This is a genomic window from Massilia sp. UYP34 (assembly GCF_056279385.1).
This window is the reverse complement of sequence record NZ_JBWBRF010000003.1, coordinates 56,118-169,182: the sequence shown is the minus strand read 5'-3', so window position 1 is coordinate 169,182 and position 113,065 is coordinate 56,118. Positions and strand designations below refer to the sequence as shown.

The window sequence follows — 113,065 nt, the reverse complement described above, 5'->3', positions numbered from 1 at the left end:
GCGCCTGCAATTGACCGACGAAGGCGCCTGGCTGCTCGAACGGGCGCGCGCCATCCTGCACGACCTGGCCAATACCGAGGCCGAGGCGCAGGCGCGCCGCTCGCAGCCAGCGGGGCTGGTGCGGGTCAATGCCTCGACGCCGGCCCTCGACCATCTGCTGGCGCCCCTGCTGCCCGACTTCCTGGAGGCGTATCCGCTGGTCCAGCTGGAACTGACCAGCGGCGAAACCTACGTCGACCTGATCGAAGAGCGGGCCGACCTGGCGATCCGCATCGGCGCGCTGCCCGATTCGACGCTCAATGCGCGGCGCCTGGGCACCGGCAGGCTGCGCGTGGTGGCGGCGCCGCGCTATATCGATAAATACGGCGTGCCGCGCGCACCAGGCGAGCTGGCGTTGCACCGCACCGTGGGCTTCACGGCGCCGGCCTCGCTCAATACCTGGCCGCTGCTGCATGCCGGCGGCGAGGGCTGGACCGTCACGCCGCAGGTGCTGGCGTCAAACGGCGAGACGGTGCGCCACCTGGTCCTGAACGGGGCGGGCATCGGTTCGATGGGAGAATTCCTGGTGCGCGCCGACATCGCGGCGGGCCGGCTGGTGCCGGTGCTGGAAGAGCACACCCTGCCGTGGACCCAGCCCGTGTGGGCCGTGTTCTACAAGCATGGCGCGCTGGCGCCGCGGGTGGCGGCGCTGGTGGATTTCCTCGCCCGCAGGCTGGGCGAGGTGCTGGAGCGTTAGAAGTCGAACTGTGCCGAAAACAGTGCCTGTGAACGGCGGAATTTGACTGGTTCGGATCAGCAGATGAGCGTTACTGATTTCTGTGCGCTATCGGTTGTAATAAATTTTTGTATCAACAGTCGCAACAGTGCCTGATCGAACTCCGTCTGCGACAGTGCCGGAGTCGCGCGCGCTGAGCGAGCGTTGTTGACTTCATGGAGCAGGGTCGTTTCGGCGACGGTCTTGCTATCGCTGTGCGACGTGATGTGTTTGTGAATCAGTACGATTTCGGCATCTACGCCCGTCACCTTATGCTTCCATTGTCCCTCCAGGGCGGCTATGCCCAGAAGGAGCGATGCCACCGCGACCGCCAGCGTCGCTGGATCGTCGCTTAGCTTGATTTCTGCTATCGGCAGTATCGCCTGCATGAGCGCTACTGGACTGAAGTTCACCGCCCATGGATCGAAAGTGCCGCCGCCGTTGCCGGTAACAAGCATTTCCGAATATTGTCCGCTCGACAGCGTGGCGATCATGGATTCGGAGAGACCGGCGTGGACACTCGTGATCACGGGGTTTATGAGTGAGCCGATCATGGCCTGCTGTACCAGCGACCTGGCCTGCTCGTCTTCGAGTCCCAGATTGGTCGCCACTACCATCGCTGCGAGCCTGACTACCTCGCCATTCTTCTGGCGCGCCGCTTGTGTGATTTCTGTTTTGGACGGCATGGGTCTCTGTCTCCTGTTGATCTGGATGTCATTCGATAGGTTGCCCGAGCAGTTCCCGACTACCCGGGCAACCCTTGCCTCAACGCCGGAAGCCTTTCGGCACGCGTTGGATTCAGAACGCGTAGGTCGCGCGCCCGTAGATATACCGTCCCGAGCGGCCGAACGGCGCGTAGGTCGAGAACGGCGTATTGCCCGTGGTGTTGAGCGTCGGCGGCAGCGTTTCCGGGTACTGGTCGAAGACGTTGTCCGCGCCCAGGGCCAGGGTCAGCTTCGGCGTGACGGCGAAGCGTCCCTCCAGGTCGACCACGGTCTTGGCGCCAAGCTCGAAGTCGAAGGCCGGCGTGGTGCCCGGCGACAGCACTTCGCCATAGCGCGTGGCGCGCAGCGTCGCGCCCCACGGGCCGAGCTTCCAGTTGACGTTGGCGCTGATCTTGTTCTTCGGCTGGCCCTTTTCGAGCGAGAGCACGTTGACGCGGTCGAACAGCACCGGGGCAGGGCTCAGGCTCGAGAGCTGTTCGGTCACCGGCACCCTGGTCACCTCGGTGTCGGTGTAGTTGCCGGCCAGGGTGAAGTCGAAGCGGCCCGCCGCGCCGGCGTTGTGCGCCCAGTTGATCACCACGTCCACGCCCTTGGTCGTGGTGTCGACGCCATTGATGAAGAAGCGCCCGCCGCCCACGCCGATGAAGCCCTGGCTGGCGATGTAGTTGCGCACATTGGCCTGCGTGAGATTCTCGGACAGGATGATGCGGTCGTCGATGTCGATGCGGTAGGCGTCGACCGTCACGCTCACGGCGCCCAGGCGCAGCACCGCGCCGAGCGAGGCGTTCACCGATTCCTCGGCGTCGAGCGGCTTGGCGCCGAGGGCCACGGCCACCGGATCGGACGGCTTGAAGGTCGTGATCTCGTAAGGGATGCCGTTGATGAAGTTGGTCGAGGTGGCGGTGAAGTGCTGCTGCTGCGGCGACGGCGCGCGGAAGCCGTTCTGGATCGCGCCGCGCAGCGCGAACGATTTGGTGAAGTCGTAGCGCAGCGCCAGCTTGCCGGCCACGCTGTTGCCGAAGTCGGAATATTTTTCGGCGCGCACCGCGGCCGAGGCAAGGAGTTCAGGCGTAATGTTCGCTTCGAGATCGATGAAGGCGCCGACCGCGTTGCGATGGGCGTCGACCTCGTTGGCCGGACGGAAGCCCGGGAACACCTGGGCGCCCGGCGCGGCCGGCGTCCCGTTGGGCAGCACTTCGCCGCCATAGCTCCACGACTGCTCTTCGCCGGCGAACAGCTCATAGCCTTCGCGGCGCGCCTCGACGCCCACCGCCACGTTCAGCGGCGACGACAGCGAGGCCAGTTCGATGCTGCGCACGCCGGTCAGGTTGAACACGGCCTGGTCGTACGCATAACCGCCGGCGTAGAACTCGGTCTTGCTGGTGGGTCCCAGCGAGCGGTTCAGGGTGTTCTCGATCGTGTACTCCATCTTGTTCTTGCCGTAGCCGAGCGAGGCGTCCATGTCCCACTGGCCCGCTTGCCAGGTCACGCCGCCGGTCATCGAGAAGTCCTTGACGGTGGGCGAGATCAGCGGCAGGAAGCCGTCCGGATAGATCGACAGGATGTTGCGGGCGTCCTGCGGCGGGCGGAAGTAGCCGGACGAGGTGGCGTCGCGGTCCTGGTAGCTGGCCCAGCCATAGACCTTGACGCCGCCGCCCAGGTTGTTGCCGGCGTTGGCGAACAGCGTGGTCTGCTCGAGGTCCGGTTCGCCGGTCCAGGCGTTGAAGCGGTTGATCGTGTTTTCGCGCGGATCGAAGGCGCCGCTCGTACCACCCAAGCGCGGGTATTGCTGGCGCATGTCGTAGCCGCCACGCTCGGTGCGGCTCTGGTCGCGGTACTCGGCGGCCACGGTCAGGAAGCCGGATTCGCCCAGGGCCAGGCCCTTCCACAGGCTGACGGTGGCGGTCTGGCCGTCGGTGCGCTTGCGCGAATCCGGGCCGCTCCAGGTGCCCCCAACGGGCGCGACATCGTTCCACAGGTCGTATTCGGACTTGCGCGCGCCATAGGTGACGCTCGCTTCGCCGCCATCGCGGTCGGTGCGCAGGCGCATGTTGACCACGCCCGAGATCGCGTCCGAGCCATATTGCGCCGCGGCGCCGTCGCGCAGCACCTCGACCGATTTCACGATCGCGGTCGGGATCGTGTTGAGGTCGACCGCCGCCGAACCACGGCCGATCGAACCGTTCACGTTGACCAGCGACGAGGCGTGGCGGCGCTTGGAATTGATCAGCACCAGGGTCTGGTCGGGCGCCATGCCGCGCAGGGTGGCGGGACGGATGGTGTCGGTGCCGTCGGTCAGCGATGGCCGCGGAAAGTTCAGCGAGGGCAGGGCCATCGACAGCGCCTGGTTCATCTCGGTGCTGCCTGCGTTCTTGAGCGTCTCGGACGAGATGATGTCGACCGGCGCGGCGGTGTCGAGCGCGGTGCGGTTGGCAACCCGGGTGCCGGTGACCACCACCGTGGCGGCATTGCTGGCCGTGGTGTCGACCTGCGGCGCGGCTTCCTGCGCGTGTGCGAAGCCTGCGCACAGCGTGGCGATGGCAAGGGCTAGTGCTGTCTTTTCCGTCTTGGCTCTCTGCATGGTGCTGAATCCTTTTCTTGTCGTACGGCGGCGTTTCTTCGAATTGAAGGGACAATGAGGTCTTGCCTCCAGTTCATACTGCGCAGCACCATTCACGATGTCAATTCGTTAAATGATATCAATGCGTCTTTACAACAGTTATCGAACTGTCAGGTGTGTGTCAGAAAACCCTGCTTGCATGAGGCGGCGTCGTCGGCCGCGGGGCCGATCGCGGCCGTGATAAAGTGAAGCTTCACGAGCACGCGAAAGACACGCCTTGACATCGCTATTCCCGGATTTCCGTTCCCTGCAAGTCGCCGTGGCGCCGTCGGTCGCCATCAACGCCATCACCGGCGGCTCCGGCCCGCCGCTGCTGCTGCTGCACGGCCACCCGCAAACCCACGCCATCTGGCACAAGGTCGCGCCGGCCCTCGCCGAGCGCTTCACGGTGGTGGCCTGCGACCTGCGCGGCTATGGCGACTCGGGCAAGCCGCAGGGCGACGCCGACCACGCCAACTACAGCAAGCGCACGATGGCGCTCGATGCGCTGGCCGTCATGCGCGTCCTCGGCTTCGACACCTTCAAGGTGCTGGCCCACGACCGCGGCGCGCGCGTGGCGCATCGGCTGGCGCTGGACCATCCACAGGCAGTCGAGCGGATGGCGTTGCTCGACATCGCGCCGACCCTGGCGATGTACGAGCAGACCTCGGAAGCGTTCGCGCGCGCCTACTGGCACTGGTTCTTCCTGATCCAGCCGGCGCCCATGCCCGAGCGCCTGATCGAGGCCGACCCGGGGGCTTATGTGCGTGACGTGATGGGCAAGCGCAGCGCGGGCCTGGCGCCGTTCGATCCGCGCGCGCTGAGCGAATACCAGCGCTGCCTGGCGCTGCCGGGCGCGGCGCACGGGATCTGCGAGGATTACCGGGCCGCCGCCACGATCGACCTGGAACACGACCGGTTTGATCGCAAGGAAGGGCGAAAGCTCCGGATGCCGCTGCTGGCGCTGTGGGGCGAGCAGGGCGTGGTGGGGCGCTGCTTCGATCCGTTGAGCGAATGGAAGCTGGCGGCCGACGACGTGCAGGGCGGGGCGCTGCCCTGCGGGCACTACATCGCCGAGGAAGCGCCCGAGCTGCTGCTGGCGCGCGTGCTGCCGTTTCTGGCGGCCTGACGACTGGCATCCGCAGCCCGCACGGTTGAAACGTCGTTCCCGCGCAGGCGGGAACCCAAGGCCGCCAGCGCAGTCGATATATCAGATGTTGGTGGCAACGCATGAAACTGGGGTTCCCGCCTGCGCGGGAACGACGTGCGACAGGCGCGCGCCGGATCAGGTGATTCAGACCGCGGCGCCCGCGAACTCGATGGTCGCCGTCAACCCACGGCCGCCTTCGCCGTCCGACAGCACGATGATGCCGCCATTGCGCGCGGCGCCGCGTTCGGCGATCGCCAGTCCCAGGCCGCTGCCCGACTGTTCCTGTCCCGGCACCCGGTAGAAGCGTTCGAACACCTTGTCGCGCAGCTCCGGCGCGACGCCCGGTCCCTGGTCGCCGATCGCCAGGCGGTAGATGTGGCCGATGCGCACGAGCCGCACCGCGATGCGGCTGTCCTGCGGCGAATACTTGATCGCGTTGCTGATCAGGTTATCGACGGCGGAGGCCATGCTTTCCAGGTGCAGCGGCACGCTGCCGTCGGCATCGGCGTGGAACTCGATCTCGATGTTGCGCTGCACCGCCAGGTGCGCCGCCGCCGCCACCCGGTCGCGCACGAACTCGGCGACGTCCGTTTGCGGGCAGGGGTGGTCGACCTGCGGCTCGGCGCGCGCCCGTTCGAGGGCCAGCAGCTGGTGCACGGTGTGGGTGGCGCGCGCCACGCCGCTTCGCAGCCCGGCCGCCGGTTCGGCGCAGCGCTCGGCCATCTCGCTGCCGGCGCGGCTGAGCAGCACGTGGGCGTTGATCTGGATCGCCGCCAGCGGCGTCTTGAGCTCGTGCGCCGCATCGGTCAGGAACTCGTGCTCGTGCTCGATGCGCTGGGACAGGCGCGCCATCAGCCCGTTGATCGCGTCGACCAGCGGCGACAGTTCGCGGTAGGTGGAATCCGGCACGGGCGTCAGGTCGCCGTCCGAACGCTGGGCGATGCTGGAGGCGATCGAGCGCAGCGGACGCAGGCCGATGCCGACGATCAGCCAGGCGGGAATCAGGAGCAGCGGCAGGCTGAAGATGGTCGAGGACAGCAGGAATCCCACGCCGCCGATCGAAAACATCCACTCGTCGTCGACTTCGTGGCTGCGCTCGACCACGATGTCCTGGAGCGTGTCGCGGGCCTCCCAGCGTACCCAGGAATAGGCGTCGCGGGTGGCGACTTCGGGCAGCCGGTCGGGCCACTGCGGCGCCGAGTTGTAGATCAGGCGGCCCTGCAGCCAGACGCGCACCCGCACGTGCGAGTGGTAATCAAGTTCCTGGAACATGCGCACGCGGTTCGCTTCGATCTCCGCCAGCACCGGCAGCATGCGCGCCACGTCCGGGCCGATGTCAGACAGGTGGGCCTGGATATTGGCGGTATGCGCCTTGTTCTCGCTGAAGGTGCGGCTGCGCTGGGTGGCCTTGGCCTCGAGGAACACCCACACCAGTCCGATGATGGCCACGACGATGATCACGCCCGTGAAGCTGAACATCAGGCGCTGGAACAGCGACGACGGCCGGTTCGCCAGCCTGCTAAGCATCCTGCTGCACCATGTAGCCGACGCCGCGCACGGTGCGGATCACGCCTTCGCCGATCTTCTTGCGCAGGTTGAAGATGTGCACGTCCAGGGTCTGGCTTTGTCCATCGCCGGCGGGCAGCGCGCGCCGTTCCAGCTCCACCCGCGTCAAGACCCGGTTGGCCTGCTTCATGAGCGTCAAGAGCAGCGCGAACTCGGTCTTCGACAGCGTCACCGGCTGGCCGCCGCGCGTGACCGCCATGCGGTTCTCGTCCAGCACGATGTCGCCCGCCGTCCACAGGTTTTCTTCGAGCGTGCCGTGGCTGCGGCGCACCAGCGCGCGCAGGCGCACCAGGAGCTCGGGAATCTCGAACGGCTTGATCAGGTAGTCGTCCGCGCCCAGGTCGAAGCCCTTCAGGCGGTCTTGCAGGCTGTCGCGCGCGCTGATGATCAAGACCGGCAGGCGCACGCCGTCGGCGCGCAGCTGGCGCAGCAGGTCGTTGCCGTCGCCGTCGGGCAGGCCGAGGTCGAGAACCACCGCGTCGAAGGCTTCGCCCCGGATGCGCGCCCCGGCGTCGGCCGCGAGGCGCAGCCAGACCGCCGTGTGGCCCTCGTCCTGGAACACCGACAACAGCGCCTGGCCGATGGCCAGATCGTCTTCGATCATGAGAATTTTCATGGCCCGAGTTTACCAGCGCGGCGAACCGGCGGGGCGCCGCCGAATCTTCAGATTCGCTTCAGCGCATGCGTTGACCCCGCCCGCGCGATGTCGGACCATCGCATCCAACCAGCAACAAGCTGGAAATAACGACAAAACAGGAGACAAGCATGACGACACGTCGGAATGGCGCGCGGCGCCAGGGCTTACAGTTGCAACTGCGGTTGCATCCGCAATTGCACCCCATTGCAGGCGCCTGCGCGCTCTTGTTGATGGCGGCCCCGCTGCAGGCGCAGGAAGCCGGCGCCCAGGACCCTGTTGACGCCAATCGTCCCGCGGCCACGGTCACGGGGGAAGCCCCGATCGCCACCGTCAACGTGTCCGGCATCCGGCGCGGCATCGAGGCGGCCATCGAGATCAAGCGCAACGCGACGTCCATCGTCGAAGCCGTCTCCGCCGAAGACATCGGCAAGCTCCCCGACACCACCGTCGCCCAGTCGATCTCGCGCCTGTCGGGCGTGACCACCCAGCGCAGCAAGATCAACGGCAAGGCGACCGAAGTCAGCGTGCGCGGCATGTCGCCGACCTTCAACGGCTCCCTGCTCAACGGCCGCGAGCAGGCCTCCACCAGCGATGCGCGCAGCCCCGAATTCGACCTGTTCCCGTCCGAGCTGACCGGCAGCGTGCTGGTCTATAAAACGCCGGACGCGAGCCTGATCGGCCAGGGCCTGGCCTCGACCATCGACCTGCGCACCCTGCGCCCGCTCGATTTCGGCAAGCGCATGTTCGCCGCCAATGCGCGCAAGGAGCGCATCGGCTTCGGTTCCGGTTCCGACCTCGGCTCGGGCCACCGCAAGACGCTGACCTACGTCGACCAGTACTTCGGCCGCAAGCTGGGCCTGTCGGTCGGCCTGACCTCGTTCAAGCAGGACAACGGCGGCGAACTCAAATTCGACAGCTGGGGCGCCAACACCGCCGACATCGACTATAACGGCCAGACCGTCAGGGCGATCAACGGCTTCATGGCCGAGACCTCGCGCCGCAAGGCCGAGCGCGACGGCGCCTCGGTCACCCTGCAGTTCAGGCCCAACGACAAGTTCCGCTCCACCTTCGACGCGTTCTACTCGCGCGGCGAAGAGGCGACCAAGAAGACCGGCCTCGAAGGCGCGATCGTCGGCGGCACCGGCATCTACGATCCGGACGCGGTGCTGACCAACGCCACCATCGAGAACGGCATCGTCAGCGCCGGCACGTTCAGTAATTACAAGGGCGACGTGCGCAACCACCTGTTCTCGAACAAGGACCGCCTGCTGTCGCTCGGCGTGAATAACGAGCTCAAGGTGGGCGAATGGCGCATCGTGAACGACCTGTCGTACTCGAAGGGCACCAAGCGCATCAGCAATTTCGAGACCCTGGCCGGCCAGCCGGGCAACACGCCCGAGAGCCAGCTCGGTTCGATCAGCTACAGCGGCTTCAACGGCAACAACTTCGCCGACGTGCGTTACAGCCCGAGCCTGAACTACGCCGACCGCAGCGTGGCCCTGCTGACCGACGTCGCCGGCTGGGGCGGCGGCCCGCTGTCGCCGCAGGCCGGCTACCTGGCGCTGCCGACCATCGACGACAAGGTGCAGGCGGTGCGCTTGTCGGCCGAACGCGACACCGACTGGGGCCCGCTGGCCGCGCTGCGCGTCGGCGTCAATTACACCAAGCGCGACAAGTCGCGCCTGGGCGAGGAGGGGCGGCTGTCGGTGCGCGGCGGCGACGGCTACGCCGCTATCCAGATGCCGGGCAGCGGCCTTGATGTCGCCGGCCCGACCGGCATCCCGGTCGCGGCGTTCGACCCGACCGGCAGCCTGGGCACGCTGTATGAACTGAACCGCTGGGTCGACGCCACCGTGCTGGCGCGCGACTGGACGGTGGGCGAGAAGGTCACCACCGCCTACCTGATGGGCGAACTCGACGGCACCCTGATGTCGCTGCCGTACAGCGGCAATATCGGCGTGCAGGTGGTCGATACCCGCCAGCGCGCCAGCGGCAACCAGGTTGACCTCGCCAACTGCACCGGCATCACCACGGACACCTGCCCGGCGGTCGTCAAGACCGGCGGCGTCGACTACACGAAGGTCTTGCCCAGCCTGAACCTGACCTTCGACCTGGGCAACGACCAACTGCTGCGCCTGGGCGCCGGCAAGCAGGTCTCGCGCGCCAACCTGGACAACCTCAAGGCCAGCATGAACTTCGGCCTGCAGAGCGCCACCGCCGATGACCCGGCGCTGACCGGCTTCGCCGGCAACCCGGAACTCAAACCCTATGAGGCGCGTGCGCTCGACCTGTCGTACGAAAAATACTTCGGCAAGAAGGGTTACGTCAGCGCCGCGCTGTTCTACAAGAAGCTCGACAACTACGTGATCAATGCGCCGCAGATGTTCGACTTCGCCCAGTACACCAGTCCGACCACGCCGCTGCCGGCCACCGGCCAGTACGCCGGCTCGACGGTCGGCTTCCTGACCATGCCGCAGAACGGGGAGGGCGGCATCATGCGCGGCATCGAGCTGTCGGCCAACCTGCCGTTCGGCCTGGTCGTGAACGCGCTGGATGGCTTCGGCGTGCAGGTGAACCATTCGCACACCGATTCCTCGGTGCGCCTGCCGACCAGCGCTTTCGTCACCGGCAGCAATGCGCCGGTGTTCAACGGCGCGGTGTCCGAGATCGGGCTGCCGGGCCTGTCGCGCAACGTGACCAGCCTGCGCCTGTACTACGAGAAGCACGGCCTGCAGGTGTCGCTGGCGGCTTACCGTCGCTCGAGCTTCATCGGCCAGATCCTCGACTACCGCAGCGAATCGCAGTTCACCTTCATCAAGGGCGAGACGATCGCCGACGCCCAGGTGTCCTACGATTTCCAGGGCGGGATGCTCCAGGGCTGGTCGGTGTTCCTGCAAGGGCATAACCTGACCAACGAACCGTTCCGCGAGTACACCAGCGATCCGACGGTGTACACCAACACCGTCACCTTCGGCCGCACCTACTCGGCGGGTCTCAACTACAAGTTCTGACCATGACCGGACTGCCCATGAAGCCAATCCTCGCCCATGCCATTGCGGCGCTGTCGCTGCTGGCCGCCGCGCCGGCGGCGCTGGCGGCGCCCGCTACCGATCCTTACCGGCCGCGCGAGTACGTGCAGTTCCAGCACGCCGACTGGACCAGGAATGCCACCATCTACCAGATCAACACGCGCCAGTTCACGCCGGAAGGCACGCTCAAGGCCGCGACGGACCAGTTGCCGCGCCTGAAGGAGCTGGGCGTCGGCATCCTGTGGCTGATGCCAATCCACCCGATCGGCGAAGTCAAGCGCAAGGGTTCGCTGGGCAGCCCCTACGCGGTGCGCGATTTTCGCGCCGTCAATCCCGAGCTGGGCACCATGGCCGACCTGCGCGCTTTCGTGGCGCGCGCCCACGCGCTGGGCCTGCGCGTGATCATCGACTGGGTCGGCAACCACACCTCGTGGGACAACGTGCTGATGGCGCAGCACCCCGACTGGTACGCCAAGGGGCCGGATGGCAAGCCGCAGCCGACGCCCTGGTTCAACTGGGACGACATCATCGACCTCGACTACGGCAAGCCCGGGCTGCGCCGCTACATGCTCGAGGCCATGAAGTTCTGGCTGACCGAGGCCGGCATCGACGGCTATCGCGTGGACGCCGCCGGCCTGGTGCCGCAGGACTTCTGGGACCACGCCAGCCGCGAGCTGCGCGCCATCAAACCGGTGTTCATGCTGGCCGAGTGGGAGAGCCGCGACATGCACCGCGACGCCTTCGACGCCAGCTATGCCTGGACCTGGTGGGAGGCGCTGCACGACATCGCGCGCGGCCGCTCGGACGCCACCCGCCTGCACGTCTATTACGCCTGGAACGCCAAGTTCTATCCGCGCCAGGCCTACCGCATGCTGTACACGACGAACCACGACAAGAACGCCTGGGACGGCACCGAGTTCGAGGCCTTCGGCCCGGCGGTCGACGCGGCGATCGTGTTCAGTTTTGTCAGCGAAGGCATCCCGCTGGTCTACAACGGCCAGGAGGCGGGCAACACCAGGCGCCTGGCCTTCTTCGAGCGCGACCCGATCGCGTGGAACGCCTCGCCCTACACGGCGTTCTACAAGAAGCTGATCGCGCTCAAGAAACAGAACACGGCGCTGTGGAACGGCGAATACGGCGCGCGGATGGTGCAGGTGCCGAACGGCGCGCCGGCGCAGGTGTTGAGCTTCGTGCGCGCCAACGACAAGGACAAGGTGTTCGTCGCCCTGAACCTGTCGGACAAGCCGGTCAGGGCGAGCTTCGACAAGACGCTGCATCACGGTTCGTACCGCGACTTCGCCACCGGCGCCAGGGTCGAGGTGGGCGGATCGACCAATTTTGAGATGGCACCGTGGAGCTACCGGGTGCTGGTGAAGTAAACAAGGAGAGATATGGTTTCCAGATTCATGAACGTCGGCCTGGCCGCGCATTGCTGCGTGGTGCTGGGCATGGTGGTGAGTAGCAGCGCCTTCGCGGCCGAAGCCATGAGCGCGAGCGTCGAGTCGCCGGGCAAGGTGCTGAACGTGTCGGTGCAGGTCGCGCCGGACGGGCGCCTGTCGTACCAGGTCGAACGCCGTGGCCAGCCGGTGATCGCGCCGTCGCGCCTGGGCTTCGTGCTGGGCAGCGACAAGCCGCTGGACGCGGGCTTCAAGATCGAGCGCCAGGTGGTCACCGACCATGACGGCACCTGGGAGCAGCCCTGGGGCGAGCGCCGCACGGTGCGCAACCACTACCGCCAGATGCGGGTCGACGTCAAGAAGAACGACGGGCGCCGCCTGGCGATCGTGTTCCGCGTGTACGACGACGGCCTGGGCTTTCGCTACGAGTTCCCCAAGCTGCCGAACAACCGCGCCACGCACATCGCCGACGAGCTGACCGAATTCGTGGTCGCGCAGCCGGCCACCGCCTGGTGGCAGCAGGCGGGTGAAGTCTGGGCGCTGGAATACCCGATCCAGAAGTCGCGGCTGGCAGAGGTGGGCATGGCCAACACCCCGATGACGGTGCGCATGGAGAACGGCACCCACATCGCCTTCCACGAGGCGGCCCTGGTCGACTATGCCTCGATGTGGCTGCGCCGGGTCGAGGGCCAGCGCCTGCGCGCGCACCTGACCCCGTCCGCCACCGGCAACCCGGTGGTGCGCACCGGCGCCTTCACCACGCCATGGCGCACGATGCAGATCGCCGACGACGCGGCGGGCCTGTACATGTCCGACCTGGTGCTGAACCTGAACGAACCGAACAAGCTGGGCGACGTCTCGTGGGTCAAGCCGTCGAAGTACGTCGGCGTGTGGTGGGACATGCACCTGGAAACCAAATCGTGGGCATCGGGTCCGAAACACGGCGCCACCACCGAATACACCAAGCGCTACATCGACTTCGCGGCCAAGCACGGTTTTCGCGGCGTGCTGGTCGAGGGCTGGAACCCGGGCTGGGACAGCGACTGGGCCGGCAACGGCCTGGACATGGACTTCACGAAGGCGCATCCGAGCTTCGACATCGCCGCCGTGACCGACTACGGCCGCAAGAAGGGCGTGCACCTGATCGGCCACCACGAAACCGGCGGCAATATCGCGCACTACGAGAAGCAGATGGACGCGGCCTTCAAGCTGTATGCGAAACACGGCGTGGACAGCATCAAGACCGGCTACGTGACCGATGGCGGCGCTGCCCAGTTCATGGGCAGGAACGGCAAGGTTCATTTCGGCTACACGGATTCGCAGGAGGGCGTGCGCCACTACCAGAAGGTGGTCGAGGAGGCGGCGCGCTACAAGATCGCGATCAATACCCATGAACCGGTGAAGGACACCGGCCTGCGCCGCACATATCCGAACTGGATCTCGCGCGAAGGCGCGCGCGGCGTCGAGTACAACGCCTGGGGCAATCCGGTCAACAGTGTCGAGCACGAGGCCAACCTGGTGTTCACCCGCATGCTGAGCGGCCCGCTCGACTACACGCCGGGCATCCTGAGCCTGGAAGGCAAGGACAAGCGGCCGTTCAACTCGACCCAGGCCAAGCAGCTCGCCAACTTCGTGGTGATCTATTCGCCGGTGGTGATGGCGGCCGACCTGATCGAGCACTACGAGCGCTATCCGGGCCCGTTCCAGTTCATCAAGGACGTCCCGGCCGACTGGGAAGACACCCGCGTGCCGCATGGCGCGGTGGGCGAATACGTGACCATCGTGCGCAAGGACCGCGCGTCGAGTGACTGGTACGTCGGCTCGGTGACCGATGGCAGCCGCCGCACGCTCGACCTGAAGCTGGACTTCCTGGACGCGGGCAAGACCTACGTGGCCGAGATCTACCGCGACGGCGACAACGCCGACTATCGCGACGACCAGCGCCGCTTCGACATCGCGATCGAGAAGCGCAACGTGACCAGCCTTGATACCATCCGGATGGTGCTGGCGCCGGGCGGCGGACAGGCGATCCGCCTTGTGCCGGTGAAGTAAGAAAGCGTTGTTCTTTCGTTAGCTCAAACCCGTCGTTCCCGCGGAGGCGGGAACCCAAGGCATTCGCATTGCCACAATCGCGTGAAGTATGCGATACGCACGCACACTTGGGTTCCCGCCTTCGCGGGAACGACGTGCAAACGATAGCGGGGAAGGCGACGATACGGGTGTTCCAGGAAGGCACCACGTCGCACGCAAATGCCGAATTTGGCATATGCTGTTGGATTGTCCATACCGCGTTGGCGCAATCCGAGTCCGTCGTCCCATGTCCATTCCACAGTCTTCGTCTTCCCCGGTCACGCCCGCCGCCTCCGGCGCCGTGATGCAAATCCTGTTCTCGGTTGCCTTCGTCCACCTGCTCAACGACTGCGTGCAGGCCGTGCTGCCCTCGATCTACCCGCTGCTCAAGCAGGAATTCGACCTGACCTTCACCCAGGTCGGCCTGATCACATTGACGTTCCAGTGCACCGCCTCGCTGCTGCAGCCCTGGATCGGCCTGTACACCGACCGGCGCCCGATTCCCTTCCTGCTGCCGGCCGGGATGTGCGTGACCTTGCTCGGCGTCGGCCTGCTGGCGTGGGCCGACAGCTATCCCATGCTGCTGCTGGCGGCGGCGCTGATCGGCGTCGGCTCCTCGACCTTCCACCCCGAGGCTTCGCGCGTGGCGCGCCTGGCCTCGGGCGGGCGCTTCGGCTTCGCCCAGTCGCTGTTCCAGGTCGGCGGCAACGCCGGCTCGGCGCTCGGCCCGCTGCTGGCGGCGGCCGTCGTGGTCGGGCGCGGCCAGGCCGAGATCGCCTGGTTCATGCTGCTGGTGCTGGTCGCGGTGGCGGTGCTGGTCGGCGTGAGCCGCTGGTACAGCAACCACCTGATGAACATGATCAGGAAGGCCGCGCAGCACGCCGGACCAAAGCTGCCGCGCAAGAAGGTGATCCAGGCCCTGGTGGTGCTGGCGCTGCTGGTGTTCTCCAAGTACATCTACATGGCCAGCCTGCAGACCTACTACACCTTCTTCCTGATCGAGAAATTCCAGCTGCCGGTCGGCACCGCCCAGCTGTACCTGTTCCTGTTCCTGGCCTCGGTGGCCGCAGGCACCTTCGCCGGCGGCCCGGTCGGCGACAAGATCGGGCGCAAGCGCGTGATCTGGTTCTCGATCCTGGGCGCGGCGCCGTTCACCATCGCGCTGCCGTACGCAGACCTGTTCTGGACCGGCGTGCTGTCGGTCGTGATCGGGCTGGTGATGTCGTCGGCCTTCTCGGCCATCGTGGTCTACGCCCAGGAACTGGTGCCGGGCAAGGTCGGCCTGATCTCGGGCATCTTCTTCGGCCTGATGTTCGGCATCAGCGGCGTGGGCGCGGCGGCCATGGGCCACATCGCCGACATCCACGGCATCGATCAGGTGTACCGGATCGCATCTTTCCTGCCACTCCTGGGCATCATGGCGGCGCTGCTGCCGAAGATCGACGGAGCGCGCCGCTAGCGCCGCGCGCATTCGCCACTGGGTCTTCCATGGACCCGAACCGCGTCGGGCGCATTGCCGCCATTCGATGACGACCGCCAGGGCGGCAATCCGGCCGGCGCCTGGATCGGCGCGGCCGTGCCGGATGCCGCCGACATCGCCACGCGCGCGCTAGCGAAGACGCGGGCGCGCGTTCGCGTCTCACCGCCAGGATCGGCGTCGAAAAGGGCGGCCCGGCCCGTATCGCAGGCATGGCGAGATTGATGTAAAGCAATAAGTTCCGGCTTTTCCTGGTTTTGTTTGGCCAAAACCAATAACTTTGACACAAAACCATGGCTGTACTTCCCTTTAAATAGAGGGCAAAAAGCACGCCTGCTCGATGGTTCGATACTTTGTGATCTGATTGATAATTTGATTAAGGACAAACCGATTTCAAACTATTAACTCAGGAGTACCGCCATGGAGCTGTTCCCAGCAGCCGTGTTCAACCCCCCGAAGGCGCCAGGCGTGCGTACTGCGCGCGCACCCATCGCTGGAGGCGCAACCGAGCGCTTGCCGTTCACTGTCCGCCGGGTGGAAACCGAAGCGGATCTCCTCAAGGCCGTGCGCATCCGCCACGCCGCCTATGCCCGCCATGTCCCGGATTTCGCCCGCAGCCTGGCGCAGCCCGAGGCGGCCGACTACGAAGCCGACACCATCGTCCTGCTGGCCGAATCGAAACTGGACGGCACGCCCATCGGCAGCACCCGCATCCGTACCAATCTCTACCGCCCGCTGGGCGTGGAAGAGTCGATCGTCCTGCCCGACTGGCTGCAGGGCAAGCGCCTGGTCGAGGCGACCCGCCTTGGCATCGACGAAGGCCGGGTCGGCCGCATGGTCAAGATTGCACTGATCAAGGCCTGCTTCATGTATTGCGAAGACAACGGTATTGATTATTCGGTGGCGACAGGCCGTCCACCCGTGGACAAGCAGTACGATCAGCTGATGTTCGTCGATGTGTTTCCTGAATTGGGTCTGGTGCCGCTGCGTCACGTGGGCAATATCCCGCACCGCATCATGGCGTTCGAGATCGCGACCTTCCAGCAGCGCTGGGCCGAGGCGCGCCATCCGATGCTGAACTTTTTCTTCAACACGCACCATCCGGACATCGACATCGGTCCGGCCGTGCCGTCATCGCCGGCGTTGCCGCAACGTCCCCTGCCGCCGGCCACCCGGCCGCGCGTCGAACTGGCGTTCGCCTGAAGTTCGCCTGATGGTCGTCTGATCGCCAGCCGGCCGGCGCGCATGCCTGGACCCCGGGTCCGGGCCTGGGCCCGAACGTGGACCATGACAAACGTAATGGGCGCAGCGCTGGTCGCGGTTTGGGTGTTTGATGATACGTAAGCTGGTAACCCGCTCGCTCCCAACGTGCGATCCATGTTGCGAAAACGTGGCGCAGCCGATGAAGACGTGAACGTGGGACGACAATCTTGCCTGCTGCACGATGGCTGGAGACACTGCTCGCTCGCGCCTCCAGGGCGCCGGCGGCGATGGTCGGTTTCGCGCGCGTCGGGCGCAGGCGCCGGCGCGTCCAATCCCTTCATGCCAGGCTGGTCACGGTCATCGGCACGTTCCAGCCGCGGGCGGTAGTGGACCTTGGTCGTAGTGCCGCCGCCGCCGACGCGCGGGCCGGGCCCGATGCACGACGTTCTTGACGAGGTATGGCACAAAACGCGGCGCGCACTGTCTACACACCTAGCAGCAGTGCGAAGCGCACCGGCCAATGGCGCCGGAGCGGCCCCGATGTTCCAACCCCTAGCTCCGAGAGGTCAGTCATGAAGACGTTCACGCACAGCCCCCGCAGCCAATGCAGCCCCCGCAGCCTTGCCCTTGCGGCGGCGTTGCTCTGTTCACCGCTCGCCGCCGCCCAGGACGTGCTCCCGGTCGAGTTGCTCGAAGAACGCAACGTGGTGGGCCTCGGGGTGTTCGCGGTGCCCGACTATTACGGCTCGTCCGATTACCAGGGCGCCGTTGCGCCGGTATTGCACTACAACTTCGGTGCCGACCGCTACGTGCGGGTGATCGGGCCCGAGATCCAGGCCAACCTGCTGCCGCGCAAGGACTGGCGCGCCGGTCCGGTGCTGCGCTGGCGCATGCGGCGCGACGACGATGCCGACGACGAGATCGTCTCGCGCATGCTCCCGGTCGCCACGGCCACCGAAGTGGGCGCCTTCGTCGCCTACCACATGCCGCTGACGCAAGGCCAGCCGATGCACAAGCTGGTGTTCAGCGCCGACGTGGTCGGCAACACCAATAATGTGTACGACGGCGCCAGCGGCAACCTGCGCGTCAACTACGTCCATCCCTTCCCGCAGCCTGTCGGCGGCATGCAGCTGGTCGGAAGCATCGGCTTCGGCCTGTTCTTTGCCAGTAGTGACTTCAACCGCAAGTATTTCGGCATCCAGGGCGACGATCTGCGCCTGTTTCCGGAGCGTGGCGGCGTGCCCTACGATCCCGACCCGTCGGTCACCTCGATCAAGATTCCCTTCAGCATCACGACCCAGCTGAATCCGGAATGGCTGATGACGGTCGGCGGGCGTTATGAGCGGCTGCTGGACGACGCCAAGGACAGTCCGCTGGTGGAGGACCGCGGGGATGCGGACCAGTGGACGATCGGGGTCGCGTTCTCCTACCTGTTCTGAGAACGGCGCGCCGGCCGACGCTACTGGCGCTCCCCGATCTCTTGCCGCATCTGGTTCCAGCCGGCGTCGAACCGGCCCCGGTAGCGGTCGGCCCGTTCGGGCGCGACGTGGTGCGGGGCAGGGCAGGCCGCTCGGCGGCGGCCCGCGTCGTGGATGGTTCGCTCATGGTGTCGCTGTTGTGGTCGCGGTCGGCATGGACGGGAAAGCGGCGCCGCGGGCCTGTTCCAGGGGCAATGTAGCAAGCGCGGGCGCACAGTGGGACCATGGACCATGGTCTCAGGGGCTGGCCGCCAGCGGCAAGACCAGGTTCAGCGTCGCATAGCCTGGCAGCAGGACGGCGAGCGAGAGGCGGTCGAAGCGGTGCGCCAGCCGCTCGCGCCCCAGCGTGTCGACCAGCCACAGCGCGATCACCGACTGCGCCAGCACGAGGAAGATGGTCGCCATGCCGGCCAGGTTGATCATGTCCGACAGCGCGATGCGGTTGGTGGGCGGCAGCAGCGGCATGATGGCGGCGACGTTGCTGACGCTGGCGAAGAAGGCGCCGACCGGCAAGCCGAAGCGGGCATCGACCTCGGAAGGCCTGATGTAAAGGGCGAGCAGGGCGATGGCGACCGAGGCGAACAGGGCCTGGAACAGCTTCAGGTAGACGCCGTAGCCGTTCGGCGCCGCCAGCATCGCATAGACGAAGCGCGAGCGCGCCACGCGTTCGCCGTCGGAGCGGTGGATCTGCTGGCGCACCATGGGCATGGCAGTAACCAGCCTCACGTTGGGCGGCATCGCGTCCGGCGCGACGTGGCTGTCGCGCGCATCGGCCACGTAGCGCAGCGTAGCGGACGCATGGGCGACGTCCTCGATCTCGACCAGCAGCGCCTCGTCGCCCAGCGGAAAGCGGGCGCCGTCGAACATCTTGGACATGCGCGCCGCCACCCGGTATTCCTGGTAGCGCCGGCCGGCGCGGATGTCGTCGGCGGTCTGCTCGCGCGCCAGCACGTCGCCGTTGACGATCCTGAAGCCTTTTCCCGGGTCGATGGCCGCGCCGGCCGGCGTGCGGAACCAGAGCGTGAATTCACCGGTCCAGCCGGCTTCGTGCGGCGTGACGGCGCCGACCCGGCGCACGCCGATTCCAACCTCCACCTCCACCGCTGCCGCGCCCCTGTCCGGGGGCGCGGCGGCACCGCGCGCGGCCTCGGCGTGCGCCGGCGGCGCATGGAGGTCGGCCAGTCCCGCCTGCCTGGCCTGCTCGGTGTCGGCGCGGTAGCCGCGCAGCAGGCTGGCCCCGCCCAGCGTGCCGGCCGCGTACAGCAGCAGGATGAACACCGCCCAGGCGGCCAGCCAGCGGGTAGCGCGCGCGTCCTGCCCGGGAGCTTCCTGGTTCGCGCTCATCGCCCTACCTGGCGAACAGGAAGGTCACGCTCAGGCGCACGCCCCAGTCGCGCGGCCCGCCGCTCGGGCTGTCGGCCCAGTAGCGCAGGCCGCCGCCGATCGACACCGGCTGGCGGCCGAACCTGAGCAGCTTGCTGACGGTCAGGTTGACCGGCGCCGACCACTGCTCCAGTTTCCAGTCGTAGCTGGATTCGGTGTTGACGCCGAAGGTCCAGGCATTCCTGGTGGTATAGCTGAGGAAGGGCTGGAGAAAGGTGGCGCTGACGTTCGGCCGGTCGTCATGTCCGGCGAACGACCAGATGTGGTTCGCCAGCGCGCCATAGGTCCACGGCCCGTGCTGCCGCAGCACGACCCCGGTCGGACCGACACCCCACTGGCGTGCGCTGAGCGCGCTCTCGCTACCGGTGGGCAGCAGGAACGCCGGCCCGGCGCCCCAGATGATGCCGTTGGCGCCGGGGCGCGAAGGCGAGATGAAAAAACTCTGGGTGACGTCGCCGATGCCGTGCTGGTTGCCGGCGCCGGGCGCCAGATCGTGCTGGCTGACCAGCGGCACGATGGTGCGGCTGATCAGGGTCCAGTCGGGGTCGAGCGTGACCGGCACCACGGGTTGCAGGTTCATGGTGAACCGGCGGCCGTCGCGCGTGGGGCCGTAGCGGCGGTCGTCGTTGGCCTGCAGCGGCACGCTGATCATCGCGGCCACCGGGTTGGCCAGCTTCTTGGCCAGGTCCTCGGCCTCTTGCGCCTGGGCGGGCGGGCCGGCGCACCAGGCCAGTCCGAGCGCCGCCGCGCAGGCGTTACGGCGGCCGGGCTGCATGGCGTCAGCCCGGCGGCTCGACCACGACATAGGTCATGCTGGTGCCCGCGTACTGCGGCTGGTACCAGGTGCTGCCGCATTGCTGGTAGGTGGCGCCGGCGCGCACCACGGTCACGCAAGAGGGCGGGATCGAATACGCCACCGAGCCGATCGCCGCCGCCGTCACCGCCGCCGCCCCGGCCACCGCGAGCGCCGCGCCGGGGCGGTAGTAATCATGGTCGACATCCACGTTGATATTGCGGTTGACGTTGACGTTGCGGTTGACGCCGGCGTAGCCGTTGACCGAGGTGCGGCTGACCCGGCTGGAGGCGTGGTAACTCCCGCTGTAGGCGCCGCGATGCGCGTGGACGCTCCCGCTGCGGCTGACCGCGGCCCCGCCGACGCGTCCCGCGCCGCGCTGGGCGGCGGCCTCGTAGGCGACGACGACGACGGCCAGCGCGAGCAGCACACCGATGACGCGCCGATGTCCTGGAGTGAGCGGCATGGGTTCTCCCCCGTTCATTTGATGGACGCGACCTTGCCGTCGGCCGTCTGCAAAGCGATCTTCAGCGCGCCCGGCGGCGGTCGGAAGACGAAGGTGGCGTCGGTGAAGCGTGGCGCGATGTTCCAGCGCAGCCACGACGTGTGGGTCGGCGCGCCCGGCTGCCCGCTGGCCGTGATCGCCAGCTTCAGGGGCAGCGGCGTCTTGCCGGTCTGGATCCAGACCTGCCAGTCCACGCCTTCCTGGCGAAAGGCGTAGTGGTCGGCCTTCAGGCTGCCGACCGTTGCCGGACCGATGTAGTGCGCCGCCCGGATGTCCGACACCGGCGCCTGTTCCGTCCCCCAATAGAACAGGTCGGCCAGCGGCAGTTCGATGCCGTATTTCTTGCCGAGCGTGTCGACGGTCTCGCGCAGGGTCGGCGGGGCGGGGACGGTCGCGTAGTAGTTGATGCGCTGGCCGTAGATGGTCAGCGTCTTGCCGTCATAGAAGAGCTGGCGCTGCTTGCGGTCGCTGGCCATGTCCACCCGCAGGCGGTCGGGGCGGCGCACCTTGAGGTTCGCGGTGCTGTCGAACTGCAGCTTCATGCCGTCGTCCATCACGGTCTCGGTCGTGGCGCGCCCGACGACTTCGAACGCGGACAGGGTGCGCAGATAGGCGCCCATGGCGCCGAGGGCGGACATCGCATCGGGGTCGATCGCCGGCTGCGCCGCCTGATCGGCCTGGTCGGCCTGGTCGGACTTGGCCGGCGCGGGGGACTGCGCGGCAGGTTGCGCGGGAGGCTGCGCCGGGGAGGCGCCTTGCGGCGCCGCCAGGCAGGCCAGCGGCATCCAGGCCGCGGCGCACAGGAGTCGGATCGGAACGGCCCGCATCTGCTTTCCTTTCGTCGGCGAACGCGATTTTGCCGGGAAGCCCGCAGCGCCGTGCCGGCGGCCACCCTGCGCCCAGTGGGCCACCGGCAGGCCGAACGCGCAATCGGACCTAAGCCGTATTTCGGTGACAAACCGTTGTGAAATCGCCCTGGCAGAAGTAACAATTGCATGACGGCACTAGCGTTAAGCGGTATCCTTGCGCTTTCATGCCCCGCCGCTCGTCGCTTCGGGTCACCAGTGACACACAAGATCGTCCATGCCCAACGACCAACGTCAGCCCCGTGCAACGTGGCCGGCCGCGCTCCACGCCGCTGTCGAGCTGATACTGAAGATATTTGCCTACTATCTGATTCCGGTCGGGATCGGCATCGTCTCGCTGATCGCCCTCGTCTTCTGGCATGACGAATACCGCACCAGCGGCGACGTGCCGCTGGCGATGCACGTCACGGTCGACCGGGCCGCGGCCCTGGCGCCAGGCGATGCGCTGGCCCTGGCGCGCGCCACGTCGCTGGTCAATGGCCACGATACCCACCTGTCCGAAGCGCCGGTCTGGTTCGCCTTCGAGCCGATGCCGCGCGCCGGCGAGCAGGTGATCGAATTCCCGTCGCGCCACGCGCTCGACATCGCCTGCTGGGATGCGGCCACCCTGAACCCGCTCGGCGCCGCCACCCGCAGCACCGCCCACGGCGTGCTGCAGGCCGACAAGGCCGGTTTCACGATGCGCCTGGAGCCGCTGCCGCGCCAGCTGCTGTGCCGCGCCGGTTTCTCGGGCCCGGCACGGCTGTCGGTGCTGCAATGGCCGACCGAGCAGTTCGACTTGTCGGTCAAGCAATATCATCGCAAATCGGGCCTGCTCGACGGCGGCATGATCGTGCTGGCCCTGTTCATCCTCATCACGGCCCTGATCAACCGCCAGCCGGTCTACGTGCTGTTCGCCGGCTGGCTGATCCTGAACCTGCGCGTGGGCGCGCTGTCGGCCGGCTGGGACATCCAGTGGCTGGGCCAGACCGTGCCTTCCGAATGGCTGCTGCGTAGCCGCGCGGTGACGATCACCCTGTACGGCATCGCCACGCTGACCCTGTACCAGGCGCTGCTCAAGGAGCACCTGGCCGAGATGCGCTACCTGTTGCCGATGCGCGTCATGCAATGGTTGTGCATGCCGATGCTGGCCGCGGCCATGCTGCTGCCGTATGGCATGTATTTGCCGCTGCTGTGGGGCATCCTGGTGTGCTGCTTCTCCTTGATGACGATCGGCCTGTTCAAGATCATCGTGGAGTCGCGCACGCGGGTCGCGGCCTGGTTCGCGGCTTCGTTCGCGGTCACTTTCCTGGCCTCGCTGGCCGAGGTCTTGTCGGCCGCGCTCGGCATGCGCGAGCTGCTGGGCGTCATCAACAGCGTCACCGCCGCGCTCGCATCGAGCCTGCTGGCGGCGCTGGCCGTGGCCGAGCAGATGCGCATGGAGACCGAGAAACGCCAGGAAGCGCAGGAAGAGCTCGAGCACGCCTACCAGGCGATGCCGGTCGGCCTGTTCACGCTCGACATGCACGGCCGCTTTTTGAGCGTCAATCCGGCCCTGCAGAAGATGCTGGGCATGACCGGCTTCACGCCCGGCCGCACCGCCTGGCGCCAGTTCTTCACCGAAGCCAGCTGGGCCAGTCTGCACGAGCAGGTGCATGCCAGGTCCGAGGCCGAGATGGAATTGGCCAGCCGCGACGGCCACCAGCGTTTCCTGGTCAGCGCCACCCTGGCGCGCTCGCGCATCGAGGGCGTGCTGCAGGACACGACCGAAAAACACAAGGCTACCGAGCAGCTGCGCTTCATGGCCAATAACGATCCGCTGACCAAGGTCTATAACCGGCGCGGGATCGAGCGCGAATTTTCAGGCGCCGCCGCCAGCCTGGCGCTCGGCCGGCCGATGGCGCTGGCCTATGTCGACCTCGACCGCTTCAAGCTGATCAACGACCTGTTCGGCCATGCGGCGGGCGACGAAGTGCTCAAGCAGGTATGCGAGCGGATGGGCACGATGCTGGCCGGCGGCCAGCAGATCGGCCGCGTGGGCGGCGACGAATTCGTGATCGTCATGCCCGAGACGGCGATCCCGCTGGCCTCGATCATCTGCCGCGGCATCGTCGACCGCCTCGGCAATACCCCGTACCGGGTGGGCGACAAGGCCTTCCACGTGCGCGCCTCGGTCGGCCTGATCGAGGTGGTGCCGGGCATGCCGATGAAGGATGCGGTATCGACCTCCGACCGCGCCTGCCGCGAAGCCAAGACCGGCCTGGGCGACGGCCTGGTGGTCTATGAACGCGGCGCCGACGCCTTCCGCCAGCGCGCGGCCGAACTGGACCTGGTCGAGCGCCTGTCCCGCCCGGACGCGACCGACAGCCTGCTGCTCGAGATGCAGCCGATCATGTCGCTGCGCGCGCCGCATGAATCGATGAACTTCGAGGTCTTGCTGCGCATGCGCGAGCCGGATGGGCGCGTGGTGCCGGCCGGCCCCGTGATCGCCGCCGCCGAGAAGAGCGGCCGCGCCAGCATGATCGACCGCTGGGTGCTGAACACCACCCTGGCCTGGATCGCCGAGCACACCGACGACCTGGTCAATACCCGTTTCGTGTGCATGAACCTGTCGGGGGCGTCGCTCAACGACGAGCGCTTCGTGCAGGACACCTTCGACATCCTGGGCCGCTACGTGCACGTGGCCAGTCGCCTGTGCCTGGAAATCACCGAGAGCGTGGCGCTGCACGACCTGGACAACACGCGCCGCTTCATCGACCAGGTGCGCAGCTTCGGCGTGAAGGTGGCGCTGGACGACTTCGGCGCCGGCTACACCTCGTTCTCGTACCTCAAGGAACTGCCGGCCGACGTGTTGAAAATCGACGGCAATTTCATCGTCAACATCAACGCCCACCCGGCCAACGTGGCGATCGTCGAGGCCATCGTCAGCCTTGCCGTGAACCTGGGCATGAAGACGATCGCGGAATGGGCCGAAGACGCGGCCACCGTGCAGACGCTGCACGAGATCGGCGTCGACTACGTGCAGGGCTATGTGGTGGCGCGCTCGATGCCGCCCGAGCGCTTGCTGGAGGGACGCTCGAGCGCCGGCTTCATCAAGGATGAGGAATTGCTGGCGCTGCTGCGCGAGCTGGAGAATCCCCCGTCGCCGCACCTGGCCAGCGTGAGCCGGCTGCACTGAGCCGGCTGCACCGAGCGGCTGCTGACTCAATCGAGGCCGGCCAGGGTTTCCCTGCTGCCCACGTCGCTCATCAGGAACTGCGCGCGCGCCGCTTTCAGCGTGGCGACGTCGCTGGCCAGCGGCGCGGCCTTGACCCGCGCCATCGGAACGGCGCGGCGCTGCAGTTCGCGTGCCGGCGGCAGCACGTCTTCGCGCGCGGCCAGCGGATAGGGTTCAATGCGCGCTGGCATGCGGGTCATGCCCTCGTTGGACGGCATGCTGGCCATGCGCACGGTGGCCGAGCCCGCTTCGCAGGGACGGTCGGTAAAGGTCACGCGGCCGGCGTCGTCGATGCACTTGACGATGACGGACTCGGAAAAGGCGCTCGGCGCCGCCATCGTGGCGGCTGCCAGCAGGCAGAATTGGGTCAACTGACGCTTCATGGTCGGCTCCTGGACGGCTCCGTATTAGGGATTTCATTGTCTTCCTTGCATCATTACGCTTCTGTTCGCCAGTTCACGTGGGCGTGTAGGCCTGCGCGCCGTCCGTTTTTACAGAACCACCAGTCTTGGATAAAATGTCCAGCATGACGAAGACATTGCCAAGCCGGGACGCGTCGGCGTTGATCGAGCAGGTCCGGCATATCGCCGAGGGCCTGGCCCAGACCTTCGCGCCATTCTGCGAGGTGGTGGTGCACGATCTGCGCGACCCTGGCCATGCGGTGCTGGCGATCCACAACAACCTGTCGGCGCGCGCCGCCGGCGACCCGGCCACCGAGCTGGGCCTGGCGCGCATCGCCGACAGTGCCTACCCGCAAGTCGTCGCCAATTACCCGAACCAGTTCCCGGATGGCCGCCCGGCCAAGAGCACCTCGATCGGCATCAAGGATGCCGACGGCAACTACGTCGCGGCGCTGTGCCTGAACGTCGACCTGACCCTGTTCCGTTCGATGCAGGGCATCCTCGAACGCTTCAACGCGGTGGGCGAGGCGCCGCTGGGCGAGTCGCTCGATCCGGCCAACGCCGACGCCATCCGGCGCCGCATCGACGCCTACGCGGCGCGGCTGGCGTCCTCGCCGCAGCTGCTCAAGACGCGCGAACGACGCGCGCTGATGCGCGAACTGAAGGAGGGCGGCTTTCTCGAAGTGCGGCGCGCGATGGAAGTGGCGGCGTCCCACCTTGGCATTTCGCGGGCGACGGCGTACAACGACATCAAATAGAATGGTGCGGTACCGTTGATCAGGGGAGCACGTCTTGAAAACAGCCGTGTACAGCGCCCGCCGCTACGACAAGACCATGCTGGCCCAGGCCAACGCCGTTGCCGGCCATGAACTGCGCTTCCTCGAAGACCGCCTGACCCGTGAGACGGCGGTCCTGGCCAAGGGTTGCCCGGCGGTCTGCGTCTTCGTCAACGATACGGTCGACGCCGAGGTGCTGGGCATCCTGGCGCGGCAGGGCACGCGCCTGGTGGCGACGCGCTCGACCGGCTACAACCACGTCGACGCGCACGCCGCGCGCGCACTGGGCATTGCCGTGGTACGGGTCACCGATTATTCTCCCCACTCGGTCGCCGAATTCGCGGTCGGGCTGTTGCTGGCCGTCAACCGCAAGATCGCGCGCGCCAGCGTGCGCACGCGCGAAGGCAACTTCGATCTCGACGGCCTGATGGGGGTCGATTTGCACGGCAAGACGGTCGGTGTGATCGGCACCGGCAAGATCGGCTCCATCTTCGCCCGCATCATGGCCGGCTTCGGCTGCACCCTGGTGGCTTACGACCCCTGTCCCAATCCGGCCTTCGAGGCGCTGGGCGGGCGCTATATCGGCGTCGACGAGCTGCTGGCCTGCAGCGACGTGGTGTCGCTGCACTGTCCGCTGCTGGAAGCAACCCATCACATCGTGGATGCGGCGGCGCTGGCGCGGGTCAAGCGCGGCTGCCTACTGGTCAATACCGGCCGCGGCGGCCTGGTCGACACCGAGGCGGCGGTGCAGGCGCTCAAGACCGGCCAGCTGGGCGGCCTGGCGATCGACGTCTACGAACAGGAAGCAAGCCTGTTCTTCCAGGACCTGTCGTCGACCATCATCACCGACGACGTGATCCAGCGCCTGGTGTCGTTTCCGAACGTGATCGTGACCGGCCACCAGGCCTTTTTCACGGTGGAGGCGATCGGGCAGATCATGCGCACGACCATCGACAGCATCAGCGCCTGCGAAGCGGGCGAGGAACTGGTCAACCGGATTCCGGATTGATGCGCGGTGCATGACTTCGCCGCGATGGTGGACAGGCGGCGGGGCGTTGCGCTAGGGTGCAAGGCATGCAGAGCCTCGACACGACCAACACCAGATACATCACCGCGTTCCATCTCGAACAGGTCTGCTTCGAACGCATCTTCGATGCGCCGGGCCGCACCGGCTATTTCAGTTTCGAGGCGGCGGGCAAGCGCCAGTACGGCGTCATGCTGCCCGACGGCGAGGTGCCGCGCGAAGGGGCGCACTATGCGGTCGTGCTCGCCGAGAAGGACAACTGGCAGGCCATCATGGCCTGGCGCGACCTGTCCACGCCGCATGTGTACATCCGGGAAACCGCCTGGCAGGTCGTGAGGAATTATGCGTGGCTCGGTTATGTCGGGATGCCGGCGGTGCTCGGCGTTACGTTGGTCGCCTTCGGTGGATGGGCGGCGCTGGCGGTGCTGGCGCTGATGCTGTGGGGCGGGGCGGCCTACCTGCGTCACGTCATCCGGCGCAATCGCCGGATCGAACAGGCCTTGCTCGACGTGCCCCCGCAAGCGCCGCCGGGCATGCGCTGCGACCACACGGTCTCCTGGCGCACGCGCGTCATCAAAGCCCTGGCTACAGTCTTCTGAGGTGCATCGACAGTTTGACGACTATTCCAGGATTGGATAATATTTCCAATTCAATTGTCACCGAGGACATCGTCATGCTCCCGCTCCAGCTCCCCACCTACGAAGACGTCGCCCAGGCCGCCGAGCGCATCCTGGGCGTCGCCCACCGCACGCCGGTGCTGACTTCGCGCACCGTCAACGAGGAATTCGGCGCCGAGGTGTTCTTCAAGTGCGAGAACATGCAGCGCATGGGCGCCTTCAAGTTCCGCGGCGGCTATAACGCGCTGGCGAAGTTCAGCCCTGAACAGCGCCGCGCCGGCGTCGTCGCTTTCTCGTCCGGAAACCATGCGCAGGCGATCGCGCTGTCGGCGCAGATCCTGGGCATGCCGGCCACGATCGTGATGCCGCAGGACGCGCCGGCCGCCAAGGTGGCCGCCACGCGCGGCTACGGTGCCACCGTGGTGACCTATGACCGCTATACCGAAGACCGCGAACAGATCGGCCGCGCGCTGGCCGACAAGTACGGGCTGACCCTGATTCCGCCCTACGACCACGCCGACGTGATCGCGGGCCAGGGCACGGCGGCCAAGGAGCTGTTCGAGGAAGTGGGGCCCCTGGATGCGTTCTTCGTGTGCCTGGGCGGCGGCGGCCTGCTGTCCGGTTCGGCGCTGGCCACGCGCGCGCTGTCGCCGGGCTGCATGCTGTACGGCGTCGAGCCGGAAGCCGGCAACGACGGCCAGCAATCGCTGCGCACGGGCGAGATCGTCCACATCGACACGCCGCGCACGATCGCCGACGGCGCCCAGACCCAGCACCTGGGCCAGCTGACCTTCCCGATCATCCGGCGCGACGTGAACGACATCCTCACCGTGAGCGACGAGAAACTGGTGGCCTGCATGCGCTTCTTCGCCGAACGCATGAAGATCGTGGTGGAGCCGACCGGCTGCCTCGGATTCGCGGCGGCGCGCGCGATGAAAGAGCAGCTGAAAGGGAAGAAGGTCGGCGTGTTGATCGGTGGCGGGAATATCGATCTGGGGCGGTTTGCGAGCCTGATCGGAGAGTGACTGCTGACCGGATACATAGGGTGCACGGCTCTGCCGTCCACGCGTTCAGTCGGCGGTAGCGCAGCTGGCAAAGCGGCGCTGCATCTGCTGGTTGGGCGCGTGGACGGCGTGGCCGTCCACCCTACGATAGGGTAGCCGGTCGATCACGCCGCCAGCGGCAACGCCACCTGCAGCAGGAAACCGCCGCCTTCGCGGTTGCGCACTTCCAGCCCCGCGTTGTGCCGGGTCAGCACCCGTTCCACGATCGCCAAGCCGAGCCCGGCGCCATTGGCCTGGCCGCGCGCGCTGTCCAGGCGCGTGAAGGGTTTCATCAGCTGCGCGATCTGGTCGGCCGGCACGCCCACGCCATGGTCGCCGATCTCGATCACTGCGCGCCGGCCTTGGCCCGTGGCCTTCACGCGCAGCACGATGTCGATGTCGGTGCACGAGGTGCCCGGCGTGTTGCCGTAGCGGCGCGCGTTCTCGATGATGTTGTTGATCACGCGCCGCAGGTCGGTCGCGTTGCCCATCACGTGCACGCCCGGCATCAGGTCGGTCTTCACGCGCAGGTCGGCGATGCGGGCCGCTTCGCGGCCGACGTCGGACAGCATCTCGGACAGGTTCACCGGCACAAAGGTGGCCGCCTCGGTCGGCTTGGCGTAGTCCAGGAACTGGCCGATGATCGCGTCCATCTGGGCGATGTCCGACTGCATGCCTTCGCGCGCCTCAAGCGACAGGTTGGCCATCTCGACTTCGAGCCCCATGCGCGCCAGCGGCGTGCGCAGGTCGTGCGAGATGCCGGCCAGGATCACGGCGCGGTCCTTCTCCACCTGCGCCAGGTCTTCCACCATCTGGTTGAAGCTGCGGTTGGCCTCGATGATCTCTTGCGAACCCTTCTCGGGCAGGCGCGCGGGGCGCTCGCCCTTGGCGATGGCGCGCGCGGCGGCCGTCAGGCGCGCCAGCGGGCGGTTCACCAGGCTCGAGATCAGCGCCGCGCCGACCACCGACAGCAGGCCCACCACCACCGCCCAGCCGAGCCACTGTTCGCGCGTCAGGCCGGTCAGGCGCTCGCGCTCGAGCATCAGCCAGTATTTGTCGTCCTCGATGTTGAAGCTGATGTAAAAGCCCGGCACGCCGTTCACGCCGCTCGAGAAGCGCGTGTCGGCCCCCAGGCGCTCGCGCACCATGGCCGCGATCTGGGGCATCAGGGGATTGTGCGGCGGCGGGTCGACCACGTCCGTGTCTTCGAGCGTGAAGATGCGGATGCCTTCGTTCGACACCAGTTCGAGCAGCAGCTCGCGCCGCAGGTCGGGCGCCGAGTGGGTCAGCGCGGCCTTGGTGATGGTCACTACCGACACCACCAGCTCGGCTGTCTGCTGCACCTGCTTGTCGCGCTGGAATACGCTGATCATGCCGATCCAGGCCAGCATCGAGGCCGCGGTGAGCACCGACATCAGGAAGAAGGTGCGCCAGAACAGGCCGCTCTTGAACCAGGCGAAGCGCAGGGCGCGCCGCGCCCGGGCGATCGGGGTGAACACTAGCGCGGCTGGCCTTCAGGGATGAACACGTAGCCCAGGCCCCACACGGTCTGGATGTACAGCGGGCTCGATGGATCGGGCTCGATCAGCTTGCGCAGGCGCGAGATCTGGACGTCGAGCGAGCGGTCGAACACTTCGTATTCGCGGCCGCGCGCGAGCTCCATCAGCTTCTCGCGCGACAGCGGCTGGCGCGCATGGCGCGCGAACACTTTCAGCACCGAGAATTCGCCGGTGGTCAGCGGCACCGTCTCGCCATTCTTCTTGAGCGTGCGCGTGCCCAGGTCGAGCACGAAGTCGCCGAACTCGAAAGTCTGCGGGGTTTCGGACGGCGCGCCCGGGATCTCGTCCGGGCCCTTGCGGCGCAGCACGGCGCCGATGCGCGCCACCAGTTCGCGCGGGTTGAACGGCTTGGGCAGGTAGTCGTCGGCGCCCATTTCGAGGCCGACGATGCGGTCGACGTCCTCGCCCTTGGCGGTCAGCATGATGATCGGGGTCTGGTCGCCGGCGCCGCGCAGGCGGCGGCAGATCGACAGGCCATCTTCGCCGGGCAGCATCAGGTCGAGCACCAGCAGGTCGTAACGCTCGCGCAGCCACAATTTGTTCATCGCCGGCGCGCTTTCGGCAGTCACGACCTGAAAGCCCTGTTCGGTCAGGTAGCGGCGCAGCAGGTCGCGCAGGCGGACGTCGTCGTCCACGACCATGATCTTGGCGGAGTGGCCCGACGGCGCGCCTGTGCCCGCATGATTATTCGAAGTCGTTGAAGTCATAAAACTGTCCAGAATTGTCAGATGAATGTCGCTATGGTAACTTCTTATGGCTGAGGCGGAAGCACGCCTTAGCACAGCCATTACAATGTGTTACAAACTTTACCCAATAAGTCTTACTCCGCTTTCGGTATGCACCTACACTGGCCCCAAGTGATCAACACAGCTTATCCGTTTATCAGGCATCGCGGAAGAGGAACACCATGAACAACGCGCACAACTACAAACCAGCAGGATTCGGCGCCAACGGCGGCCGGCTCGCCCGGCTTGCGCGGCTCGGTGTGATCGCCTGCGTGCTGGCAGGCGCCGGGACCGGCGCCCTGGCGCAGAACCAGGAGCGCGATCCGCGCCGCGACGAAGCGGCGATGCGCGAACGGTATCAAATGCAGGCGCAGCAGGAGCAACGCTTCGACCCGCGCGCCTACGAGATGCGCGACCAGGATCGCCGCGCCATGGAGGTGCAGTCCGACGCGGCCCGCGAAGAACGTCGCCGCGGGCGGATGTCGGCGGACGAGCGGCGCGACCTGCGTCGCCAGATCAGGGAAGGGGCGGAGCTGTATCCCAACGCCCGCCGCCGCTAAGCGGCCTGCAATATCACACGACGGCGCCAGCGGCGCCGTTGTCGTTTCTGGAATTTGACTTTTCATGACCTCTTGCCGGCGTAGCGGCTGCGACTTTGCGGGATTTTTCCGTCAGCGCCTTCTGCCGCGACCGTGGCGGCATCGTCACGATGATTCTTTCCTAGAAATGTAGTTGCCATCCGTTTATTTAGATTGCGCAACATGCTATGTTTACGACCACTTTACTGTTGGCAGGCTACCTGTCGCCAACATTCTTCGCCAAGTGGAGCGTGAACGTGTCCGATCTTGCCGCACTACCCGATGCCGTGTCCGTCGCGCCCACCGCCGTCCGCTTCGCTTCCACCGGGCTGGAACATTGCATCGTCAGGCGCGACGATGGCGTCTATGCCGACCCTGAAGTGCTCGGCACCACGCTGGTGGCGGCGGTCGACGGCATCCTGCGCTCCAACCATTATCTGGCCGGCCTCGATTACCCGGTGCTGATCAAGGCCTTGTATGGCCATGGGCCGGACCTGCCGCGCGATGCGGCGGGACGGGCCGTGGTGCGCATCGCCGCCGACATCCTGCCGTTCACGCCGCAGCGCCAGGCCCTGTACCGCTCGGTCAAGATCGCCGACGGCCAGGCCGAATACTATTTCGAGCCCGTGTTCGAGCGCGACGGGGACGGAGAAGAGCGCCAGACCCGGCTCGACGTCGACGAGTTCGTCGCCGACATGTGGGTGAAGGGCATCTGCTTCGGCGCCGAGGTCGAGGCCATCCGCGGCCACATCGAGAACGGCGTGGCCGGCCGCTACGTGGTGGCGCGCCGCCTCGAGCCGCTGCCTGGCATCGATGCCCGCGTGGAGGAAGTCACGAACGACCTGCATCGCAGCAACGCCCCGCGCCAGCTCGCCAACGGCAAGCTCGACCTGATGAGCTTCCAGAACCGTTTCCCGCAGGTGGCGGCCGGCACCCGGCTGCTGCGCAAGGTGCCGCCTGCCAGCGGCAGAGCGGGCTTCGACCTGAACGGCATCCCGATCGCGCCGGAGGCGCCCAGGGACCTCGACCTGGCCGCCTACGCGGGCGACGGCACGGCGGTCGAGCTGGCGCCGGAAGGCGAGTTCCTGGTCGCGCGCCAGGACGGCTTCCTGAGCGTCGACCCCAAGAGCAGCCGCATCGCCATCGCCGACAAGATCGTCAGTCGCGACGGCGTCAGCGCCCGGACCACGGGCAACCTGCAGTTGGCGGGCGACTACGAGGAATTCGGTGAAGTGCAGGAGCAGCGCATCATCGAGGCCGAGAGCATCACCGTGCACGCCGACGTATATGGCCATCTGGTCGCGCGCGGCGGCGCCATCGTCCTGCGCCGCAACCTGGTGGGCGGCAGCGCGCGCAACCTCGATGGCGGCGTGCGGGTGCTGGGCGTCGCGTCCCAGGCGACGATCCAGGCGACCAAGGGCGAGGTGTGGCTCGAGCGCGCCGAGAACTGCGTGATCTCGGGAGCGCGCATCCGGATCGAGACCGCGATCAACTGCGAGATCATCGGCGACGAGGTCGACGTGGCGCACGCCGAGGGCAGCGCCATCGCCGGGCGGCGCGTGACGATCGGCCGCGCGGCGCCGTGGAAGCAGGAAGAGATGCTGGCCTGGCTGCTGCGCCCGGACTGCGCGCACATCGAGGCGGCGCTGGCGCAGGTGCGTGAACGGATGGACCAGTTCGACCAGCTGGCCGCGCAGCGCCGCGGCGCGATGGAAACCCTCACCGGCGAACCCGGGATGCGCAAATACCTGATGATCGCGCCGCGCCTGCGCAAGGGCGAACTGGTGCTCACGCCGGAACAGGAACCGCAGTTCCGGCGCCTGGCGGCCAGCGTGGCGCCGGCGCTCAAGGAACTGGGCCGGCTGGCGCAAGAAGCGAAGACGCTCGACGGCGAGCGCCAGGCGGGCATGGCGCTCATGAGCCGGATCGAGGCCCAGCGTGTCGAGCGGGTCGGGGCGGCCGGGGTGGCGATCGGGATGCTGGCGGGCGAGGTGCAGGTGCTGGCGCTGCCCTATGAACCGGATTTCGGCTGCGTCTGGGACATGACGGCGCGCGACGTCAAGCTGCGCCTGCGCGACACCAAGGGCGCGCAAGTGCTGTACGCGGGCAGCGAGGGCGCCTGGTCGTGGGACACGTCCATGGCCGCGACAGAGGCACAGGCGCCGTCCTGAGTTTGTCCCGCGGCGCGGGGGCGGCCGGGGCTGGCGTTGACTACAGTCAACATAGGCGCCTGGAGCGCGGCATACGATGGTGATCGCACCCATAAAGGAACCGCCATGGTCACCTCGTCCAGCATGCTTCGCGTTTCAATCCCGCGCGCTTCCGACTCCCGTCAGCCGGCGCCGCGCAGCAGCGCCTCACGGGAATTCCTGAGCTTCATGCTCGACGGGCAGGAATACGGGCTCGATTGCGCGCACGTGCAGGAGCTCAAGCTGCTGGGGTCCCTCGAGCGCTTTGCCACCGACGGCGAAATCATCGGCGGCGTGGCGCTCTCGCATGGGGTGATCATGCCGGTGGTCGACATGCGCGCAGGCGGCGCGCAGGCCGCGGCGATGGGGCCAGGCCGGCCGGCGTCGGATACCGACGTGATCATCCTGCGCCTGTCGAGCGGGATCGTCGGCATGGTGGTGGAGAGCGTGACCGGCATCGTGCACGTGCGCCCGGAGGCGGTGCAACCCCTGCCGGGCGGGCCGGGCGCGGGCTACCTGATCGGCATGGCCCGCATCGATGGGCGCAAGGTGGTGTTGATCGACATCGACCGGCTGATGTCGCTGTCGCCGAGGCGGCCGCTGAGGGCCGCCTGACATCACACCGTCAATGCTTCCAGCTGCTCCTGGATTTCCAGCCACTCCGCTTCGAGCGCTTCCAGGTCGCGCGCGGCGAAGGCCTGGTCGGCCACCAGCGTCTTGAGGCGATCCTTGTTCGCTGCTTCGTAGATCGCCGGGTCGAGCAACTCGGCGTCGATCGCCGCCTTCTTCGCACTGAGCTTGGTCATCTGCTCGTCGATGCGCTTGACCCGGTTTTCCAGGGGTTTGCGCTGGGCCGCCATGCGCTGGCGATCTTCGGCTTCGAGGCGTTTCTGTTCCTTGCGCTCGGCCGGTGAGACGGTTGGGCTTGGCGCCGGCGCGCTGGCCTTCGCGGCCGGCTGGGCCGCCTTGGCCGCGGCCTGGCCGGGCAGGGCGTCGCCACCCTTGCCGAGCTTGGTCTTGAACAGCCAGTCCTTGTAGTCGTCCAGGTCGCCGTCGAAAGGCTGCAGGCGGCCGTCGGCCACGATGATGAACTGGTCGGTGGTGGCGCGCAGCAGGTGGCGGTCGTGCGAGACCACGACCAGCGTGCCCTCGAACTGGGCCAGCGCCATCGTCAGCGCCTCGCGCGTTTCCAGGTCCAGGTGGTTGGTCGGTTCATCGAGCAGCAGCAGGTTCGGGCGCTGCCACACGATCAGCGCGAGCGCCAGGCGCGCCTTCTCGCCGCCCGAGAACGGCTTGATCGGGCTGGTCACCATCTCGCCGGGGAAGTTGAAGCTGCCGAGGAAGTTGCGCAGCTCCTGCTCGCGCACGGTCGGGGCGATCTTCGCCAGGTGCCACAGGGGCGACTCATCGTGGCGCAGCATCTCGACCTGGTGCTGGGCGAAGTAGCCGATCGACAGGCCCTTGCCGATCGTCGCTTCCCCGGCCAGCGGCGCGAGTTCTCCCGCCACGGTCTTGATCAGGGTCGACTTGCCGGCGCCGTTCACGCCCAGGAGGCCAATGCGCTGGCCGATCGTGAGCGAGAAATCGATGTGGTTGACGATGGTCTTCGCGCCGATCTTGTCGCCATGCTCGTCGAGCAGCGGATAGCCGGCGTCCACGCCGTCGAGTACCAGCAGCGGATTCGGCGCGGCCAGCGGCTCGCGGAATTCGAACGAGAATTCGGCGGCGGCGCGCAGCGGCGCCAGTTCTTCCATCCGCGACAGCGCCTTGATCCGGCTCTGCGCCTGGCGCGCCTTGGTGGCCTGCGCCTTGAAGCGGTTGATGAAGGATTCGAGGTGGGCGCGCTGGCGATTCTGCTTTTCGATGGCCGACGCCTGCAGCACCATCTGGGCGGCGCGCTGGCGTTCGAAGCTCGAGTAGTTGCCGCCGTAGCGTTTCAGCTTGCGCTCGTCGATGTGCACGATCACGTTCACGATCTCGTCGAGGAAGTCGCGGTCGTGCGAGATGATGATCAGGGTGCCGGGATAACGCTTGAGCCAGTCCTCGAGCCAGATGATCGCGTCCAGGTCCAGGTGGTTGGTCGGTTCATCGAGCAGCAGCAGGTCGGAAGGGCACATCAGCGCCTGCGCCAGGTTCAGGCGCATGCGCCAGCCGCCCGAGAAGCTGGCCACCGGCTGGTTCATCTGCGCCAGCGAGAAGCCCAGGCCCAGCAGCAGCTGTTCGCCGCGCGACTGCACGGTGTAGGCGTCGGCGTCGGCCAGCATCCCGTGCAGCTCGCCCAGGCGCATGCCGTGGGCGTCGGCATCGGGATGCGCTTCCAGTTCTTCGAGTTCGGCCTGGAGTTTGCGCAGGCCGACGTCGCCGTCGATCGCGTAGTCGAGCGCGGCGCGCTCGAGCGGCGGGGTCTCTTGCGCCACATAGGCCATGCGCCACCTGGCGGGGAAGTCGATCTGACCCTGGTCCGGATGCAGTTCGTTGCGCAGCAGGCCGAACAGGCTCGATTTGCCGGCGCCGTTGGCGCCGATCAGGCCGATCTTGTCGCCCGGGTTGAGGGTCAGGTCGGCGCCCTCGAGCAGCGGCTTGGTGCCGCGCATCAGGCTGACGTTCTGGATACGGATCATGGGAGTCTGTCTACTTAGTCGAACGGTTCGAACGGGTGTTGCTTCGTTGTTGGCTCATGCACGTCGTCCCCGCGCAGGCGGGGACCCAAGTTTTCGTGAACTGCCATTACATCAAACGTAGCGGCAACGCATGCTTACTTGGGTCCCCGCCTCCGCGGGGACGACGTTTCGGCGCCGGCGCGATCATCAGCGCTGGCGAATCACGTATTTTACTGCGCGGTCTGCAGCTGCTCGGCGGTCAGCAGGAACACCGCATCGTCGCCGATGCTGGTGGTCAGCCAGGTCAGGCCCAGGTGGCCGAAGGCGGATTCGGCATATTCGCGCTCGTTGCCGATCTCGATCACCAGGATGCCGTCCGGGGTCAGGCGCTCGGCGGCGCCGGCGATGATCTTGCGTACCAGGTCCATGCCGTCTTCGCCGCCGGCCAGCGCGATCTGCGGCTCGTTCAGGTATTCCGGCGGCAGGGTGCGCATCGATTCCGCATTCACGTACGGCGGATTGGTGATGATCAGGTCGTACTTCTTGAACGGCACGTTCTCGTACAGGTCGGACTCGATCGGGTTCACGCGGCCTTCCAGCTTGTATTCGCGGATGTTGTGCTCGGCCACGGCCAGCGCATCCTTCGAGATGTCGACCGCATCGACGACGGCGTTCTCGAAGACGTCGGCCGCCATGATCGCCAGGCAGCCGCTGCCGGTGCACAGTTCGAGCACGTTCTCGACGCCATCCGGGTCGGTCAGCCATGGGCTGAACCGCTGCGGGATCAGCTCGGCGATGAAGGAGCGCGGCACCAGCACGCGCTCGTCGACGTAGAAGCGGTATTCGCCCAGCCAGGCCTCCTTGGTGATGTAGGCGGCCGGGACGCGCTCGGTGACGCGGCGCTCGATCACGGCCAGCACCTGCAGCACCTCGTCGGGCAGCAGCTTCGCGTCGAGGAAGGGCTCGAGGCGGTCCAGCGGCAGTTTCAGGGTGTGCAGGACCAGGTAGGCGGCTTCGTCGAAAGCCTCGGCGCTGCCGTGGCCGAAGAACAGCTTCGCGCCGTTGAAGCGGGTGACGGCGTAGCGCAGCAGGTCGCGTGGCGTACTGAAGGTGGTGTTGGTCATGGCCTTGTTCTCGTTTGGTTCAGTGCCCCGATCAGGCAGCCAGCAGGCGTTGCAGCGTGCGGCGGTAGATATTCTTCAGGGGATCGATGTAGCGCAGCTCGACGTGTTCATCGATCTTGTGGATGCTGGCGTTCGGTGGCCCGAATTCTATCACCTGGGGGCAGATGCGGGCGATGAAGCGGCCGTCCGAGGTCCCGCCGGTGGTCGATAGTTCGGCCCGCACGCCCAGCTCGTCCTGGATGGCGTCGCAGACCGCGTCCGACAGCGTGCCTTTCTCGGTCAGGAAGGGCTGGCCCGACAGCGTCCAGTCCAGATCGTAATCCAGGCCATGGCGGTCGAGGATGGCGTGCAGGCGCACTTGCAGTCCCTCGGCGGTGCTGGCGGTCGAGAAGCGGAAATTGAAGTCGATGCTCAAGCTGCCCGGGATCACGTTGGTGGCGCCGGTGCCGGCCGCGATGTTCGAAATCTGCCAGCTGGTCGGCGCATAGTACGCGTTGCCTTCGTCCCAGACTTCGGCCGTCAATTCGGCCAGCGCCGGCGCGGCCTGGTGGATCGGGTTGCGCGCCAGCTGCGGATAGGCGATGTGGCCCTGCACCCCCTTGACGACCAGGTGGCCCGACAGCGAACCGCGGCGGCCGTTCTTGATCGTGTCGCCCAGCACGTGGTTCGAGGTCGGCTCGCCGACCAGGCAGTAGTCGAGCGTCTCGCCGCGCTCTTCCAGCAGGTCGACCACGAGCGCGGTGCCGTCGATGGCCGGGCCTTCCTCGTCGCTGGTGATCAGGAAGGCGATCGAGCCCCGGTGGTCGGGGTGATCCGCGATGAACTCCTCGCAGGCGACCACCATGGCCGCGATCGAGGTTTTCATGTCGGAGGCGCCGCGCCCATACAGCTTGCCGTCGCGCTGGGTCGGCACGAAGGGTTCCGACTCCCAGTGGTGCAGCGGGCCGGCCGGGACCACGTCGGTATGACCGGCGAACACGAACAGGGGCGCTTCACGGCCTTTGCGGGCCCACAGGTTGGTCACGCCGTTCGACTCGATGGTCTCGCAGCGAAAGCCCAGCGGCGCCAGCAGCGCGGTCAAGCGTTGCTGGCAACCCTTGTCGTGCGGCGTGATCGAGTCGAGCGCGATCAGCTCTTCGGCCAGCAGCAGGGTGCGCGAAGGCTTCACCTGGCGCCCTCGAACTTGCTGGCGTACTGGTCGGCGGAAAAGCCAACCGAGGCCGGGCCGACGCCCTGGAGCACCGGGCGCTTGATGACGGATGGATTTTCCAGCATCAGCGCGATGGCGCTGTCGGCGTCATTGATTTGCGCCTTGCGCTCATCAGGCAGGTTGCGCCAGGTCATGCCCTTGCGGTTGACCAGCGTCTCCCAGTCGAGGTCCTTCAGCCAGCCCTGCACCAGCTCGCGGCTCAGGCCCTGTTTCTTGAAGTCATGGAAGGTGAAGTCATGGCCGTTCTCGAGCAGCCAGGTGCGGGCCTTCTTGACGGTGTCGCAGTTGGGAATTCCGTAGAGAGTCGTAGTCATGGGCAATCTTGGCCGCCGGGCGGCGTGGTCGTTCGAAAGGCGTGAGGATAGTGTATGCGCGCGGCGGCGCACAAGGTGCTGCGGCCGATTGTACACAGATGAGGCGCATGGGCGCGCCGTGCGGTGCGCCGGGCGCCGGATCAGGAATCGAGCGTGAACTCGGTGAACGAGGCGCCCTGCGGAGCCGCCGGCTTCTCCTGCTCCTGCTGGACCTGGCTGTCCGGCCCATTGTTGAGCAGCCAGAGCAGGTTGGTGGCCGAATCGGCATTGGCCAGCGCCTCCTCCTGGGTCACCAGGCCGTCCTTGACCAGCTTGAACAGCGCCCCCTCGAACGATTGCGAGCCGGGCGACAGGCTCTTGTCCATCGCTTCCTTGATCTGGCCGATCTCGCCTTTTTCGATCAGGTCGGCGATGTAGCGGGTATTGAGCATCACTTCGACCGCCGCCTGGCGCGCGCCGCCGGCGGCCGATTTCACCAGCCGCTGCGAGACGATGGCCCTGACGCTCGAGGCCAGGTCTTGCAGCAGGGCGCCGCGGTTTTCCATCGGGTAGAAGCTGATGATGCGGTTCAGCGCGTTGTAGCTGTTGTTGGCGTGCAGGGTGGCCAGCACCAGGTGGCCGGACTGGGCGTACGCCAGCGCCGCGGCCATCGTCTCGCGGTCGCGGATCTCGCCGATCAGGATGCAGTCGGGCGCCTGGCGCATCGAGTTCTTCAGGGCGATGCCGAAGCTGCTCGCGTCGCTGCCGATCTCGCGCTGGTTGACGATCGATTTCTTGTTCTTGAACAGGTATTCGATCGGGTCCTCGAGCGTGAGGATATGGCCGGTGCGCTGTTCGTTGCGGTGGTCGAGCATGGCGGCGATGGTGGTCGACTTGCCGGAGCCGGTGGCGCCGACCACCAGCAGCAGGCCGCGCTTTTCCATGATCAGCTCGGACAGCACCGGCGGCAGGCCGAGCCCGCCAAGCGGCGGGATGTCGGCCGGCACGAAGCGCAGCACGGCCGAGATCGAGCCGCGCTGGCGGAAGGCCGACAGGCGAAAGCGCCCCAGGTTGGGGACCGATACGCCCATGTTCAGTTCGTTGTCGCGTTCGAGCTCCTGCAGCTGTTCCGGCGTGGCGATTTCGGACAGCAGCGACAGGATGTTCTCGGGTTCGAGGCGATGCTGGTTGATGGGGATGAGGGCGCCGTTGATCTTGATGTGCACCGGGGAGTTCACGGCGAAGAACATGTCGGAGGCGCTCTTCTCTTTCATCAGCTGGAACAGGCGGTCCATGGCCATCGCATCGTCTCCGTACGTCAGGGTGTTTCAGGGCCGGTTGGACGCGTCGGCGGGGAACTCGCCAACCCTACGGTGATCGATGCAGGGTTGGCGGCTCCGCCGCCGACGCGTCCAGCCAGGTCACGCGCAACCGTGCAGCTTACACGCCTCGCAGCAGCTCGTTGATGCCGGTCTTCGAACGCGTCTGCGCATCCACGCGCTTGACGATCACCGCGCAGTACAGGCTGTACTTGCCGTCGGCGGACGGCAGGCTGCCCGACACCACGACCGAACCCGACGGCACGCGGCCGTAGGTCACTTCGCCGGTTTCGCGGTTGTAGATCTTGGTCGACTGGCCGATGTACACGCCCATCGAGATCACCGAGTTCCCTTCGACGATCACGCCTTCGACGATTTCCGAACGGGCGCCGATGAAGCAGTTGTCTTCGATGATGGTCGGGTTGGCCTGCATCGGTTCCAGCACGCCGCCGATGCCGACGCCGCCCGACAGGTGGACGTTCTTGCCGATCTGGGCGCACGAGCCGACGGTGGCCCAGGTGTCGACCATCGTGCCTTCGTCGACGTAGGCGCCGATGTTGACGTAGGACGGCATCAGGACCACGTTCTTGCCGATGAAGCTGCCGCGGCGGGCGACGGCCGGCGGCACCACCCGGAAGCCCCCGCGCGCGAAGTCTTCCGGCGTGTAGTCGGCGAACTTGGTCGGCACCTTGTCGTAGAACTGGATGTCGCCGCTCGTAACCGGCACGTTGTTCTCGAGACGGAACGACAGGAGCACGGCCTTCTTGATCCACTGGTTCACGACCCACGTGCCGGTGTCTTTTTGCGCCACGCGCAGGCTGCCGTCATCGAGGCCGGCAAGGACGTGGGCGACGGCGTCGCGCACCTCAGGGCTGGCGCTGTTCGGGCTGATGTCTGCGCGCTGTTCCCAGGCGGCGTCGATGATGGTTTGCAGTTGTTGGGTCATGATGCTGGTCTTGGTTGAAATGAAAACAAAAATTCGTGGGGCCGTTATTTCAGGCCCTGGCAGAACTGAACGATGCGGTTGGCCGCCTCCAGTACCTCGTCGACGCCGGCCACCAGGGCCATGCGGATACGGCCCTCGCCCGGATTCTCGCCGTGCGCTTCGCGCGCCAGGTAGCTGCCCGGGAGGACCGTCACATTATAGTCGGCGTACAGGCGGCGTGCGAACTCGACGTCCGACAGGCCCGTCCGGCGCACATCGGCCCACAGGTAGAAGCCGGCGTCGGGCATCTCGACGTCCATCACGTCCTTGAGCAGCGGGGTGATGAGGGCGAACTTTTCCTTGTACAGCGCGCGGTTCTCAATCACGTGCTGCTCGTCGTTCCAGGCCGCGATCGAGGCCGCCTGCACCGGCGGCGACATCGCGCCGCCGCAATAGGTACGGTAGAGCAGGAATTTCTTCATCGCGGCCGGATCGCCGGCGACGAAGCCGGAGCGCATGCCGGGCACGTTCGAGCGCTTCGACAGGCTCGAGAACACGATCAGGTTGCGGTACGGACGCTCGCCCCCACTGCGACCCAGCTGGTGCGCCGCTTCCAGCGCGCCCAGCGGCGGCGCCGAGCCGGTATAGATCTCGGAATAGCACTCGTCGGCCGCGATCAGGAAGCCCCAGCGGTCGGACAGCGCGAACAGCTGGCGCCAGTCGTCCAGCGACAGGGTGGCGCCGGTCGGGTTGCCGGGCGAGCAGACGTAGAGCAGCTGCACGCGCGGCCACACGTCCTGCGGCACGCTGCCGTAATCCGGCGCGAAGTTGCGCGCGGGGTCCGAATTGACGAAGTACGGCGTGGCGCCGGCCAGGTAGGCCGCGCCTTCGTAGATCTGGTAGAACGGGTTCGGGCACATCGCCAGCGCATCCGGCTTCGAGGCGTCGATGATGCACTGGGCGATCGCGAACAGCGCTTCGCGCGAGCCGTTCACCGGCAGCACCATGGTGGCCGGGTCCAGCGCCGGGATGCCGTAACGGCGTTCCAGCCAGCCGGCGATGGCCGCGCGCAGGGGCTCGCCGCCCACCGTGCTGGGATAGTTGGCCAGGCCCGCCACCGAATGCGTCAGCGCTCGTTCGATGAAGGCCGGCGTCGGATGCTTCGGTTCGCCGATGCCCAGGCTGATCGCGGAACAGGCCGGGTTCGGGCTGACGCCGGCAAACAGCTGGCGCAGTTTTTCGAACGGGTAGGGGTGGAGCTTGTCGAGATGGGGATTCACGGCAGTCTTGGGCGATGCGCTTTTCGATAATTTTTCATTATAGCCCCATGAGTCGACCTGCGTCCCAGTGCGCGGCAAGTGATTTGCGGTAACATTAGCTGTACAGCGACATTGGCCGCAGATATTCGCTGCAGACATTGGCCGCAGACCGACCAGCGATCTCACTTGGAAAGCCACCCGCCGTGCCGATCAGTTACGCGCGCAGCCTGACAGGACATGAACGCACCCCCGGCGCCAACCGGCACCTGGGCGTGGCGCTGGCGTTCGTCGCCGGCGCCATCAACGCCGGCGGCTTCCTGGCGGTGCGCGAATACACGTCGCACATGACCGGCATCGTCTCCAGCGCGGCCGACCACCTGGTGCTGGGCGACACCCGCCTGGTGCTGGCCGCGCTCGGCGCGCTGCTCAGCTTCCTGCTCGGCGCGGCCTGCACCGCGATCCTCGTCAACTATATCCGGCGCCGCGGCCTGCACAGCGGCTTCGCGCTGCCCCTGCTGCTCGAGGCCGTGCTTCTGCTGGTATTCGGCATCCTGGGCGCCCGCCTGGCCGCGATCGACGCCTTCTTCGTGCCGCTGACCGTGATGCTGCTGTGCTTCATGATGGGACTGCAGAACGCGGTCATCACCAAGGTCTCGCATGCCGAGATCCGCACCACCCACATGACCGGCATCGTGACCGACATCGGCATCGAGCTGGGCAAGATGGCCTACTGGAACGCCGACGGCCCGCTGCGCCAGCCGAAAGTCACGGCCAACCTCGCGCGCCTGTTGCTGATGCTGTCGCTGCTGGGCGCGTTCTGCCTGGGCGGGGTGGCGGGGGCGCTGGGCTTCCAGCACCTGGGCTACCTGTCCACGGTGCCACTGGCCGCGTTTCTATGCCTGCTGGCGATCGTGCCGGTGGTCGACGACGCGGTGCGCATCCTGGGACGATAGGACGAAGCGTAACGTCCGACCCGGCCGACGACGTCATATTGCGCTTGTTCGAAAGCGCACTGTCCCGTCATGGCCCTGTTCCGGTCCGGTGCGCACGCCGCGATTTCCCTCGGCGCGCCAGCGGCGTCGCCCGGGACTCAGGCAGCCTGTTCGCGCCATGCTCCCGGATTCACGCCGCTCCATTCGCGAAACGCGTGCGTGAACGCGCTCTGCTCGCGAAAGCCGAGCAGGAAGGCGATGTCGACCAGGCCCAGTTCGCGCCGGCGCAGGTAATCCCGGGCCAGGCCGTAGCGCACCGCGTCGAGCACCTGCTGGAAGCTCGATCCGGCGCCGGCCAGCTTGCGCTGCAGGGTGCGCGGCGAGAGCCCCAGTTCGGCCGCCACCGGCGCCAGCCGCGCCTCGCCGCCGGCCAGGCGCGGCAGCAGCGCGGCCCGGACCCGGACCACGATGGGTTCTTCCCGGGTGGCGCGCTGTTCGAGCAGCCGTTCGGCGTGCTGCTGCAGGAGCGGGTACAGGCTGGTGTCGGCGTTCGGCACCGGCATCGCCAGCAGGGCGGCATCAACGGCGGCGCAGTTCAGCGGCGCGGCGAACTCGGGAGCGATGCCCAGCACGCGCAGGTATTCGGCGTCGCCGTGGCCCGGGTCGGCATGCCTGAGGCGCAGCGCCAGCGGCATCAGGGGACGTCCCGCCAGCCAGCTGCCGAACACGCGGATGCCCGCGTACACGCTTTCCACCAGGTGCCGGGTGGCGTCGGGATAGTGGCTGACCCATTCGTAGTGCGCGTGCGCGCCGCCCTGCGTCACGCGGCTGCGGCCCAGGTCGTGGGCCAGGGATTCGTAGCGCTGGCTCAGCTCCAGAGCATGACCGAAGCTGCTGGAGGCCAGCAGCAGCAGGCCGTAGGCCCGGTAGGTGGCCGGACGCGCCTTTTCGCCCACGTGCAGGCCGAAGAACGGATCGTTCGCCAGGCGCGCGCCGGCTTCGAGCAAGCCGATGTAGCGTCGTGCGGGCAGGCTCTCGGGCAGCGGCTCCAGCGCGCCAGGCGCCAGGCCGGCGGCCTCGGCCAACGCAGGCAGGGTCAGCCCGCGCTCGAGCGCGGTTTCCAGCAGGGGCTGCAGGTAGGAACCGGTCACGCGCGCGCCGTCCGTCAATGGCGTGATAGAACAAGTCTGTGTCATGAAAGCGCAATACGGTTGGCGGGTGCAACTTTAATGTGCTACCCGAGGCGATGCCAGAACTGAAACGCGAAGCGAGCCCTTGGCTGGTAAAAATTGCAACTCGCAGTATAACGGAAAGTCATTCATGCGGCGTTGGAACGGTTGGGGCATCGAGTCGATCACGGTACGGCTGCCAGGGCAGGCCCGCGCCTTGTCCGGCGCACCGCTGTGCCGGGGGACGGCGCCGCAGGATGCGGCCTGCGGACACGCGTGGGTCGGCCTGCAGCCGGGCCAGCTGGTGACGCCATGAATCGGGCCGACACCTTTCCGCCGGGGCGCGACTGGGACCTCCTGGTGATCGGCGGCGGCATCACCGGCGCCGGCATCCTGCTCGAAGCCGCGCGGCGCGGCCTCAAGACCCTGCTGGTCGAGCAGAAGGACTTCGCCTGGGGCACCTCGAGCCGCTCGTCGAAGCTGGTGCACGGCGGCCTGCGCTACCTCGCTTCCGGCAACCTGCGCCTGACGCGCGACGCCGCGCGCGAGCGCGAGTCGCTGCTGCGTGCGGCGCCCGGCCTGGTCGAGCCGCAGGGCTTCGCCTTCGCCGACCATGGCGCCGACGTCAAGCGGCGGCTCGGCTTTCTCGCCATGCTGCGCTGGTACGACATGCTGGCCGGGCGGCGCGAGCCGCACCGCGAACGCCCGGAATCGCCCAGCGTGCCGGCGCCGACCACGGGCGCGGCGATCGGCGCCGCCCCGCTGGCCGGCGCCATCCGCTACACCGACGCCAAGACCGACGACGCGCGCCTGGTGCTGCGCGTGATCGACGAGGCGCGCGCCCACGGCGCGGTTGCCTGCAACTACGTGACCGTGCAGGCGCTGGTGCGCGACGGCGGCAAGGTGCACGGGGCCATGCTGCGCGACGAACGCAGCAAGGCCGAGACGGCGGTGCGCGCCCGGGTGGTCATCAACGCCACCGGGGCCTGGTCCGACCTGTTCGGCGGCGGGAGCGGCGGCGGCAAGCCCGAGCGCGCGCCGCGCCTGCGGCCGCTGCGCGGCAGCCACCTGGTGCTGCCGGCCTGGCGCCTGCCGCTGGCGCAGGCGGTCAGCCTGCTGCACCCGGCCGACAGCCGCCCGGTGTTCGCCTTCCCATGGGAGGGCGTGACCCTGGTCGGCACCACCGACGTCGACCACGAGGAAGGCCTCAACACCGAGGCGCGCATCACGCGCCATGAATTCGACTACCTGATGGCCGCCCTGCATGCCCAGTTCCCGCAGATGGGCTTGAGCGACCAGGACGTCGTGGCCACCTTCGCCGACGTGCGGCCGGTGATCGACGGCGGCCAGCATGGCGCGCAGTCGTCCGAGAAGCGCGACCACTTCGTCTGGTCGGAGCCGGGGCTGGTGTCGGTGGCGGGCGGCAAGCTGACCACCTTCCGCGCGATCGCGCTCGACGTGCTGCGTCACGTGTCGCAGCAGCTGCCCGGCTGGCAGCTGCGCGCCGAGCGCGGTCCGGTGTTCGCGCGGGTGTCGGTGCCGACGCGCTACGACCTGCCGCCCGGCGTGCTGCGCCGGCTGGCCGGACGCTACGGCGCCCACGCCAGGCCGCTGCTGCTCGCGGCGCGCCAGGGCGAGCTGGAGTGCATCCCGGGCACGCAGACCCTGTGGGCCGAGCTGCGCTGGGCCGCGCGCGCCGAGGAGGTCTACCAGCTCGACGACCTGCTGCTGCGCCGCACCCGGCTCGGCATCCAGCTCCCAAACGGCGGTCTCGACCAGATGACCCGCATCCGCCCCATCTGCCAGCCGGAACTCGGCTGGACCGACGCCCATTGGGAAGCGCAGGAGCGGCGCTACCTGGCCGAGTGTCGCAAGCAGTACGGGGTTCCGCCCGCCGCTTGAAGCGGGGCGCCTGGTCGCGCGCGAAGGTCGCTTAGCGAAGCGGATCGCGGCGACGTGTCAGTGCGCCATCCCGCCGCGCGCCTGCTCCCACGCCGCGCCGTCCTGCGCCGCCACTACCTGGTTGCGCCCGCGCGCCTTGGCCTCGTACATCGCGCGGTCGGCCGAGATGAAGAACGTGCGGATGTCGTCGAACAGGGTCGGCACGATGCAGGCCACGCCGATGCTGACCGTCACCACGCCCGGGCCTTCGGCGCGCGGATTCGGAATGGCCAGGCGCTCGACGTGGGCGCGGATCGTCTCGCCCAGCCGCGCCGCCGCGCCGGACGCGGTATCTGCCAGCAGCACCACGAATTCCTCGCCGCCGTAGCGCGCGGCAAGGTCGGTCGGACGCATCGCGTGCGATTGCAGCGCTTCGGCGATGGCCTGCAGGCAGGCGTCGCCGGCGGCGTGGCCCAGGCTGTCGTTGTAGCCCTTGAAGTGGTCGACGTCGAGCACGATCAGCGACAGCGGCTGGCCGCTGCGGATGGCGCGCTGCCATTCCTTGTCCAGGAAGGCGTCGAAGTGGCGGCGGTTGGCGATGCGCGTGAGCGGGTCGATCAGGGCGGCGCGCTGCAGCGCCGTCTCGGACTGCTTGTGGTGGGTGATGTCGTGCAGCAGGGCGACGAACAGCGCCTCGCCGCCCGCCACCGGCGACAGGCTCAGGTCCATCGCGTGCAGGGTGCCGTCCGATTGGCGCACCAGCACTTCGCGCGTGCCGCGGCAGCGCGCGCTTGCCTCGGCGTCGAGGGGGCGGGCGAAATAGCCGGCGTAGTCGCCGGCGGCGGGCGGCTCGATCAGGTCGGCCAGCAGCTCGCCTTCCAGCACTTCCTTGGGCTGGGACAGGAAGCGTTCGCAGGCCGGATTGGCGTACACCACGCGGCCTTCGCAGTCGACCAGCATCAGGCCCTCGTCCATCCCGTCCACGATCAGCTGCAGGCGCTCGGCCTGCTGCTTCTGGCTTTCGCTGCTGCTGCGCAGGCGCAGCTGGGCGCGCACGCGCGCGCATACCTCGGCCATGCGCACCGGCTTGGCGATGTAGTCGGCGGCGCCGGTGTCGAAGCCGGCCACGATGTCTTCGGTCTCGCCGCGGGCGCTGACGAAAATGACGGGGATGTGGGCGGTGTCGGGCTGGCGCTTCAGGCGCCGGCAGATCTCCAGGCCGTCGAGGTCGGGCAGGATCACGTCGAGCAGGATCAGGTCGGGCTGGACTCGGGTGGCGATGTCGAGCGCGCGCTTGCCGGAACTGGCGACGAAGGTCTGGTAGCCCTGCTGGCGCATCATGTCCTGCAGCAGCCCGAGACTGTCGGGAGCGTCGTCGACGATCAAAATCGCGGATTGGCGCGCCGGTGTGGCGAACGCTAGGGCAGGATACATCATCGGTGGCGGGCAGACCTCATCAGTGTCGAGAAATCATACTCTTTATATGGAGATTCTGGACACGAATCTTGCCTAAAATCCACCACCTGATGTAATTGTTGCACTGTTGCAACTGACCCGCCATTGGCCCGGCGTTGCCCCGGAATGATACCGCTATCTACTGACAGTCAAGAACAGGGCCGCAACCGCGGCCCCGCTCGACGTTACAGCATGTCGGCGATCAGCTTGCCGAGGACCGCGATGCCTTCGCGGATGCGTTCCGGCGGCACCGTCACGAAGGACAGGCGCAGCGTGTTGGTGGCCGGATCGTTGGCGTAGAACGGCGCGCCCGGCACGAAGGCGACGCGCGCGGCCAGCGACTGTTCCAGCAGCTTCATGGCGTCGATCTGCTGCGGCAGGGTAACCCAGATGAACATGCCGCCTTCCGGCTTGGTCCAGCTCACGCCGGCCGGGAAATGCTGCTGCATCGCGTCCAGCATCACCTGGCACTGGTCGCCGTACAGCTGGCGGATGGTCGGGATGTGCTGGTCCAGGAAGCCGTCCTTGACGACTTCGTGCACCACCATCTGGGTCAGCTGGGCGGTGTGCAGGTCGGCCGCCTGCTTGGCCAGCTCGAGGCGGCGCACCAGCGGCAGCGGGGCGCACACGTAGCCGAGGCGGATGCCCGGGGTCAGCACCTTCGAGAACGAGCCCATGTAGATGACGCCGTCCGGGTTCATCGCGACCATCTTGGGGCTCGGCGCGCCCTTGTAGCTCAGCGAACCGTAGGGATCGTCCTCGATCAGCGGCACGCCGAGGCGGGCGCAGGTTTCCACCAGTTCCTGGCGGCGCTCGACCGACAGCGAACGGCCGGTCGGGTTCTGGAAGTTCGGCAGCGCGTACAGCATGCGCGCGCCTTGCGCGATGCCTTCGAGCGACGACGGCACCAGGCCTGCTTCATCCGTGTCGACCGACTTGAATTCGGGGCGGTAGACCGAGAACGCCTGCAGCGCGCCCAGGTAGCTCGGGGTCTCGACCAGCACGCGGCTGCCTTCGTCGATCAGCACCTTGCCCAGCAGGTCGAGCGCCTGCTGCGAGCCGGAGGTCATGAGGATCTGTTCCGGCAGGATCGTCGAACCTTCCGTCGACAGCGAACCGGCAATCCATTCCCGCAGCGGCGCGTAGCCGTCGGTCGGGCCATACTGCAGCGCGACCTTGCCGTTCTCGGTCAGGACCTTGTCGTAAGCGGCTTTCATGCGCTCGACCGGGAAGGTGGCTGGCGATGGCAGGCCCCCGGCGAACGAGATGATCTCCGGACGCTGGGTGATCTTGAGGATCTCGCGGATGAACGAGCTTTGCAACTGCTGGGCGCGTTCCGAGAACTGCCACTGGATGGGATTGGGGTTTTCGATTTTCATACTTGTCTCACAGGAAGGGGCGCGGTGGTGCCGGGCCATTATATAAAACACGCCGGTAGGCGGCTTCTTTTCGGCGAATGGAGCCGGGTAAGCCCCACCCGAGGCACAACATTAATGGAATTACAGACGAATTAACGCCGGTAGTTGCCGGCTGAATGGCTGTTTTATGCCACTTCGACGATCATTTCGATCTCGACGCAGGTGCCGCGCGGCAGCGACGCCACGCCGAAGGCCGAGCGGGCGTGCTTGCCGGCGTCGCCGAACACCTCGCCGATCAGTTCCGAGGCGCCATTGGTGACCAGGTGCTGTTCGTTGTATTCCGGGGTCGAAGCGACCAGGCTCATCAGTTTGACGATGCGCTTGACGCGGTTCAGGTCGCCGCCCACGGCTTCCTGCAGGGTGCCGATCAGGTCGATCGCGACCGAGCGCGCGGCAGCCTGGGCCTCGGACGTGGTCTTGTCGCGGCCAACGATGCCGGCATTGATGCTGCCGTCCTTGTTCTTGGCGATATGGCCCGAGATGAACACGAGGTTGCCGGTCTGGACGTACATGACGTATGCCGCGGCCGGGGTGGCCGGCGCTTCCAGGGTGATGTTCAGTTCTTTGAGTTTGTCGTAGACGGACATATTGTTTTCCCCAATGGTGCGTGAATGAAGCCGGTATTGTACGTCGAGCCGAGGGCATGCACATCCAACGGCTCGGTCAGCTAGGCCGGCGCCGCACGTGTAGTCGCCGTCCGGCAAGCACGACCCCGATCACGGCCAGTGCGAACAGGCTGTCGTGCAGGGTCAGCGGTTCGCCCAGCAGCAGGGCGGCGCCGGCCAGGCTCATGAAGGGTTGCAACAGCTGCACCTGGCCGACCCGCGCGATCCCGCCCAGGGCCAGGCCGCGGTACCAGAAAAAGAAGCCGACGAACATCGAGAACACGGTCATGTAGGCCAGCCCCGCCCAGGCCGCGGCGCCGACGCCGGTCAACGCGCGCGCTTGCGGCCAGCAATGCCAGGCCAGCAGCGGCGCCACCAACGGTAGCGCCACCAGTAGCGCCCACGAAATCGTCTCCGGGCCGCCCAGGGTGCGCGCCAGCTTGCCGCCCTCGGCATAGCCGACGGCGCCGGCCGCCACGGCCAGGAACATCAGCAGGTCGGCCAGTTGCAGGGCGCCGCCGCCCTGGGACAAGGCGAACGCGATCACCAGCGCCGCGCCGAGCACGGCCATCAGCCAGAAGGCGGCGGACGGCCGCTCGTCGCCGCGCAGGGCGCCGTACAGGGCCGTCATCAGCGGCAGCAGGCCGGCCAGCACCGCGCCGTGCGTGGCCGGCACCGAGCGCAGGGCCAGCGCGCAGAGGAGCGGAAAGCCGATCACCACGCCCAGCGCCACCAGGGCCAGCGGCGCCAGTGCGGCGCGCGGCGGCAACGGGGCGCGCCGCCATCCGAGCCACAGGCCGGCCAGCAGCGCCGCGCCCAGCGCGCGCCCGAGTGTGATGAACAAGGGGTCGAGTTCGGCCACCGCCATGCGGGTAAACGGCAAGGTCAAGCTGAACATCGCCACGCCCACCAGGCCAAGGAGCATGCCGCGTGCTTCGTCGCTGCGAGCGGTCGGGGTGGGGCGGGCGAGGGTGTTCATCGGCGATCCTTGGTCGGGCTTGCGGCAACGGGGCAGTGGGTCTATCCTAGCCGTACGGACCAGTACAGTCCCAGTACACTTCGACCGATAATTTGCCGACTGTGGTGGTGAAATGACCGATACACTCGTCTTCGCACTGGCGCGCGAGGCCGGCGCACCGCTGGCCGACCAGATCGTGCGCGCGGTGGCGGCGCGCGTCGACGAGCGCCTGCTGCGCCCCGGCGCGCGCATGCCCTCGATCCGGCGCTTCGCCGCCAGCCACGGGGTGTCGCCGTTCACCGTCGTGGCCAGCTACGACCGGCTGGTGGCGCTGGGTTACCTGGAATCGCGCCGCGGCGCCGGCTTCTTCGTGCGCGAGCGCCAGGCGCCGGCGCATACGCCCACGCATACGTCCACGTCGGCACGGCCGGCGCCGGTCCCGGCCGACCTCGACATCGCCTGGCTGGTGCGCAGCATGTTTCGCCAGGCCCCGCTCGGGCTGGCGCCGGGTTCCGGCGTGCTGCCGGCCGACTGGCTCGACGGGGCGGCGGTGGCCAACGCGCTGCGCGCGCTCAGCCGTCAGAACTGCGCCGGCTTGCTCAATTACGGTTCGCCGCACGGCTTCCTGCCGCTGCGTCAGCAGCTCCAGCTCCAGCTGGCCGAGCTCGAGATCGATGCCGCGCCCGAGCAGCTGGTGACCACGCTCGGCGTAACCCAGGCGCTGGATCTGGTGGCGCGCGCGTTCTGCCTGCCGGGCGACACGGTGCTGGTCGACGATCCGGCCTGGTTCCTGATGTTCGGGTCGTTCGCGGCGCTGGGCCTGAAGGTGGTCGGCGTGCCGCGCCTGGCCGACGGTCCCGACCTGGCGCGGCTCGGGGAGCTGGCGGCGCTGCATCGCCCGCGCCTGTTCGTCATCAACTCGGTGCTGCACAACCCCAGCTCGACCTCGGTATCGGCGGCCAAGGCCTTCCAGGTGCTGCGCCTGGCCGAGCAGCACGACTTCCTGGTGGTCGAGGACGACATCTACTGCGGCCTGCACCCGGGCGGCGCCACGCGCCTGGCCGCGCTGGACGGCCTGCGGCGGGTGATCTACCTGGGCGGATTTTCGAAGTCGATGGCGGCCAACCTGCGGGTCGGCTTCGTCGCCGCCTCGCGCGAGCGGGCCGCGCTGCTGGCCGACCGCAAGATGCTGGCCACGCTCAGCACCAGCGACATCGGCGAGCGCGTGGTCTACAAGATCCTGGCCGAAGGCCAGCACCGCAAGCACCTCGATCGCGTGCGCGGCCGCCTGGATGCGGTGCGGCCGGGCGCGCTGCGCCGGCTCGAGGCGCTCGGGATGCGGGTCGACCCGGCGCCGGCGGCCGGCATGTTCCTGTGGGTCGACGCCGGCATGGACACCAATGCACTTACGGCGCGCGCCATGGGGCAGGACGTGCTGCTGGCGCCGGGCAGCCTGTTCTCGCCCAGCCAGCAGCCGTCGACCCGGATGCGGCTGAACCTGGCGGCGCTGCAGGATCCGGGCGTGTGGCGCTTCCTGGAGGGGCGCGCCGGCTGAGCGTCGGCTGACTTAGCCGGCCTGCTGCCCCGGGCAGCCGGCCGCCATCATCTTGTTCATGCCGTCCATGATCTGTTCCTGCGTCAGGTCCTGCTTGTGGGTGGCGATCGACCAGCGGTGGCCGAACGGGTCGACCACCTGGCCGTAGCGGTCGCCCCAGAACATGTCGGACAGCGGCATCACCGGCCTGGCGCCGGCCTCCAGCGCCTGGGCCCATACGGCATCGGCATCCTCGACGTACAGGTGGATGACCACGGGCGTGCCTTTCAGGGCCAGCGGCCCCAGGCTGCCGAACTCGGGAAAGTCTTGCGCCAGCATGATGGGCGAATCGCCGATGCGCAGCTCCGCATGCATGATCTTGCCGTCCGGCCCGGGCAGGCGCGCGATCTCGACGGCGCCGAAGGCCTTCCTGTAGAACGCGATCGCGTCAAGCGCCTGTTCGCACACCAGGTGCGGGGTGACGGTACGGTAGCCTTCGGGGATGGGACGTACTGCCTGGTTCATGGTGTTCTCCTGTGTGGTAGTGGATGGGTGCCGCACCGGCTACGACGAACGGGACGGGCAGGATTCGACACGATCGATCGATAAAAGTGCAAATTTCTTTGAAGCAATTTTCTTCTTATCAAAACGACCTCTTGAAATCGCCGTCGTCATCCATATATGCGTCCGAGTCTGACCAACCCCCCATGTTTTTTAACGAGGAACAAGATGGCGAACGCCGAAAAAGAAACCCTTGGCTTCCAGGCAGAAGTAAAACAGCTGCTGCAACTGATGATTCACTCCTTGTATTCGAACAAGGAGATTTTCCTGCGCGAACTGATCTCGAACGCGTCCGACGCGGCCGACAAGCTGCGCTTCGAGGCGATCAACAACGACGCCCTGTACGGCGACGACCATGAATTGAGAATCAAGGTCTCGTTCGACAAGGATGCGAAAACCATCACGATCTCGGACAACGGCATCGGCATGAGCCGCGACGAGGTGATCTCGCATCTGGGCACCATCGCCAAGTCGGGCACCAAGGAATTCTTCAGCAAGCTGTCGGGCGACCAGCAGCAGGATGCGGCCCTGATCGGCCAGTTCGGCGTGGGCTTCTATTCGGGCTTCATCGTGGCCGAGAGGATCGTCGTCAATACCCGCCGCGCCGGCGCCTTTGCCGAGCAGGGCGTGCGCTGGGATTCGCGCGGCGAGGGCGAGTACTCGATCGAGCAGATCGAAAAGCCTGGGCGCGGCACCGACGTGATCCTGCACCTGCGCGAAGGCGAGGAAGAATTGCTGTCTTCGTGGAAGCTCAAATCGATCATCCGCAAGTATTCCGACCACATCTCGCTGCCGATCGTGATGCAGAAGGAAGAGTGGGACGAAGAGAAGAAAGAGACCGTCCTCAAGGACGAACTCGAGACCGTGAACCAGGCCAGCGCGCTGTGGGCACGCTCGAAGAGCGACATCACCGAAGAACAGTACAACGAGTTCTACAAGCACGTCTCGCACGACTTCCAGGAACCGCTGACCTATACCCACAACCGGGTGGAAGGCCGCAGCGAATACACCCAGCTGCTGTACGTGCCGGCCCATGCCCCGTTCGACCTGTGGGACCGCAACAAGCGCGGCGGCATCAAGCTGTACGTCAAGCGGGTGTTCATCATGGACGACGCCGAGCAGCTGATGCCGACCTACCTGCGCTTCATCAAGGGCGTGATCGACTCCGCCGACCTGCCGCTGAACGTCTCGCGCGAGATCCTGCAGGAGTCGCGCGACGTGCGCGTGATCCGCGAAGGCTCGACCAAGCGCGTGCTGGGCATGCTCGAGGAAATGGCGAATTCCGACGAGCAGGCCGGCAAGGACAAGTATGCGACCTTCTGGAAGGAATTCGGCCAGGTGCTCAAGGAAGGCATCGGCGAGGACGCCACCAACAAGGACCGCATCGCCAAGCTGCTGCGCTTCGCCTCGACCTTTGATGACTCGGGCGAGCAGACCGTGTCGTTCGCCGACTACGTCGGCCGCATGAAGGAAGGCCAGGACAAGATCTATTACGTCACCGCCGACAACTACCAGGCGGCGAAGAACAGCCCGCACCTCGAGATCTTCCGCAAGAAGGGCGTCGAGGTGATCCTGATGACCGACCGCGTCGACGAATGGATGCTGTCGTTCTTCACCGAGTTCGAAGGCAAGGAACTGGTGTCGGTCGCCAAGGGCGGCCTGGACCTGGGCGCGCTGGAAGACGAGGCGGAAAAGAAGGAGCACGCCGAGACCGAGGCCGGCTACAAGGAACTGGTCGAGAGCATGAAGGGCGCCCTGGGCGAGAAGGCCAAGGACGTACGCGTGACCTTCCGCCTGACCGACTCGCCGGCCTGCCTGGTGGCGGACGAAAACGAGTTGTCGGGCAACCTGCTGCGCATGCTGAAGGCGGCCGGCCAGAACGCGCCGGAATCGAAGCCCATTCTCGAGATCAACCCGAACCACCCACTGGTGCAGCGCCTAAAGTACGAGGACGCGAGCGGCGGACGCTTCGCCGACTGGTCGCATATCCTGTTCGACCAGGCGATGCTGGCCGAGGGCGGGAGCCTGCACGACCCGGCCTCGTTCGTGAAGCGCCTGAACGAGATGCTGCTGGCGCCGGCCAGGTAAGCGTCGCAGCAGGCTTTCTCGCGACGGCAAAAAAAACCGGGGCAACGCGGTAATGCCGTCAAGTTAAGCTGCTGAGCTAGCCGTCAACTACGTCGTCCCCGCGCAGGCGGGGACCCAAGTTCTGCAAACGTCGTCGAAACGCTTGCAAGATTGGGTCCCCACCTTCGTGGGGAGTCGTTACTGCCAGTGGCAGTAACGACGTTTTTACGTTAACTCAAGAAAACTTTCGACTCAACCCAACGTCACGCCGTTCGTCGGCGCGTCGCGAGCCAGCACAGGACGGATCCCGCGCACACCATCGCCGCGCCTTGCCAGAACGAGAACGACAGCGACGTGTCGAGCACCAGCGCCGCCAGCGCGGCCGACAACACGGGAATGAAGTAGGAGGCGCCGGCCAGGACCGTGACGTTGCCGTGCAGGATGCCGACGTTCCATGCCGCGTAGCCGAAGCCCATGGCGGCGGATGCGAGCAGCAGGTGGATGACCGATTGCGTGTCGATGCGCATCGCTTCCCCGCCCATCAGCGCATATTTGGTCCACAGCGCCAGCGCGGTGAGCATGAAGAACAAGGTGACGCCATTGCTGCCGTTGGCGATCCTGGCGGTGACGGTGCAGTAGCCGGCCCAGATCAGGGCGCCGCTGAAGGCCAGGCCGTAGCTGAGCGGGTTGTCGCGCACATTGGTCGCGATCGCCCTGGGTTCGAGCCCGCCATCGCCGCCCAGCACCCAGCACACGCCGCCGATCGCCAGCGCCAGGCCGGGGGCGATCAGCCAGGTCGTCCTGTGGCCATTGAAGACGATGGCGAACACCATCGTGAAGGCCGGCCACAGGTAGTTCACCATGCCCACTTCGATGGCCTGGCGGTGGGTAGCGGCGTAGCCGATCGACAGCGCCAGGCACATCTCGTAGGCGACGAACAGCAGGCTCCCCCACGCCAGGTAAGCGCGCGGAAAGGCGCGCACCTTGCTCGGGCCGACCGTGAGCAACAGCAGGATCGAGGCAACCGTATAGATCAACGCCGCGCCGCCGGTCGCCCCGAAGCTGGCGCTGACGCTGCGGATTAGTCCGACGATCGAGCTCCACAACAGGATCGCGAGCAGGCCGATCAGTGTGGCCCGCGTGGTCTTGCTCGTATTGCGCATGCTCAGGTCATAGATGGCGGATCTCGGCCGGTGGCGTGGTCCAATTGTCGTTGCGTCCGTCGAGATGGCGCACCGGCGCCGCCAGCAGGTCGGCTACCGGCAGGTCGTCCAGGCTGGCGACGGTGACGGCCACGAAAGGACCCGAGCGCGGAGCGCTGCCGGTCGAGAACACATTGATGCCGCATTCGCCGCAAAAGTGGTGGCCGTCGCGTCGGGTATGGAAGCGGTATGTGCGCAGCGCCGCTTCGCCCTGCAGCAGGCGAAAGGCGGCTGGCGCGAGCTGCACGGCCCAGAAGCGCATCTTGACGCAGATCGAGCAGTTGCACTTGACGGTGCCGAGGGCCAGGTCGATGTCGGCCTCGTAGCGCACCGCGCCGCAGTGGCAGCTGCCGTGGAAGGTCGTCATGCCTGGCCGCGCGCCTGCCACGCGTCGCGGCCGATCTCGTACGCCAGCGTCTGGCGACCATGCCAGATTTCTTCGCCGCGGTATGCCATGCCGAGTTTTTCCATGATGCGCTGCGAGCGCAGGTTGGCCGGGTCGCAGATCGCGCACAGCAGTGGTGCGCGCAGCTTGTCGAAGGCGAAGCGCGCCATGCGCTCGGCCGCCTCGATCGCGTAGCCGCGCCCCCAGCGGTCGGGGCGCAGGCGCCAGCCGATTTCTTGCGGGTTGGCGGGGTCTTGCGCCAGGTGCTGGATGCAGCCGGCGCCGACCAGTTCACCCGTGTCCTGTTCGATGAAGCTCCACCACGAGTAGCCGATCGTTTCCCAGCGCGCCCGGACCCGCGCGATGACGGCGCGGGTCTCCTCGGGCGTCTCGGCCCGGCCAGTGATGAAGCGCATGACTTGCGGATCGCCGTTCAGCAGGCGCAGTCCCTCGTAGTGTGCGTCGCTCATCGGTTCGAAGCGCAGCCGCGCGCTGTGCAGGACCGTCATGCGATCGCGACCTCGTCGCAGAACTGCTCCAGCAGGCGCAGGCCTTCGGGCCAGTCGCCATGGCCCGAATCGGTATTCAGGTGGCCGGCGTCCCCGATCTCGACCAGGCGGCTGCCCCAGGCGCTGGCGAAGGCGATGGTTCGGTCAGGGCTGGCGAAGGGATCGTTGGCGCTGCCCACCACCACGCTGGGGAAGGGCAAGGGTTGCAGCGGGATCGGCGCCCAGCAATTGAGGTCGGCCGGATAGGACGGCGCTTCGACGTCGCTCGGCGCGACCAGGAAGGCGCCCGCCACCTTGAGCCGGGAGCCGGACAGCGCCCAGTGCGCGACCAGCATGCAGCCCAGGCTGTGCGCCACCAGGATCGGCGCGCCCTGGCAGTCGGCGATGGCGGCGTCGAGCTCGGCCACCCATTCATGGCAATGGGGATTGGTCCAGTCGCGGTGCGCGGCGCGGCGCCAGTGCGGGTTGCGTTCGTGCCAGAGCGATTGCCAGTGGCGCGGGCCGGAATTCCAGAGGCCGGGAAGGATCAGGACATCACACTTCATCTTGCTTCTCCTTGATAGGGGCAGCGGGCGCCGCGCCGGTGAAGGCCGGGCGGGCCGGGCGCCACGGCGCCGCCGCCAGGCGCGCGAGCAGGCGCCGGAACGCGTCCTTGCGCTGCTCGGTCAGCATGCCGAGGACGGCGGTCGCGACGGCGACGGCCAGGCCGAGCGCCAGCAGGTCCGTCATGCTGCCGGGGTCGTGCGGATACAGCGCGGGCCAGGCGATCAGCACCAGCGCGTGCGACAGGTAGAGCGTCAGGGTATACGAGGCCAGGCGCCGGATCGGCGGCGCCACGTGCAGCAGGGCCTTGAGGCGGGCGAAGCGCGCGCAGGCGAAATTCAGGCAGACGATCAGGCCGAACACGTAGTCGGCCAGGAAGCGGTCGGCGTTCCCCAGCGCGAAGGCTTGCCCGAGCCAGGAAGCGCGGCCGGCCGCGCGCAGGGTTTCCTCGACCCCGCCCGTCTCGTAGATCGCCAGCAGGGCCAGGCTGGCGATCCAGCCCAGGCGGGCCAGGGCGCATGGGAGCGCATGGCGCGCCTGCCAGTGGTAGAGCGCGACTCCGGCCAGCCAGACCGGCAGCAGCAGCCACAGTTTGACGCCCATGACGGCCAGCACCAGGCACAGGGCCGGCAGCCGCCACGGCCCGCGCACGTAGCAGGCCACGCCGAACAGCACGTAATACCAGACCTCGTAGTTGAGCGACCACCAGGGGCCGAGCCAGGGCGGCACTTCGGCCAGTGACCACAGGTCGCCCAGGAACAGCAGGTGGAACGGGATGTACAGCCAGGGCCTGGCCAGCTGGTAGTGCCGGTCCATGCCGGTCATCAGGTGGCCGTGCACCAGGCTGGCGCAGGCGAAGGCCAGCAACAGCACCGGCAGCGCCACCGAATAGATGCGGGCGGCGCGCGCCAGCGCGTATTCGCGCGCGCTGGGGCGGCGCTGCGCGGTGGTATGGGCGATCACGAAGCCCGACAGCACGAAGAAGGCCATCACGGCCTCGCGCCCGAACAGGGTCAGGAGGTCGGCGCCGGGGCCTTCCGCCAGGCCGAACTGGCGCACGTGCATCGCCACTACTGCCAGCGCCGCCAGGAAGCGGACCAGGTCGAGATAGACCGAGAACGGCTGGTCGAGTGGGGAGGGGGCGGCGCGCATGGTGTTTATATTAATGCAAAACGGGCCGATGGCGACGCCAGCCGGGCCGCCGCCGGCCGCCTGGAACGTCCTTTCACCAGCCGGGACGGATTTTTCAAAGCTCGGTGCGCAGCGCGAACAGCTCGGGGAACAGCACCACGTCCAGCATCCTGCGCAGGTAGCTCACGCCGGCGGTGCCGCCGGTTCCCGGCTTGAAGCCGATGATGCGTTCGACCGTACTGACGTGGCGGAAGCGCCAGAAGCGGAACGCCGTCTCCAGGTCGACCAGCTTCTCGGCCAGCTCGTACAGCGCCCAGTGGCGGGAGGTGTCGCCGTACACCTGCAGCCAGGCGGCCTTGACCGAGTCGTCGGCGCGGGTCGGGCCGGTCCAGTCGGCGGCGAGCCGCGCCGGGTCGATGGCAAAGCCGCTGCGCGAGAGCAGCATCACCGCCTCGTCGTAGATCGAGGGCAGGGCCAGTTCGCGCGCCAGCAGCGCGTGGGCCTCGGGCGACTGTTCGTGCACCGCCAGCAGCGCCGCGTTCTTGTTCCCGAGGATGAATTCCAGCTCGCGGTACTGGAATGACTGGAAGCCCGACGAGGCCCCCAGGTAGGGCCGGATCGCCGTGTATTCGGGCGGGGTCATGGTGGCCAGGACGTCCCAGGCGTGCACCAGCTGGTCCATGATGCGCGCCACCCGCGCCAGCATCTTGAAGGCGGGCGGCAGGTCGCCTTCGCGGATGTGGCGCCGCACCGCCTGCAGCTCGTGCAGCATCAGCTTGATCCACAGCTCGCTGGTCTGGTGCTGGACGATGAACAGCAGCTCGTTGTGGTTGGGCGAGCGCGGATGCTGGGCGTTCAGGATCTGGTCCAGGCCCAGGTAGTCGCCGTAGCTCATGGCTTGGCTGAAGTCCATCTTTGCGCCATGCCATTCGGCTGGCCGGTTCTCGTTCTGTTCCTTGTCCATGTCGGTGCCTCGTCAGGTAACGGCGCCGCGCGCGGCGGCCACGTCGTAGTCGTTGCGGTCCAGGATGTCCTTCAGGATCTCGACCGCATCCCAGACGTCCGCGTAACGCGTATACAGCGGCGTGAAGCCGAAGCGCATGATCCCGGGTTCGCGGTAGTCGCCGATCACGCCGCGCGCGATCAGGGCCGCCATCACCGCATAGCCGTGCGGGTGGGTGAAGCTGACATGGCTGCCGCGGCGCGCATGCTCGCGCGGCGTCACCAGGTCCAGCGGATGGCCGGCGCAGCGGCGCTCGACCAGCGCGATGAACAGGTCGGTGAGAAGCAGCGACTTGGCGCGCACCGCAGCCATGTCGGTCGCCTCGAAGATCTCGAGGCCGCACTCGACCAGCGCCAGCGAGACGATGGGTTGCGTGCCGCACAGCGCGCGGCAGATGCCGGCCGCGGGGGCGAAGGCGGGCGCCATCGCGAACGGGCTGGCGTGGCCCCACCAGCCCGACAGCGGGTGATCGAATCCTGCCTGGTGCTTTTGCGGCACCCAGATGAAGGCCGGGGCGCCCGGCCCGCCGTTCAGGTATTTGTAGGTGCAGCCGACGGCGAAGTCGGCGTCGGCGGCGCGCAGGTCGACCGGCACCGCGCCGGCCGAATGGGCCAGGTCCCAGACCGCCAGCGCCCCGGCCTCATGGGCCAGGCGGGTGAGGGCGGCCATGTCGTGCTGGTAGCCGGTGCGGTAGTTGACGTGGGTGAGCATCAGCACCGCGGCATCAAGATCGAGCGCGGCCGGGATCTCGTCCACGGAGTCGACCAGACGCACCCGGTAGCCGCGCTCGAGCCAGCGGGTCAGGCCTTCGGCCATATAGATATCGGTCGGGAAGTTGCTGCGTTCGGTGACGATGGTGCGGCGGTCGCTACCGCGGCGGTCGTTACCGCGGCGGTCGCCACCGCGGCGGCCTGCGGTCGCGCCATCGGACTGGATACGCAGCGCCGCTGCCAGCGCCTTGAACAGATTGAGCGAGGTAGTGTCGGTGACGGCCACTTCGCCGGGGCCGGCGCCGACCAGCGGGGCCAGGCGGTCGCCCAGGCGCTTGGGGCTGTCGAACCAGCCGGCCGTGTTCCAGCTCTTGATCAGGTCGGTTCCCCATTCGCGTGCCACCACGTCCTGGGCGCGGGCCAGGGCGGCGCGGGGGCGGGCGCCGAGCGAGTTGCCGTCCAGGTAGATGACGCCCTCGGGCAGGTCGAAGCGGCTGCGCAGCCCCGCCAGGGGGTCGAGCGCGTCAAGCGCCAGGCAGTCGGCGCGGGTGCTGGTGGGTGCGGTCATGCCGGTTCCATGTATATATAGGTAGTTGACGCAGGTGACGCCTCAAGAATGCGCGCAGGTCGGCAGTGTAGCAAGTTCCACTGGCAGTCGAAAGACGGGTGTTGTCATTAAGACATTTAGTGCGTAGGCAAAAAAAAGTTCAACTATTTTTGCAGCCGCCCTAAAGTTCCTGATGAGCCGTCCGATAACGAGTCAGAGAGACGGCAAGGCGTCGAAAAATATTCAAAAATATTTTCAGAAAACCCTAAAGTCCGCCTGAAGGCTGCCGTTAATGGATGAGTGAGGTGCATAAAAGCAACACTTGCACCCACAGCAAAACAGAAATTCCTGAGTTTCCGAGAGTAAATTCAGCAAAACCTGTAGTGAATTTGCGACAAGCCGGGTCTGACATAGACCCAAATCAAGGTGCTTCCCGGCGCCGCTTCACCCCGGTTTTTCGCGGGGTTTCATAGGGAGTCATGGGCGTTTGTCAGACAAACTCCTACGGCTTCATCTCGTCGTTCCCCTACCCAAAATACAGGTTTTATCCAATACCTGAAAAGTTTCCACACAGTCAGAATCTATCTCATCGGCAACACAAACAAGCGCCGAGACAACTAACGGAGAGAGAAGATGACGATGAACGACATGATGGCCGAGATTCGCGATGCAAACCTGAGCTACCTGATGCTGGCCCAGCAGATGATTCGTGCCGACAAAGTCACCGCCATCTTCCGCCTGGGCGTGTCGGCCGAGATCGCCGAGCTGATCGAAGGCATGAGCAATGCCCAGATCCTGAAGCTCGCCGGCGGCAACATGATGCTGGCCCGCTTCCGCTTCGACGACACCGCGATCCTGGGCATGCTGACCAGCCACACCAAGGAACGCAGCCTGGCGCAATCGCACGCCGCGATCCTGATGGCAGGCCAGCCGGCGGAAGAGATCGTATAATTCCTGCCAGCGGCCTTGCTGGGAGGCCGCATGCAACCAGGGCGGGAACAGTGCATGAGCAACGAATCATGAGCAACGAATGGTGAGTAAAAAGAGCGTCGTATCCGAAGCACAGGAAATCCAGCTCGCGATCGAACTGATCAACCTGGGCGCACGCCTGCAGTTGCTGGAGACCGAGGTCTCGCTGTCGCGCGAACGCTTGCTCAAGCTGTACAAGGAGCTCAAGGGTGTCTCTCCACCCAAGGGCATGCTCCCGTTCTCCACCGACTGGTTCCTGACCTGGCAACCGAACATCCATTCCTCGCTGTTCATGAACATCCACCAGTTCCTGGTGGAGCATGCCGGCGCTTCCGGCATCCATGCCGTCATGAAGGCCTATCAGCTCTACCTCGAACAGATGCCGCCGGCGCCGGGCGAAGAACCGCTGCTGTCGCTCACGCGCGCCTGGACCCTGGTGCGCTTCTTCCAGAGCGGCATGCTGCTGCTGGCCCCGTGCAGCCGCTGCCAGGGCAGGTTCATCGTCAACGCCCTCGACCTGAACGCCGACTACCTGTGCGGCCTGTGCCACATGCCTTCGCGCGCCGGCAAGACCCGCAAGGCCAGGGATGCCCGCGAAGCGGCCGAGCGCGCGGTCGCGGCCGCGGCCGATGACGTGGCGGATGATGCGGCCGAGGACAATTCCCCAGGCCGGGACAGCGCCTGATTTGGCGCGTCGCTCCTGCCTGCGCTTTCTGGGTTTTCCCGCGGTCCGGGCGCTCCTGATCCAGGCCGCCGCCTTTCCCCTCACGCTCGCCGTCGTCTACCTGCTCGCCAGCAATGGCCTGGATTTGTCGCATTGGCACGTCGCCCTGGTGCAGGGCGTGCTCGCCGCGCTGCTGTCCTGGTGGCGCGGCCTGGCCAGCTGGTGGCGCGCGATCCAGTTCGGCTTTGCGCCGGCAGTGCTGGGCGCCAGCGCGCTGGCGATCCCGCCGGCCGTCTTCCTCGCCGTCTTTTTGTTCCTGCTGCTGCTGTACTGGTCGACCTACCGCACCCAGGTGCCGTACTACCCGTCCGGACCCCGGGTGTGGGCGGCGGTCGCAGAGGTGCTGCCGCAAGGCCGGCCGCTGCGCGTGATCGATATCGGCAGCGGCGTCGGCGGGCTGGTGCTGGCGCTGCAGCGGCGCCGGCCGGAGTCGAGCATCGAGGGCATCGAGCTGGCGCCGCTGCCGTGGCTGGCCAGTCACCTGCGCGCGCTCGCCGCCCGTAGCCGCGCGCGCTTCATCTGCGGCGACTACGAGCAACTCCACCTGGGCCACTACGACGCAGTGTTCGCCTATCTGTCGCCTGCCGCGATGAGCGCGCTGTGGCGCAAGGCTGCGCGCGAGATGCGGCCCGGATCGACGCTTTTCAGTTACGAATTCGTCATCGAAGACCGGCCCCCCAGCCGCGTCGTCCATCCGGTCCCGGAAGGGCCGGCACTGTACATGTGGGACTTTTAGGCGACAAATGGTGAGTATGCGGGGTGGTTTTACTTGCCCATAGGCCATTCTCCAGCTAGAGTAGTTCCCTGAATAAACTTTTTCTGAAATTACCGGTTTTGGGTCCTCAAGGCGAGGTCGGAACGGGCTTTTCTGGAGCTAAATCCCTTGCTAGTGATTGTTGGTTACATCATCGTCTGCGCCTGCGTGTTTGGCGGGTTTGCGCTCGCCGGCGGCCACCTGGCGTCGCTATGGCAGCCAATCGAGCTCCTGATGATCGGCGGCGCCGCCTTTGGCGCGTTCTTTGTCGGCAATAACGGCAAGTCGATCAAGGCCACCATGAAGGCCTTCCCCAGTGTCTTCAAGGGTTCCAGGTACACCAAAGACATGTATATGGAGCTGATGGCACTGCAGTTCGACGTGCTGTCGAAGGTGCGCAAGGAGGGCCTGATGTCGATCGAGGGCGACATCGAGGCGCCCGAATCGTCGGCGTTGTTTTCCAGGTATCCGGCGGTGCTGGCCGACCATCACATCATCGAGTTCATGACCGACTACCTGCGCCTGATGGTGTCGGGGAACATGGATGCGATGCAGATCGAAAACCTGATGGACAACGAAATCGAGACCCACCACCACGAGGGCGCCGTGCCGGCCCACGTGATCGCCAAGATCGGCGACGGCCTGCCGGCCTTCGGCATCGTGGCGGCGGTGATGGGCGTGGTCCACACGATGGAATCGGTCGGCCTGCCGCCGGCCGAGCTGGGAATCCTGATCGCTAAGGCGCTGGTCGGCACCTTCCTGGGCATCCTGCTGGCCTATGCCTTCGTCAGCCCGCTGGCGAGCGTGCTGGAGCAGAAGCTGGAAGAATCGAGCAAGATGTTCCAGTGCGTGAAAGTCACGCTGCTGGCGAGCCTGAACGGCTATGCGCCGGCGCTGGCGGTCGAATTCGGCCGCAAGGTGCTGTACTCGACCGAGCGTCCGACGTTCGCCGAGCTCGAAGAGCACATCAAGAAGAAGAAGTAAGCCGCGATGACCGCATTCGACTCTACCCCAGGCTGCATCAAGCGAGGCGCGCATGGCTGACGACAGCGGGCGGCCGATCGTCGTCAAGCGCATCAAGAAGGTGGCCCGCGGCCACCATGGCGGCGCCTGGAAGATCGCCTACGCCGACTTCGTGACGGCGATGATGGCGTTCTTCTTGCTCATGTGGCTGCTGGGCTCGACCGCCAAGGGCGACCTGGTCGGCATTGCCGAGTACTTCAAGACGCCGCTGAAGGTGGCGATGGCGGGCGGTTCCGGCTCGGGCGACTCGTCGTCGGTGATCAAGGGCGGCGGCGAAGACCTGACCCGGACCCAGGGCCAGGTCAAGCGCGGCGACTCGGTCCCCGAGAACAAGACCTATGACCTGCAGGCGGCCAGGGCCGCGCTGGCGCGCGAGGAGAGCTTGCGCCTGCAGACGCTGAAGGCGCGCATCGAGTCGGCGATCGAGGTCAATCCGATGCTCAAGAAGTACCAGAACCAGCTGCTGCTCGACATCACCAGCGAAGGACTGCGCATCCAGATCGTGGACGAGAAGAACCGCCCGATGTTCGCGCTGGCCAAGGCCGAACTGCAGCCGTATACCAGGGAAATCCTGCACATCATCGGCATGGTGCTCAACGAGGTGCCGAACAAGATCGGCATCTCGGGCCATACCGATTCGACGCCGTACTACAGCGATGCCGGCTACAGCAACTGGGAATTGTCGGCCGACCGCGCCAACGCCTCGCGCCGCGAGATGGTGCTGGGCGGCCTGCAGGACGACAAGGTGCTGCGCGTGGTGGGCCTGGCCTCGGCCGCCCACCTCGATGCGAAGGACCCGTTCAATCCGGTCAACCGCCGCATCAGCATCATCGTCATGAACAAGCGCACCGAGGACGCGGTCCGGCGCGACGCGGCGACGCTGGACGTGCCGGCGGCGGATGCGGTGGGCGCGGCCAGCGCCACGCTGGAAGCGGTGAAGAAATAGGCCAGGGCAGGACTGGAGAGAGTGAAATGACAAGAAAAAAAATACTGGGATCGCATGTCAAGCGCCTGCTGTCGGGCGTGTCCATGCACGGGCGGCGCCACCTGACCGAGGTCGAGACCGACCTGCTGCAGACCGAACTGCTGCTGGAAGAGGCGATCGACAAGCTGACCGCCAGCTTCACGGCGGTGCACGCGGCGGTCGGCGCGCGCCAGGAAGCGATCGAGCGGCTGCTGGAGGGCGGTGCGCTATCGCTTGAAGATCGGTCTTTGCTGTCGTCGATGTCGTCCGACGTGGGCGCGCACGTGAACACGGCGATCACCAGCATGCAGTTCCAGGACATGACGGCGCAACTGATTGAACGTACACTGCGGCGCGTGGCGGGCCTGCGCGACTTCCTGGGCACGCTCAGCGAGCATGGCGCCGACATCGCACCCGAGACCGACGGCGACGAGATCGTCGAGCGGCTCGGCAAGGTCAGCATGGCGCTGGCGATCCAGTCGCTCGAACTGCGCAGCATGCTGCGCCGCTCGGTCGAACAGAAGCACCTGGAAAGCGGCGACGTCGAGCTGTTTTGAGCGCTGTTGGCGTATTAACGAATCATTCAACTGGCGTGAAGCCGGATACAAAATAGCAGGAGCAAAAAATGGCAAAAACGATTCTCGCGGTCGACGATTCCAGTTCGCTGCGCCAGATGGTGGCGTTCAGCCTGAAGGCGGCTGGCTACAACGTGGTCGAGGCGGTGGACGGCCAGGATGGCCTGGACAAGGCCAAGCTGCAGAACGTCGACCTGGTGCTGACCGACCAGAACATGCCGAAGATGGACGGCCTGCAACTGATCAAGACCTTGCGCACCCTGCCGGGCTACGCCAAGACCCCGATCCTGATGCTCACCACCGAATCGTCGGACGAGATGAAGAACAAGGGCCGCGCCGCCGGCGCCAATGGCTGGCTGGTCAAGCCCTTCGATCCGCAGCGCCTGATCGAGGTGGTCAAAAAAGTGATCGGCTGACGCCATGCGCGACGCCCTGACCATGCTTTCACCCGAGCGGACGGCAACATGACCATCGACATCAGCCAGTTTTACCAGGTCTTTTTCGACGAGGCAGAAGAACTGCTCGCCGAAATGGAACGCCTGCTGCTGGGGGTCGACGTCGCCGCGCCCGATGCGGAAGACCTGAACGCGATCTTCCGCACCGCCCACTCGGTCAAGGGCGGCGCATCGACCTTCGGCCTGACCGATATGTGCGACGTCACCCACGTGCTGGAGTCGCTGCTGGACCGCATCCGCAAGGGCGAGATGGCGCTGACCTCGAACCACGTGGACGCCTTCCTGGCAGCCAAGGACGGGCTCAAGATGCAGCTCGACGGCCACCGCCACGGGGCCGCGGTCGACAACGAGGCCATCGCCAACGTGCGCATGGCCCTGCACGACCTGGCCGAGGGCCTGGTGCCGGCCGCGCCGGTGGTGGCGCCGTCCTACCTGACGGCCAAGCCGCGCGCCGAGCACCAGATCGAAGGCGCGCACCGCTACAAGATCGAGCTGCCGCAGGTGGCCCAGCGCGACATCAACGCGCTGGTCGACGAACTCGGGCTGATGGGCCGCGTCTCGGTGGCGCCGCTCGAGGGCGGGCGCACGGCGCTGATCATCACCACCCACGAGAGCCTGGACGACATCATCGCGATCTGCTCCTTCGTGCTCGAGCCGAGCGACCTGAAGATCTTCGAGGCGCCGGCGCTCACGCCGGCGCAGCGCGCGATCGAGGCGGCCGAGCGCAAGCGCATCGAAGATGCGCAGGGCTACGGCTTCTTCGGCCCCGACGACGACGTCGGCCCGGCCGGCGGCGAGCCGTCGGAGGACGATCTCGGCTACGGTTTCTTCCAGCCGATCGAACAGATCCGCGCCGCCGCAGGCATCGTGGCCGCCGCGCCGGAACCGGCGCCCAGCCTGCCGGCCCAGGCCTCCAGCCAGGCGCTCAGCGTGGTCGAGCACCTGGCCGAACTGAGCGCCGAGAAGAAGGCGGCCAAGAAGGACGCCCAGTCCGAATCGTCGTCGATCCGGGTCTCGGTGGAAAAGGTCGACCAGCTGATCAACCTGATCGGCGAGCTGGTGATCACCAACGCCATGCTCGAGCAGCGCAGCACCGTGCTCGACCCGATCCTGCACGAACGCCTGCTGTCGTCGGTGAGCCAGCTGGGCCGCAACACGCGCGAGCTGCAGGAAGCCGTGATGTCGATCCGCATGATGCCGATGGACTTCGTGTTCTCGCGCTTTCCGCGCATGGTGCGCGACCTGGCCAGTAAGCTCGGCAAGAAGGTCGACTTCATCACCCACGGCGCGGCCACCGAGCTGGACAAGGGCCTGATCGAGCGCATCGTCGATCCGCTGACCCACCTGGTGCGCAACTCGATCGACCACGGCATCGAAATGCCGGCCGCGCGCGTCGCCGCCGGCAAATCGGAAGCCGGGCGCCTGTTCCTGTCGGCCGGCCACCAGGGCGGCCACATCGTGATCGAAGTGGCGGACGACGGCGGCGGGCTGAATCGCGAGAGGATCCTGGCCAAGGCGGCCGCGAACGGCCTGGCGGTCTCCGAGACGATGAGCGACCCGGAAGTCTGGCAGCTGATCTTCGCGCCCGGCTTCTCGACCGCCGAAGTGGTCACCGACGTCTCCGGCCGCGGGGTCGGCATGGACGTCGTCAAGCGCAACATCACCGCCATGGGCGGCACGGTCGACATCCGTTCGGCGGCCGGTTTCGGCACCACGATCTCGATCTCGCTGCCCTTGACCCTGGCGATCCTGGACGGCATGTCGATCAGGAGCGGCGACGAAATCTACATCCTGCCGCTGTCCTTCGTGGTCGAGTCGCTGCAGCCGGCGCCCGAAGACGTGCGCGAGATCGCCGGGCGCGGGCGCGTGCTGAAGGTGCGCGGCGAATACCTGCCCCTGATCCCGCTGCACCAGATGTTCGACATCGCGCCGCGCCACCGCGAGCCGAGCGACGGCATCGTCGTCATCCTCGAGACCGAGGGCAAGAAGGCGGCGCTGTTCGTGGACGAGCTGGTGGGCCAGCAGCAGGTGGTGGTCAAGAACCTGGAAGCGAATTACCGCAAGGTGGCCGGCATTTCCGGCGCAACCATCATGGGCGACGGCGGCGTCGCCCTGATCCTCGACGTGGCGGCGCTGGTGCGTTCATCGCGTCAGCTGGCCGACGATCCCGTCGTTCCATCAATTTTTACTCAATAAGAAGGAAACCCATGTCCAACCTGGCAAACACCACCTCGGCTGACGGGACCGCGAACGACGGCGCCGGCAACGAATTCCTGGCCTTCACACTCGGCTCCGAGGAATACGGCATCGACATCCTGAAGGTGCAGGAAATCCGCGGCTACGAAGCGGTGACCCGCATCGCCAACGCACCCGAATTCATCAAGGGCGTGATCAACCTGCGTGGCATCATCATCCCGGTGGTCGACATGCGCATCAAGTTCAACCTGGGCACCCCGGTGTACGACCAGTTCACCGTCGTGATCATCCTGAACATCGGCGGGCGCATCATGGGCATGGTGGTCGACAGCGTGTCCGACGTGACCACCCTGACCGCCGACCAGATCAAGCCGGCGCCGGAGATGGGCACCGCCTTCAACTCCGACTACATGATCGGCCTGGGCACGGTCGACGAGCGCATGCTGATCCTGGTCGACATCGACAAGCTGATGTCCTCGGGCGAGATGGGCCTGATCGACAAGCTGGCCGCCTGAGAAAGCAGCTGCGACGGCGGCGGCATGCAGCATCCACATCGGACCGCGTCAATCGTGGCGCGGACCACATCAGCATTCAGAAGGCAGGACACGTGCCGCAGCAGAAAACAGAGACGGTCAAGGAATTCGACTTCACGCGCCGTGACTTCGAACGGGTACGCGCGCTGATTCACCAGCGCGCCGGCATTTCGCTGGCCGACAGCAAGCAGGAAATGGTTTACAGCCGCCTGGCGCGGCGCCTGCGCGCGACCGGCATCCAGTCGTTCGCGACCTACCTGGACGACCTGGAAGCGGGCCGCATGGACCGCGAGTGGGAATCGTTCACCAATGCGCTCACGACCAACCTGACCTCGTTCTTCCGCGAGGCCCATCACTTTCCGCTCCTGCTCGAGCACCTGGTCGCGGCGCGCAAGAAGGACACCCGTCCGCTCACGATCTGGTGCTCGGCGGCGTCGACCGGCGAAGAGCCGTACTCGATCGCGATGACGGCCTGCGAGGCCTTCAACAGCTTGACCCCGCCGGTGCAGATCGTCGCCACCGACATCGACACCAACGTGCTGTCCACCGCCGCCAATGGCGTGTACCCGATGGAACGGCTCGACAAGATGGCGCCGGAGCGCCTGCGCCGCTTCTTCTTGAAGGGCAAGGGCGCCCACGAGGGCATGGCGCGCGTGCGCCCCGAGCTGCGCAACCTCGTCACCTTCAAGCAGCTCAATCTGCTGGCCGACGGCTGGCCGCTGGAAGGGCAGTTCGACGCCATCTTTTGCCGCAACGTGATGATTTATTTCGACAAGCCGACCCAGCGCACCATCCTGGGCCGCTTCGTGCCGCTGATGAAGCCGAATGCGCTGCTGTTCGCGGGCCACTCCGAGAACTTCCTGTACGTGTCGGATGCGCTGCGCCTGCGCGGCAAGACGGTGTACGAACTCGATGGACGCAGTGCCTAAAGGCGTGAGACGACCATGAACAGCCAGTTCGCCACCAATCTCTATCACGACCGCACCTTCAACGTCGACGCGGCCAAGATTCTCCCGGGCGAGTATTTCTATACCGGCAAGGACATGCTGATCGCCACCGTGCTCGGCTCCTGCGTCTCGGCCTGCATCCGCGACCGCCTGACCGGCCTGGGCGGCATGAACCATTTCATGCTGCCCGACGGCGGGGCCGACGCCGGCAACAACCCGGTCTCGGCCTCGATGCGCTACGGCTCGTTCGCGATGGAGATCCTGATCAACGACCTGCTCAAGGCCGGCGCCAGACGCGAACACCTGGAGGCGAAGGTGTTCGGCGGCGGCGCCGTGCTGCGCGGCTTTACCGCGATGAACGTCGGCGAGCGCAACGCCGCCTTCGTGATGCAGTTCCTGAAAACCGAACGCATCCCGGTGCTGGCCGAAGACCTGAACGACATCTATCCGCGCAAGGTGTTCTTCTTCCCGCGCACGGGCAAGGTGCTGGTCAAGAAACTGATGCAAACCCACAACGAGACGCTGGCGAAGCGCGAGCTCGACTACGCCAAGCGACTCAAGGTCGAACCCGTCGGCGGCGCCATCGACCTGTTCTGACCCGCATGTTTACCTGTATCGACCTGAAAGGGAAAGCCATGAAGACCAAGGTGCTGATTGTCGACGACTCCGCGCTGATCCGCAGCGTGATGAGCGAGATCGTCAATTCCCAGCCCGACCTCGAAGTGGTCGCCACCGCGCCCGATCCGCTGGTCGCACGCGATCTGATAAAAAAACACAATCCAGACGTATTGACCCTCGACGTCGAGATGCCCAAGATGGATGGCCTCGACTTCCTGGAAAAGCTGATGCGCCTGCGGCCGATGCCGGTGCTGATGGTGTCCTCGCTGACCGAGCGCGGCTCGGAAATCACGATGCGCGCGCTCGAACTGGGCGCGGTCGACTTCGTGACCAAGCCGAAGATCTCGATCCAGACCGGCATGCGCGAGTATGCCGACATGATCGCCGACAAGATCCGCGCCGCCGCGCGCGCGCGCATCGCGCCGCGTTCGCGCACGCCGCAGGCAGCCAGCGCGCCGCTGTCGGCCTTGCGCAGTCCGCTAATTTCTTCGGAGAAACTGATCATCATCGGGGCCTCGACCGGCGGCACCGAAGCGATCCGTGAATTCCTGATGCAGATGCCATCCGACTGTCCGGGCATCCTGATCGCCCAGCACATGCCGGAGGGCTTCACCAGTTCCTTCGCCAAGCGCCTCGATTCGCTGTGCAAGATCAGCGTGGTCGAGTCGAGCGGCAACGAGCGGGTGCTGCCCGGCCACGCCTACATCGCGCCGGGCCACTCGCACCTGCTCCTGACCCGTTCCGGCGCCAACTACATGACCCGCATCGAGCAGTCGCCGCCGGTCAATCGCCACCGTCCCTCGGTCGACGTGCTGTTCCGCTCGGCCGCGCAGGCGGCCGGCAAGAATGCCGTTGGTGTTATCCTGACCGGCATGGGCAAGGACGGCGCGGCCGGCATGCTCGAGATGCGCGAGGCCGGCGCCCACAACTTCGCGCAGGACGAAGCCAGCTGCGTCGTGTTCGGCATGCCGCGCGAAGCGATCGCCCTGGGCGCCGCCCACGACGTCGGCCCCTTGCAGGCCTTGCCGCGCATGGTGCTCGAGCATCTGGCGGCGCAGGGCAGCCGGGCGTTGCGTGTTTGATCCGAATTAGTGATGAAGACCTGCTTTAGGGGCTATTTTATCGCCGTGAGGCAACAAAAATGCTATTCTTGAGCCTGTTATTGAGCCCATCAGGGCAGCTCACCCAACAAACCACAGTATAAGATTCAAACGGAGTTATTCATGGCTGATCCAAAGATGCGTTTCCTGGTTGTTGACGATTTCTCGACGATGCGCCGCATCGTCCGGAATCTGTTGAAAGAACTGGGTTATGCCAACGTCGACGAGGCAGAGGACGGCGTGATGGCGCTGGCCAAGCTGCGCAGCGAATCGTTTGACTTCGTGGTGTCGGACTGGAACATGCCGAACATGGACGGACTGACCATGCTGCAAAACATCCGCGCCGATCCCGCGCTGGCCAAGCTGCCGGTGCTGATGGTGACCGCGGAAGCGAAGAAAGAGAACATCATCGCCGCCGCACAGGCAGGCGCCAGCGGCTACGTGGTCAAGCCGTTCACGGCCGCGACCCTCGACGAGAAGCTGAACAAGATCTTCGAGAAACTGGATAAAGCCGGAGCCTGAGATGGGTGAGATGAACTCGGTGATCGACGCCGGGGCCGCCTCGAACGAAGAGGTGCTGAGCCGGATCGGCCACATGACCCGCGCGCTGCACGAAAGCCTGCGCGGGCTCGGACTGGACAAGTTGATCGAAAAGGCGGCGAGCGACATCCCCGATGCGCGCGACCGCCTGGACTACGTGGCGCGGCTGTCGGAACAGGCGGCCAAGAAGGTGCTGGACGCGACCGACGCGGCAGGTCCCCTGCAGGACGCGATCGAGACCCGCGCGGTCGAGTTGTCGGGCGGCTGGCAGGCGTTGCTGGACAATGGCGCGAGCGAGGCCGAATGGCGCGCGATGGCCCAGCGCACGGTCGCCAGCATGAACGAGTCGGCGGCCGGCGCGGTCGCCACGCGCGCCGAGCTGATGAACATCATGATGGCCCAGGACTTCCAGGACCTGACCGGCCAGGTGATCGGCCGCATCACCGGCATCGCGCAAAACCTCGAGAAGCAGCTGGTGCAGGTGCTGATCGATTTCGCGCCGAGCGAGATCAAGCGCGAGCTGGACAACGGCCTGCTGAACGGTCCGCAGATCAAGCCGACCGGCGCCGACGTCGTGGCCAACCAGGGCCAGGTCGACGATCTGCTCGACAGCCTCGGGTTCTGAGCCGGCGCCGCGCATTTGCCGGCCACTCTACTTACGCGCCTCCATGCATCACACCAACTTCATCGTCCGCGAGCCGCTGCTCGACCCCAGGCAGCGCGTGCTCGGCTATGAACTGTCGTGGCAGCAGCACGACGGACGCATTCCCACCGACCAGGACCTGGAAGGGCTGGTCGGTTTCGTCGCCGAGCACGTCAACCACCAGGACCATGGCTGGCTGCTGCGCGACAAGATCCTGTTCCTCGACGCGGTGCCGGGCATGCTGTCGCTCGATGCCCTGCACGCGCTGCCGCCGGAACGCACCGTCCTCACCTTCGACATCCGCCAGCTGGCCGACCTCGACGTGCGCTCGGCCGTGCAGGCCGTGCGCGCCGGCGGCGTCGGCATCGCGATCCGCGGCTGCGACCTCAACCTGCTGGGGCGCAACCTGTCGCCTTACGCGTCCTATCTCGAGGTGCGCTTCAGCGGCGCCGACGTGGCCGAGCAGGCCCGCAGCTATGCCGCGGCCAAGCATTCGGCGCTGCGCATGGTGGGGCGGCCGGTGGGCACCTGGGCCGACTTCGACGCCTGCGCCGCGCTCGGCCTGGACGCGTTCGTCGGCAAGCTGCACCTGACGCCGCGACCGGGCAACCCGGTCAAGGGCATGAACCCGACCCAGAGCGTGATCCTGCAGCTGATGCAGCTGGTGCAGACCAACGCCGACCTGCCCAAGCTCGAAAGCGTGCTGAAACGCGATCCGGCCCTGACCTACAAGCTGCTGCGCTACATCAATACCGCGGGCTTCGGCGCCGGGCGCGACGTGCAGTCGCTGCGCCAGGCGATCTCGCTGCTGGGCTATGCGCCGCTGTACCGCTGGCTGGTGCTGCTGCTGGCCACGGCCAGTGCGAGCGGCTATTCGCCGGTGCTGATGGAGACCGCCGTGGTGCGCGGGCGCCTGGCCGAGTTGCTGGGGCAAAAGTATCTGGGCAAGGGCGAGGCCGAGAACCTGTTCGTGGCCGGCATGTTTTCGCTGCTCGACCGGCTGCTGGGCCTGAGCATGCAGCAGGTGCTCGAGACCATCCAGTTGCCCGACGGGGTGGTGCAGGCGCTGACCGGGCGCGAAGGGCCGTATGGGCCCTACCTGGCGCTGGCCGAAGCCTGCGAGCTCAACTCGAACCTGGTGGCGTCGCTGGCCCATGGACTCGCGATCACGCCGTCCGAAGTCAACCAGGCCCACCTGTCGGCGCTGGCCTGGGCGCAGAGCGTCGCGGTCGAGGCCTGACCTTCTCCTTATACGGCCCGGCTGGATAGCCGGCGCCGCCCCCCGCAGCCGTACTGCCCATGTTCCCGCGCCGGCATGGGACCTTGGTCTGATTGCGTCCCGGCCGCAGCAGCGGACAATCGACGCTGCGAAGGATCACGCGGCACGCTCACTGGTCTCCCGAGCACCTGGCGAGCGCCTCCCTGGCGAGCGTCCCCCTGGCACAGCTTCCTCCCCTTTGAGGTTCGTTCATGGACACTAAGCACCTTGCACGGAGCCATGAGATCGGCACCAAGATCAGTCTCATCCATCAGCAGCGCATGAAGACCGCGCTGGCGCAGTTCAGCCAGCGGGCCGGCGCGGCGATCGGCGAGGCGACGGGCGCCAGGGAACCGGACGGGCGCGCGGGCTGGATGGCCGGGCTCAACCCCTGGTCGTACCAGCATTATGCGGTCGATGCCTTCCAGCGTTCGATGCTGTTCTGGGATACCTTGCGCCAGCGCGGCGACAACTTCCTCGAGCGCGCGGCGAAAGGATCGGCGCCGGTCCTGCATTTCGACTACGAAACCATCCTCGACGGGCGCGGCTTCGCGCGGCCGGTCAACTATGCGCTGCTGCGCATCATTCCGCCGGCCGGCGTCACGACCGACCCCGCGAAGCGCCCCTATCTCATCATCGATCCGCGCGCCGGCCATGGCCCCGGCATCGGCGGCTTCAAGGACGACTCGCAGGCGGGCGTGGCGATGCGCGCCGGCCATCCGGTGTACTTCGTCAGCTTCTTCCGCGACCCCGAACCCGGGCAGACGCTGCTGGACGTGTGCAGCGCCGAGGGGCAGTTCGTGAAACACGTGCGCGCGCTGCATCCGGCCAGCGAGAAACCGGCCATCATCGGCAACTGCCAGGGGGGCTGGGCGGCGATGATGCTGGCCGCCTCGAGCCCCGACGATACCGGACCGATCCTCATCAACGGGGCGCCGATGTCGTATGTGAGCGGCGCCTGGAACGAGGGCGAGGGCGACAATCCGATGCGCTATGCCGGCGGGATGCTCGGCGGCACCTGGCTGTCGTCGTTCGTCGCCGACCTCGGCAACGGCATCTTCGATGGCGCCCACCTGGTACAGAACTTCGAGAACCTGAACCCGGCCAATTCGCTGTGGGACAAGTATTACAAGGTATACCGGCTGGCCGACACCGAGCCGGCGCGCTACCTGGACTTCGAGCGCTGGTGGGGAACCTATTACCTGCTGAACCGCGAAGAGATCGAATTCATCACCCGCAACCTGTTCGTCGGCAACAAGCTATGGTCCGGCGACGTCAAGGGCAACACCGGCCAGGCTTTCGACCTGCGCGCCATCGAAATGCCGATCATCCTGTTCGCGTCGATGGGGGACAATATCACGCCGCCGGAGCAGGCCTTCAACTGGGTGGCCGACATCTATGGCAGCACCGAGGAAATCAAGTCGCGCGGCCAGGTGATCGTGGGCCTGCTGCACCAGAACATCGGCCATCTCGGCATTTTCGTTTCCGGCAAGGTGGCGAAGAAGGAATATACGCAGCTGGTGTCGGTGCTCAATGAAGTCGAGATCCTGCCGCCGGGCCTGTATGGCATGCAGATCACCGAAGTCGACGGCGCCGGCGCCGACGGCAAACCGCAGTACGAGGTCACCTTCCACGAACGCCGGCTCGAAGACGTCAGCACCCAGGTCAATCGCTTCAACCGCGTCGACGAGCAGCCGTTCGAGGCGGTGGCGGCGCTGTCCGACTTCAACCAGCGTGGCTATGAACTGTTCGTGCAGCCATGGGTGAAGGCCATGTCCAACGACATGAGCGCGCGCCTGCTGCGTGTCTTCCATCCCTTGCGCGTGCAGAACTGGGCGCTGTCGAGCCGCAATCCCTGGATGGCGTGGCTCGAACCGGCGGCGCGGGCCGTCCGCGAGCATCGCCAGCCGCTGGACGAGCGCGATCCGTGGCGGCGCCTGGAAAACGCCGGCGCCGAGCTGGTCAGTGCGTCGCTGGACCTGTATCGGGCCACGCGCGACGCCGCCACCGAAGCGGGCTTCTTCAGCATCTACGCGACCATGTATTCGCTCTACCTGGCCGAGCGCAAACCGGCGCAGCCGGTCCAGGAAACGCTGGACGCGCGCGCGTTGCCCTTCGTCCAGGAGGCGCTGGACTCGATTGCCGAGGGCGGCTATGCCGAGGCCTTCGCCCGCCTGGCAAGCCTGCGCTCCCAGCAGGGCGCGCTGTTGCCGCTGTCGCGCCTGGTCAAGCGCAAGGAACTGGCGCAGGCCTACGCCGACTACCTGCCGGACGTGCCGCTCGACCAGTGGCGGCGCCTGCGCGGCGAGCAGGAAATCATTACCCGGTACGAGCCCGAAAAGGCGATCACCACGCTGCCGACCCTGTTGCGCGATCGGCGCGACCGCGAGCGGCTCCTGACCCTGGTCAAGGCGTTGATGGCCGACGAGCGCGTGCAGGCGACGCCGCCGACCGGCGCCCAGCTGGCGATGGTGGAGCGGCTGCACACGCTGCTCAGTGGCGAACATGAAGGCCAGGCCGAGCAGCGGCCGGCCCTGCGGCCGGTCCCGCCAGTGCCCGACTTGCCGACCTCACCGCGCCTGCATTGAAAGGACCCGACATGGAACCGAAGCACGAGAAATACCAGCGGCTGATCGACTATTGCAAGGACCTGCCGCCGCTGCCGACCGCCGTCGTCCACCCCTGCGACGCCAGCTCGCTCACCGGCGCGCTGGAAGCCGCGCGGATCGGCCTGATCGCGCCGGTCCTGGTCGGTCCGCGCGCACGGATCGAGGCCGTGGCGCAACAGGTGGAGCGAGAGCACGGCCTGCGGATCGGCGACGTGCCGATCGTCGAAGCGGCCTACAGCCACGCGGCGGCGGCGACGGCCGTCGCGCTGGTACGCGAGGGCAAGGCCGAGGCCTTGATGAAGGGCAGCCTGCATACCGACGAGCTGATGGGGGCGGTGGTCAAGCGCGAGACCGGCTTGCGTACCGCGCGCCGCGTCAGCCACTGTTTCGTCATGGACGTGCCCGGATATCCCGATGCGCTGGTCATCAGCGACGCCGCCGTGAACATCGCGCCGACCCTCGAAGAAAAGATGGACATCCTGCAGAACGCCATCGACCTCGCGCACGCCCTGCAGTTCAAGGAAGTGCGGGTGGCGGTGCTGTCGGCGATGGAAACGGTCAATCCGAAAGTGCCTTCCACGGTGGAGGCCGCCGCACTGTGCAAGATGGTCGACCGCCATCAGATCACCGGCGCCCTGGTCGACGGCCCGCTGGCGCTGGACAACGCGATCGACCCGGACGCGGCCAGGATCAAGAAGATCGATTCGCCCGTAGCCGGGCGCGCCAACGTGCTGCTGGTGCCCGATCTCGAGGCCGGCAACATGCTGGCCAAGAGCCTGTCCTTCCTCGCCGGCGCCGACGCGGCCGGCATCGTCCTCGGCGCGCGGGTGCCGATCATCCTCACCAGCCGCGCCGATTCGATGGTCACCCGGCTGGCCTCGTGCGCGGTGGCCACCCTGGTGGCCAAGGCGCGCCGCGAGAGCGGCCAGCCGGTGAGGTGACGCCATGGCCGACCTCATTCTGGTACTTAACGCCGGCTCGTCGAGCATCAAGTTCCGCGCCTTCGACGCCCGCCCGGCCGAACCCGAGCTCGTCTTCCAGGGCCAGGTCGAGGGGCTGTACGACGCGGCCAGGTTCAGCGCGAAGGACGCCGGCGGCGCCGTGATCGGCGAGCGGCGCTGGGAACCGGACGCCGCGCCCGGACACCAGGGCGCGACCGACTACATCGGCGACTTCCTGCGCAGCCACCGCGAAGACCACCGCCTGGTGGCGGTCGGCCACCGCGTCGTGCATGGCGGCGTGCAGTTCAGCGAAGCGGCGCTCGTCACCCCGGCCGTGATCGAGGCGCTCGACCGCTTGACGCCGCTGGCGCCGCTGCACCAGCCGCACAACCTGGCGCCGATCCGCACCCTGGCGCAGGCGCGACCGAGCCTGCCGCAAGTGGCTTGTTTCGACACCGCCTTCCACCGCGCCCAGCCCGAGGTGGCGCAGGCGTACGCGCTGCCGGACAGCATTACCAGGCTGGGGGTGCGGCGCTACGGCTTTCATGGCCTGTCGTACGAATACATCGCGTCGGTGCTGCCGGCGTACTCGCAGCAGGGCGCCGAAGGCGCCACCCTGGTGGCGCACCTGGGCAATGGCTCGAGCCTGTGCGCGCTGGTGGGCGGCAAGAGCGTGGCCAGCACGATGGGCTTCACCGCCGTCGACGGCCTGCCGATGGGCACCCGCTGCGGCAACCTGGACCCGGGCGTGGTGCTGTTCCTGATGGACCACCTCAAGATGGATGCGCGCGCCATCGAACGCCTGATCTACAAGCAGTCGGGCCTGCTCGGCGTGTCGGGCATCTCGAGCGATATGCGCACCTTGCTCGCCAGCGACGATGCGCGGGCGCGCTTCGCGGTCGACCTGTTCCTCTACCGCATCGGCCGCGAACTCGGCTCGCTGGCGGCCGCCATGGAAGGCATCGACGCGCTGGTGTTCACCGCCGGCATCGGCGAGCATTCGGCGCTGATCCGCGAACGGGCCTGCCGCGCGGCGCGCTGGCTCGGGGTCGAACTCGACCCGGCCGCCAACGCGGCCGGCGGGCCGTGCATCAGCACGGCAGGCAGCAAGGTCTCGGCCTGGGTGATTCCGACCGACGAAGAGCTGATGATCGCGCGCCATACGCGCGCCGTGGTCGCCGGGGCGGCCAGGGGAGCGGCGGCATGAAGACGGTCAGCCTGGAGCGCGCGGTCGCCATGATCCCGGATGGGGCCAGCCTCATGATCGGCGGCTTCATGGGCGTGGGCACGCCGGAACGGGTGGTCGACGAACTGGCGCGCCAGGGCAAGCGCGACCTGACCGTGATCGCGAACGACACCGCCACCCCCGGCCGCGGCATCGGCAAGCTGGTCACGGCCGGGTCCGTGCGCAAGGCGATCGTCAGCCATATCGGGCTCAACCCGGAAACCCAGCGCAAGATGATTGCCGGCGAGCTGCAGGTCGAGCTGGTGCCGCAGGGCACCCTGATCGAGCGCCTGCGCGCCGCCGGCTACGGGCTGGGCGGCGTCCTGACCCCGACCGGCGTCGGCACCGCGGTCGAAGAGGGCAAGCGCAAGATCGAAGTCGACGGCGCACCCTACCTGCTGGAGACGGCGCTCGGGGCCGATTTCGCCCTGGTCGAAGCCTTTCTGGCCGATTACGAGGGCAACCTGGTCTACGCGCTGACCGCCCGCAATTTCAATCCCGTGATCGCGATGGCGGCCGGGACCGTGATCGTCGATGCCGCCCATATCGTTCCGGTGGGGATGATTTCTCCCGACCATGTGGTGACGCCGGCGGTGCTGGTCGATTACCTCGTGGCCCACGCGTGAATGAGGAGGTAACTCGAGCCATGGACGCCCCAACCCTGATCGCCAGACGCATTGCCCAGGAATTGCGCCCGGGGATGCTGGCGAACCTCGGCGTCGGCATACCGACCCTGGTCGCCAACTACGTCCCGCGCGACATGCACATCTACTTCCAGTCCGAGAACGGCCTGGTCGGCACCGGGCCGATCCCGCAGGAAGGCCTGGCGCAGGCCTATCTCACCGATGCCGCCGGCCAGCCGGTCACGGCCTTGCCCGGGGCGGCGACCTTCGACAGCGCGGTCTCTTTCGGCCTGATCCGGGGCGGCCACCTCGATCTCACGGTGCTGGGCGGCCTGGAGGTGGACCAGGAAGGCTTGCTGGCCAACTGGATGATTCCCGGGAAGATGGTGCCCGGCATGGGCGGCGCGATGGACCTCGTCACCGGCGCCCGGCGCGTCATCGTCGCCATGCAGCATACCGCCAGGGGCAAGCCGAAGATCGTGCGGAAATGCACGTTGCCGCTGACGTCCACGCGCGCGATCGACCTCCTGGTGACCGAACTGGCGGTCATCGGCTTCGACGGCGGACGCGCCACCCTGCTGGAAACCGCGCCCGGCGTCGGGGTGGACGCGGTGCTGGCCGCCACCGAGGCCGAGCTGACGGTGCCGAGCCGGGTGCCGCAGATGCAAATCGATGGCCTCAACCCAACCGAAGGAGCTTCGTCATGACCGATGAACGCCACCGCCCGGTATTGTCGGGCAAGAAGGCCCTGGTCTCCGGGATCGCCAACGAGCATTCCATCGCTTACGGATGCGCCAAGGCATTCCGCGAGCTGGGCGCGGAACTCGCCATCACCTATGCCGGCGAGAAGACCAGGACCTATGTCGAACCGCTCGCGCGCGAGCTCGGCGCGCCGATCTTCATGCCGCTCGACGTCACCCGGCTCGAGGACATCGAGGCGGTGTTCGGCGAGATCGAGCGGCAATGGGGGCGGCTCGACCTGTTCGTGCACTCGATCGCCTGGGCCCCGAAGGAAGACCTGCAGGGCGGGCTGCTCGACAGCAGCGCCGCGGGCTTTGGCCAGGCGATGGACATCTCCTGCCATTCCTTCGTGCGCATGGCGCGCCAGGCGGCCCGCCTGATGACGGACGGCGGCACCATGTTCACGATGAGCTACTACGGCGCCAACAAGGTGGTCCCCAACTACAACCTGATGGGGCCGGTAAAGGCGGCGCTGGAAGCGTGCGCGCGCTACCTCGCCTATGAACTCGGGCCCAGGCATATCCGGGTGCATGCCATGTCGCCGGGGCCGCTCAAGACGCGCGCGGGCTCTGGCCTGAAGGACTTCGACCTGCTGCTCGCGCAGGCGGCCGAACGCGCGCCGCTCGGCGAGCTGGTCGACATCATGGACGTCGGCTTCGCCTGCGCGTTCCTGGCCACGCCGTATGCCAGGCGGCTGTCCGGCGAGACCATCTACGTCGATGGCGGCGTGCACATCATGGCGTGAAAGGAACTGCCATGGCTGACTTGGTGATGGGAAACGTGGAGGCGGGCACCAGCGACGAGGACATCAAGGCCTTCCTGGTCAAGTATGGATTTCCGCCGTTCGACGCGATCGAGCACCTGCCCGGGGACGGCACGCGGCCCGCGGTGCTGCTGACGTTCAGGGACGCGCCGCCCGAAGCGCTGCGCAGCCTGCTGCCGCGCGTCCAGGACATGTTCTGGAAGACCGGAAAATTCACGTGCATATCGTCAACGAACGCTATAGCTAGCGCGCTAACGGGGACCGGAGATGGGCTTGCTCGACAGGATCAGGCGCGGGGGCGACAGCGCCACGGCGCCGGCGGCGCAGGAGAGGGAGGGCGTCGACGCGGCGATCGAGCGCGTGCTGGCGCTGCACCCGCAGCTGGGCCTGGCGCGCCGCAGTCGCACGCGTCTCGCGCCCGCGGTGGCGACCTCGTTCGCCTACGTGCGCGCGCTGGTCGACGCAGTGCCCGCGGCGCGCGAGGCCAGCGCCGCCGCCTGGGATGGCGATCCGTATATTCACGCCTGGTTCGCCGGGCCCGACGAGGTCGCGTCGCGGATCAGCCGCTCGGCCGAGCTGCGCGCCTTTTTTGCCGACCACGGGGACGCGCCGGAAGCCTATGCGGTGCTGGGGATGGACATGGCCGAACGCCACGTCCTGGGCGCCAGGATGGAGGGCGAGACGATGCGCCGCGACGTGCCGCAGACCACGGTGAGCTTCAACGACCACCAGGTCAGGATGTGCGCCGGCGATGAAGCCCAGCTCAGGATGGACATCGTGCGGCGGCTGCTGGACGAGCTGGCGCTGGCAGGCCTGGCGCGCGGCGCCGCGGACAAGTCGCGCCGCGCCGCGCTCGAACGTGAGCGCGCGTTGCTCAAGGTGCGGCTGCAATTGCTCGAACGCCAGGGCAAGGGTATCCGCGCCGTGATCGGCGGCGACGTCGCGAGCGACCCCGGCGAACTGGCGCGGCTCGAAGAGCAGGTCGAGGAGAACGCGCGCGAGCTGTCCGGCCTGGGATTGCGCGAAGACGCGCTGGAGCGCGAACTCGAGCAGGTGCGCGCGGTGTTCGTCCAGCCCGGACGGCATCTGTCGGTGTCGACCCGGCGCCTGGCCCTGGACCGGATGAACGTCGTGATCGAGCCTGGTGGCGCCGGGCGCGACGCGGCCCCGGACGGGAGGCCAGGGATGCCGGCGGGCCCGCCGGCGGGCGCCGACCTGGAGTTGCGGATCGCGCGCCTGCCGACCCTGCCGCCGCGGGTGCGCGCATTCTCGCTGGTGCGCTTCGCGCGAACCAGCCTGCTGCCGGAAAAAAGCGTGTTCGAGGAAGCAGAGCAGTTGCTATCGTCGGGACTCTGGTCTTGACGCCGGTTCACCTGACAAGTTGTGAGGAGCATATATCATGGCTGGGGGCAAGGAAATACGCGACAAGATCAAGAGCGTGGAAAGCACCAGGAAGATCACCAAGGCGATGGAGATGGTCGCCACCTCCAAGATGCGCAAGGCGCAGGAGCGGATGCGCGCCGCGCGTCCCTATGTGCGCAAGCTGCGCAACATCACGGGGCACCTGGCCGAAGCGAGCCCCGAATACAGCCATCCCTTCCTGCTCACGCACAGCGAGGGCAAGCGGGTCGGGTTCATCGTGGTCACGACCGACAAGGGCCTGTGCGGCGCCATGAACACCAACATCCTGCGCATCGTGACGCACGCCATGCGCGAATACGAGGAAGCCGGCGTCGGCAGCGACCTGGTCGTCATCGGCAGCCGGGGCCTGTCGTTCATGAACCGCATCGGCGCCCGGGTGGTCGCGCATGCCGTGCAGCTGGGCGACACCCCGCACCTCGAACGGCTGCTGGGCCCGACCAAAGTGCTGCTCGACGCCTACCAGAACGCCGACATCGACGCCATCCACCTGTGCTACACCAAGTTCATCAATTCGATGAGCCAGCAGGCCGTCATCGAGCAGCTGGTGCCGCTGGTGCCGGAGAACGTGCGGGCCGAACGGGGCACGCATGGCTGGTACTACCTGTACGAGCCCGATCCGGTGCAGGTGATCGACGACTTGCTGATACGGTATGTCGAGGCCCTGATCTACCAGGCGGTCGCCGAAAGTTTCGCGTCCGAGAATTCGGCGCGCAGGATGGCGATGAAGGCGGCAAGCGACAACGCGGCCAGCATCATCGACGACCTCAAGCTGGTCTACAACAAGTCCCGCCAGGCGGCGATCACGAAGGAACTGTCCGAGATCGTCTCCGGCGCGGCGGCGGTCTGAGGCTGGCGGATACAGCGGGGACATCATGGCAACGCCACCTACGATCCATGTCAGCGTCGTCTCGGCCGAAGAGGGCGTGTTCGAAGGCGAGGCAGAGTTCGTCGCGCTGCCCGGCGAAAGCGGCGAGCTCGGCATCTATCCGATGCACACGCCCCTGATGACCCGGATCCGGCCGGGCGCCGTGCGCATCAAGGTGCCGGGGCAGGAGGAGGAAGAACTGGTGTTCGTCGCCGGCGGCATCCTCGAAGTGCAGCCTGACGAAGTGACGGTGCTCGCCGACACCGCCATCCGCGGACGCGACCTGGACGAAGCCAGCGCGAATGAAGCGCGCAGGCAGGCCGAGGAAGCGCTGCGCAACCGGGACACGAAGATCGATTACGCCAAGGCGCAGTCGGAACTGGCGATCGCCATTGCGCAACTCCAGGCCTTGGCGCGGCAAAAGAAACGGCGCGGATGACGCCGTCCCATTGCGACTTTTTTTGACAGGCACAGTCATGCAGGACGATCCGGCGGACAGGCCGGCGTTGCCGGCCCTGGCCCGGTTGCGCGACGGCCGCACGGTGTTGTTGCGCGAGATCCGGGCGCAGGACGAAGACGGGCTGCGCGCCGCCTTCGATCGGCTGTCGGCGGATTCGCGCTACGCGCGCTTCATGATGCCGCTGCGCGAGCCGTCGCCCGCCATGCTGGCGGCGGCGACGCGCCCGGATCCACGCCATGACCTGGCGCTGGTCGCCGTCAGCGGTGACGGCGGCCCGGACCAGCACATCGTCGCGGGCGCGCGCTTCGTGGGCGCGGCCGGCAGCGACAGCTGCGAGTTCGCCGTCGCCGTCGTCGACGACTGGCAGTCACTGGGCCTGGCGCGCCGCCTGCTGGAAAGTCTGATCGCCGTGGCCAGGACGCGCGGATTGCGCCGCATGGAGGGTTTTGTGCTTGCCGCTAACACCCCGATGCGGCGGCTCGCCAGGCGCCTCGGCTTCGCCGACAGGGGGTGCGATGACGACGCCACGCTGCGGGTGGTCAGCCTGGACCTGGCCGGCGCCGGGGCCGGAGCAGGGGCGTGGCCGACTTAAGCCGGTCAGGACGCCGCGCTGCGGCGCTCGGGGCGGCCGGTGGTCAGGAAGCGCTCCAGCGTCTGCTGCATCTGCATCGAGATGCCGGCAAAGCTGCAGCCGACCTGCACCTGCTCGCCGAGCAGGAAGGTGCGGAACGGGCGCATCAGGCGCACTTCCAGGTCGGCCGTGACGACCAGCGCCGGCCCCAGTTCCAGCCGCACGCCGCTCAGTTTCTTGCCGACGTGCAGGCCGAAACACTGTTCGGGCGAGGCGCGCATGCCGACCCCGCCCTGGGAAAAATCGTAGAGGGGTAGTTCGACCTGGCGGCCCGACAGGTTGAAGCTGGCGGTATAGTTGGCGCCGACCGGCGTCTCCACCCTGCGTGCGGAACGCCGGTTCAGCACCAGGCAGTGTTCGGGGAAGGTCGCCGGCACCAGGTGCGGCTGGCCGGGCAAGCTCACCCAGTCGCTGTCGAGCTCGAATTGCAGCTTGGCGTTGCCGCCGATCGCGCTGACGAAGGTGGCGTGGCGGGTAGCCGGCAATTCACTGCCAGTAAAATCCACCACGAAATGTGGCAACTCCGGATCGACCGACTCGATCCGCACCAGGATCGGTTCCTGGACGCCGGAATAGACGGTCAGCGGATCACCGCTGAGCGCCAGGGCGGTCAAGGCTTCACCGATGTCGAAAGGATCCGACATCTGGTGCGGCTCGGCGTTGCCGGGGATGCGGCTCAAGAGGTCGGACGATTTGGGCGGGCCCTTGCGGGCAATGGCGACGGCATCAAGGACGTTCACGGCGGGTTCCTGGACGTGATTGTGGAATGCTGCTGCACACAAGTATAACGCGCTTCGCAACCGTGTTGCAAACCGGAAATCACTGGTGCAGCATTAGTATCGATCAAACTTCCAGGTTATCGATCAGGCGGGTCGTGCCCAGCTTGGCCGCCGCCAGCACCACCAGCGGCTCGCCGCGCTCGAGGTCGGCCGCGCCGGGCGCTTGCAGGTCGATGCGCTTGCGTACCGAGATATAGTCCGGTTGCCAGCCGCGCCCGGCCAGGGCGGCCATCGCGCGCGCTTCGACGGCTTCGATGTCGCGCTCGCCGCCGCGGATGGCGTCGGCCACCGCGTTCAGGTGCTGGTACAGCGCCGGAGCTTCGGCGCGCTCGCTGCCGGACAGGTAGCCGTTGCGCGAGGACAGGGCCAGGCCGTCCTCGGCGCGGAAGGTCTCGGCGCCGATGATCTCGGTCGGCAGGGCGAACTGGCGCGCCATGTTCCGCACGATCATCAATTGCTGGTAATCCTTCTTGCCGAACACGGCCACGCGCGGCTGCACGCACGAGAACAGCTTGGTCACGACGGTGCACACGCCCTCGAAGAAGCCGGGGCGGAACTCGCCTTCGAGCGTATTGCCCAGGCCTTCCGGTGGACGCACGCGGTATTCCTGCGGCTCGGGATACAGATCCTTCTCGGTCGGCGCGAACAGCACGTAAACGCCTTCTTTTTCCAGCTTGGCCACGTCTTCCTGGAAGGTGCGCGGGTATTTGTCGAAATCTTCGTTGGGGCCGAACTGCAGGCGGTTGACGAAGATCGAGGCGACCACCGGGTCGCCATGGCGGCGCGCCAGGCGCATCAGCGACAGGTGGCCTTCGTGCAGGTTGCCCATTGTCGGCACGAAGGCCGTGCGCAGTTGGCCGCGCAGCTGGTCGCGCAATTCGTCAATGGAAGAAATGATTTTCATGGGTGAGCGGATGAGAATGAAGCGGCATCAAGCCGGCGAATAGGCGAGGCGCACGTAGATCGGCGCAAAAGGCTCGGCCTGGGTAATTTCGATCAGTGTTTCTTTCGCCAGTTCGAGCATGGCGACGAAATGGACGACCACGATCGGGACGGTGTGCTGCCCGGAAAACAGGTCGCCGAACTCGACGAAGCGTTGCGACTGCAGGGTGCGCAGGATGGCCGACATGTGCTCGCGTACCGACAGTTCCTGGCGCCCGATCCGGTGGTGCTGGGTCAGCTTGGCGCGGCGCAGCACGTCGAGCCAGGCGCGCTGCAAGTCCCAGGGATCGACGTCGGGGAGGGGCGGGGCCAGGCCCTGTTCGACGAACAGCTGGGGCCGGACAAAGTCGCGGCCTTCTTGCGGCACATTGCCAAGCGCTACCGCAGCGGACTTGATCTGCTCGTAGTCCAGCAGGCGGCGCACCAGCTCGGCGCGCGGGTCGCCGACATCCTCGACCAGGTCGTCCTGGCGCTTGGGCAGCAGCATGCGAGACTTGATCTCGATCAGCATCGCAGCCATCAACAGGTATTCCGCCGCCAACTCGAGGTTGCTCTTGCGGATCTGCTCCACGTAGACCAGGTATTGCAGGGTCACCTGCGCCATCGGGATGTCGAGGATGTTGAAGTTCTGCTTGCGGATCAGGTACAGCAGCAGGTCGAGCGGACCTTCGAAGGCGTCGAGGAAGATCTCGAGCGCGTCGGGCGGGATGTACAGGTCGTTCGGCAGGCGCGTCAGCGGTTCGCCGTACAGGCGGGCGATCGCGGCGTCTTCCGGCAGGGGCGGCGCGGCAGGCGGGGACTCCACGGCGGCTTGCAGAGGGATATCCTCTCCCCCGGCTTGCGGCATCATGCGCGCGCCTCCGTCCTCAGACCTTGGTCTGGTATGGGTAGGCCTGCTGGCGCAGGCGCGATTCCTGGGTGCGGGCCTGCTCGTCGAGCGAGACCGGCTCCTTGTCCCACAGCAGGGCGCGGCCGGCGACCTGGCCCGCGTCCAGGTGCGGATTCTGCTTCTTGAGCTCCGAGATGAACTTGGTGTGCTCGGATTCGTACATCACGTGTTTTTTCGAGAAGATCATGGTTCGCTTAAGATAAAGGACGGCTGGTTGCCGGCGACGGGCAGATTCTTCTGCCGCCCGCCGCCGGCGTCAAGTCTTACTTGTGCAACGCGTTCAGCTGGCGGGCGATGATGTCGTGGTTGAGCCACAGTACCGGCGCGATTTTTTCCGACGCGCCATGGAACATCAACGGGCCGGCGCCTTCCAGCACCAGGCTCGACAGGTGATCGGTGATCAGCGCCTTCTTGTCCTTGTGCAGGGCGGTGATGGCTTCCGAGGTGCCGATCATCACCTCGGCCAGCGCCGGGGTGTTGTCCATCGGCCAGGCTTCGAAGTTGCGGAAGGTGGCGCTGGTCGCATCGTTATTGTACCCCTCGATGGTGTCGAGCAACTGCTGGAGCGAGGTGCCTTCGCCCAGCAGTTCCTCGCAGATGCGCCACTGCTCGTCGGCCCAGGCGCCGCCGCCCTCGCGCTTGAGCGCGCGCAGCAGCGGGAACAGCGACAGCTCGACGCCGACGAAGATGTCGGACGAGTTGGTGCGGATTTCCGGGCAGTTGAACACGGTCGCCAGCGTGCCGTTCTTCCAGGCCGCTTCGGCGATCGATTCCAGGCGCATCTTGGCGTAGCCCTGGGTGTAGTTGGTGTAGGTCTGCCACTGGTATGCGTCCTGGATGAGGATCTCGGTGCCGTGGTAGCCATAGGCGGTGTAGCGCACTTCGCCGCCGGATTGCTCGACGCGTGCGCGGATCGGTGCCGACGCGTCGATCAGGTACTTGAGCGTGTTGGCCGAGACTTCGTCGAAGTTCATCAGGATCAGCTTGCCCAGGTCGCTGTCGAGCAGGGCGCGCGACGACATGAAGCGTTCGCCGCGGCCCTTGTAGATGCGGTTGGCGATGGCCAGGAAGGCCTTGATCTTCGGGATGCCGCCGGCCATCGTGTGGGCGAAGAAGACATTGGCGCCTTGCGGCACCAGCTTGTCGATCTCGCCCATGACGGTCGCTGCCGCGCTGGTGAAGCGCGCCACGCCTGCCGCGCGGCAGCGCTCGATGCGTTCCCAGTCCAGCTTTTCTTCCTGCCAGTTCTTCAGGGTGATGCCGGACAGCATTTCGGTCGGGTTCTGTTCGCCTTCCGGGGCGTCCATGTCGAAGCCGGCCATCAACGGCACGTTGATGATGCGCCCGCCCAGTTTCTCTTCCGCTTCGGCCAGCTCTTCGTCGTTCAGGGCGCGCAGGGCGCCGCTGTCGTCGCGGCGGCCCACGGTAATGCCGACGATGGTCATGCCGGCGGCGCGCGCCTGGTCGATCAGGCCGTTCACATAGCCGCGGCCGAACAGTTCGCCGAACAGGACGAAGACGTCGCCCTTGCGGAACACATTGGCTTCAGGGATATGGCGGAGAGGAGTCAAATCGGTCATATTATTAGCTGCCTATCAAAAGAGTTTGTAGGGGCGTTTTGTCATTGATAAAACGTGGCATTGTACACACCCGCTACACCCTCGGGAATGCCTCCCCGAGGGTTGCATGAGGGCGCTCTACCGCCGGCAGCGCCGGCGCCAGGACACGCCCCTGCCTTGCGAATTCAACGGATACGCATGCCCGGCGTCGCGCCAGGCATCGGGTCGAGCAGGTACAGGCCCGGATTCTGCTTTTCGTCGGCTGCCGAGGCGCACAGGACCATGCCTTCGGAGACGCCGAACTTCATCTTGCGCGGCGCCAGGTTGGCGACCAGCACGGTCAGCTTGCCGATCAGGTCTTCCGGCTGGTGGGCAGACTTGATGCCCGAGAACACATTGCGGTGACGGCCTTCGCCGACGTCCAGGGTCAGGCGCAGCAGCTTGCTCGAGCCGTCGACGTGTTCGCAGTTGACGATTTTCGCCACGCGCAGGTCGATCCTGGTGAAGTCGTCGATCGAGATTTCCGGCGCCAGGGCTTCGATGTCGCTGTCGCCGGCCGAAGCGGACTGCGGCGCTGGCGCTGCCTCGGCCTTCGGCGCCGGCGCGGCGATTGCGGGCGCGGCCGCCGGCGCGGCGGCCGGCTTGTCGAACAGGTTCTCGACCATCTTGGCGTCGACGCGCTGCATCAGGTGGTTGTAGGTGCCGATGGTGCGGCCGAGCATGGATTCATAGACGGCGGCGCCATGGGTGTCGGCCCAGCTCAGTTCGGTGTCGCCCAGGAATTCGGTCACGCGCGCCGCCACGTTCGGCAGCACCGGCGCCAGCATGATGGTCAGCTGGCGGAACAGGATGAGCGCGGTGGTACACACGTCGTGCAATTCGCCGGTCTTGCTCTCGTCCTTGGCCAGCAGCCATGGCTTGTGTTCGTCGACATACTGGTTGATGACGTCGGCGATTTCCATGATCTCGCGCAAGGCGCGGCCATATTCGCGCGCTTCAAAAGCGGCGGCGATGCTGGTCTGGCGCTCGGCGCCGTCCGCCATCAGCGCCTTGCAGATGGTGTCGCGGGCGGTCTGCGACAGGCTGTCGGCCAGCTTGCCGTCGAAGCGCTTGGCGATGAAGCCGGCGCAGCGGCTGGCGATATTGACGTACTTGCCGATCAGGTCGCTGTTCACGCGGGCCACGAAGTCGTCGCCATTGAAGTCCAGGTCCTCGACCCTGGCGTTGAGCTTGAAGGCCAGGTAGTAGCGCAGCCATTCCGGGTTCATGCCCAGCTCCAGGTAGCGCAGCGGCGAGATGCCGGTGCCGCGCGACTTGGACATCTTTTCGTTGTTCACGGTCAGGTGGCCGTGCACCGCGACCTTCAGCTTGTCGATGATCGGGTGGCCCGAGAAATTCAGCATGGCCGGCCAGAACAGCAGGTGGAACGAGACGATATCCTTGCCGATGAAGTGCAGCTGCTCGGCTTGCGGGTCGTGCAGGAAGGCGTCGAAGTCCTTGCCCTGTTTTTCGAAGTAATTTTTCAGGCTGGCCAGGTAGCCGACCGGCGCGTCCAGCCACACGTAGAAGAATTTACCCGGCGCATCCGGAATCGGGATGCCGAAGTAGGGCGCGTCGCGCGAGATGTCCCAGTCGGCCAGCTTCTCGCCTTCTTCGCCCAGCCATTCCGAGACCTTGTTGACCATCTCGGGCTGCAGGCGGCCCGGGGTGTTCAGCCATTCTTTCAGGAAGGTGAAGCAGCGTGGATCGGACAGTTTGAAGAAATATTGCTCCGAGGGCTTCAAGACCGGGGTCGAGCCGGTGAACACCGAGAACGGGTTGATCAGTTCGGTCGGCTGGTAGGCGGCGCCGCACACTTCGCAGTTGTCGCCATACTGGTCCTTGGCGTGGCAGACCGGGCATTCGCCCTTGATGTTGCGGTCGGCCAGGAACATGCCCTTGGCAGTGTCGTAGAAGCGGTCGACGGTCTTGGTGACGATCAGGCCGGCCTCGACCAGCTTGCGGTAGATGCCCTGCGACAGTTCGACGTTTTCCGGCGAATCGGTCGAATACCAGTTGTCGAAGGCGATATGAAAGCCGTCCAGGTATTGCGCGCGGCCGGCGGCGATCTTGGCCACGAATTCCTGCGGCGTGATGCCTTCTTTCTCGGCCGCGATCATGATCGGCGTGCCGTGGGTATCGTCGGCGCAGACGAAATGCACCTCGCGCGGCTGGCCGCCCTGCTGGTTACCCTCGCGCTGCATTCGCTGGAAGCGGACCCAGATGTCGGCCTGGATGTACTCCATCATGTGGCCGATATGGAAGGCAGCGTTGGCGTAGGGCAGTGCGGTGGTGACGAACAGCTTGCGGGTCATGGTGTCGAAACGCTCGGGTTATGAATGAAAAGAAGCATTTTACCAGTGGATGGCCCTGCGCGCTCAGGGGGTATTGGCCAACTTTCGGCCCTCCGGACCAGCCAGTGGCCCATTTTGCGCTACACTTCGCCCCAATATCATCCGGAGAGCACCATGAGCATCACTGAGAACGACATCAAGACCGCTTTGTCGGAAGTCATCGATCCTAACACCCAAAAAGATTTTGTCTCGACCAAGTCGATCAAGAACATCAAGATCGACGGCGCGCAAGTGTCGTTCGAGCTGGAGCTGGGCTACCCAGCCGCCAGCCAGGTCGAAATGCTGCGCGGCATGGCGGCGGCGGCCGTGCTGGAACTGCCCGGCGTCGAAGGCGTGGCCATTCGCGCCTACAGCAAGATCGTGTCGCACACCGTGCAGCGCGGCATGAAGATCATGCCGAACGTCAAGAACATCATCGCCGTCGCCTCGGGCAAGGGCGGTGTTGGCAAATCGACCACGGCCGTCAACCTGGCCCTGGCCCTGGCCGCCGAAGGCGCCAGTGTCGGCATGCTCGACGCCGACATCTACGGGCCGTCGCAGCCGATGATGCTGGGCGTGTCGGGCCGTCCGGTCAGTCACGACAACAAGAGCATGGAGCCACTCGAGAACCACGGCATCCAGGTGGCCTCGGTGGGCTTCATGATCGATCCGGATGAGCCGATGGTGTGGCGCGGCCCGATGGCCAGCGGCGCCCTGCAGCAGCTGCTCGAGCAAACCAACTGGCGCGACCTCGATTACCTGATCGTCGACATGCCGCCAGGCACCGGCGACATCCAGCTGACCCTGTCGCAGAAAGTGCCGGTCACCGGCGCCGTGATCGTCACCACGCCGCAAGACATCGCGCTGCTCGACGCGCGCAAGGGCCTCAAGATGTTCGAGAAGGTCGGCATCCCGATCCTGGGCGTGGTCGAGAACATGAGCACCCACACCTGCTCCAACTGCGGCCACACCGAAGCGATCTTCGGCCATGGCGGCGGCGAGAAGATGTGCGCCGACTTCGGCATCGATTTCCTGGGCGCGCTGCCGCTGACGATGGCGATCCGCGAACAGGCCGACGCCGGCCGTCCGACCGTGGTCGCCGATCCGGACGGGGCGGTGTCCGCCGTCTACAAGCAGATCGCGCGCAAGGTCGCGATCAAGATCGCCGAAAAGGCGAAGGACATGAGCAGCAAGTTCCCGAGCATCGTCGTCAAGAACGACTGATCCAGGGCGGGGCCCGCGCCCCGCGCCGTTCCCTCCCGCTGACGCGCGCCCGCACCTGTTGCTGGCGCGCGTCATTCGTTTCGCATCCCGAAAACTGGCCTGATCGGCGAGCATTTTCCTGATAACTATCTGTTTGAAAATAAAGTCGTTAGGAAATTCCCTACCTAAACTCTGACCTTGGGCGACCAGGGCACACGTGTGCAAAACGGGTATTGGGAATGACATGGACGACGACAGCACACAGCGGTGGAGCGGGCGCTACCTGGGTATCGCGCACCGCTTCATCCCGGCCGCGCTGCAGCAGGATGCGGCCCAGGCGGCCCGCGCCGGCAACGTGGTGAATGCGGCGGTGATGGCCGGCACCGCCGGGCCGCTGTACGCGCTCACCTATTGGCTGCTGGGCCTGGAGACGGCCGCGCTCGAGATCCTGCTGTGCTGCCTGGTGATGCTGTCGGCGCCGCCGGTGCTGCGCCTGACCGGCAGCGTGGTGGCGGCGCGCGAAGTGTTCCTGTGCGCGCTGTTCTTCAATTTCAGCTGGCTCAGCTGGCACCTGGGCGGCATCGTCTCGCCCACCGTCAGCTGGCTGATCACGGGGCCGGTGGTCGCCATGTTCCTGGGCGGAAAGCAATGCGCCGGCTTCTGGCTGGCCATGAGCTGCGCCAGCGCCACCCTGATCTACCTGCTGGAGGCGACCGGCGTGGCCCAGCCGCTGACGCCGCAGGCCGACATGCCGCTGCTGCACCTGGTGTGCGACCTGGGCCTGTACGTGGTGGTGCTGGTCTTCGTGCTGCTGTTCGAGCTGACCAAGAACGACGGCTTTGCGCGCCTGCGCCGGGCGCTGGCCACGATCAACGAGCTGGCGACCCGCGACGAGCTGACCGGCATCCATAACCGCCGCTTCCTGCTCGACCTGGTGGAAAAGGAAAAGGAGCGTGTCGACCGCAACGGCGGCGAGTTCTGCCTGTGCCTGTTCGACATCGACTTCTTCAAGCGCATCAACGACGCTTATGGTCACGCGGCCGGCGACACCGTGCTGCGCGCCTTCGCGCGGACGGTGCAGGACCAGCTGCGCGCGCTCGACGCCTTCGGCCGCTATGGCGGCGAAGAGTTCCTCCTGATGCTGCCCGAGACGCCGGCGGCGAGCGCGCTCGCGCTGGCCGAACGGGTGCGCGGCGCGGTCGAGGGCCTGCGCTGCCTCGACGCCGGACGCACGATCACCCTGACGGTCTCGATCGGCGTGGCCGAATACCGGCTGGGCGAGAAGGTGGCGCACACCATCGTGCGCGCCGACCAGGCCCTGTACCTGGCCAAGTCGGGCGGCCGCAACCGGGTGCTGTGCCACGGCGAGGATGGTCCGGCCGAAGTGGCGAAAATCCTGGCCGCGCCGGTGTCCGCATCCGGCGCGCACCTGCGCGCGCCGCTGGACGGCGCCGAGGTCTTCCCGCGCGGCGACGCCGGGCACGACCAGCTGACGGGCCTGCTGAGCCGGCGCCTGCTGCGCGACCGCCTGCGCCATGCGATGGACCGCGCGCGCCGCAACGGCCGCGTGGTGGCGCTGCTGCTGCTGAACATCAACCGCTTCAAGGAAGTCAACGACGCCCTCGGCTACGAGGCCGGCGATATCCTGCTGCACGGGGTCGGCGGCGCGATCCGGCGCTGCCTGCGCGATTGCGACACGGTGGCGCGCTGGGGCGGCGACGAATTCGTGGCGCTGCTGGAAGACCTGGGCAGCCAGGCCGACGCCCAGCTGGTGGCCGACAAGATCCTCGACCGCTTCACGGCGCCGTTGCCGGTGGCCGGACGCGATTGCACCGTGACGCTGGCGGTCGGGATCGCGCTCTATCCGGCGCCGGACTGCGACGCCGACGCGCTGCTCAAGCGCGCCGACGTCGCCATGCGCAGCGCCAAGGGCTGGGGCCAGAACGTCGTGCGCTTCTATGAGGGCAATGCCGGCGGCGCCGGCGCGCCGTCGGCGCCGCGCAGCGAGCGCCTGGCCCTGAAGAACGGTTTGCGCGACGCCCTGGCGCGGGGCCAGCTGTTCATCGAATACCAGCCGCAGGTCGAACTGGGCGAGCGGCGCGTGATCGGGGTCGAGGCGCTGCTGCGCTGGGAACATCCGGTGTACGGCCGGATCGACCCGGGCCGCTTCATCCCGCTGGCCGAGGAGACCGGGATGATCGTCCCGATCGGCGAGTGGGTGCTGCGTTGCGCCTGCCTGCAGAACCGCGCCTGGCGCGCCGCCGGCCTGCCGGAGATAAAAACCGCGGTCAACCTGTCGGCGCGCCAGTTGCGCGAGCCGGGCCTGGCCGGGCGCATGCTGGCCATCGTGGCCGAGACCGGGATGCCGCCCGCCTGTCTCGACCTCGAGATCACCGAAGGCATCCTGATCGAGGACCTGGCGGCCAATTGCGTCGTGTTGAGCCAGTTGCGGCGCGCCGGCGTGCTGGTCTCGATCGACGACTTCGGCACCGGCTATTCGAGCCTGAACTACCTGTGCGAGCTGCCGGTGGACATCCTCAAGATGGATGGCCTGTTCGTGCGCCGCCTGGGCGCCGCCAGCGGCCGCGCGCGCGCCTACGCCGTCGCCGACAGCGTCGTGGCGATGGCGCACCGCCTGGGCCTTTCCGTGATCGCCGAGTCGGTCGAGACAGCCGAGCAGCTGGGCGACCTGTGCGCGATGGGCGTCGACGCCGCCCAGGGTTACCTGTTCGACCGGCCGCTGGCGCCCGAGCTGGTGGCGGCGCTGCTGGGGCGCCAGCAGCGCGAGTGCGCCGAAGTCACGCTCCCGCCAACCCGCATTCTTGAATCCGTAGCTGGAGGACGCCGTGCAGAATGAACCGATTCCCTTTGACCCCATGCGTGATCCGGCGGTCCTCGGCGCTTCCGGCGCCCTGGACGGCAGCGTCGCGGAATATGCCCAGCCGCGTGGGCCGGACCTGCTGCGCCGCGGCGGCGCGCTCGACGCCTGGGTGCAGCTGCGCGCCCGCCACGGCGTGTGGCCCTACGGCAGGGTGCTGGAGGGCCCGCCCGGTCCGCTGGCGAGCGTGGCCGCCGACGGGGCGCCGCCGGTGCGCGGCATCAATTTCGCGTCCCAGGACTACCTGTCGCTGGCCGCCCACCCGGCGGTGCACGAGGCGGCGCAGCGCGCGCTGCACGACGCCGGGCCGCACAGCGCCGGTTCGGCCGTCTTGCTGGGCAATACCCGCCATTCCCAGGCGCTGGAAAGCGCGCTCGGCGAGCTGCTGGGCCTGGACCAGCTGGTGCTGTTCCCGACCGGCTGGGCGGCGGCCTTCGGCGCGATCACGGCCCTGGTGCACGCGTTCGACCATGTGGTGATCGACGCCCTGGCCCACGCCTCGCTGAGGCAGGGTGCGGCCTGCGCCACCCGCAACGTGCTGGTGTACCGCCATCTCGACTGCGACCACGTGCGCGAGCTGCTGGCGCGCATCCGCGCGCTGGACGCGGCGGGCGGCATCCTGGTGGTGACCGAAGGCCTGTTCAGCATGGACGCGGACAGCCCCGACCTGCCGTTGCTGCAGCACCTGTGCCGCGAATACAACGCGACCCTGCTGGTCGACGTGGCGCACGACCTGGGCGCGCTGGGGCCGGGCGGCGGCGGGGTGGTGGCCAGCCAGCGCATGCAGGGACGGATCGACATCGTGATGGGCAGCTTTTCCAAGACCTTCGCCACCAACGGCGGCTTCGTCGCCTGCGCCAGCCAGGGAGCGCGGCGCCAGCTGCAGCTGTACGCCGGGCCGCACATGTTTTCGAACGCCCTGTCGCCGATGCAGGCGGCGGTGGCGTTGGCAAGCCTGCGCGTCGCCGTCTCGAGCGAGGGCGACGCGCTGCGCGCCGACCTGCTGCGCAACGCGGTCGAGCTGCGCGCGCTCTTGGCCTGTTCTGGCCTCCATTGCCTGGGCGAGCCCTCGCCGATCGTGCCGGTCTGGACCGGCCTCGAGTCGGCCGCGCGCGTGGCCGGCATGCTGCTGGCGCGCAATTCGGTGTTCGTCAACCCGGTCGAGTTTCCCGGCGTGCCGCTCGGCGCGGCGCGGCTGCGTCTGCAGCTGATGGCCCATCACACGCCGGCCCAGTTGCGGCGCGGGGCCAGCCTGGTGGCCGACGCCTGCGTCCGCGCCGGGGCCGGCGCCTTCGTCGACAAGTCGCCGCGCCAGACCTACCGGGAGCGCTGCCATGGCTGAGGGCGAGCCGCTGCAGGCGGCGTTGGTCCTGCGCCAGCTGGAGCGCCACGCGCGCACCGCGCCCGAACGCATCGCCTTCACCTTCCTGCGCGAGGACGGGCGCGAGGAATCCCTCAGCAATGGCGAGCTGGCCGCGCGCGTCGATGCGCTGGCCGGCCTGCTGGCGCAAGAGGCCGCGCCGGGCGAACGGGCATTGCTCCTGTATCCACCCGGCCTGGCGTTCGTGACCGCCTTCTTCGCCTGCCTGCGCGCCGGCCTGGTGGCGGTGCCGGCCCAGCTGCCGCGCCGCCACGAAGGCGAGCGGCGCCTGCGCGCGTTGCTGCTCGACGCCGATCCGGCGCTGGCGCTGGCCATGCACGACGCGGCGCCCGGCCTGGCTTTCGTGATGGATGGCGGGCGCACGCGCCTGCTGTGCGTCGACGGGACGCAAGGCGTTGCGGCGCCGCCGTCGGCCCGCTTGCCTGCGCAGTGGCCACTGCAGTTGCCGCCGATTCCGCCCGAAGCGCTGGCCTTCATCCAGTACACCTCGGGCTCCACCATGGCGCCGCGCGGCGTCGAGGTCGGGCATGCCAGCCTGGCGGCCAACGTCGAAATGATCCGCGCCGCCTTCGGCTTCGACGCCGACAGCGTGATGGTGAGCTGGCTGCCGCCATTTCACGACATGGGCCTGGTGGGCAGCATCGTCACGCCGGTCAGCGTGGGCTTTCGCTCGGTCCTGATGGCGCCCGCGACGTTCCTGCGCCAGCCGCTGCGCTGGCTGGAGGCAATCCACGCCTACCGCGCCACCTGCGCCGGCGCGCCCGATTTCGCCTGGGACTTGTGCGCGCGCCGCGCCACGCTTGACGACAAGGCCCGGCTCGACCTGTCGTGCCTGACGGTGGCCTACAACGGCGCAGAGCCGGTGCGCGCGGCCACCGTGCGTCGCCTGTTCGCGGCCTTCGCCGAGTGCGGTCTGCGTCCGGGCGCGATGTTTCCCTGCTACGGCCTGGCCGAGCACACCTTGCTGGCGGCGGGCGGTCCGCGCGGGCGGACGCCGCGCACCTTCGCGCTCAGCCAGTCGCGGCTCGAGGCGGGCCAGGTGCGCGAGGCCGACCGCGACGACCGCGACGACCCCGATGCGCGCGAGCTGGTGAGCTGCGGCCCGCCGGCGCCGGGCGTGGAGCTGCTGGTGGTCGATCCGGACAGCTGCCGCCCGGCGGGCCCTGGCCGGGTCGGCGAGATCTGGCTAACCGGCGCGGCGGTGGCGCGCGGCTACCGCAACGCGCCCTCGGTGGCGCAAGCCGCTTTCGAGGCCCGGCTGGCGGACGGCGCCGGCCCCTGGCTGCGCACCGGCGACCTCGGCTTCGTGCGCGACGGCGAGCTGTACATCACCGGGCGCTTGAAAGACCTGGTGATCGTCAATGGCCGCAACATCTATCCGCAAGACGTCGAGATGCTGGTGGAAGAGGTGGCCGGCTTCCTGGAGCCGAACCGCTGTGCGGTGTTCGGCGTCGACGATGGCGGCCAGGAGCGGCTGGCGATCGTGCTGGAAGCCGACCGCCGCCTGCTGCGCATCGCCCGCCGTGGGCGCGGCGACGCCGCCAGCCTGGCCCAGATCGAGGCGCTGGTCGGGCGCATCCGCAGCGCCGTGGCCAGCCGCTTCGGCACCACGGTCGACCTGCTGGTGCTGGTGCGGCCCGGATCCTTCCCGCGCACCAGCAGCGGCAAGGTGCAGCGCGCGCTGTGCCGCGCGCTGGCCGCGCGCGATGAACTGGACGTGGTGTACGCCGCGCGGTATCCAGAGCGCGAGCAGTATCCGCGCCGCCGCAGCGCTGATGGGGGCGGCCCGGACGCGGCCGGGCAAAGCCGGCGCACGGCGGACGAGATGCGGCACTGGCTGCGGCGCTGGGCGCCGCGCCGGCTCGACTCGCGCCTGATGGACGAGCGCCGCACGATGCCGCCGCACGTCCTGCTCGACCTGGGCAATCACGGCTTTCTCGGCATGCAGGCGCCGGTTGCCCTGGGCGGCAAGGCGCTGGCGACCGGCGACCTGCTGCGCCTGATGGAGCAGCTGGCCGCGATCGACCTGACCCTGGCGACGGCGGTCGGGGTGCACAACGGCCTGGGCTTGCGGCCCGTCCTGCGCTTCGCGCCCGAGCGCCTGCGCGCGGCAGTGGCCCCGCACCTGGCCGGCGGGCGCCAGCTGGCCGCGTTCGCGCTGACCGAGCCGGCGGCGGGCGCCAATCCGCTGGCGATGCGCACCCGCGCCCAGCGCTGCCCAGGGGGCTGGCGCCTGAAGGGTGACAAGCACCTGATCGGCCTGGCCAACTGGGCCGGCTGGATCACGGTGGTGGCGCGTGCGCTGGACGAACAGGGGATGGCGCTGGGAACGGTGGCGCTGCTGCTGCCGGACGACGCGCCTGGCCTGTTCCATGAAGCCGAGGCGCTGACCATGGGCATGCGCGCCATGGTCCAGAACGCGCTGCGTTTCGACGACGTGTTCGTGCCCGACAGCCACGTGCTGGGCCAGCCGGGCGCCGGGATGGAGGTGGCGCGCGACGCGATGGCCTTCGCCCGGCTCGGCATCGGCGCGCTGTGCCTGGGCGGCATGAAGCGCTGCGCCCAGCTGATGCTGCGCTATGCCAGCCGGCGCGACGTGGCGGGCGGGCGCCTGCTCGAGCATCCGGTGACGCTGGCGCGCCTGGAGGACCTGACCGGCGCGATCGGCGCGCTCGAGGCGCTGGTGCGCGCGCTCGGCGCTTACGACGATCAAGGCCGTGGCCAGCGCGGCCTGCCGCAGGAAGCCTGCATGGCCTGCAAGTGCGTGGCCTCGGAGCTGCTGTGGGAGGCGGCCGACATGCTGATGCAGCTGCTCGGCGGGCGCGGTTACCTGGAGCCGAACCTGGCGCCGCTCCTGATGCGCGACGCGCGCGTGATGCGCATCCTGGAAGGGCCGACCGAGGCCCTGTACGTGCACCTGGGCGCCGGCGCGCTCGACGGCGGTTGCCTGGCGTTCGCCGCCGACGTGCTGGACGCGCCCGGAGGACAGGAGGTCGTGCTGCAGACGCGCGCGGCGCTGCTGAAGGCGGGGGCGGCCTGCCCGAGCCATGCGGCCGGCGAACTGTGCGCCTGGACCCTGCTGGTGACGGCCTGCGGCGACGGCCCGTCCGCCCCCTGGGCGCGGCGCCGCTGGTCGGCGTTGCTGGCGCAGCTGCGGCAGCCCGGCGCGCAGGCGGCGCCTGCGGCCGTGGCGGCGCGCATCGCCGCCTATGCCGACGCGATCGGCACGCCGGACCAGGCGGAGGCGGGGGAAGATCGCGCGCGCGATCCGCTGCTGGAACCCGACCGGGCATCCGGCGCCAGGGAGGCGGCCGTGCCGGCGCCGGCGCCGGCACGGTTGGCGGCGCCGGCGCCGGACGGCCCGGACGACACCCGGGAGCTGGTGCGGCGCTGCCTGCTGTACGGGCTCGATGGCGGCATCGAGACGCTGGACGACGACCAGCCGTTCGCCGAGGTGGGACTGGATTCGCTGTCGGCGATGCCGGTGGCCCTGGAGCTCGAGCGCCAGACCGGGATGACGATCAACGCCGAGCTGTTGTATGAGTACCAGACGGTGGCGCAGCTGGCCGCCTATCTCGATGCGCGCAGGGCGGCCGGGGCGGCGCAGGAAGGGGCAGCGCAGGCAGGGGCGGCGGGCGGCTGACGGATGCGGCCGGGGGCAGGGCGGCGGGGTAAAATACGCTCTTTTACCTGATTGCTTTCCGCCATGACCGTTCGCACCCGATTCGCTCCCAGCCCGACCGGCTACCTCCACCTGGGCGGCGCCCGCACCGCGCTGTATTCCTGGGCCTATGCCCGCCACTTCGGCGGCACCTTCATCCTGCGCATCGAGGACACCGACCTCGAACGGTCGACGCCGGAAGCGGTGCAGGCGATCCTGGACGGCATGAAGTGGCTGGGCCTGGAGCACGACGAGGGTCCGTTCTACCAGATGCAGCGCATGGACCGCTATCGCGAGGTGGTCAAGGGCATGCTGGACGCCGGCACCGCCTATCTGTGCTACTGCTCGCCGGAAGAAGTCGAAGCGATGCGCGAGCGCATGCGCGCGGCCGGCGAAAAACCGCGCTACGACGGCACCTGGCGGCCGGAACCGGGCAAGACCCTGCCCGCCGTGCCGGAAGGCGTCAAGCCGGTGGTGCGTTTCAAGAATCCGCTGGACGGCGAAGTGACCTGGGTCGACGTGGTCAAGGGCCCGATCACGATCGCCAACAAGGAACTGGACGACCTGGTCATCGCGCGTCCCGACGGCACCCCGACCTATAACTTCTGCGTCGCGGTCGACGACTGGGACATGAAGATCACCCACGTGCTGCGCGGCGACGACCACGTGAACAACACCCCGCGCCAGATCAACATCCTGCGCGCGCTCGGCGCCGAGCTGCCGCAATACGGCCACCTGCCGATGATCCTGGGCGCCGACGGCCAGAAGCTGTCCAAGCGCCACGGCGCGGTGAGCGTGATGGAATACCCGGAGCAGGGCTATCTGCCGGAAGCGATGCTGAACTACCTGGCGCGCCTCGGCTGGAGCCACGGCGACGACGAGATCTTCTCGATGCAGCAGTTCACCGAGTGGTTCAACCTGGAACACCTGACCGCGTCGGCGGCCCAGTTCAACCCCGAAAAGCTGGGCTGGCTGAACAACCACTATATCAAGCAGACCGACAACGAGCGCCTGGCGCAGCTGGCGCGGCCGAAGCTGGAGCGCGACGGCGCGCGCTTCGACGGCGCCCCGGCGCTGCCCACCGTGCTGGGCCTGATGAAGGAGCGCGTCAACACGATCAACGAGCTGGCCGATGCGGCGATGCTTTTCTACCGCGATCCGCAGCCCGATCCCGAATTGCTGGCCCTGCACCTGACCGACGCCGTGCGCGCCGCGCTGGCCACCTTCGCCGAGCGCTCTGCCACCGTCGAATGGAACAAGGCGGCGCTCGCGGCGATGCTGAAGGAAGTGCTGGCCGCCCACAGCCTCAAGATGCCGCAGCTGGCCATGCCGCTGCGCCTGCTGTTGACGGGCCAGCTGCAGACGCCGGCGATCGATGCGGTGCTGGAGCTGTTCGGTCGTGACGTCGTGCTGGCGCGCGTGCGCAAGGGCCTGTAAGGAGGGGCTGTAACACGCGGCGGCGAGGAGGAGCAGTAAGAACGCGCCGGGGCGGCGCGTCGTGCCGCCGGGGTGGCGACCGTCCACGGCGCCGCTGGCCGGTGATCTTGCTGCCAGCCATTCCTTGGCGGGCAGGCAAGACCCGCCGACCCGACGCCAGGCAAGACCCTGGATGGCGTCGATCATACATGCTGGAAACGGACGCTAAAAACGGACTTTGCGAAATGCAAGGTCGTCCTATATAATGCTCGCACTTCAGCGCTGCGGGGGTATAGCTCAGCTGGGAGAGCGCTTGCATGGCATGCAAGAGGTCAGCGGTTCGATCCCGCTTACCTCCACCAACTCTGAAGTGGCAGCAAGGTCGTAGAGCAGTAAAGGCAGTATCGGTTGTTCCCGGTCCCTATCGTCTAGAGGCCTAGGACATCACCCTTTCACGGTGAGTACCGGGGTTCGAATCCCCGTGGGGACGCCAGGCAACTGGCAAGAATGACCGGACGAACGCAGCGCAAGCGGCACTAGTCGAAGCAGTAACAGTGTAGTAAGATGTTGTTTTCCCGTAGGGGGTATAGCTCAGCTGGGAGAGCGCTTGCATGGCATGCAAGAGGTCAGCGGTTCGATCCCGCTTACCTCCACCACGATGGAAAACAGCAGCAGGCAGTATCGGAAGTTACTAGGGTCCCTATCGTCTAGAGGCCTAGGACATCACCCTTTCACGGTGAGTACCGGGGTTCGAATCCCCGTGGGGACGCCAAGAATTTGGCAGTGCGCCGCGCCAGCGGCGGCGCATGGCAAGGTAGTCGGTAGTTTAAGTTTCGTGCAGTTTTAGGTCCCCATCGTCTAGAGGCCTAGGACATCACCCTTTCACGGTGAGTACCGGGGTTCGAATCCCCGTGGGGACGCCAGTTTAAAACCGGGGCAGACCAACGCGCATGCGCGTCGCAGGTGCTCCGGTTTTTCCATTGTGCCGGCGAAAGTGCGCCTGCATGGGCGGCGCGGTAGTAGCGTAGCAGCACAGTTTTAGGTCCCCATCGTCTAGAGGCCTAGGACATCACCCTTTCACGGTGAGTACCGGGGTTCGAATCCCCGTGGGGACGCCAGACAATAAGCCGGAGCCGGCCGCGAAAGCGGGGCTCCGGTTTTTTGTTTGTGCCCATTTTTTCGTTCCCTTTTTTTGTGCCGTTTTGCGTCCTTTTGTGCCCTCTAACTGCGGCCGTCGGGACGCCGTCCCAAGGGGACGCCGGCCCGACGGCCGTGATCTGCCATGCGGCGTCACCACCCCGCCGGCCGCACACCCCCGAATGGATAGTGCATCGCTCCGGCCTGGCCCGCGCCACCGGCGCCGGACGGTCCCACGCCCAGGCGTGCGCCATTGCCCGGCGCCGCCGCGAACATTCCGGCAGGAATGCCGAAGCCCACGGCCGCGCCTTGCCACGCCATGCCCGGCTGCGCCACAGGCAGGCCCAGCGCCACCAGGGCGTCCGGCAAACCATAACCGATCCTGGTCGGATCGCTGAGGGTGACCGGGCGGGCGCTCATCCGCAAGACCTGGAACAGACGCTCGACCCGTTCCGGCGAGCGCGGCAGCGACATGGACTGGAACTCGGGACGGTGCGCCAGTATCAGGGCCGCAAGGCCGGTGACATGGGGCGCCGCCATCGAGGTGCCGTCCCAGGCCGCAAAGTTATTGGGGGGAACCGACGACACCACGGCCACGCCCGGCGCGCAGACGTCGACCTGCGGCCCGAAGCAGCTGAACTTGGCCGTAAAGTAACCCTGCATGTCGCTGTCCGGACCGATGGTTTCGGCATGGTAGCTGTCGGGAGGGAACTCGCCGATCTTGCCGATCGCCGCCACCGCCAGCACATGCGGCGACGACGCCGGGTACTGGACGGCCGAGGACGAGTTGCCGGCCGCGGCGATGCAGGCGACCCCGGCCTGCTTGGCGCGCACGATTTGCCGCTCCAGCGCCTCGGACGGGGACCCGCCACCCAGGCTCAGGTTGACGACGTCGATCCCCTGTTCGATGCAGTATTCGAGCGCATCGATCAGCTGACTGACCTGGCCGCCGGGGAACAGCTTGCAGACGTGGATTTCCGCCTCGGGCGCGAACCCGCGTATGCCCCAGGCCAGATCGGCGGCGGCGATCACGCCGGCACAGTGCGAGCCGTGCCCGAGCGTATCGACGTTCCAGGTGGAGCGGTCGACTTTTTTGTTGATGACGTCGAAGCCGGCATGGATCTGGCTGAGGTTGCCGTGCGTGGTGGCGGCGCCGGAATCGATGACGGCGATCTTGACACCGCGGCCCCGGAATTGCTGGGGCACCTGGTCGAGGCGCATGGCGCGGGCGCCCCAGCCCATGGCGGGTTGCTGTGGCATGCCCTGCAGGGCGGGCCAGTCGGCCAGCGGGCGCAGCATGACGACGTTCGGGTCCTCCAGGCTCAGGTCGGGGTCGCGTTGGTAGAAGCTCCAGTAATCGGTGCGCGGCTTGACGTACAGGCCGCTGATCGTGTGCGTGTCTTCGCCATACAGGCACAGCCGCGCGACCCCGTCGGTGCCGGTCACGGCGGAACTCGGCAGCGCACCGCCGAACAGCGACACCTCGACGTCGGGCAGCGGCGCGCCGTCCTTGCCGACCACGGCCAGCAGCAGCTCGGCCTGCGGTCCCCGGTAGGGCGTCAGCGAACTGACGAGGTCGGGGCGGCGCAGCATGGGGTCGAGCAGTTCCAGGTGCTGGTCGCGCTCGACCAGCAGCTGGCCCTGGCCGCGCTGCAGCAGCTCGCCCGCCTTCTGATCGGTCATGCGCGCCACCACCACGCCGTCGGCCGGTTCGCCCATGGCCGCCTGGCCGAAGCCGGCCAGCGCCATGCCGCCGCGGGTGGCGATGGTGTCGACCACGTCGATGTCGGGCATGGCGTGCAGGGCCTGCTCGACGGCCGACAGGCCCAGCGGCGCCACCCAGCTGCTGGCGCCGAAGGCGCCGGTGAGGGCCGCGCGTGGCGCGACCAGGTATTTCTTCTTGCGCTCGACGACCGGACGGCCGCGCGCGATGGCCGTGGCGCCATCGATGGCGCCCGCCGCGGATGCGGTGCGCTTGGCGCCCGGGCTGTCAGGCGTTGGATTGGGCGTCTCCTGGGCTTCGCCGGCGGCGCTTTTCGTAGGTTTTGGCATGGGATGTCCTTTGCCCGGGGCCGCTCAGTCGGAAAGCGAGAGCGGCTGGTCCGGTTCGATCGTTAACTGGTGAAGAGTCTGTCGCCGCAGCCGCTCGGCGGTCGGCGCATCGGTCTCGACGACCGCCGTGTGCGGCGGACCGGAAGAGGGCCCGATGATGTCGACCAATTGCACGCCTGGTTCGGCGCCGAGGGTCGCGAGAAACGCGCTGAGTGCATTGTCATCGTTGGCGGCGCGCACAATGTAGCGGCCGAGCGTGGGGGGCAGGGGTGCCGGCATGGCGGGGCTCCTGAGCGCCGGCCGGCTGCTGGCGGATACCCGCGGCAGGCCGGCGCAAGATCGTTAGGCAAAAAGCGTTAGGCAATATGCGTTAGACAATAAGCGTCAAGCGCTGCGCGTCAAGCGGTCGAACCGTTCAATGCACGGTTTGTTGGCCGCCGTACGGCATCTGCTGGCCACCATAGGGCATTTGCTGGCCGAACTGCTGGCCGCCATAAGGCATTTGCTGGCCGCCGAACTGCTGGCCCGGCTGTTGTTGGCCGAACTGCGGTTGGCCGAACTGCGGTTGGCCGAACTGCTGCTGCCCGAACTGCGGTTGGCCGAACTGCTGCTGCCCGAACTGCGGCTGCCCGAACTGCTGCTGGCCGACCTGCTGCTGGCTGTAGGGATCCGCCGAGAGCGGCACATAGCGGCCCAGTTGGCTGGCGACGTTGCCGATCGCGGCGCCCAGGCCCTGGTTGCCGAGCTGCTCGCCGATGAAACTGCCGACCGGGCGGGCATACTGGGTGATGGCGTTGCTGAGCCAGCCTTGCGGGGCGATCTGGCCGCCTTGCTGGGCGATTTGCTGTTGCAGCATCGCTTGCTGCTGCTGGACTTGTTGCAGCGTCTGTTGCAGGTGCTGTTGCAGCATCTGCAGTTGCTGCAACTGGGCCAGCGGCATCGACCCCTGCTGGCCTTGTTGCTGGCCCTGGGCGTCGGCCCCGAACGGCACAAAGCGCCCGAAGCTGGAGCCTTCGCTGATGATGTTCCCCAGGGTGCGGTTGCCGGTCAGGTTGCCGATGAGGGCGCCGGCCGGCTTGCCGATCGTGCTGATCAGGTTGCCGAAGAAGCCGCCTTGCGGGGCCAGTTGGCCTTGCTGCTGGGGTTGCTGTTGCATCTGCTGCTGCATCTGTTGCATCTGCTGAATCTGCTGCAATTGCTGGAGCTGCTGCAATTGCTGCAGCTCTTGCAGTTGTTGCGGATCGAGTTGCTGCGCGCCGAGGCCGCCCGACGGATCGGCCGAGAACGGCGAAAAGCGACCCAGGAAGCCGCCAGCCGTTTCGCCGATGCGGCCGCCCAGGCCCGCGTTGTTGAACAGACCGCCGATGCCGCGGCCGATCAGGCCACCCAGCGGCGCGCCGAACATGCTGCCCAGCGATTGCGGCCCAAACTGTTGTGGTCCGTATGGTTGGCCATAGCCTGCTTGCTGATACTCGTTCATGCTAACTCCTCCAGGTAGTCGGCCGTATCGCGGCAGGCAGGAAGCGGTTGGCGCCTGCCGCGGTCGGCCGTGTTCACATTGTTCGCGCCTGTGCAAGACCGATGGCGCGAGGCGAAGGGCAGGAAGGGCTGCCATCGAGGCCGCCTTCCCTGCAGGTAGGCGTTCGACAGGGCATCGATTGCGAAGTTTGTGCCTCCTTGCGGTCGAGGCATACTTCGATTTTGGTCATTGCGATAACGCAGACGCGTGCCAGAAAGGCCTTTGTGTCGTCGAGCATTGCACTGTGCACGAGGATATGTTTCGTCGGATGGCGTTAGAATGGCGGCCCCTGCCACCGCCGCCTGACCGGCCCACTCGCTACCCATGTTCCAGAACTCTTCCGCGCCGTCGCTGGCCATCTTTTGCAAGGTCGTCGATAACTATGGCGACATCGGGATCTGCTGGCGCCTGGCGCGCCAGTTGCGCCACGAGCACGGGGCCGCGGTCACGCTGTGGGTGGACGACCTGGCGAGCTTTCGCCGCATCTGTCCGGACGTCGATCCGGGCGCCGCGGCGCAGGCGGTGCAGGGCGTCGCCGTGCGCCATTGGCGCGGCCAGGACGGCGTGCATGGCGCCGGCGACATTCCCGAGGTCGTCATCGAGTTCTTCGGCTGCGAGCTGCCGCCGTCCTGGATCGAGGCGATGGCGGCGCGCACGCCGCGTCCGGTATGGATCAACTACGAAGGCTTGACGGCCGAGGAGTGGGTCGAGGGCTGCCACCGGCTGCCGTCGATGCATCCGCGGCTGAAGCTGACCAAGCACTTCTATTTCCCCGGCTTTAACGAGCGCACCGGCGGCCTGCTGTACGAAGCCGGCCTGGACGCGCGCCGCCGCGCCTTCCAGCAGGATCCGGCCCGGGCCGCCGCCTTCCTGGCGCGCTTTAACGTGGCGCCGGAGCAGGCGGCCATGCGCAAGGTGTCGCTGTTCTGCTATCCCGAGGCGCCGGTGGATGCCTTGTTCGCTTTGTGGCGCCAGGCGGCGCAGCCGACCCTGTGCCTGGTGCCCGAGGGCGTGGCGCGCGAGCGGGTCGAGGCCTTCCTGGGCGGCCCGGCGGTGGCCGGTGCGAGCGCCACCAGCGGCAGCTTGAGCGTGAGGGTGCTGCCCTTCGTGCCGCAGGACGACTACGACCTGCTGCTGTGGTCCTGCGACCTGAACTTCGTGCGCGGCGAGGATTCCTGGGTGCGCGCCCAATGGGCGGGGCGCCCCTTCGTCTGGCACATCTACCCGCAGGACGAGCAGCTGCACCACAAGAAGCTGCGCGCCTTCTTGCAGGCGTATGCGCCGGCGTTGCCGGCGCTGGACGCCTTCATGCTCGGCTGGAACGGAGCGCGCGAGGTCGGCGACTGGACGGCGGCCTGGGCGGCGCTGGAAGCCGAGCTGCCGCGCATCGCGCAGCAGGCCGACGCCTGGCGCGAGCAGGTTACCGCCCATGGCGATTTGGCGACGAAGCTGCTCGATTTCGCGCGCGAGCTGGAGCAGGCACAGGAAAACCGAGTATAATGCCCGGTTAGTTTCTAACGGATTCCGACGATCAAACGCAGGTTCCGAGGCGCTCGGTCACCCAGCCCGCGATGATTTAATGCAACTATCTTTTTACGTAAAACACCTATGAAACCCGCAAAAGAAATTCGTGTTGGCAACATCATCATGGTTGATGAAAAGCCGTTCATCGTGCTGCGTTCCGACGTCAACGGCTCGAGCCGCACCGGCTTCACCTACAAGTGGAAGATGAAGAATCTTCTGACCAACGCGCCGCTGGAAAACGTGTTCCGCGGCGACGACAAGTTCGACGTGGTCGTGCTGGACAAGAAGCCGGTCACCTACTCGTACTTCGCCGACCCGCTGTACGTCTTCATGGACGAAGAGTACAACCAGTACGAAATCGAAGAAGAGAACCTGGGCGACGCGCTGCACTACCTGAAAGACGGTATGGAATGCGAAGCCGTGTTCTACGACGGCAAGGCCATCTCGGTCGAACTGCCGACCATCATCGCGCGCCAGATCGTGTACTCGGAGCCGGCCGTCAAGGGCAACACCTCGGGCAACGTCCTGAAGGAAGCCAAGCTGGAAAACGCGATCGAAGCCCACCAGCACACCATCATGGTGCCGCTGTTCGTGAGCCAGGACGACACGATCGAGATCGACACCCGTACCAATGAATACAAGAAAGTCGTGCGTAACTGAGCACTGGCTTTCCAATGAAAAACGCTGCCTCGGCAGCGTTTTTTTTCGTCCCGTTTTGTTCGTCCCTCGTCATGCGCGGGAATGCGCGGGAGTCGGCGGCGTCGCTGCCGACTCCCGCCCGCACCTGGATTCCTTAGCGCCGCAGCTGCGACAGGTCCCGCACCGCGCCCCGATCGGCCGAGGTGGTCAGCGCCGCATACGCCTGCAGCGCCTGCGACACATACCGTTCGCGCCCGACCGGCTGCCACGCGTCCTGGCCGCGCGCTTCCATCGCCGCGCGCCGGTGCGCCAGTTCCTCGCTGCTCACGCGCAGGTTGATCGTGCGCGCCGGGATGTCGATGTCGATCAGGTCGCCTTCTTCCACCAGCCCGATGGCGCCGCCTTCCGCCGCTTCCGGCGACGCGTGGCCGATCACCAGGCCCGACGAGCCGCCCGAGAAGCGTCCGTCGGTGAACAGGGCGCAGGCCTTGCCCAGGCCCTTCGACTTGATGTACGAGGTCGGGTACAGCATCTCCTGCATGCCCGGCCCGCCTTTCGGGCCTTCGTAGCGGATGATGACCACGTCGCCCGCATGCACGGTGTCGCCCAGGATCGCTTCCACCGCCGCGTCCTGGCTCTCGAACACGCGCGCCTTGCCGGAGAACTTCAGGATGCTCTCGTCCACGCCGGCGGTCTTGACGATGCAGCCCTTCTCGGCGATGTTTCCGTACAGGACCGCCAGGCCGCCATCCTGCGAGTAGGCGTGCTCGCGGTCGCGGATGCAGCCGCTGGTCCGGTCCAGGTCGTTCTGTTCGTAGCGTTCCGATTGCGAGAACGCGACCTGGGTCGGCACGCCGCCCGGCGCCGCGCGGAACCAGCGGTGCACGTCGGCGTCGTCGCTGACTTTGACGTCGTACTTCTCGATCGCCGCGCCGATGCTGGGGCTGTGCACGGTCGGCAGCGAGGTGTCGAGCAGGCCCGCGCGCGCCAGTTCGCCCAGGATCGCGGGGATGCCGCCGGCGCGATGCACGTCCTCGATGTGGAATTTATCGGTCATCGGCGCCACCTTGCACAGGCAGGGCACCAGGCGCGAGATGCGGTCGATGTCGGCCATCGTGAAATCGACCTGCGCCTCGTGCGCGGCGGCCAGCAGGTGCAGCACGGTATTGGTCGAGCCGCCCATCGAGACGTCGAGCGCCATCGCGTTCTCGAACGCGGCCTTGGTGGCGATCGAGCGCGGCAGCACTGAGTAGTCGTCGCCTTCGTAGTGGCGCTTGGCCGCGTCGACGATCAGGCGTCCGGCGCGCAGGAACAGTTCCTTGCGGTCGGCGTGGGTGGCGACGATGGTGCCGTTGCCCGGCAACGACAGGCCGAGCGCCTCGGTGAGGCAGTTCATCGAGTTGGCGGTGAACATGCCGGAACACGAGCCGCAGGTCGGGCAGGCCGAGCGTTCCACTTCCGCCACGTCGGCGTCGGACACGCTGGCGTCTCCGGCCTTGATCATGGCGTCGATCAGGTCGAGCTTGATCACCTTGCGCTCGTTATTGACCACCTTGACGACCTTGCCGGCCTCCATCGGGCCGCCCGAGACGAATACGGTCGGGATGTTCAGGCGCATCGCGGCCATCAGCATGCCGGGCGTGATCTTGTCGCAGTTCGAGATGCACACCATGGCGTCGGCGCAGTGGGCATTGACCATGTACTCGACCGAGTCGGCGATCAGGTCGCGCGAGGGCAGCGAATACAGCATGCCGCCATGGCCCATGGCGATGCCGTCGTCGACCGCGATGGTGTTGAATTCCTTGGCCACGCCGCCGGCCGCTTCGATCTCGCGCGCGACCAGCTGGCCCAGGTCTTTCAGGTGCACGTGGCCGGGCACGAACTGGGTGAACGAATTGACGACGGCGATGATCGGTTTCTCGAAGTCGCCGTCCTTCATGCCGGTGGCGCGCCACAGTGCGCGGGCTCCGGCCATGTTGCGGCCCTGGGTGGTGGTGCGTGAACGGTAAGTCGGCATGGGATGCTCCTGCAGGATATGAGAATGCGTGAAAACAATGATGGTGTCAGGGTGAAGGCTGGGACTGGATTTGTCCAATATATGATCATCTCGGCTGTAAGTGGTTCTGCGTATCACACAACGGCTGCTGTGAGCGCCATCGTGCTGCTATGCTATTGCTTTGTGATACATGGAGTGGTGCCACATGGAGCGCAGGGATTTTGTACGACTGGGTCTGGCGGCCGGCGCTGCCGCGGGAACGTCCGGCCTGGCGCTGGCGGCGCCCGCGCAGACGCCGGCAAGCGCGACGTTCATGCCCGACGCGATGCTCGAGGCCGGCGTCCAGCGCCAGCAGCAGGCCATGCGCGCCGGCAAGCTGACGGCGCATGGCCTGGCCACGCGTTACCTGGCCCGCATCGAGGCCGTCGACCGCGCCGGCCCGCGCCTGCGTTCGGTGATCGAGCTGAACCCCGACGCGCTCGGCATCGCCCGCGAGCGCGACCGCGAGCGCAAGGCCGGCAAGCTGCGCGGCCCGCTGCACGGCATCCCGGTGCTCCTGAAGGACAATATCGCCACCGGCGACAAGATGTGCACCACCGCCGGGTCGCTGGCACTGGACGGCGTGCGCGCCGCGCGCGACGCCCACCTGGTCGCGCGGCTGCGCTCCGCCGGCGCCGTCATCCTCGGCAAGACCAATCTGTCGGAATGGGCGAACATGCGCTCGGTGCGCTCGACCAGCGGCTGGAGCGCGCGCGGCGGCCAGACCCGCAACCCGTATGCGCTCGATCGCAACACCAGCGGTTCGAGTTCCGGCTCGGCGGCGGCCATGGCGGCCAGCCTGGCCACGCTGGCGGTCGGCACCGAGACCGACGGCTCGATCGTCTCGCCCAGCGCCAGCTGCGGCATCGTCGGCATCAAGCCGACCCTGGGCCTGGTCAGCCGCGCAGGCATCATCCCGATCGCGCACTCGCAGGACACGGCCGGCCCGATGACGCGCAGCGTGGCCGACGCCGCCTTCCTGCTGGGGGCGCTGGCCGGTTCCGATCCGCAGGACGGCGCGACCGCCAGGGCGCCGCGCGTGAACTATGCGAGCTTCCTGCGCAAGGACGGCCTGCGCGGCAAGCGCCTGGGCGTGGCGCGCGACTTCTTCGGCGCCAACGACGGCGTCAACGCGCTGATCGGGAAAGAGCTGGACCTGCTCAGGGAGCAGGGCGCGATCCTGGAAGACGTCACGATCCCCAACAGCGACAAGTATGGCCAGACCGAGCTGATCGTGCTGCTGCACGAATTCCGGCCCGACCTCGAGGCCTGGCTGGCGGCCTATGCGCCGCACGCGCCGGTCAAGACCATGGCCGACATCATCGACTTCAACCTGCGCAACGCAAGGCGCGAGATGCCGTACTTCGGCCAGGAGCACCTGATCGCGGCCCAGTCGAAGGGCGGCCTGGAAGCGCGCGACTACGTGAAGGCGCTGGCCAACAACCGGCGCTATGCGCGCGACAAGGGACTGGAGCAGGTGCTGCGCGACCGCAAGCTCGACGCCCTGGTGGCGCCGACCGGCGGACCGGCCTGGCTGACCGATTACGTCAATGGCGACCATTACGGCAGCAGCTTTTCGTCGCCGGCGGCGGTGGCCGGCTACCCGCACGTCACGGTGCCGGCCGGCCTGCTGCATGGGCTGCCGGTCGGCCTGTCTTTCGTGGGCAAGGCCTGGAGCGAGCCGGCGCTGATCGCCATGGCCTATGCCTACGAACAGGCGGGCCGGCGCCGGCGCGCGCCGACCTACGCCGCCCACATCAGGGTCTAGCCAGCGTCGCCGCCTGCCTGGCCTGCGCGAAGACGGGCCCCCATTGCGGGTGGCCATGTTCGCCGGGCCCGAGGTCGAACGACGCATCGAGCCTGAAGGCGCGGTCGAACGTCTGGCGGCACAGGGCCTGGCGCCCCGTCAGGCAATAGCTGAACGCGGTGTACTTGAGGGCGGCCAGCCGTTCGCGCTGGCCGGCGCCGTTCATGTCGCCGCCGTTCAGGCGCCGGATCGCGCCTTCGTAGTCGCCCTTGTCGTAGAGGGCGACGCCTTCGCGCAGCGCCGCGTCGTCGCGTTTGGACGCCGGCGCGGCGGGGCGGCTCGCCTGCTGCGCGCGCTGGACGCGCGGCTTGGCGCCGTCGGCGCGTGGATGCGGCCGCGCCTTTTCCTGGCCGCCGAGCATGGGGCCGAACTGGGCGCAGCCGGCCAATGTGGCGGTGGCCAGCGCCAGCGCGGCCAGCCGGCTCATGGTGACGAAGTTCACTGTGCTACCTCCTCGGTGAAATCAAGTTCGATCGTACCCGCCTGGCCCTCGACCGAGTACACGGTGATGGTGTGTTCCGGGAAGCTCGGGTTGACGATGCGGATCGTATGCTCGCCCGGTGGCAGCGTGATGCGCCTGAGCGGCGGGCTGGCGCCGCGTTCGACGCCGTCG

At 67.1% G+C, this 113,065-nt stretch carries 97 protein-coding genes and 6 tRNA genes (2 of these 103 only partly in view); 60 read left to right on the top strand and 43 right to left on the bottom strand.

From position 1 onward, the window contains the following. Positions 1-736: the 3' portion of a LysR family transcriptional regulator gene (locus ACZ9AQ_RS07400; protein ID WP_429203076.1), read on the top strand. Its footprint begins 161 nt before the window's first position; 736 of the gene's 897 nt are visible here — the last part of the coding sequence; the start codon falls outside the window, past its left edge; it ends in the stop codon at positions 734-736. Positions 737-792: 56 nt separating this feature from the next. Here the strand turns inward: ACZ9AQ_RS07400 and ACZ9AQ_RS07395 are convergent, their stop codons facing one another. Both ACZ9AQ_RS07395 and ACZ9AQ_RS07390 read right to left on the bottom strand, forming a co-directional pair. Next, positions 793-1,440, bottom strand: a complete 648-nt coding sequence (locus ACZ9AQ_RS07395) for a hypothetical protein (RefSeq protein WP_429203074.1) — start codon at positions 1,438-1,440, stop codon at positions 793-795. Positions 1,441-1,552: 112 nt separating this feature from the next. Beyond that, the gene (locus ACZ9AQ_RS07390) at positions 1,553-4,060 is read right to left on the bottom strand and encodes a TonB-dependent receptor plug domain-containing protein (protein WP_429203072.1); all 2,508 of its coding nucleotides are present in this window, start codon (positions 4,058-4,060) and stop codon (positions 1,553-1,555) included. A gap of 256 nt (positions 4,061-4,316) precedes the next feature. On the opposite strand from ACZ9AQ_RS07390, the gene ACZ9AQ_RS07385 reads away from it, so the two are divergent. Beyond that, positions 4,317-5,207 (top strand): alpha/beta fold hydrolase, encoded by an 891-nt coding sequence (locus ACZ9AQ_RS07385; protein WP_429203070.1) that lies wholly within the window; start codon positions 4,317-4,319, stop codon positions 5,205-5,207. 165 nt (positions 5,208-5,372) lie between these two features. Here the strand turns inward: ACZ9AQ_RS07385 and ACZ9AQ_RS07380 are convergent, their stop codons facing one another. Both ACZ9AQ_RS07380 and ACZ9AQ_RS07375 read right to left on the bottom strand, forming a co-directional pair. Next, positions 5,373-6,755: an ATP-binding protein gene (locus ACZ9AQ_RS07380; RefSeq protein ID WP_429203069.1), complete on the bottom strand. Its 1,383-nt coding sequence runs from the start codon at positions 6,753-6,755 to the stop codon at positions 5,373-5,375. Further along, on the bottom strand, positions 6,748-7,398 hold the full coding sequence (locus ACZ9AQ_RS07375; protein WP_429203067.1) for a response regulator transcription factor: 651 nt from the start codon (positions 7,396-7,398) through the stop codon (positions 6,748-6,750). The genes ACZ9AQ_RS07380 and ACZ9AQ_RS07375 overlap by 8 nt, the downstream gene beginning before the upstream one ends. A gap of 161 nt (positions 7,399-7,559) precedes the next feature. Here ACZ9AQ_RS07375 and ACZ9AQ_RS07370 point away from each other — a divergent pair, with 161 nt between their 5' ends. From ACZ9AQ_RS07370 to ACZ9AQ_RS07345, 6 genes are all read left to right on the top strand, one after another. Continuing rightward, positions 7,560-10,442 (top strand): TonB-dependent receptor, encoded by a 2,883-nt coding sequence (locus ACZ9AQ_RS07370; RefSeq protein ID WP_429203066.1) that lies wholly within the window; start codon positions 7,560-7,562, stop codon positions 10,440-10,442. 17 nt (positions 10,443-10,459) lie between these two features. Then, a complete protein-coding gene (locus tag ACZ9AQ_RS07365) occupies positions 10,460-11,839 on the top strand; it encodes an alpha-amylase family glycosyl hydrolase (protein ID WP_429203065.1) in 1,380 nt (459 codons plus the stop codon). A gap of 12 nt (positions 11,840-11,851) precedes the next feature. After that, complete coding sequence (locus ACZ9AQ_RS07360; protein ID WP_429203063.1) at positions 11,852-13,909, top strand: glycoside hydrolase family 97 protein; 2,058 nt, start codon at positions 11,852-11,854, stop codon at positions 13,907-13,909. A gap of 322 nt (positions 13,910-14,231) precedes the next feature. Next, positions 14,232-15,386, top strand: a complete 1,155-nt coding sequence (locus ACZ9AQ_RS07355; RefSeq protein WP_429203379.1) for an MFS transporter — start codon at positions 14,232-14,234, stop codon at positions 15,384-15,386. Between the two features lie 438 nt (positions 15,387-15,824). Beyond that, entirely contained in the window at positions 15,825-16,607 is a 783-nt protein-coding gene (locus ACZ9AQ_RS07350) for an N-acyl amino acid synthase FeeM domain-containing protein (RefSeq protein WP_429203061.1), read from the top strand. A gap of 572 nt (positions 16,608-17,179) precedes the next feature. Then, entirely contained in the window at positions 17,180-18,046 is an 867-nt protein-coding gene (locus tag ACZ9AQ_RS07345; protein WP_429203059.1) for a MipA/OmpV family protein, read from the top strand. A gap of 276 nt (positions 18,047-18,322) precedes the next feature. Here the strand turns inward: ACZ9AQ_RS07345 and ACZ9AQ_RS07340 are convergent, their stop codons facing one another. The 4 genes from ACZ9AQ_RS07340 to ACZ9AQ_RS07325 are packed head-to-tail and all read right to left on the bottom strand — an operon-like array spanning position 18,323 to position 21,593. After that, positions 18,323-19,429 carry a hypothetical protein gene (locus ACZ9AQ_RS07340; RefSeq protein ID WP_429203057.1) on the bottom strand — a complete coding sequence of 369 codons (1,107 nt, stop codon included), beginning with the start codon at positions 19,427-19,429 and terminating at the stop codon, positions 18,323-18,325. A 4-nt stretch (positions 19,430-19,433) separates the two neighbouring features. Further along, positions 19,434-20,243, bottom strand: a complete 810-nt coding sequence (locus ACZ9AQ_RS07335; protein WP_429203055.1) for a transporter — start codon at positions 20,241-20,243, stop codon at positions 19,434-19,436. 4 nt (positions 20,244-20,247) lie between these two features. Continuing rightward, positions 20,248-20,727: a hypothetical protein gene (locus ACZ9AQ_RS07330; protein WP_429203053.1), complete on the bottom strand. Its 480-nt coding sequence runs from the start codon at positions 20,725-20,727 to the stop codon at positions 20,248-20,250. Positions 20,728-20,741: 14 nt separating this feature from the next. Beyond that, positions 20,742-21,593 (bottom strand): DUF2092 domain-containing protein, encoded by an 852-nt coding sequence (locus ACZ9AQ_RS07325; RefSeq protein ID WP_429203052.1) that lies wholly within the window; start codon positions 21,591-21,593, stop codon positions 20,742-20,744. 256 nt (positions 21,594-21,849) lie between these two features. Between ACZ9AQ_RS07325 and ACZ9AQ_RS07320 the strand changes: the two genes are divergently transcribed. Beyond that, the gene (locus ACZ9AQ_RS07320; protein WP_429203050.1) at positions 21,850-24,789 is read left to right on the top strand and encodes a putative bifunctional diguanylate cyclase/phosphodiesterase; all 2,940 of its coding nucleotides are present in this window, start codon (positions 21,850-21,852) and stop codon (positions 24,787-24,789) included. A gap of 26 nt (positions 24,790-24,815) precedes the next feature. Here ACZ9AQ_RS07320 and ACZ9AQ_RS07315 read toward each other — a convergent pair whose 3' ends face one another. Then, positions 24,816-25,211 (bottom strand): DUF4124 domain-containing protein, encoded by a 396-nt coding sequence (locus ACZ9AQ_RS07315; protein ID WP_429203048.1) that lies wholly within the window; start codon positions 25,209-25,211, stop codon positions 24,816-24,818. Between the two features lie 134 nt (positions 25,212-25,345). Between ACZ9AQ_RS07315 and ACZ9AQ_RS07310 the strand changes: the two genes are divergently transcribed. The 4 genes from ACZ9AQ_RS07310 (at position 25,346) to ACZ9AQ_RS07295 (ending at position 28,671) form a co-directional block, all read left to right on the top strand. Beyond that, positions 25,346-25,987 (top strand): helix-turn-helix transcriptional regulator, encoded by a 642-nt coding sequence (locus ACZ9AQ_RS07310; RefSeq protein WP_429203046.1) that lies wholly within the window; start codon positions 25,346-25,348, stop codon positions 25,985-25,987. Positions 25,988-26,021: 34 nt separating this feature from the next. Beyond that, positions 26,022-27,014 (top strand): 2-hydroxyacid dehydrogenase, encoded by a 993-nt coding sequence (locus ACZ9AQ_RS07305; protein ID WP_429203044.1) that lies wholly within the window; start codon positions 26,022-26,024, stop codon positions 27,012-27,014. Positions 27,015-27,079: 65 nt separating this feature from the next. Then, complete coding sequence (locus tag ACZ9AQ_RS07300) at positions 27,080-27,628, top strand: hypothetical protein (RefSeq protein ID WP_429203043.1); 549 nt, start codon at positions 27,080-27,082, stop codon at positions 27,626-27,628. A gap of 74 nt (positions 27,629-27,702) precedes the next feature. Beyond that, on the top strand, positions 27,703-28,671 hold the full coding sequence (locus ACZ9AQ_RS07295) for a threo-3-hydroxy-L-aspartate ammonia-lyase (protein WP_429203041.1): 969 nt from the start codon (positions 27,703-27,705) through the stop codon (positions 28,669-28,671). 143 nt (positions 28,672-28,814) lie between these two features. On the opposite strand, the gene ACZ9AQ_RS07290 is transcribed toward ACZ9AQ_RS07295, so the two are convergent. Together ACZ9AQ_RS07290 and ompR are read right to left on the bottom strand one after the other, a co-directional pair. Continuing rightward, entirely contained in the window at positions 28,815-30,188 is a 1,374-nt protein-coding gene (locus ACZ9AQ_RS07290; RefSeq protein WP_429203039.1) for a sensor histidine kinase, read from the bottom strand. Then, entirely contained in the window at positions 30,188-30,955 is a 768-nt protein-coding gene (ompR, locus tag ACZ9AQ_RS07285) for an osmolarity response regulator transcription factor OmpR (protein WP_429203037.1), read from the bottom strand. Before ompR ends, ACZ9AQ_RS07290 begins: the two co-directional genes overlap by 1 nt. Positions 30,956-31,155: 200 nt before the next feature. Here ompR and ACZ9AQ_RS07280 point away from each other — a divergent pair, with 200 nt between their 5' ends. The 3 genes from ACZ9AQ_RS07280 (at position 31,156) to ACZ9AQ_RS07270 (ending at position 34,355) form a co-directional block, all read left to right on the top strand. Continuing rightward, positions 31,156-31,533, top strand: coding sequence for a hypothetical protein (locus tag ACZ9AQ_RS07280; RefSeq protein ID WP_429203036.1), 378 nt, complete (start codon positions 31,156-31,158; stop codon positions 31,531-31,533). Positions 31,534-31,739: 206 nt separating this feature from the next. After that, positions 31,740-33,722: a flagellar assembly protein A gene (locus tag ACZ9AQ_RS07275; protein WP_429203034.1), complete on the top strand. Its 1,983-nt coding sequence runs from the start codon at positions 31,740-31,742 to the stop codon at positions 33,720-33,722. 123 nt (positions 33,723-33,845) lie between these two features. Then, entirely contained in the window at positions 33,846-34,355 is a 510-nt protein-coding gene (locus ACZ9AQ_RS07270) for a chemotaxis protein CheW (RefSeq protein WP_429203032.1), read from the top strand. A gap of 2 nt (positions 34,356-34,357) precedes the next feature. Here ACZ9AQ_RS07270 and ACZ9AQ_RS07265 read toward each other — a convergent pair whose 3' ends face one another. The 7 genes from ACZ9AQ_RS07265 to dapC form a co-directional block, all read right to left on the bottom strand. Next, positions 34,358-36,361 (bottom strand): ATP-binding cassette domain-containing protein, encoded by a 2,004-nt coding sequence (locus ACZ9AQ_RS07265; protein WP_429203030.1) that lies wholly within the window; start codon positions 36,359-36,361, stop codon positions 34,358-34,360. Positions 36,362-36,570: 209 nt separating this feature from the next. After that, positions 36,571-37,464 (bottom strand): 50S ribosomal protein L3 N(5)-glutamine methyltransferase, encoded by an 894-nt coding sequence (gene prmB / locus ACZ9AQ_RS07260; RefSeq protein WP_429203029.1) that lies wholly within the window; start codon positions 37,462-37,464, stop codon positions 36,571-36,573. Between the two features lie 31 nt (positions 37,465-37,495). Then, a complete protein-coding gene (dapE, locus tag ACZ9AQ_RS07255) occupies positions 37,496-38,632 on the bottom strand; it encodes a succinyl-diaminopimelate desuccinylase (RefSeq protein WP_429203028.1) in 1,137 nt (378 codons plus the stop codon). Beyond that, the gene (locus tag ACZ9AQ_RS07250; protein ID WP_429203026.1) at positions 38,629-38,988 is read right to left on the bottom strand and encodes an ArsC family reductase; all 360 of its coding nucleotides are present in this window, start codon (positions 38,986-38,988) and stop codon (positions 38,629-38,631) included. Before ACZ9AQ_RS07250 ends, dapE begins: the two co-directional genes overlap by 4 nt. Before the next feature lie 140 nt (positions 38,989-39,128). Continuing rightward, positions 39,129-40,268, bottom strand: a complete 1,140-nt coding sequence (locus tag ACZ9AQ_RS07245; protein ID WP_429203025.1) for a PilT/PilU family type 4a pilus ATPase — start codon at positions 40,266-40,268, stop codon at positions 39,129-39,131. Between the two features lie 139 nt (positions 40,269-40,407). Then, the gene (gene dapD / locus ACZ9AQ_RS07240) at positions 40,408-41,232 is read right to left on the bottom strand and encodes a 2,3,4,5-tetrahydropyridine-2,6-dicarboxylate N-succinyltransferase (protein WP_429203023.1); all 825 of its coding nucleotides are present in this window, start codon (positions 41,230-41,232) and stop codon (positions 40,408-40,410) included. Positions 41,233-41,276: 44 nt separating this feature from the next. Beyond that, positions 41,277-42,491: a succinyldiaminopimelate transaminase gene (dapC, locus tag ACZ9AQ_RS07235; protein ID WP_429203021.1), complete on the bottom strand. Its 1,215-nt coding sequence runs from the start codon at positions 42,489-42,491 to the stop codon at positions 41,277-41,279. A 182-nt stretch (positions 42,492-42,673) separates the two neighbouring features. Between dapC and ACZ9AQ_RS07230 the strand changes: the two genes are divergently transcribed. Continuing rightward, a complete protein-coding gene (locus tag ACZ9AQ_RS07230) occupies positions 42,674-43,423 on the top strand; it encodes a YoaK family protein (RefSeq protein ID WP_429203019.1) in 750 nt (249 codons plus the stop codon). A 137-nt stretch (positions 43,424-43,560) separates the two neighbouring features. Here the strand turns inward: ACZ9AQ_RS07230 and ACZ9AQ_RS07225 are convergent, their stop codons facing one another. After that, entirely contained in the window at positions 43,561-44,598 is a 1,038-nt protein-coding gene (locus ACZ9AQ_RS07225; RefSeq protein WP_429203018.1) for an AraC family transcriptional regulator, read from the bottom strand. 124 nt (positions 44,599-44,722) lie between these two features. Between ACZ9AQ_RS07225 and ACZ9AQ_RS07220 the strand changes: the two genes are divergently transcribed. Then, a complete protein-coding gene (locus ACZ9AQ_RS07220) occupies positions 44,723-44,887 on the top strand; it encodes a hypothetical protein (protein ID WP_429203016.1) in 165 nt (54 codons plus the stop codon). Beyond that, positions 44,884-46,473 (top strand): glycerol-3-phosphate dehydrogenase/oxidase, encoded by a 1,590-nt coding sequence (locus ACZ9AQ_RS07215; protein WP_429203015.1) that lies wholly within the window; start codon positions 44,884-44,886, stop codon positions 46,471-46,473. The genes ACZ9AQ_RS07220 and ACZ9AQ_RS07215 overlap by 4 nt, the downstream gene beginning before the upstream one ends. A 57-nt stretch (positions 46,474-46,530) precedes the next feature. On the opposite strand, the gene ACZ9AQ_RS07210 is transcribed toward ACZ9AQ_RS07215, so the two are convergent. From ACZ9AQ_RS07210 to ACZ9AQ_RS07195, 4 genes are all read right to left on the bottom strand, one after another. Beyond that, complete coding sequence (locus tag ACZ9AQ_RS07210; protein ID WP_429203013.1) at positions 46,531-47,889, bottom strand: diguanylate cyclase; 1,359 nt, start codon at positions 47,887-47,889, stop codon at positions 46,531-46,533. Positions 47,890-48,092: 203 nt separating this feature from the next. Further along, a complete protein-coding gene (locus ACZ9AQ_RS07205) occupies positions 48,093-49,286 on the bottom strand; it encodes an aminotransferase-like domain-containing protein (RefSeq protein WP_429203011.1) in 1,194 nt (397 codons plus the stop codon). 164 nt (positions 49,287-49,450) lie between these two features. Next, positions 49,451-49,912, bottom strand: a complete 462-nt coding sequence (locus ACZ9AQ_RS07200; RefSeq protein WP_429203009.1) for a RidA family protein — start codon at positions 49,910-49,912, stop codon at positions 49,451-49,453. A 76-nt stretch (positions 49,913-49,988) separates the two neighbouring features. After that, complete coding sequence (locus tag ACZ9AQ_RS07195; RefSeq protein ID WP_429203008.1) at positions 49,989-50,909, bottom strand: DMT family transporter; 921 nt, start codon at positions 50,907-50,909, stop codon at positions 49,989-49,991. A gap of 112 nt (positions 50,910-51,021) precedes the next feature. On the opposite strand from ACZ9AQ_RS07195, the gene ACZ9AQ_RS07190 reads away from it, so the two are divergent. Continuing rightward, positions 51,022-52,443 (top strand): aminotransferase-like domain-containing protein, encoded by a 1,422-nt coding sequence (locus ACZ9AQ_RS07190; protein ID WP_429203007.1) that lies wholly within the window; start codon positions 51,022-51,024, stop codon positions 52,441-52,443. A 12-nt stretch (positions 52,444-52,455) separates the two neighbouring features. Here ACZ9AQ_RS07190 and ACZ9AQ_RS07185 read toward each other — a convergent pair whose 3' ends face one another. Next, on the bottom strand, positions 52,456-52,947 hold the full coding sequence (locus tag ACZ9AQ_RS07185; protein WP_429203005.1) for a VOC family protein: 492 nt from the start codon (positions 52,945-52,947) through the stop codon (positions 52,456-52,458). Between the two features lie 204 nt (positions 52,948-53,151). Here ACZ9AQ_RS07185 and htpG point away from each other — a divergent pair, with 204 nt between their 5' ends. Beyond that, entirely contained in the window at positions 53,152-55,071 is a 1,920-nt protein-coding gene (gene htpG, locus ACZ9AQ_RS07180) for a molecular chaperone HtpG (RefSeq protein ID WP_429203003.1), read from the top strand. Between the two features lie 242 nt (positions 55,072-55,313). Here the strand turns inward: htpG and yddG are convergent, their stop codons facing one another. The 7 genes from yddG to kynU form a co-directional block, all read right to left on the bottom strand. Beyond that, complete coding sequence (gene yddG, locus ACZ9AQ_RS07175; RefSeq protein WP_429203001.1) at positions 55,314-56,213, bottom strand: aromatic amino acid DMT transporter YddG; 900 nt, start codon at positions 56,211-56,213, stop codon at positions 55,314-55,316. 7 nt (positions 56,214-56,220) lie between these two features. Next, entirely contained in the window at positions 56,221-56,619 is a 399-nt protein-coding gene (locus tag ACZ9AQ_RS07170) for a GFA family protein (RefSeq protein WP_429203000.1), read from the bottom strand. Beyond that, positions 56,616-57,146, bottom strand: coding sequence for a GNAT family N-acetyltransferase (locus tag ACZ9AQ_RS07165; RefSeq protein WP_429202998.1), 531 nt, complete (start codon positions 57,144-57,146; stop codon positions 56,616-56,618). Before ACZ9AQ_RS07165 ends, ACZ9AQ_RS07170 begins: the two co-directional genes overlap by 4 nt. Next, positions 57,143-57,691, bottom strand: a complete 549-nt coding sequence (locus tag ACZ9AQ_RS07160; RefSeq protein WP_429202996.1) for an RBBP9/YdeN family alpha/beta hydrolase — start codon at positions 57,689-57,691, stop codon at positions 57,143-57,145. Before ACZ9AQ_RS07160 ends, ACZ9AQ_RS07165 begins: the two co-directional genes overlap by 4 nt. Then, positions 57,681-58,841, bottom strand: coding sequence for an acyltransferase family protein (locus tag ACZ9AQ_RS07155; protein WP_429202994.1), 1,161 nt, complete (start codon positions 58,839-58,841; stop codon positions 57,681-57,683). The genes ACZ9AQ_RS07160 and ACZ9AQ_RS07155 overlap by 11 nt, the downstream gene beginning before the upstream one ends. Positions 58,842-58,935: 94 nt before the next feature. Further along, entirely contained in the window at positions 58,936-59,784 is an 849-nt protein-coding gene (gene kynA / locus ACZ9AQ_RS07150; protein ID WP_429202993.1) for a tryptophan 2,3-dioxygenase, read from the bottom strand. 12 nt (positions 59,785-59,796) lie between these two features. Beyond that, positions 59,797-61,101 (bottom strand): kynureninase, encoded by a 1,305-nt coding sequence (kynU, locus tag ACZ9AQ_RS07145; protein ID WP_429202991.1) that lies wholly within the window; start codon positions 61,099-61,101, stop codon positions 59,797-59,799. Between the two features lie 612 nt (positions 61,102-61,713). On the opposite strand from kynU, the gene flhD reads away from it, so the two are divergent. The 25 genes from flhD (at position 61,714) to ACZ9AQ_RS07020 (ending at position 84,620) form a co-directional block, all read left to right on the top strand. Further along, on the top strand, positions 61,714-62,031 hold the full coding sequence (gene flhD / locus ACZ9AQ_RS07140) for a flagellar transcriptional regulator FlhD (protein ID WP_429202989.1): 318 nt from the start codon (positions 61,714-61,716) through the stop codon (positions 62,029-62,031). 82 nt (positions 62,032-62,113) lie between these two features. Beyond that, on the top strand, positions 62,114-62,734 hold the full coding sequence (flhC, locus tag ACZ9AQ_RS07135) for a flagellar transcriptional regulator FlhC (protein ID WP_429203378.1): 621 nt from the start codon (positions 62,114-62,116) through the stop codon (positions 62,732-62,734). Continuing rightward, complete coding sequence (locus ACZ9AQ_RS07130; protein ID WP_429202987.1) at positions 62,694-63,509, top strand: methyltransferase domain-containing protein; 816 nt, start codon at positions 62,694-62,696, stop codon at positions 63,507-63,509. Before flhC ends, ACZ9AQ_RS07130 begins: the two co-directional genes overlap by 41 nt. A 147-nt stretch (positions 63,510-63,656) precedes the next feature. Beyond that, positions 63,657-64,511 carry a flagellar motor stator protein MotA gene (motA, locus tag ACZ9AQ_RS07125; RefSeq protein ID WP_429202986.1) on the top strand — a complete coding sequence of 285 codons (855 nt, stop codon included), beginning with the start codon at positions 63,657-63,659 and terminating at the stop codon, positions 64,509-64,511. Positions 64,512-64,563: 52 nt separating this feature from the next. Further along, positions 64,564-65,496 (top strand): flagellar motor protein MotB, encoded by a 933-nt coding sequence (gene motB, locus ACZ9AQ_RS07120; RefSeq protein WP_429202984.1) that lies wholly within the window; start codon positions 64,564-64,566, stop codon positions 65,494-65,496. Between the two features lie 26 nt (positions 65,497-65,522). Next, on the top strand, positions 65,523-66,071 hold the full coding sequence (locus ACZ9AQ_RS07115; protein WP_429202982.1) for a chemotaxis protein: 549 nt from the start codon (positions 65,523-65,525) through the stop codon (positions 66,069-66,071). A gap of 68 nt (positions 66,072-66,139) precedes the next feature. Then, the gene (locus ACZ9AQ_RS07110; protein WP_005666664.1) at positions 66,140-66,505 is read left to right on the top strand and encodes a response regulator; all 366 of its coding nucleotides are present in this window, start codon (positions 66,140-66,142) and stop codon (positions 66,503-66,505) included. A 48-nt stretch (positions 66,506-66,553) separates the two neighbouring features. Next, positions 66,554-68,740, top strand: a complete 2,187-nt coding sequence (gene cheA / locus ACZ9AQ_RS07105; RefSeq protein WP_429202981.1) for a chemotaxis protein CheA — start codon at positions 66,554-66,556, stop codon at positions 68,738-68,740. Positions 68,741-68,751: 11 nt separating this feature from the next. Then, entirely contained in the window at positions 68,752-69,255 is a 504-nt protein-coding gene (locus tag ACZ9AQ_RS07100; RefSeq protein WP_005666668.1) for a chemotaxis protein CheW, read from the top strand. A gap of 92 nt (positions 69,256-69,347) precedes the next feature. Then, the gene (locus tag ACZ9AQ_RS07095; RefSeq protein WP_429202980.1) at positions 69,348-70,202 is read left to right on the top strand and encodes a CheR family methyltransferase; all 855 of its coding nucleotides are present in this window, start codon (positions 69,348-69,350) and stop codon (positions 70,200-70,202) included. A gap of 15 nt (positions 70,203-70,217) precedes the next feature. Further along, positions 70,218-70,817 (top strand): chemoreceptor glutamine deamidase CheD, encoded by a 600-nt coding sequence (gene cheD / locus ACZ9AQ_RS07090; protein ID WP_429202979.1) that lies wholly within the window; start codon positions 70,218-70,220, stop codon positions 70,815-70,817. 38 nt (positions 70,818-70,855) lie between these two features. After that, on the top strand, positions 70,856-71,920 hold the full coding sequence (locus tag ACZ9AQ_RS07085; protein WP_429202978.1) for a protein-glutamate methylesterase/protein-glutamine glutaminase: 1,065 nt from the start codon (positions 70,856-70,858) through the stop codon (positions 71,918-71,920). Positions 71,921-72,061: 141 nt separating this feature from the next. Beyond that, positions 72,062-72,460, top strand: a complete 399-nt coding sequence (gene cheY / locus ACZ9AQ_RS07080) for a chemotaxis response regulator CheY (protein WP_005666673.1) — start codon at positions 72,062-72,064, stop codon at positions 72,458-72,460. Between the two features lies 1 nt (position 72,461). Further along, positions 72,462-73,103 carry a protein phosphatase CheZ gene (cheZ, locus tag ACZ9AQ_RS07075; RefSeq protein WP_429202977.1) on the top strand — a complete coding sequence of 214 codons (642 nt, stop codon included), beginning with the start codon at positions 72,462-72,464 and terminating at the stop codon, positions 73,101-73,103. 43 nt (positions 73,104-73,146) lie between these two features. Then, positions 73,147-74,361, top strand: a complete 1,215-nt coding sequence (locus ACZ9AQ_RS07070; protein ID WP_429202976.1) for an EAL and HDOD domain-containing protein — start codon at positions 73,147-73,149, stop codon at positions 74,359-74,361. Positions 74,362-74,591: 230 nt separating this feature from the next. Beyond that, the gene (locus ACZ9AQ_RS07065; RefSeq protein WP_429202975.1) at positions 74,592-76,967 is read left to right on the top strand and encodes a DUF3141 domain-containing protein; all 2,376 of its coding nucleotides are present in this window, start codon (positions 74,592-74,594) and stop codon (positions 76,965-76,967) included. An 11-nt stretch (positions 76,968-76,978) separates the two neighbouring features. Beyond that, positions 76,979-77,929 carry a phosphate acetyltransferase gene (locus ACZ9AQ_RS07060; protein WP_429202974.1) on the top strand — a complete coding sequence of 317 codons (951 nt, stop codon included), beginning with the start codon at positions 76,979-76,981 and terminating at the stop codon, positions 77,927-77,929. Between the two features lie 4 nt (positions 77,930-77,933). Continuing rightward, positions 77,934-79,136: an acetate/propionate family kinase gene (locus ACZ9AQ_RS07055; protein WP_429202973.1), complete on the top strand. Its 1,203-nt coding sequence runs from the start codon at positions 77,934-77,936 to the stop codon at positions 79,134-79,136. Continuing rightward, on the top strand, positions 79,133-79,780 hold the full coding sequence (locus ACZ9AQ_RS07050) for a CoA transferase subunit A (protein WP_429202971.1): 648 nt from the start codon (positions 79,133-79,135) through the stop codon (positions 79,778-79,780). Before ACZ9AQ_RS07055 ends, ACZ9AQ_RS07050 begins: the two co-directional genes overlap by 4 nt. Before the next feature lie 20 nt (positions 79,781-79,800). Next, positions 79,801-80,484, top strand: coding sequence for a 3-oxoacid CoA-transferase subunit B (locus tag ACZ9AQ_RS07045; RefSeq protein ID WP_429202969.1), 684 nt, complete (start codon positions 79,801-79,803; stop codon positions 80,482-80,484). Beyond that, positions 80,481-81,263, top strand: coding sequence for an enoyl-ACP reductase FabI (gene fabI, locus ACZ9AQ_RS07040; RefSeq protein WP_429202967.1), 783 nt, complete (start codon positions 80,481-80,483; stop codon positions 81,261-81,263). Before ACZ9AQ_RS07045 ends, fabI begins: the two co-directional genes overlap by 4 nt. 291 nt (positions 81,264-81,554) lie before the next feature. Continuing rightward, a complete protein-coding gene (locus ACZ9AQ_RS07035) occupies positions 81,555-82,643 on the top strand; it encodes a hypothetical protein (protein ID WP_429202966.1) in 1,089 nt (362 codons plus the stop codon). Between the two features lie 37 nt (positions 82,644-82,680). Continuing rightward, positions 82,681-83,550: a F0F1 ATP synthase subunit gamma gene (gene atpG / locus ACZ9AQ_RS07030; RefSeq protein ID WP_429202964.1), complete on the top strand. Its 870-nt coding sequence runs from the start codon at positions 82,681-82,683 to the stop codon at positions 83,548-83,550. Positions 83,551-83,575: 25 nt separating this feature from the next. Beyond that, the gene (locus ACZ9AQ_RS07025; protein ID WP_429202962.1) at positions 83,576-84,007 is read left to right on the top strand and encodes a F0F1 ATP synthase subunit epsilon; all 432 of its coding nucleotides are present in this window, start codon (positions 83,576-83,578) and stop codon (positions 84,005-84,007) included. A 22-nt stretch (positions 84,008-84,029) separates the two neighbouring features. Then, a complete protein-coding gene (locus tag ACZ9AQ_RS07020; protein WP_429202960.1) occupies positions 84,030-84,620 on the top strand; it encodes a GNAT family N-acetyltransferase in 591 nt (196 codons plus the stop codon). Positions 84,621-84,625: 5 nt separating this feature from the next. Here ACZ9AQ_RS07020 and ACZ9AQ_RS07015 read toward each other — a convergent pair whose 3' ends face one another. The 6 genes from ACZ9AQ_RS07015 to metG form a co-directional block, all read right to left on the bottom strand. Further along, positions 84,626-85,399: a flagellar brake protein gene (locus tag ACZ9AQ_RS07015; RefSeq protein ID WP_429202958.1), complete on the bottom strand. Its 774-nt coding sequence runs from the start codon at positions 85,397-85,399 to the stop codon at positions 84,626-84,628. A 103-nt stretch (positions 85,400-85,502) separates the two neighbouring features. Then, entirely contained in the window at positions 85,503-86,342 is an 840-nt protein-coding gene (gene panC / locus ACZ9AQ_RS07010) for a pantoate--beta-alanine ligase (RefSeq protein ID WP_429202956.1), read from the bottom strand. Between the two features lie 27 nt (positions 86,343-86,369). Beyond that, positions 86,370-87,230 carry a segregation and condensation protein A gene (locus ACZ9AQ_RS07005; protein WP_429202954.1) on the bottom strand — a complete coding sequence of 287 codons (861 nt, stop codon included), beginning with the start codon at positions 87,228-87,230 and terminating at the stop codon, positions 86,370-86,372. Between the two features lie 16 nt (positions 87,231-87,246). Further along, positions 87,247-87,456, bottom strand: a complete 210-nt coding sequence (locus ACZ9AQ_RS07000; protein ID WP_429202952.1) for a DUF3460 family protein — start codon at positions 87,454-87,456, stop codon at positions 87,247-87,249. Between the two features lie 76 nt (positions 87,457-87,532). Then, positions 87,533-88,849, bottom strand: a complete 1,317-nt coding sequence (locus ACZ9AQ_RS06995; RefSeq protein ID WP_429202951.1) for an enoyl ACP reductase FabMG family protein — start codon at positions 88,847-88,849, stop codon at positions 87,533-87,535. 164 nt (positions 88,850-89,013) lie between these two features. After that, positions 89,014-91,182: a methionine--tRNA ligase gene (gene metG, locus ACZ9AQ_RS06990; RefSeq protein WP_429202949.1), complete on the bottom strand. Its 2,169-nt coding sequence runs from the start codon at positions 91,180-91,182 to the stop codon at positions 89,014-89,016. Between the two features lie 153 nt (positions 91,183-91,335). Here metG and apbC point away from each other — a divergent pair, with 153 nt between their 5' ends. From apbC to ACZ9AQ_RS06935, 11 genes are all read left to right on the top strand, one after another. Further along, on the top strand, positions 91,336-92,424 hold the full coding sequence (apbC, locus tag ACZ9AQ_RS06985) for an iron-sulfur cluster carrier protein ApbC (RefSeq protein ID WP_429202947.1): 1,089 nt from the start codon (positions 91,336-91,338) through the stop codon (positions 92,422-92,424). A 223-nt stretch (positions 92,425-92,647) separates the two neighbouring features. Next, complete coding sequence (locus tag ACZ9AQ_RS06980) at positions 92,648-95,260, top strand: putative bifunctional diguanylate cyclase/phosphodiesterase (protein ID WP_429202945.1); 2,613 nt, start codon at positions 92,648-92,650, stop codon at positions 95,258-95,260. Then, positions 95,250-96,623: an aminotransferase class I/II-fold pyridoxal phosphate-dependent enzyme gene (locus ACZ9AQ_RS06975; RefSeq protein WP_429202943.1), complete on the top strand. Its 1,374-nt coding sequence runs from the start codon at positions 95,250-95,252 to the stop codon at positions 96,621-96,623. Before ACZ9AQ_RS06980 ends, ACZ9AQ_RS06975 begins: the two co-directional genes overlap by 11 nt. Further along, a complete protein-coding gene (locus ACZ9AQ_RS06970; protein WP_429202941.1) occupies positions 96,616-100,305 on the top strand; it encodes an AMP-binding protein in 3,690 nt (1,229 codons plus the stop codon). Before ACZ9AQ_RS06975 ends, ACZ9AQ_RS06970 begins: the two co-directional genes overlap by 8 nt. Before the next feature lie 63 nt (positions 100,306-100,368). Continuing rightward, positions 100,369-101,760: a glutamate--tRNA ligase gene (gene gltX, locus ACZ9AQ_RS06965; protein WP_429202940.1), complete on the top strand. Its 1,392-nt coding sequence runs from the start codon at positions 100,369-100,371 to the stop codon at positions 101,758-101,760. A 265-nt stretch (positions 101,761-102,025) separates the two neighbouring features. Next, positions 102,026-102,101 (top strand) — tRNA-Ala (locus ACZ9AQ_RS06960). A gap of 55 nt (positions 102,102-102,156) precedes the next feature. Then, positions 102,157-102,232, top strand: a tRNA-Glu gene (locus ACZ9AQ_RS06955). Positions 102,233-102,319: 87 nt separating this feature from the next. Next, positions 102,320-102,395 (top strand) — tRNA-Ala (locus ACZ9AQ_RS06950). 40 nt (positions 102,396-102,435) lie between these two features. Next, positions 102,436-102,511 (top strand) — tRNA-Glu (locus tag ACZ9AQ_RS06945). A 75-nt stretch (positions 102,512-102,586) separates the two neighbouring features. Continuing rightward, positions 102,587-102,662: transfer RNA gene (locus ACZ9AQ_RS06940), tRNA-Glu, on the top strand. Between the two features lie 119 nt (positions 102,663-102,781). Then, positions 102,782-102,857, top strand: a tRNA-Glu gene (locus ACZ9AQ_RS06935). Between the two features lie 172 nt (positions 102,858-103,029). Here the strand turns inward: ACZ9AQ_RS06935 and ACZ9AQ_RS06930 are convergent. From ACZ9AQ_RS06930 to ACZ9AQ_RS06920, 3 genes are all read right to left on the bottom strand, one after another. Further along, complete coding sequence (locus tag ACZ9AQ_RS06930; RefSeq protein WP_429202938.1) at positions 103,030-104,928, bottom strand: S8 family serine peptidase; 1,899 nt, start codon at positions 104,926-104,928, stop codon at positions 103,030-103,032. A gap of 24 nt (positions 104,929-104,952) precedes the next feature. After that, complete coding sequence (locus ACZ9AQ_RS06925) at positions 104,953-105,207, bottom strand: hypothetical protein (RefSeq protein WP_429202936.1); 255 nt, start codon at positions 105,205-105,207, stop codon at positions 104,953-104,955. 136 nt (positions 105,208-105,343) lie between these two features. After that, a complete protein-coding gene (locus tag ACZ9AQ_RS06920) occupies positions 105,344-106,408 on the bottom strand; it encodes a hypothetical protein (RefSeq protein ID WP_429202934.1) in 1,065 nt (354 codons plus the stop codon). A gap of 363 nt (positions 106,409-106,771) precedes the next feature. Between ACZ9AQ_RS06920 and earP the strand changes: the two genes are divergently transcribed. Both earP and ACZ9AQ_RS06910 read left to right on the top strand, forming a co-directional pair. Further along, positions 106,772-107,947: an elongation factor P maturation arginine rhamnosyltransferase EarP gene (gene earP, locus ACZ9AQ_RS06915; protein WP_429202932.1), complete on the top strand. Its 1,176-nt coding sequence runs from the start codon at positions 106,772-106,774 to the stop codon at positions 107,945-107,947. 108 nt (positions 107,948-108,055) lie between these two features. Then, a complete protein-coding gene (locus tag ACZ9AQ_RS06910) occupies positions 108,056-108,631 on the top strand; it encodes an elongation factor P (RefSeq protein WP_005666727.1) in 576 nt (191 codons plus the stop codon). A 133-nt stretch (positions 108,632-108,764) separates the two neighbouring features. Here the strand turns inward: ACZ9AQ_RS06910 and ilvD are convergent, their stop codons facing one another. Then, positions 108,765-110,627, bottom strand: coding sequence for a dihydroxy-acid dehydratase (gene ilvD / locus ACZ9AQ_RS06905; RefSeq protein WP_429202930.1), 1,863 nt, complete (start codon positions 110,625-110,627; stop codon positions 108,765-108,767). A 184-nt stretch (positions 110,628-110,811) separates the two neighbouring features. Here ilvD and ACZ9AQ_RS06900 point away from each other — a divergent pair, with 184 nt between their 5' ends. Further along, the gene (locus ACZ9AQ_RS06900; RefSeq protein ID WP_429202929.1) at positions 110,812-112,413 is read left to right on the top strand and encodes an amidase; all 1,602 of its coding nucleotides are present in this window, start codon (positions 110,812-110,814) and stop codon (positions 112,411-112,413) included. On the opposite strand, the gene ACZ9AQ_RS06895 is transcribed toward ACZ9AQ_RS06900, so the two are convergent. Both ACZ9AQ_RS06895 and ACZ9AQ_RS06890 read right to left on the bottom strand, forming a co-directional pair. Beyond that, complete coding sequence (locus tag ACZ9AQ_RS06895) at positions 112,403-112,894, bottom strand: TssQ family T6SS-associated lipoprotein (RefSeq protein WP_429202927.1); 492 nt, start codon at positions 112,892-112,894, stop codon at positions 112,403-112,405. The two genes, ACZ9AQ_RS06900 and ACZ9AQ_RS06895, sit on opposite strands and share 11 nt — an antisense overlap. Continuing rightward, a protein-coding gene (locus tag ACZ9AQ_RS06890; RefSeq protein ID WP_429202925.1) for a serine/threonine-protein kinase crosses the window boundary here: on the bottom strand, positions 112,891-113,065 show its end. It continues 1,082 nt past the right edge of the window; 175 of the gene's 1,257 nt are visible here — the last part of the coding sequence; its start codon lies off the right edge, out of view — the gene reads right to left on this strand; its stop codon occupies positions 112,891-112,893. The genes ACZ9AQ_RS06895 and ACZ9AQ_RS06890 overlap by 4 nt, the downstream gene beginning before the upstream one ends.

Excerpts from the sequence above, each read along its gene's own strand:
- ACZ9AQ_RS07395 (WP_429203074.1), bottom strand. The coding sequence starts at position 1,440 with ATGCCGTCCAAAACAGAAATCACACAAGCGGCGCGCCAGAAGAATGGC.
- ACZ9AQ_RS07390 (WP_429203072.1), bottom strand. The coding sequence starts at position 4,060 with ATGCAGAGAGCCAAGACGGAAAAGACAGCACTAGCCCTTGCCATCGCC.
- ACZ9AQ_RS07380 (WP_429203069.1), bottom strand. The coding sequence starts at position 6,755 with ATGCTTAGCAGGCTGGCGAACCGGCCGTCGTCGCTGTTCCAGCGCCTG.
- ACZ9AQ_RS07375 (WP_429203067.1), bottom strand. The coding sequence starts at position 7,398 with ATGATCGAAGACGATCTGGCCATCGGCCAGGCGCTGTTGTCGGTGTTC.
- ACZ9AQ_RS07370 (WP_429203066.1), top strand. The coding sequence starts at position 7,560 with ATGACGACACGTCGGAATGGCGCGCGGCGCCAGGGCTTACAGTTGCAA.
- ACZ9AQ_RS07365 (WP_429203065.1), top strand. The coding sequence starts at position 10,460 with ATGAAGCCAATCCTCGCCCATGCCATTGCGGCGCTGTCGCTGCTGGCC.
- ACZ9AQ_RS07360 (WP_429203063.1), top strand. The coding sequence starts at position 11,852 with ATGGTTTCCAGATTCATGAACGTCGGCCTGGCCGCGCATTGCTGCGTG.
- ACZ9AQ_RS07355 (WP_429203379.1), top strand. The coding sequence starts at position 14,232 with ATGCAAATCCTGTTCTCGGTTGCCTTCGTCCACCTGCTCAACGACTGC.
- ACZ9AQ_RS07350 (WP_429203061.1), top strand. The coding sequence starts at position 15,825 with ATGGAGCTGTTCCCAGCAGCCGTGTTCAACCCCCCGAAGGCGCCAGGC.
- ACZ9AQ_RS07345 (WP_429203059.1), top strand. The coding sequence starts at position 17,180 with ATGAAGACGTTCACGCACAGCCCCCGCAGCCAATGCAGCCCCCGCAGC.
- ACZ9AQ_RS07340 (WP_429203057.1), bottom strand. The coding sequence starts at position 19,429 with ATGAGCGCGAACCAGGAAGCTCCCGGGCAGGACGCGCGCGCTACCCGC.
- ACZ9AQ_RS07335 (WP_429203055.1), bottom strand. The coding sequence starts at position 20,243 with ATGCAGCCCGGCCGCCGTAACGCCTGCGCGGCGGCGCTCGGACTGGCC.
- ACZ9AQ_RS07330 (WP_429203053.1), bottom strand. The coding sequence starts at position 20,727 with ATGCCGCTCACTCCAGGACATCGGCGCGTCATCGGTGTGCTGCTCGCG.
- ACZ9AQ_RS07325 (WP_429203052.1), bottom strand. The coding sequence starts at position 21,593 with ATGCGGGCCGTTCCGATCCGACTCCTGTGCGCCGCGGCCTGGATGCCG.
- ACZ9AQ_RS07320 (WP_429203050.1), top strand. The coding sequence starts at position 21,850 with ATGCCCAACGACCAACGTCAGCCCCGTGCAACGTGGCCGGCCGCGCTC.
- ACZ9AQ_RS07315 (WP_429203048.1), bottom strand. The coding sequence starts at position 25,211 with ATGAAGCGTCAGTTGACCCAATTCTGCCTGCTGGCAGCCGCCACGATG.
- ACZ9AQ_RS07310 (WP_429203046.1), top strand. The coding sequence starts at position 25,346 with ATGTCCAGCATGACGAAGACATTGCCAAGCCGGGACGCGTCGGCGTTG.
- ACZ9AQ_RS07300 (WP_429203043.1), top strand. The coding sequence starts at position 27,080 with ATGCAGAGCCTCGACACGACCAACACCAGATACATCACCGCGTTCCAT.
- ACZ9AQ_RS07295 (WP_429203041.1), top strand. The coding sequence starts at position 27,703 with ATGCTCCCGCTCCAGCTCCCCACCTACGAAGACGTCGCCCAGGCCGCC.
- ompR (WP_429203037.1), bottom strand. The coding sequence starts at position 30,955 with ATGACTTCAACGACTTCGAATAATCATGCGGGCACAGGCGCGCCGTCG.
- ACZ9AQ_RS07280 (WP_429203036.1), top strand. The coding sequence starts at position 31,156 with ATGAACAACGCGCACAACTACAAACCAGCAGGATTCGGCGCCAACGGC.
- ACZ9AQ_RS07275 (WP_429203034.1), top strand. The coding sequence starts at position 31,740 with ATGTTTACGACCACTTTACTGTTGGCAGGCTACCTGTCGCCAACATTC.
- ACZ9AQ_RS07270 (WP_429203032.1), top strand. The coding sequence starts at position 33,846 with ATGCTTCGCGTTTCAATCCCGCGCGCTTCCGACTCCCGTCAGCCGGCG.
- ACZ9AQ_RS07265 (WP_429203030.1), bottom strand. The coding sequence starts at position 36,361 with ATGATCCGTATCCAGAACGTCAGCCTGATGCGCGGCACCAAGCCGCTG.
- prmB (WP_429203029.1), bottom strand. The coding sequence starts at position 37,464 with ATGACCAACACCACCTTCAGTACGCCACGCGACCTGCTGCGCTACGCC.
- ACZ9AQ_RS07250 (WP_429203026.1), bottom strand. The coding sequence starts at position 38,988 with ATGACTACGACTCTCTACGGAATTCCCAACTGCGACACCGTCAAGAAG.
- ACZ9AQ_RS07245 (WP_429203025.1), bottom strand. The coding sequence starts at position 40,268 with ATGGCCATGGACCGCCTGTTCCAGCTGATGAAAGAGAAGAGCGCCTCC.
- dapD (WP_429203023.1), bottom strand. The coding sequence starts at position 41,232 with ATGACCCAACAACTGCAAACCATCATCGACGCCGCCTGGGAACAGCGC.
- ACZ9AQ_RS07225 (WP_429203018.1), bottom strand. The coding sequence starts at position 44,598 with ATGACACAGACTTGTTCTATCACGCCATTGACGGACGGCGCGCGCGTG.
- ACZ9AQ_RS07220 (WP_429203016.1), top strand. The coding sequence starts at position 44,723 with ATGCGGCGTTGGAACGGTTGGGGCATCGAGTCGATCACGGTACGGCTG.
- ACZ9AQ_RS07215 (WP_429203015.1), top strand. The coding sequence starts at position 44,884 with ATGAATCGGGCCGACACCTTTCCGCCGGGGCGCGACTGGGACCTCCTG.
- ACZ9AQ_RS07210 (WP_429203013.1), bottom strand. The coding sequence starts at position 47,889 with ATGATGTATCCTGCCCTAGCGTTCGCCACACCGGCGCGCCAATCCGCG.
- ACZ9AQ_RS07205 (WP_429203011.1), bottom strand. The coding sequence starts at position 49,286 with ATGAAAATCGAAAACCCCAATCCCATCCAGTGGCAGTTCTCGGAACGC.
- ACZ9AQ_RS07200 (WP_429203009.1), bottom strand. The coding sequence starts at position 49,912 with ATGTCCGTCTACGACAAACTCAAAGAACTGAACATCACCCTGGAAGCG.
- ACZ9AQ_RS07195 (WP_429203008.1), bottom strand. The coding sequence starts at position 50,909 with ATGAACACCCTCGCCCGCCCCACCCCGACCGCTCGCAGCGACGAAGCA.
- ACZ9AQ_RS07190 (WP_429203007.1), top strand. The coding sequence starts at position 51,022 with ATGACCGATACACTCGTCTTCGCACTGGCGCGCGAGGCCGGCGCACCG.
- ACZ9AQ_RS07185 (WP_429203005.1), bottom strand. The coding sequence starts at position 52,947 with ATGAACCAGGCAGTACGTCCCATCCCCGAAGGCTACCGTACCGTCACC.
- htpG (WP_429203003.1), top strand. The coding sequence starts at position 53,152 with ATGGCGAACGCCGAAAAAGAAACCCTTGGCTTCCAGGCAGAAGTAAAA.
- yddG (WP_429203001.1), bottom strand. The coding sequence starts at position 56,213 with ATGCGCAATACGAGCAAGACCACGCGGGCCACACTGATCGGCCTGCTC.
- ACZ9AQ_RS07170 (WP_429203000.1), bottom strand. The coding sequence starts at position 56,619 with ATGACGACCTTCCACGGCAGCTGCCACTGCGGCGCGGTGCGCTACGAG.
- ACZ9AQ_RS07165 (WP_429202998.1), bottom strand. The coding sequence starts at position 57,146 with ATGACGGTCCTGCACAGCGCGCGGCTGCGCTTCGAACCGATGAGCGAC.
- ACZ9AQ_RS07160 (WP_429202996.1), bottom strand. The coding sequence starts at position 57,691 with ATGAAGTGTGATGTCCTGATCCTTCCCGGCCTCTGGAATTCCGGCCCG.
- ACZ9AQ_RS07155 (WP_429202994.1), bottom strand. The coding sequence starts at position 58,841 with ATGCGCGCCGCCCCCTCCCCACTCGACCAGCCGTTCTCGGTCTATCTC.
- kynA (WP_429202993.1), bottom strand. The coding sequence starts at position 59,784 with ATGGACAAGGAACAGAACGAGAACCGGCCAGCCGAATGGCATGGCGCA.
- kynU (WP_429202991.1), bottom strand. The coding sequence starts at position 61,101 with ATGACCGCACCCACCAGCACCCGCGCCGACTGCCTGGCGCTTGACGCG.
- flhD (WP_429202989.1), top strand. The coding sequence starts at position 61,714 with ATGACGATGAACGACATGATGGCCGAGATTCGCGATGCAAACCTGAGC.
- ACZ9AQ_RS07130 (WP_429202987.1), top strand. The coding sequence starts at position 62,694 with ATGCGGCCGAGGACAATTCCCCAGGCCGGGACAGCGCCTGATTTGGCG.
- motB (WP_429202984.1), top strand. The coding sequence starts at position 64,564 with ATGGCTGACGACAGCGGGCGGCCGATCGTCGTCAAGCGCATCAAGAAG.
- ACZ9AQ_RS07115 (WP_429202982.1), top strand. The coding sequence starts at position 65,523 with ATGACAAGAAAAAAAATACTGGGATCGCATGTCAAGCGCCTGCTGTCG.
- ACZ9AQ_RS07110 (WP_005666664.1), top strand. The coding sequence starts at position 66,140 with ATGGCAAAAACGATTCTCGCGGTCGACGATTCCAGTTCGCTGCGCCAG.
- cheA (WP_429202981.1), top strand. The coding sequence starts at position 66,554 with ATGACCATCGACATCAGCCAGTTTTACCAGGTCTTTTTCGACGAGGCA.
- ACZ9AQ_RS07100 (WP_005666668.1), top strand. The coding sequence starts at position 68,752 with ATGTCCAACCTGGCAAACACCACCTCGGCTGACGGGACCGCGAACGAC.
- cheD (WP_429202979.1), top strand. The coding sequence starts at position 70,218 with ATGAACAGCCAGTTCGCCACCAATCTCTATCACGACCGCACCTTCAAC.
- ACZ9AQ_RS07085 (WP_429202978.1), top strand. The coding sequence starts at position 70,856 with ATGAAGACCAAGGTGCTGATTGTCGACGACTCCGCGCTGATCCGCAGC.
- cheY (WP_005666673.1), top strand. The coding sequence starts at position 72,062 with ATGGCTGATCCAAAGATGCGTTTCCTGGTTGTTGACGATTTCTCGACG.
- cheZ (WP_429202977.1), top strand. The coding sequence starts at position 72,462 with ATGGGTGAGATGAACTCGGTGATCGACGCCGGGGCCGCCTCGAACGAA.
- ACZ9AQ_RS07070 (WP_429202976.1), top strand. The coding sequence starts at position 73,147 with ATGCATCACACCAACTTCATCGTCCGCGAGCCGCTGCTCGACCCCAGG.
- ACZ9AQ_RS07065 (WP_429202975.1), top strand. The coding sequence starts at position 74,592 with ATGGACACTAAGCACCTTGCACGGAGCCATGAGATCGGCACCAAGATC.
- ACZ9AQ_RS07060 (WP_429202974.1), top strand. The coding sequence starts at position 76,979 with ATGGAACCGAAGCACGAGAAATACCAGCGGCTGATCGACTATTGCAAG.
- ACZ9AQ_RS07055 (WP_429202973.1), top strand. The coding sequence starts at position 77,934 with ATGGCCGACCTCATTCTGGTACTTAACGCCGGCTCGTCGAGCATCAAG.
- ACZ9AQ_RS07050 (WP_429202971.1), top strand. The coding sequence starts at position 79,133 with ATGAAGACGGTCAGCCTGGAGCGCGCGGTCGCCATGATCCCGGATGGG.
- ACZ9AQ_RS07045 (WP_429202969.1), top strand. The coding sequence starts at position 79,801 with ATGGACGCCCCAACCCTGATCGCCAGACGCATTGCCCAGGAATTGCGC.
- fabI (WP_429202967.1), top strand. The coding sequence starts at position 80,481 with ATGACCGATGAACGCCACCGCCCGGTATTGTCGGGCAAGAAGGCCCTG.
- atpG (WP_429202964.1), top strand. The coding sequence starts at position 82,681 with ATGGCTGGGGGCAAGGAAATACGCGACAAGATCAAGAGCGTGGAAAGC.
- ACZ9AQ_RS07025 (WP_429202962.1), top strand. The coding sequence starts at position 83,576 with ATGGCAACGCCACCTACGATCCATGTCAGCGTCGTCTCGGCCGAAGAG.
- panC (WP_429202956.1), bottom strand. The coding sequence starts at position 86,342 with ATGAAAATCATTTCTTCCATTGACGAATTGCGCGACCAGCTGCGCGGC.
- ACZ9AQ_RS07005 (WP_429202954.1), bottom strand. The coding sequence starts at position 87,230 with ATGATGCCGCAAGCCGGGGGAGAGGATATCCCTCTGCAAGCCGCCGTG.
- ACZ9AQ_RS07000 (WP_429202952.1), bottom strand. The coding sequence starts at position 87,456 with ATGATCTTCTCGAAAAAACACGTGATGTACGAATCCGAGCACACCAAG.
- ACZ9AQ_RS06995 (WP_429202951.1), bottom strand. The coding sequence starts at position 88,849 with ATGACCGATTTGACTCCTCTCCGCCATATCCCTGAAGCCAATGTGTTC.
- metG (WP_429202949.1), bottom strand. The coding sequence starts at position 91,182 with ATGACCCGCAAGCTGTTCGTCACCACCGCACTGCCCTACGCCAACGCT.
- apbC (WP_429202947.1), top strand. The coding sequence starts at position 91,336 with ATGAGCATCACTGAGAACGACATCAAGACCGCTTTGTCGGAAGTCATC.
- ACZ9AQ_RS06980 (WP_429202945.1), top strand. The coding sequence starts at position 92,648 with ATGGACGACGACAGCACACAGCGGTGGAGCGGGCGCTACCTGGGTATC.
- ACZ9AQ_RS06970 (WP_429202941.1), top strand. The coding sequence starts at position 96,616 with ATGGCTGAGGGCGAGCCGCTGCAGGCGGCGTTGGTCCTGCGCCAGCTG.
- gltX (WP_429202940.1), top strand. The coding sequence starts at position 100,369 with ATGACCGTTCGCACCCGATTCGCTCCCAGCCCGACCGGCTACCTCCAC.
- ACZ9AQ_RS06930 (WP_429202938.1), bottom strand. The coding sequence starts at position 104,928 with ATGCCAAAACCTACGAAAAGCGCCGCCGGCGAAGCCCAGGAGACGCCC.
- ACZ9AQ_RS06925 (WP_429202936.1), bottom strand. The coding sequence starts at position 105,207 with ATGCCGGCACCCCTGCCCCCCACGCTCGGCCGCTACATTGTGCGCGCC.
- ACZ9AQ_RS06920 (WP_429202934.1), bottom strand. The coding sequence starts at position 106,408 with ATGAACGAGTATCAGCAAGCAGGCTATGGCCAACCATACGGACCACAA.
- earP (WP_429202932.1), top strand. The coding sequence starts at position 106,772 with ATGTTCCAGAACTCTTCCGCGCCGTCGCTGGCCATCTTTTGCAAGGTC.
- ACZ9AQ_RS06910 (WP_005666727.1), top strand. The coding sequence starts at position 108,056 with ATGAAACCCGCAAAAGAAATTCGTGTTGGCAACATCATCATGGTTGAT.
- ilvD (WP_429202930.1), bottom strand. The coding sequence starts at position 110,627 with ATGCCGACTTACCGTTCACGCACCACCACCCAGGGCCGCAACATGGCC.
- ACZ9AQ_RS06900 (WP_429202929.1), top strand. The coding sequence starts at position 110,812 with ATGGAGCGCAGGGATTTTGTACGACTGGGTCTGGCGGCCGGCGCTGCC.